The organism is Brachybacterium halotolerans subsp. kimchii (assembly GCF_020792675.1).
GTDB classification, from domain to species: Bacteria; Actinomycetota; Actinomycetes; order Actinomycetales; family Dermabacteraceae; genus Brachybacterium; species Brachybacterium halotolerans.
On record NZ_CP086254.1, the window covers coordinates 1,639,165 to 1,753,537 of the forward strand.

General features: G+C 72.2%; 99 protein-coding genes and 1 tRNA gene (1 of these 100 cut by a window edge). 62 read left to right on the forward strand and 38 right to left on the reverse strand.

What is annotated here, in order from left to right:
• Positions 1–38 carry the 5' portion of a hypothetical protein gene (locus Bra3105_RS07575; RefSeq protein ID WP_228359277.1) on the reverse strand. It extends 607 nt beyond the left edge of the window, so the window shows 38 of its 645 coding nt (coding positions 1–38); its start codon is at positions 36–38; its stop codon lies off the left edge, out of view.
• A gap of 485 nt (positions 39–523) precedes the next feature.
• On the opposite strand from Bra3105_RS07575, the gene Bra3105_RS07580 reads away from it, so the two are divergent.
• The 4 genes from Bra3105_RS07580 to Bra3105_RS07595 all read left to right on the forward strand — a co-directional run bounded on the left by Bra3105_RS07580 (position 524) and on the right by Bra3105_RS07595 (position 4,369).
• Positions 524–1,210 carry an IspD/TarI family cytidylyltransferase gene (locus tag Bra3105_RS07580; RefSeq protein WP_228359278.1) on the forward strand — a complete coding sequence of 229 codons (687 nt, stop codon included), beginning with the start codon at positions 524–526 and terminating at the stop codon, positions 1,208–1,210.
• The gene (locus Bra3105_RS07585) at positions 1,203–1,910 is read left to right on the forward strand and encodes an SDR family NAD(P)-dependent oxidoreductase (protein WP_228359279.1); all 708 of its coding nucleotides are present in this window, start codon (positions 1,203–1,205) and stop codon (positions 1,908–1,910) included. The genes Bra3105_RS07580 and Bra3105_RS07585 overlap by 8 nt, the downstream gene beginning before the upstream one ends.
• Before the next feature lie 258 nt (positions 1,911–2,168).
• A complete protein-coding gene (locus tag Bra3105_RS07590; RefSeq protein WP_228359280.1) occupies positions 2,169–4,046 on the forward strand; it encodes a hypothetical protein in 1,878 nt (625 codons plus the stop codon).
• A 137-nt stretch (positions 4,047–4,183) separates the two neighbouring features.
• The gene (locus tag Bra3105_RS07595; RefSeq protein WP_228359281.1) at positions 4,184–4,369 is read left to right on the forward strand and encodes a hypothetical protein; all 186 of its coding nucleotides are present in this window, start codon (positions 4,184–4,186) and stop codon (positions 4,367–4,369) included.
• 18 nt (positions 4,370–4,387) lie between these two features.
• Here the strand turns inward: Bra3105_RS07595 and Bra3105_RS07600 are convergent, their stop codons facing one another.
• From Bra3105_RS07600 to Bra3105_RS07615, 4 genes are all read right to left on the reverse strand, one after another.
• Positions 4,388–5,539 (reverse strand): ROK family transcriptional regulator, encoded by a 1,152-nt coding sequence (locus Bra3105_RS07600; protein WP_228359282.1) that lies wholly within the window; start codon positions 5,537–5,539, stop codon positions 4,388–4,390.
• A 79-nt stretch (positions 5,540–5,618) separates the two neighbouring features.
• A complete protein-coding gene (locus Bra3105_RS07605; RefSeq protein ID WP_228359616.1) occupies positions 5,619–6,902 on the reverse strand; it encodes an MFS transporter in 1,284 nt (427 codons plus the stop codon).
• A gap of 83 nt (positions 6,903–6,985) precedes the next feature.
• Positions 6,986–7,918, reverse strand: coding sequence for a sugar phosphate isomerase/epimerase family protein (locus Bra3105_RS07610; protein WP_228359283.1), 933 nt, complete (start codon positions 7,916–7,918; stop codon positions 6,986–6,988).
• Positions 7,919–8,064: 146 nt separating this feature from the next.
• Positions 8,065–8,799: a class F sortase gene (locus Bra3105_RS07615; RefSeq protein ID WP_228359284.1), complete on the reverse strand. Its 735-nt coding sequence runs from the start codon at positions 8,797–8,799 to the stop codon at positions 8,065–8,067.
• 163 nt (positions 8,800–8,962) lie between these two features.
• Here Bra3105_RS07615 and Bra3105_RS07620 point away from each other — a divergent pair, with 163 nt between their 5' ends.
• The 4 genes from Bra3105_RS07620 (at position 8,963) to Bra3105_RS07635 (ending at position 13,294) form a co-directional block, all read left to right on the forward strand.
• A complete protein-coding gene (locus tag Bra3105_RS07620; protein WP_267062330.1) occupies positions 8,963–10,315 on the forward strand; it encodes an AI-2E family transporter in 1,353 nt (450 codons plus the stop codon).
• Positions 10,315–11,436 (forward strand): patatin-like phospholipase family protein, encoded by a 1,122-nt coding sequence (locus tag Bra3105_RS07625; protein ID WP_407650902.1) that lies wholly within the window; start codon positions 10,315–10,317, stop codon positions 11,434–11,436. The genes Bra3105_RS07620 and Bra3105_RS07625 overlap by 1 nt, the downstream gene beginning before the upstream one ends.
• Positions 11,437–11,525: 89 nt before the next feature.
• Entirely contained in the window at positions 11,526–12,392 is an 867-nt protein-coding gene (locus tag Bra3105_RS07630) for an amidohydrolase family protein (protein WP_228359617.1), read from the forward strand.
• On the forward strand, positions 12,389–13,294 hold the full coding sequence (locus tag Bra3105_RS07635) for an amidohydrolase (RefSeq protein ID WP_228359285.1): 906 nt from the start codon (positions 12,389–12,391) through the stop codon (positions 13,292–13,294). The genes Bra3105_RS07630 and Bra3105_RS07635 overlap by 4 nt, the downstream gene beginning before the upstream one ends.
• Positions 13,295–13,340: 46 nt before the next feature.
• Here Bra3105_RS07635 and Bra3105_RS07640 read toward each other — a convergent pair whose 3' ends face one another.
• Positions 13,341–14,852 carry an APC family permease gene (locus Bra3105_RS07640; protein WP_228359286.1) on the reverse strand — a complete coding sequence of 504 codons (1,512 nt, stop codon included), beginning with the start codon at positions 14,850–14,852 and terminating at the stop codon, positions 13,341–13,343.
• A gap of 230 nt (positions 14,853–15,082) precedes the next feature.
• On the opposite strand from Bra3105_RS07640, the gene Bra3105_RS07645 reads away from it, so the two are divergent.
• The 4 genes from Bra3105_RS07645 to Bra3105_RS07660 all read left to right on the forward strand — a co-directional run bounded on the left by Bra3105_RS07645 (position 15,083) and on the right by Bra3105_RS07660 (position 18,366).
• Complete coding sequence (locus tag Bra3105_RS07645) at positions 15,083–15,637, forward strand: YdeI/OmpD-associated family protein (protein ID WP_228359287.1); 555 nt, start codon at positions 15,083–15,085, stop codon at positions 15,635–15,637.
• Between the two features lie 148 nt (positions 15,638–15,785).
• A complete protein-coding gene (locus Bra3105_RS07650; RefSeq protein WP_228359288.1) occupies positions 15,786–16,760 on the forward strand; it encodes a WXG100 family type VII secretion target in 975 nt (324 codons plus the stop codon).
• Between the two features lie 65 nt (positions 16,761–16,825).
• Positions 16,826–17,701, forward strand: a complete 876-nt coding sequence (locus Bra3105_RS07655) for a hypothetical protein (RefSeq protein WP_228359289.1) — start codon at positions 16,826–16,828, stop codon at positions 17,699–17,701.
• Complete coding sequence (locus Bra3105_RS07660) at positions 17,698–18,366, forward strand: hypothetical protein (protein ID WP_228359290.1); 669 nt, start codon at positions 17,698–17,700, stop codon at positions 18,364–18,366. Before Bra3105_RS07655 ends, Bra3105_RS07660 begins: the two co-directional genes overlap by 4 nt.
• Before the next feature lie 36 nt (positions 18,367–18,402).
• Here Bra3105_RS07660 and Bra3105_RS07665 read toward each other — a convergent pair whose 3' ends face one another.
• On the reverse strand, positions 18,403–19,818 hold the full coding sequence (locus Bra3105_RS07665) for a DUF3375 domain-containing protein (RefSeq protein ID WP_407650916.1): 1,416 nt from the start codon (positions 19,816–19,818) through the stop codon (positions 18,403–18,405).
• 541 nt (positions 19,819–20,359) lie between these two features.
• On the reverse strand, positions 20,360–20,698 hold the full coding sequence (locus Bra3105_RS07670; protein WP_228359292.1) for a hypothetical protein: 339 nt from the start codon (positions 20,696–20,698) through the stop codon (positions 20,360–20,362).
• A 241-nt stretch (positions 20,699–20,939) separates the two neighbouring features.
• On the opposite strand from Bra3105_RS07670, the gene Bra3105_RS07675 reads away from it, so the two are divergent.
• Together Bra3105_RS07675 and Bra3105_RS07680 are read left to right on the forward strand one after the other, a co-directional pair.
• Positions 20,940–23,969 (forward strand): glycoside hydrolase family 2 TIM barrel-domain containing protein, encoded by a 3,030-nt coding sequence (locus Bra3105_RS07675; protein ID WP_228359293.1) that lies wholly within the window; start codon positions 20,940–20,942, stop codon positions 23,967–23,969.
• A 264-nt stretch (positions 23,970–24,233) separates the two neighbouring features.
• Complete coding sequence (locus tag Bra3105_RS07680) at positions 24,234–25,214, forward strand: hypothetical protein (RefSeq protein WP_228359695.1); 981 nt, start codon at positions 24,234–24,236, stop codon at positions 25,212–25,214.
• A gap of 57 nt (positions 25,215–25,271) precedes the next feature.
• On the opposite strand, the gene tgt is transcribed toward Bra3105_RS07680, so the two are convergent.
• From tgt to rfbA, 4 genes are read right to left on the reverse strand one after another with little or no spacing between them, the layout of a single operon-like run.
• Entirely contained in the window at positions 25,272–26,639 is a 1,368-nt protein-coding gene (tgt, locus tag Bra3105_RS07685) for a tRNA guanosine(34) transglycosylase Tgt (protein ID WP_228359294.1), read from the reverse strand.
• A 28-nt stretch (positions 26,640–26,667) separates the two neighbouring features.
• Positions 26,668–28,092 (reverse strand): sugar nucleotide-binding protein, encoded by a 1,425-nt coding sequence (locus Bra3105_RS07690; RefSeq protein ID WP_228359295.1) that lies wholly within the window; start codon positions 28,090–28,092, stop codon positions 26,668–26,670.
• Positions 28,089–29,102 carry a dTDP-glucose 4,6-dehydratase gene (rfbB, locus tag Bra3105_RS07695; RefSeq protein ID WP_228359296.1) on the reverse strand — a complete coding sequence of 338 codons (1,014 nt, stop codon included), beginning with the start codon at positions 29,100–29,102 and terminating at the stop codon, positions 28,089–28,091. Before rfbB ends, Bra3105_RS07690 begins: the two co-directional genes overlap by 4 nt.
• Positions 29,102–29,998 (reverse strand): glucose-1-phosphate thymidylyltransferase RfbA, encoded by an 897-nt coding sequence (gene rfbA, locus Bra3105_RS07700; RefSeq protein ID WP_228359297.1) that lies wholly within the window; start codon positions 29,996–29,998, stop codon positions 29,102–29,104. Before rfbA ends, rfbB begins: the two co-directional genes overlap by 1 nt.
• A gap of 208 nt (positions 29,999–30,206) precedes the next feature.
• On the opposite strand from rfbA, the gene Bra3105_RS07705 reads away from it, so the two are divergent.
• The 4 genes from Bra3105_RS07705 (at position 30,207) to Bra3105_RS07720 (ending at position 38,413) form a co-directional block, all read left to right on the forward strand.
• Positions 30,207–32,312 (forward strand): DUF6541 family protein, encoded by a 2,106-nt coding sequence (locus tag Bra3105_RS07705; protein ID WP_228359298.1) that lies wholly within the window; start codon positions 30,207–30,209, stop codon positions 32,310–32,312.
• 159 nt (positions 32,313–32,471) lie between these two features.
• The gene (locus Bra3105_RS07710; RefSeq protein WP_228359299.1) at positions 32,472–35,606 is read left to right on the forward strand and encodes an SGNH hydrolase domain-containing protein; all 3,135 of its coding nucleotides are present in this window, start codon (positions 32,472–32,474) and stop codon (positions 35,604–35,606) included.
• Positions 35,607–35,717: 111 nt separating this feature from the next.
• Positions 35,718–37,088 carry a M18 family aminopeptidase gene (locus tag Bra3105_RS07715; protein ID WP_228359300.1) on the forward strand — a complete coding sequence of 457 codons (1,371 nt, stop codon included), beginning with the start codon at positions 35,718–35,720 and terminating at the stop codon, positions 37,086–37,088.
• Positions 37,089–37,303: 215 nt separating this feature from the next.
• Positions 37,304–38,413 (forward strand): Gfo/Idh/MocA family protein, encoded by a 1,110-nt coding sequence (locus Bra3105_RS07720; protein ID WP_228359301.1) that lies wholly within the window; start codon positions 37,304–37,306, stop codon positions 38,411–38,413.
• A gap of 18 nt (positions 38,414–38,431) precedes the next feature.
• Here Bra3105_RS07720 and Bra3105_RS07725 read toward each other — a convergent pair whose 3' ends face one another.
• A complete protein-coding gene (locus Bra3105_RS07725; RefSeq protein ID WP_228359302.1) occupies positions 38,432–39,148 on the reverse strand; it encodes a hypothetical protein in 717 nt (238 codons plus the stop codon).
• Between the two features lie 131 nt (positions 39,149–39,279).
• On the opposite strand from Bra3105_RS07725, the gene Bra3105_RS07730 reads away from it, so the two are divergent.
• Entirely contained in the window at positions 39,280–39,489 is a 210-nt protein-coding gene (locus Bra3105_RS07730) for a hypervirulence associated TUDOR domain-containing protein (RefSeq protein WP_228359303.1), read from the forward strand.
• A 115-nt stretch (positions 39,490–39,604) separates the two neighbouring features.
• Here Bra3105_RS07730 and folP read toward each other — a convergent pair whose 3' ends face one another.
• Entirely contained in the window at positions 39,605–40,486 is an 882-nt protein-coding gene (folP, locus tag Bra3105_RS07735) for a dihydropteroate synthase (protein ID WP_228359304.1), read from the reverse strand.
• Positions 40,487–40,736: 250 nt separating this feature from the next.
• Between folP and Bra3105_RS07740 the strand changes: the two genes are divergently transcribed.
• Positions 40,737–41,426, forward strand: coding sequence for an HAD family hydrolase (locus tag Bra3105_RS07740; RefSeq protein ID WP_228359305.1), 690 nt, complete (start codon positions 40,737–40,739; stop codon positions 41,424–41,426).
• On the opposite strand, the gene Bra3105_RS07745 is transcribed toward Bra3105_RS07740, so the two are convergent.
• Genes Bra3105_RS07745 through Bra3105_RS07755 form a run of 3 tightly spaced genes read right to left on the reverse strand, consistent with a single transcriptional unit; the run spans position 41,398 to position 43,877 of the window.
• Complete coding sequence (locus Bra3105_RS07745; RefSeq protein ID WP_228359306.1) at positions 41,398–41,928, reverse strand: GNAT family N-acetyltransferase; 531 nt, start codon at positions 41,926–41,928, stop codon at positions 41,398–41,400. The two genes, Bra3105_RS07740 and Bra3105_RS07745, sit on opposite strands and share 29 nt — an antisense overlap.
• Positions 41,929–41,963: 35 nt before the next feature.
• On the reverse strand, positions 41,964–42,251 hold the full coding sequence (locus Bra3105_RS07750) for a hypothetical protein (RefSeq protein WP_228359307.1): 288 nt from the start codon (positions 42,249–42,251) through the stop codon (positions 41,964–41,966).
• Between the two features lie 30 nt (positions 42,252–42,281).
• On the reverse strand, positions 42,282–43,877 hold the full coding sequence (locus tag Bra3105_RS07755; protein WP_228359308.1) for a glutamyl-tRNA reductase: 1,596 nt from the start codon (positions 43,875–43,877) through the stop codon (positions 42,282–42,284).
• A gap of 143 nt (positions 43,878–44,020) precedes the next feature.
• Here Bra3105_RS07755 and hemE point away from each other — a divergent pair, with 143 nt between their 5' ends.
• The 10 genes from hemE (at position 44,021) to Bra3105_RS07805 (ending at position 54,828) form a co-directional block, all read left to right on the forward strand.
• A complete protein-coding gene (hemE, locus tag Bra3105_RS07760) occupies positions 44,021–45,199 on the forward strand; it encodes a uroporphyrinogen decarboxylase (protein WP_407650903.1) in 1,179 nt (392 codons plus the stop codon).
• Positions 45,196–46,737 carry a protoporphyrinogen/coproporphyrinogen oxidase gene (locus Bra3105_RS07765; protein WP_228359310.1) on the forward strand — a complete coding sequence of 514 codons (1,542 nt, stop codon included), beginning with the start codon at positions 45,196–45,198 and terminating at the stop codon, positions 46,735–46,737. The genes hemE and Bra3105_RS07765 overlap by 4 nt, the downstream gene beginning before the upstream one ends.
• Positions 46,734–47,471 (forward strand): hydrogen peroxide-dependent heme synthase, encoded by a 738-nt coding sequence (gene hemQ, locus Bra3105_RS07770; protein ID WP_228359311.1) that lies wholly within the window; start codon positions 46,734–46,736, stop codon positions 47,469–47,471. The genes Bra3105_RS07765 and hemQ overlap by 4 nt, the downstream gene beginning before the upstream one ends.
• A 76-nt stretch (positions 47,472–47,547) precedes the next feature.
• Entirely contained in the window at positions 47,548–48,843 is a 1,296-nt protein-coding gene (locus Bra3105_RS07775; RefSeq protein ID WP_228359312.1) for a ferrochelatase, read from the forward strand.
• Positions 48,840–49,895 (forward strand): hydroxymethylbilane synthase, encoded by a 1,056-nt coding sequence (gene hemC, locus Bra3105_RS07780; protein ID WP_228359313.1) that lies wholly within the window; start codon positions 48,840–48,842, stop codon positions 49,893–49,895. Before Bra3105_RS07775 ends, hemC begins: the two co-directional genes overlap by 4 nt.
• Positions 49,892–50,791 carry a uroporphyrinogen-III synthase gene (locus tag Bra3105_RS07785; RefSeq protein ID WP_228359314.1) on the forward strand — a complete coding sequence of 300 codons (900 nt, stop codon included), beginning with the start codon at positions 49,892–49,894 and terminating at the stop codon, positions 50,789–50,791. The genes hemC and Bra3105_RS07785 overlap by 4 nt, the downstream gene beginning before the upstream one ends.
• A 7-nt stretch (positions 50,792–50,798) precedes the next feature.
• Entirely contained in the window at positions 50,799–51,863 is a 1,065-nt protein-coding gene (gene hemB, locus Bra3105_RS07790) for a porphobilinogen synthase (protein ID WP_228359315.1), read from the forward strand.
• Positions 51,864–51,978: 115 nt separating this feature from the next.
• Positions 51,979–53,361, forward strand: coding sequence for a glutamate-1-semialdehyde 2,1-aminomutase (gene hemL, locus Bra3105_RS07795; protein WP_228359316.1), 1,383 nt, complete (start codon positions 51,979–51,981; stop codon positions 53,359–53,361).
• 380 nt (positions 53,362–53,741) lie between these two features.
• Positions 53,742–53,815 (forward strand) — tRNA-Met (locus Bra3105_RS07800).
• 515 nt (positions 53,816–54,330) lie between these two features.
• On the forward strand, positions 54,331–54,828 hold the full coding sequence (locus Bra3105_RS07805) for a hypothetical protein (RefSeq protein WP_228359317.1): 498 nt from the start codon (positions 54,331–54,333) through the stop codon (positions 54,826–54,828).
• 116 nt (positions 54,829–54,944) lie between these two features.
• Here Bra3105_RS07805 and Bra3105_RS07810 read toward each other — a convergent pair whose 3' ends face one another.
• A complete protein-coding gene (locus Bra3105_RS07810; RefSeq protein WP_228359318.1) occupies positions 54,945–56,972 on the reverse strand; it encodes a DUF6020 family protein in 2,028 nt (675 codons plus the stop codon).
• A 542-nt stretch (positions 56,973–57,514) separates the two neighbouring features.
• Here Bra3105_RS07810 and Bra3105_RS07815 point away from each other — a divergent pair.
• The 5 genes from Bra3105_RS07815 (at position 57,515) to Bra3105_RS07835 (ending at position 64,771) form a co-directional block, all read left to right on the forward strand.
• Positions 57,515–59,455, forward strand: a complete 1,941-nt coding sequence (locus tag Bra3105_RS07815; protein ID WP_228359319.1) for a hypothetical protein — start codon at positions 57,515–57,517, stop codon at positions 59,453–59,455.
• A 182-nt stretch (positions 59,456–59,637) separates the two neighbouring features.
• On the forward strand, positions 59,638–60,315 hold the full coding sequence (locus Bra3105_RS07820; protein WP_228359320.1) for an AIM24 family protein: 678 nt from the start codon (positions 59,638–59,640) through the stop codon (positions 60,313–60,315).
• 197 nt (positions 60,316–60,512) lie between these two features.
• Positions 60,513–61,796 (forward strand): Gfo/Idh/MocA family protein, encoded by a 1,284-nt coding sequence (locus Bra3105_RS07825; RefSeq protein ID WP_228359321.1) that lies wholly within the window; start codon positions 60,513–60,515, stop codon positions 61,794–61,796.
• 242 nt (positions 61,797–62,038) lie between these two features.
• Positions 62,039–63,526 (forward strand): FAD-dependent oxidoreductase, encoded by a 1,488-nt coding sequence (locus Bra3105_RS07830; protein WP_228359322.1) that lies wholly within the window; start codon positions 62,039–62,041, stop codon positions 63,524–63,526.
• 267 nt (positions 63,527–63,793) lie between these two features.
• On the forward strand, positions 63,794–64,771 hold the full coding sequence (locus Bra3105_RS07835; RefSeq protein ID WP_228359323.1) for a zinc-binding dehydrogenase: 978 nt from the start codon (positions 63,794–63,796) through the stop codon (positions 64,769–64,771).
• Positions 64,772–64,902: 131 nt separating this feature from the next.
• Here the strand turns inward: Bra3105_RS07835 and Bra3105_RS07840 are convergent, their stop codons facing one another.
• Both Bra3105_RS07840 and Bra3105_RS07845 read right to left on the reverse strand, forming a co-directional pair.
• On the reverse strand, positions 64,903–65,325 hold the full coding sequence (locus tag Bra3105_RS07840; RefSeq protein ID WP_228359324.1) for an organic hydroperoxide resistance protein: 423 nt from the start codon (positions 65,323–65,325) through the stop codon (positions 64,903–64,905).
• Between the two features lie 62 nt (positions 65,326–65,387).
• Positions 65,388–65,996 (reverse strand): TetR/AcrR family transcriptional regulator, encoded by a 609-nt coding sequence (locus tag Bra3105_RS07845; RefSeq protein WP_228359325.1) that lies wholly within the window; start codon positions 65,994–65,996, stop codon positions 65,388–65,390.
• Between the two features lie 159 nt (positions 65,997–66,155).
• Between Bra3105_RS07845 and Bra3105_RS07850 the strand changes: the two genes are divergently transcribed.
• Positions 66,156–66,545 carry a DUF1304 domain-containing protein gene (locus tag Bra3105_RS07850; protein ID WP_228359326.1) on the forward strand — a complete coding sequence of 130 codons (390 nt, stop codon included), beginning with the start codon at positions 66,156–66,158 and terminating at the stop codon, positions 66,543–66,545.
• Between the two features lie 48 nt (positions 66,546–66,593).
• On the opposite strand, the gene Bra3105_RS07855 is transcribed toward Bra3105_RS07850, so the two are convergent.
• Positions 66,594–67,565, reverse strand: coding sequence for an SDR family oxidoreductase (locus Bra3105_RS07855; protein ID WP_228359327.1), 972 nt, complete (start codon positions 67,563–67,565; stop codon positions 66,594–66,596).
• A gap of 159 nt (positions 67,566–67,724) precedes the next feature.
• On the opposite strand from Bra3105_RS07855, the gene Bra3105_RS07860 reads away from it, so the two are divergent.
• Together Bra3105_RS07860 and Bra3105_RS07865 are read left to right on the forward strand one after the other, a co-directional pair.
• On the forward strand, positions 67,725–68,321 hold the full coding sequence (locus Bra3105_RS07860; RefSeq protein WP_228359328.1) for a dienelactone hydrolase family protein: 597 nt from the start codon (positions 67,725–67,727) through the stop codon (positions 68,319–68,321).
• Positions 68,318–68,947, forward strand: coding sequence for a GNAT family N-acetyltransferase (locus tag Bra3105_RS07865; RefSeq protein ID WP_228359329.1), 630 nt, complete (start codon positions 68,318–68,320; stop codon positions 68,945–68,947). Before Bra3105_RS07860 ends, Bra3105_RS07865 begins: the two co-directional genes overlap by 4 nt.
• On the opposite strand, the gene Bra3105_RS07870 is transcribed toward Bra3105_RS07865, so the two are convergent.
• Complete coding sequence (locus Bra3105_RS07870; RefSeq protein WP_228359330.1) at positions 68,944–70,155, reverse strand: pyridoxal phosphate-dependent aminotransferase; 1,212 nt, start codon at positions 70,153–70,155, stop codon at positions 68,944–68,946. The genes Bra3105_RS07865 and Bra3105_RS07870 overlap by 4 nt on opposite strands.
• Positions 70,156–70,847: 692 nt before the next feature.
• Here Bra3105_RS07870 and Bra3105_RS07875 point away from each other — a divergent pair.
• The 3 genes from Bra3105_RS07875 to Bra3105_RS07885 are packed head-to-tail and all read left to right on the forward strand — an operon-like array spanning position 70,848 to position 74,203.
• A complete protein-coding gene (locus Bra3105_RS07875; protein ID WP_228359331.1) occupies positions 70,848–71,762 on the forward strand; it encodes a carbohydrate ABC transporter permease in 915 nt (304 codons plus the stop codon).
• A 12-nt stretch (positions 71,763–71,774) separates the two neighbouring features.
• Positions 71,775–72,806 (forward strand): ABC transporter permease subunit, encoded by a 1,032-nt coding sequence (locus tag Bra3105_RS07880; RefSeq protein WP_228359332.1) that lies wholly within the window; start codon positions 71,775–71,777, stop codon positions 72,804–72,806.
• Positions 72,807–72,817: 11 nt separating this feature from the next.
• On the forward strand, positions 72,818–74,203 hold the full coding sequence (locus tag Bra3105_RS07885) for an ABC transporter substrate-binding protein (RefSeq protein ID WP_228359333.1): 1,386 nt from the start codon (positions 72,818–72,820) through the stop codon (positions 74,201–74,203).
• 229 nt (positions 74,204–74,432) lie between these two features.
• Here the strand turns inward: Bra3105_RS07885 and Bra3105_RS07890 are convergent, their stop codons facing one another.
• On the reverse strand, positions 74,433–75,749 hold the full coding sequence (locus tag Bra3105_RS07890; RefSeq protein WP_228359334.1) for an ROK family protein: 1,317 nt from the start codon (positions 75,747–75,749) through the stop codon (positions 74,433–74,435).
• A 44-nt stretch (positions 75,750–75,793) separates the two neighbouring features.
• The gene (locus tag Bra3105_RS07895) at positions 75,794–76,699 is read right to left on the reverse strand and encodes an SDR family NAD(P)-dependent oxidoreductase (protein WP_228359335.1); all 906 of its coding nucleotides are present in this window, start codon (positions 76,697–76,699) and stop codon (positions 75,794–75,796) included.
• A 40-nt stretch (positions 76,700–76,739) separates the two neighbouring features.
• On the opposite strand from Bra3105_RS07895, the gene Bra3105_RS07900 reads away from it, so the two are divergent.
• Positions 76,740–78,824: a M3 family metallopeptidase gene (locus Bra3105_RS07900; RefSeq protein WP_228359336.1), complete on the forward strand. Its 2,085-nt coding sequence runs from the start codon at positions 76,740–76,742 to the stop codon at positions 78,822–78,824.
• Positions 78,825–78,928: 104 nt separating this feature from the next.
• Entirely contained in the window at positions 78,929–79,645 is a 717-nt protein-coding gene (locus Bra3105_RS07905; protein ID WP_228359337.1) for a hypothetical protein, read from the forward strand.
• A gap of 37 nt (positions 79,646–79,682) precedes the next feature.
• Here Bra3105_RS07905 and Bra3105_RS07910 read toward each other — a convergent pair whose 3' ends face one another.
• Together Bra3105_RS07910 and Bra3105_RS07915 are read right to left on the reverse strand one after the other, a co-directional pair.
• A complete protein-coding gene (locus tag Bra3105_RS07910; RefSeq protein ID WP_228359338.1) occupies positions 79,683–80,093 on the reverse strand; it encodes a DUF6157 family protein in 411 nt (136 codons plus the stop codon).
• 92 nt (positions 80,094–80,185) lie between these two features.
• Positions 80,186–80,779: a DUF4126 domain-containing protein gene (locus Bra3105_RS07915; RefSeq protein ID WP_228359339.1), complete on the reverse strand. Its 594-nt coding sequence runs from the start codon at positions 80,777–80,779 to the stop codon at positions 80,186–80,188.
• 58 nt (positions 80,780–80,837) lie between these two features.
• Between Bra3105_RS07915 and Bra3105_RS07920 the strand changes: the two genes are divergently transcribed.
• The 9 genes from Bra3105_RS07920 to Bra3105_RS07960 all read left to right on the forward strand — a co-directional run bounded on the left by Bra3105_RS07920 (position 80,838) and on the right by Bra3105_RS07960 (position 91,186).
• Complete coding sequence (locus Bra3105_RS07920) at positions 80,838–81,470, forward strand: hypothetical protein (RefSeq protein WP_228359340.1); 633 nt, start codon at positions 80,838–80,840, stop codon at positions 81,468–81,470.
• A 343-nt stretch (positions 81,471–81,813) separates the two neighbouring features.
• Entirely contained in the window at positions 81,814–82,440 is a 627-nt protein-coding gene (locus Bra3105_RS07925; protein WP_200501450.1) for a DUF47 domain-containing protein, read from the forward strand.
• 8 nt (positions 82,441–82,448) lie between these two features.
• Positions 82,449–83,471 carry an inorganic phosphate transporter gene (locus Bra3105_RS07930; protein WP_228359341.1) on the forward strand — a complete coding sequence of 341 codons (1,023 nt, stop codon included), beginning with the start codon at positions 82,449–82,451 and terminating at the stop codon, positions 83,469–83,471.
• An 86-nt stretch (positions 83,472–83,557) separates the two neighbouring features.
• Positions 83,558–84,529: a hypothetical protein gene (locus Bra3105_RS07935; protein ID WP_228359342.1), complete on the forward strand. Its 972-nt coding sequence runs from the start codon at positions 83,558–83,560 to the stop codon at positions 84,527–84,529.
• 95 nt (positions 84,530–84,624) lie between these two features.
• On the forward strand, positions 84,625–85,455 hold the full coding sequence (locus tag Bra3105_RS07940) for a DUF6069 family protein (protein WP_228359343.1): 831 nt from the start codon (positions 84,625–84,627) through the stop codon (positions 85,453–85,455).
• Between the two features lie 15 nt (positions 85,456–85,470).
• A complete protein-coding gene (locus Bra3105_RS07945) occupies positions 85,471–86,241 on the forward strand; it encodes a CPBP family intramembrane glutamic endopeptidase (RefSeq protein ID WP_228359344.1) in 771 nt (256 codons plus the stop codon).
• Positions 86,242–86,280: 39 nt separating this feature from the next.
• On the forward strand, positions 86,281–87,135 hold the full coding sequence (locus Bra3105_RS07950; protein WP_228359345.1) for an Fpg/Nei family DNA glycosylase: 855 nt from the start codon (positions 86,281–86,283) through the stop codon (positions 87,133–87,135).
• A gap of 139 nt (positions 87,136–87,274) precedes the next feature.
• The gene (gene pgm / locus Bra3105_RS07955) at positions 87,275–88,918 is read left to right on the forward strand and encodes a phosphoglucomutase (alpha-D-glucose-1,6-bisphosphate-dependent) (protein ID WP_228359346.1); all 1,644 of its coding nucleotides are present in this window, start codon (positions 87,275–87,277) and stop codon (positions 88,916–88,918) included.
• A 528-nt stretch (positions 88,919–89,446) separates the two neighbouring features.
• On the forward strand, positions 89,447–91,186 hold the full coding sequence (locus tag Bra3105_RS07960) for a hypothetical protein (RefSeq protein WP_228359347.1): 1,740 nt from the start codon (positions 89,447–89,449) through the stop codon (positions 91,184–91,186).
• A 77-nt stretch (positions 91,187–91,263) separates the two neighbouring features.
• Here the strand turns inward: Bra3105_RS07960 and Bra3105_RS07965 are convergent, their stop codons facing one another.
• Positions 91,264–91,839 (reverse strand): arsenate reductase/protein-tyrosine-phosphatase family protein, encoded by a 576-nt coding sequence (locus tag Bra3105_RS07965; protein ID WP_228359348.1) that lies wholly within the window; start codon positions 91,837–91,839, stop codon positions 91,264–91,266.
• A gap of 122 nt (positions 91,840–91,961) precedes the next feature.
• Between Bra3105_RS07965 and Bra3105_RS07970 the strand changes: the two genes are divergently transcribed.
• The 7 genes from Bra3105_RS07970 (at position 91,962) to Bra3105_RS08000 (ending at position 98,352) form a co-directional block, all read left to right on the forward strand.
• Entirely contained in the window at positions 91,962–92,498 is a 537-nt protein-coding gene (locus Bra3105_RS07970) for a GNAT family N-acetyltransferase (protein ID WP_228359349.1), read from the forward strand.
• Positions 92,495–93,571, forward strand: coding sequence for an App1 family protein phosphatidate phosphatase (locus Bra3105_RS07975; RefSeq protein WP_228359350.1), 1,077 nt, complete (start codon positions 92,495–92,497; stop codon positions 93,569–93,571). Before Bra3105_RS07970 ends, Bra3105_RS07975 begins: the two co-directional genes overlap by 4 nt.
• A gap of 109 nt (positions 93,572–93,680) precedes the next feature.
• Positions 93,681–94,226: a GNAT family N-acetyltransferase gene (locus Bra3105_RS07980; protein ID WP_228359351.1), complete on the forward strand. Its 546-nt coding sequence runs from the start codon at positions 93,681–93,683 to the stop codon at positions 94,224–94,226.
• A 10-nt stretch (positions 94,227–94,236) separates the two neighbouring features.
• A complete protein-coding gene (locus Bra3105_RS07985) occupies positions 94,237–95,256 on the forward strand; it encodes an aldo/keto reductase (protein ID WP_228359352.1) in 1,020 nt (339 codons plus the stop codon).
• Positions 95,257–95,277: 21 nt separating this feature from the next.
• Positions 95,278–96,204, forward strand: coding sequence for a LysR family transcriptional regulator (locus tag Bra3105_RS07990; RefSeq protein WP_228359353.1), 927 nt, complete (start codon positions 95,278–95,280; stop codon positions 96,202–96,204).
• A 162-nt stretch (positions 96,205–96,366) separates the two neighbouring features.
• Positions 96,367–97,629, forward strand: a complete 1,263-nt coding sequence (locus Bra3105_RS07995) for an LCP family protein (RefSeq protein ID WP_228359354.1) — start codon at positions 96,367–96,369, stop codon at positions 97,627–97,629.
• Between the two features lie 117 nt (positions 97,630–97,746).
• Positions 97,747–98,352, forward strand: coding sequence for a phosphatase PAP2 family protein (locus Bra3105_RS08000; RefSeq protein WP_228359355.1), 606 nt, complete (start codon positions 97,747–97,749; stop codon positions 98,350–98,352).
• A gap of 75 nt (positions 98,353–98,427) precedes the next feature.
• Here Bra3105_RS08000 and Bra3105_RS08005 read toward each other — a convergent pair whose 3' ends face one another.
• A complete protein-coding gene (locus Bra3105_RS08005; RefSeq protein ID WP_228359356.1) occupies positions 98,428–99,804 on the reverse strand; it encodes a GntP family permease in 1,377 nt (458 codons plus the stop codon).
• A 293-nt stretch (positions 99,805–100,097) separates the two neighbouring features.
• On the opposite strand from Bra3105_RS08005, the gene Bra3105_RS08010 reads away from it, so the two are divergent.
• Positions 100,098–100,799 carry a FadR/GntR family transcriptional regulator gene (locus Bra3105_RS08010; protein WP_228359357.1) on the forward strand — a complete coding sequence of 234 codons (702 nt, stop codon included), beginning with the start codon at positions 100,098–100,100 and terminating at the stop codon, positions 100,797–100,799.
• A gap of 100 nt (positions 100,800–100,899) precedes the next feature.
• A complete protein-coding gene (locus tag Bra3105_RS08015; RefSeq protein ID WP_228359358.1) occupies positions 100,900–101,637 on the forward strand; it encodes a phosphatase PAP2 family protein in 738 nt (245 codons plus the stop codon).
• Here the strand turns inward: Bra3105_RS08015 and Bra3105_RS08020 are convergent.
• From Bra3105_RS08020 to Bra3105_RS08040, 5 genes are all read right to left on the reverse strand, one after another.
• Positions 101,582–102,457 (reverse strand): amino acid ABC transporter ATP-binding protein, encoded by an 876-nt coding sequence (locus tag Bra3105_RS08020; RefSeq protein ID WP_228359359.1) that lies wholly within the window; start codon positions 102,455–102,457, stop codon positions 101,582–101,584. The two genes, Bra3105_RS08015 and Bra3105_RS08020, sit on opposite strands and share 56 nt — an antisense overlap.
• Positions 102,457–103,434, reverse strand: a complete 978-nt coding sequence (locus Bra3105_RS08025) for an amino acid ABC transporter permease (protein WP_228359360.1) — start codon at positions 103,432–103,434, stop codon at positions 102,457–102,459. Before Bra3105_RS08025 ends, Bra3105_RS08020 begins: the two co-directional genes overlap by 1 nt.
• The gene (locus tag Bra3105_RS08030) at positions 103,431–104,363 is read right to left on the reverse strand and encodes a transporter substrate-binding domain-containing protein (RefSeq protein ID WP_228359361.1); all 933 of its coding nucleotides are present in this window, start codon (positions 104,361–104,363) and stop codon (positions 103,431–103,433) included. Before Bra3105_RS08030 ends, Bra3105_RS08025 begins: the two co-directional genes overlap by 4 nt.
• A gap of 90 nt (positions 104,364–104,453) precedes the next feature.
• A complete protein-coding gene (locus Bra3105_RS08035; RefSeq protein WP_228359362.1) occupies positions 104,454–106,655 on the reverse strand; it encodes an ABC transporter ATP-binding protein in 2,202 nt (733 codons plus the stop codon).
• Positions 106,652–108,388, reverse strand: a complete 1,737-nt coding sequence (locus Bra3105_RS08040; protein WP_228359363.1) for an ABC transporter ATP-binding protein — start codon at positions 108,386–108,388, stop codon at positions 106,652–106,654. The genes Bra3105_RS08035 and Bra3105_RS08040 overlap by 4 nt, the downstream gene beginning before the upstream one ends.
• A gap of 382 nt (positions 108,389–108,770) precedes the next feature.
• Here Bra3105_RS08040 and Bra3105_RS08045 point away from each other — a divergent pair, with 382 nt between their 5' ends.
• Entirely contained in the window at positions 108,771–109,448 is a 678-nt protein-coding gene (locus Bra3105_RS08045; RefSeq protein ID WP_228359364.1) for a DUF6318 family protein, read from the forward strand.
• A gap of 37 nt (positions 109,449–109,485) precedes the next feature.
• On the opposite strand, the gene Bra3105_RS08050 is transcribed toward Bra3105_RS08045, so the two are convergent.
• The 5 genes from Bra3105_RS08050 to Bra3105_RS08070 form a co-directional block, all read right to left on the reverse strand.
• A complete protein-coding gene (locus Bra3105_RS08050; protein ID WP_228359365.1) occupies positions 109,486–110,190 on the reverse strand; it encodes a hypothetical protein in 705 nt (234 codons plus the stop codon).
• Positions 110,187–111,185: a class I SAM-dependent methyltransferase gene (locus Bra3105_RS08055; RefSeq protein ID WP_228359366.1), complete on the reverse strand. Its 999-nt coding sequence runs from the start codon at positions 111,183–111,185 to the stop codon at positions 110,187–110,189. Before Bra3105_RS08055 ends, Bra3105_RS08050 begins: the two co-directional genes overlap by 4 nt.
• Positions 111,186–111,335: 150 nt before the next feature.
• Positions 111,336–111,842 carry a DUF456 domain-containing protein gene (locus Bra3105_RS08060; protein WP_200501475.1) on the reverse strand — a complete coding sequence of 169 codons (507 nt, stop codon included), beginning with the start codon at positions 111,840–111,842 and terminating at the stop codon, positions 111,336–111,338.
• A gap of 103 nt (positions 111,843–111,945) precedes the next feature.
• Positions 111,946–112,902, reverse strand: coding sequence for a beta-ketoacyl-ACP synthase III (locus Bra3105_RS08065; RefSeq protein ID WP_228359367.1), 957 nt, complete (start codon positions 112,900–112,902; stop codon positions 111,946–111,948).
• A gap of 36 nt (positions 112,903–112,938) precedes the next feature.
• On the reverse strand, positions 112,939–114,096 hold the full coding sequence (locus Bra3105_RS08070) for a VanZ family protein (RefSeq protein ID WP_228359368.1): 1,158 nt from the start codon (positions 114,094–114,096) through the stop codon (positions 112,939–112,941).
• Between the last annotated feature and the right edge of the window lie 277 nt (positions 114,097–114,373).

Below are 114,373 nucleotides of genomic sequence, written 5' to 3' on the forward strand. Positions count from 1 at the left end.
CAGAAGTTCCAGTTGGTGAGCCTCTTGCCCACGTTCATGCGGCGCAGTCTTCCCACGTGGGCTCGTTCTCCTCGACCGGCGATGTTCAGGTGGAAGCAGGCGAACGCCCAGGCTTCATGGAGGAATAGTCGCATCGCGGATGCCGCGAGCTCTGTTACGCGGGTAACGATCGCCCATCGATCCTGGTCACACGGGAATCGGTATCGCCACAAACCGGGCATTTTGCTGTTCTTCGGAAATTGGCGATCCAAATATCGTGCGTCGGCGCCTCTTCAAAGCCTTACGCACCCCTTCGGGAGGTGCACCACGTCACACACTGCAGCCGTGGCCCACCCGCAACGAGGGCACGTGCACGCGTCACGCGTGGGTTGGCAGGCATCACGGGTCGAGTCTTGTAAGGTTACGAGCACCTGTCCGGGAGGTGAACTCCCGGCTGACCGACGTAGCGGTCGCGTGACCACGCCGGAGCGGCAACCCCGCAGCGGAGCGGAGCGCGACACCGACTGCACGAAGGAACCCATCCATGTACTCACTGATCCTGCTGAACGGAGGGATCGGGGCTCGCATCGGCGCCAACCAGCCGAAGCAGCTGCTGAAACTCCGTGGCATCCCGATCCTGGTCTACGCGCTGGTCATGGCGAACAGGGTCGAGAAGATCGACCAGATCGTCCTGAACTACCCGCCGGAGTGGAAGGAAGAGGTCGAGGAGGTCCTCCGGGACTACGCGATCTCCACCCCGGTCACGCTCGTCGAGGCCGGCGACTCGCGGCACTCGTCCGTCGCCGCCATGCTCCCCCACTGCACCAACGACGACGTGATCATCCACGAGGCCGCGCGCCCGCTGGTGACGAAGAAGAACTTCGAGGACCTCATCGCCTCCGAGCACAGCAATGTCTCGCTGATGACCCCGATCTCCTTCACCGTGGCGCCGGTGGACCCCGAGACCCACGAGGTCACGGGCTCGCTGGAGCGCGACCAGCTGCGCAACGTGCAGCTGCCGCAGAAGTTCTCCAAGGCCGACCTGCAGGACGCCCACGCCAAGGCCGAGCAGGACCACAAGGTCTACACGGAGGATGCGACCCTCGTCGCGGTCACCGGGCACCCCGTCCACTTCATCGACGGCTCGGACGTGAACTTCAAGGTCACCACGCCCACTGATCTGCGCATGGCGGGCTTCCTCCTGCGCCCGGAGGAGGAAGACGATGACTAAGACTGCTCTCGTCACCGGTGCTTCGCGCGGGATCGGTCTCGAGACCACCCGCCGCTTCCTGCACAACAGCGAGGACATCACCACCGTGGTGATGTTCGCCCGCAAGTCCGATGACTTCGACGCCGCCGTCGAGGAGCTGCGCTCCTCGAGCCCCGTCGGCCGCAAGATCATCACCCGCTACGTCGACGTGGGCGACCGCGATTCGCTGCACGAGGCCCTCGAGTCCGTGCACGGCGAGGTCGGCAACATCGACATCCTCGTCAACAACGCGGGCTACACGAACCCGGTCCCGCTGCAGCAGGCGGAGATCGAGGACTTCGAGAAGACGATGAGCGTGAACGTCTATGCGCCGTTCCTCATCGTCAAGTGGCTGCTGAACCACGGCAACGTGTTCAAGCTGATCGTCAACATCGCCTCGACCGCCGGCATCAACGGGCGCTCGGGCTGGCTCACGTACTCGGCCTCCAAGGCGGCCGTGATCAACATGAGCCAGGTGATGCGCGAGGAGCTCGCGATCTACGGCACCCGCGTGGTCTGCCTCTCCCCCGGCCGCACCGCGACCGCCCTGCGCCGCACCCTGGCGCCGGAAGAGGATCCGTCGACCATCATGCAGCCGGAGCACGTCGCGCGGGTCATCGAGACCTTCGCCTCGCCGGTCGGCCGCTTCATCGACTCGGAGAACATCGTCGTGCGTCAGTGACACCTTCGCCGCCCGGGCTCGCGCCCGTCCGCAGGACGGAGCCTCCCGGGCAGCACCGAGAGGAGGACCCCTCGAAACCGCCAGCTTCGGCGGGCTCGAGGGGTCCTTCTTTGTCTCGGGGCTCCCGGACCCGCGGCTCGGTTCGGCAGAGGATGTGGCGCCCACCACATATATCTGGTGGAATGCACAGCGCGGCAGTGACTGCCGCGAACGCTCCGCGGCCCGGAAGAACGGGTCCGACCGAAGGAGAAGAAGCACATGGGTAACCTGCCCGGCTGGGTCATCCCGGTCATCATCCTCGTCATCGTGGTCCTCGCCATCCTGATCATCGTGGGGGTCGTCAGCTCCCGGCGTCGGCGCGCCCGCCAGGAGGAGATCGACCGCCAGCGCGCCGCCGAGCTCCGATCGCAGGCGCAGAAGGACCAGGTCGCGGTCAAGGAGCGCGAGATCAAGGCGCGCGAGACGGAGCTCGAGGCCGACAAGGCCAAGGTCGAGGCCGAGCGCCGCGACCAGACCGCGCAGGAGCAGCGGCAGGATGCCGACAGGGCCCGCGCCGACGTGGACGGCCGGCTCCGCCAGGCCGATGAGCTCGACCCCGACGTCGACACCAAGACGTCGGGTGCTCACAGGGAGGCCGACGCACCCCTCGACGAGACGGGGGCTCAGGACGTCGACGACGTCCAGCCGCAGGTCGACGACCGCGAGGCCCCCTCGCACGGCGCCGGCGTCGCCGCCGGCGCAGCGGGTGCCGGCGTGGCCGGGGCCGGTGCAGCAGGCGCCGGGGCCGCCGCCTCGCACGAGGAGCCCACGGACCGCACGGACCGCACGGACCGCACGGACCGCACGGACCGCACGGACCGCACGGACCGCACGGAGCAGGCTCCCAGGACCGACGGCCCCGCGCCGCGGCACGATGCGGCCCTGCAGGAGCGTGCCGAGGAGCGTCCCCGCGACGCCCGCACGGCCGAGCCGGCTCCCCATGAGGCGGGTGCTCCCCATGAGGCGGGTGCTCCCCGTGAGGCGGGCGCGAACCCGGACATGAACTCGGTCGACTCCCGTGACGAGCACACGACACGTCCGGACGCGCGCGTGGAGAGCGCGGAGCAGACCGCTCCCCGTGGCGAGACCGCGACGCAGTCGACCACCCGTGACCCGAACGCGCCTCAGCCCGGAGCGCACGCGGCTCAGCCCGGAGCACACGCGGCGGAGCCGGCAGAACCGGCGCAGCCGGGCGCGGCTCCTCGCGATCAACGCGTTCCCGATGATGCTCCGCGGACTGCAGAGCCCGCGGAAGGGCGCCCGGCGCAGGGCCGCCACGAGGACGACGCGCGCGGCGCCCATCGCGCACCCGCCGAGGGCGGCCATGCCGCAGCGGCCGATGGTGCGGGAGCGGCAGCGGGAGCCGGCGTCGCCGCCGGTGCGAACGCCCATGACCCGCAGGCCGCGCAGGATCAGCGCGCACCGCGCCCCGCTGAGCAGACCGACGGCCGCCATCGCGATGCTCGACCGGAGGCCACGGGCTCGGCGCGCGAGGATGCCCTCACCGCCGACGACGGGGCAGCACATCGTGCGCAGCCCGCGCAGGGCGGTGCTTCCGTCCCGACCGCTGACGCTTCCCGCGACGCCGGCCAACAGCCCGGGGACGCCGGCCGACAGCCCGGAGATGCCGACGGCCACGTCCTGAGCGACGAGGAGATCGATGCCAGGGCGACCGCGAGCGGTCCGGGCACCGAGCAGAGGACCGCTGCGCCCACCGCGGGTGACGACGCGGCCCGGTCGGGCGGGGACACCACGCCCCGGTCAGGTGACGCGTACGAGGATCCCCGCGGCGCCGCGACCCCTGTGGAGAGCCCGCGCGCGGACCAGCCGAACGCGGAGCCCTCCACAGCAGGCCCCTCCACAGCGGAGCCCTACACGGCGGCCCGGGAGGAGGACCTGCGCGGCACCGGGACCGGGACCGGGAGCGTGCACGACGGGCGCACGCCGCGCTCCGAGGGCGACCCCGAGCAGGGCGCGTCGAGCCCCGTCGACGACTCGGATCCGTTCAGCGTCTCCGAGAGCCATGTGCGCCGCGCGCGTCGTCCGCGCGAGGGCGACCTCGACGACGGGATCGAGGACACCGAGCGGGGTCTGTGACCCCAGCTCCGCATGACGGAGGGCGGGGACGGTCTCATCCGAGGCCGTCCCCGCCCTCTGTCGTCCGCCCCCGTCCTCCACCCCCGTCGTCCGCCCTCTGTCGTCCGTCCTCGGGGTCGAGGATTAGACTCGTGGGAATGATGCCGCTCGAGCCCCTCCTCGCCTTCTACGGGATCTCCGCGCTCGTGCTGATCCTTCTCGTCGTGGTCGGCGTCGTCATCGGACGGCGCTTCCGCCGTCGCGACGAGGAGGAGAGTCGCCGCGAGCGCGAGCGCGCCGCCGCCTCGCCCGTCAGCCCGCCGGAGGACGCGTCCGGGCGCTGAGCGCGCCCCGCGGCCCGATCACTCGTCGGCCAGCACCCAGTCCTGTGCCAGCATCGCTGCTCCCCTCGCCGCCGCCAGATCGTGATCGGGGCACGAGTTCACGCTGAGCCCGACGGTCATGTCGGGGAGCACACGCGCGAACAGCGCCTCGCGCACCCCCGCCGTCAGATGCTGACCGACCGTGGCGAGACGCCCGCCGAGCACGATCCTCTCGGGCGCGATCGCCGTGGCGACGCCCACGAGAGCCTGGCCGATGTCCCTGCCCGCCTGGCGGATCGCGCTCACCACGGCGGGATCCGCCGCGGCGGCGAGCTCCCAGAAGCGCTCGTGCTCGGGGATCTCCACCCCGGCGTCGCGCAGCCCCTCGACGATCGGTCCGAGGGAGGCGATCGTCGCCAGGCAGCCCTCGTTCCCGCACGTGCACGGGATGCCCGCTGCGCGCGGCGCGGGCACGTGGCCGAGCTCCCCGGCGAGGCCGCGCATCCCACGGCGCAGTCGGCCGTCGATCACCGTGCCCGCCCCGATCCCCTGGGCGATCTTCACGAAGATCACCGCCTCGCCGGGGTCGTCGTGACCGCCGCGGGCAGCCGTGCCCATCGCCATCAGGTTCGCGTCGTTCTCCGCGAGGACGGGCAGTCCGAGCGCGTCCCCGAAGGTGTCCACGATGTCCAGGGCGAACCAGCCCGGCTCGGAGACGGGGTTGATCGCCCGTCGGCGCTGGTCCACCGGGCTCGCCACGCCGATCACGCACAGCGCGATGTCCTCCGCCGCCGCCGAGACGATCGTGCGCAGGTCCGCGAGGGTCTCGGCGGCCGTGCGCGCGGCCGCCTCCGGGCCCTGCGAGAGGTCGACAGGCACCCGGCGGGACGCGATCACGTCCCCGTGGAGGGTCACCAGGGACGCGTCGAGCTGATCGCGCCCGAAGTGGGCGACATGGACCAGGCGCTGGTCGACGCGGAGCGAGAAGCGGGCACTGGGCCTCCCCAGCCCGCCCCGCTCCGCGGGCTCCTCCTGGACCCATCCGGCCTCGACGAGCTCGTCGAGGCGCTGGGCGATGGTGTTGCGGGCCCAGCCCGTGGCCGCGGCGAGCTCCGCCTTCGATCGCACCGGGGCGGAGAACAGTTCGCGGAGGACGGCCCGATGCTCGGGGCGCAGGCTGCTGGTGGGCATCCGTGGACGGTATCCGTCAGCGCTCACTTCTGACAATCTCGACGGAACTCGAACGGTTCGCGACGTGAGCGCAGAGTCCTCAGCGCACCCGACGGATGGGCAGCACCACGAGCGCGCCGATCACCGCGACGATCGCCGCGACCCACAGCATGAGCGTGTAGTTCTGCGCTCCAGGACTCCCCGCCTGCAGGAGCCAGAGCCCGAGGGCAGGGGCGAGGGACTGGGGGATCATGTTCGCGATGTTCACGACCCCCAGGTCCTTGCCGGCCCGCTCGGGATCCGGGAGCACGTCGACCACCAGCGCGGTGTCGACGGCCGAGTACACGCCGTAGGCGAGCCCCATGATCAGCTCCGCGACGTAGAACTGCTCGATGGTCCCCGCGTGGGCGAGGACCAGGGTGCCGATGCCGAACAGCAGCGTCGAGCCCGCCACGAAGATCTTGCGTCGCCGCAGCCGGTCCGAGAGCCAGCCGGAGACCGCCGCGGCGGCGAGCAGCGCGATCGTGTACAGCAGCACGCCGAAGGCGACGGTCGCGGTGGCCTCGGCGAGGCCCAGGTCCATCCGGTCCTGCATGTACAGCAGGCGGTAGGTGGTGAACATGAACATCGCGAGCGTGATCAGCAGACGCGACCACCAGGCGAGGCCGAAGTCGGGATGGCGCAGCGGGTTGGTCCAGAACGTGCCGAGGAACCTGCCGACCGACATGCGCGGCGCCCGCTCCGCGGGGAGCTCATCGCGCGCGACGAGCGCGTAGACGATCACCAGCGCGATCGCGAGGAACCCGGGCACCACGAACAGCACGGGCAGGTTGCCCACGAAGTAGGTGGCCAGATAGGTGCCCGCGAGCACGGAGAGGTTCTGGGCGAGCGCGATCACGCTGGAGCCCCGGCCGCGCTGCAGATGCGGGACGTTGTCGGCGAAGCTCGCGATCAGCGGCGCCACGGTCGCGTTGGCCGTGATCTGGGCGAGCAGCCACGCGATCATCAGCTGACCGAGGCCGGGCGCGAGGGCGACCCACACCAGCGAGAGCGTCAGGCCGATGGCCCCGGCGAGCAGCCACGGCCTGCGCCTCCCCCAGCGGGTCCGGGTCCGGTCCGAGAGGGCGCCCGCGAGCGGATTCGCGAGCAGGGCGCCGATCGCGCCCAGCGGCATCACGGCGCCGATGATCGCCGCCGGGTTCTCCGGGGAGAGCGCCTGGGCCTTGACCTGCATGCTCACCACGGCCGGCGAGAAGATGGCCAGGGTGATGCCGAACTGGGCGAGTCCCAGGGCGAGCATGTAGCTGCGCCGCACGGGCGCGAGCGGGGCGGGAGCGCCGATGACGGGCGGCGCCCCCGCCGAGAGCGATCCGGTGGGTTCCATCGTGTGCACGACCTCTCCTTCGAGGTGCAGGGGCGGGGTCTCCCCCCGGAGGTTGCCGCGCGATGCGGCCGGGATGCTCGGGGTCAGGCGGCGACGGTGCCCGGGACGCGGGCGTCGATGAACTCGCGGCCCTGGATCATGGCCGTCACGGGGTCCGGCACGGCGTCGAGCTCGAGCAGGCGGACCTCGGGCGACAAGGACTTCGCGTAGACGTCAGCGAAGCCCTCCCAGTCCACGACGCCGGTGCCGAGCGGGGTCATGTACTCGCGGTGGGCGAGGTGGACGTCGCCGTCGATGGGGAGGTACGGCGTCATCGGCCCGGTCGCGTCCTTCCAGTGCGCAAGGGCGACGCGCTCGGCATGGCGCCCGACGACCTGCACGGGGTCGCCCCCGGCGAGCGTGAGGTGCGCGGTGTCCGGGCAGAAGAACACGTAGTACGGGTCGAGGGCGCCCAGGATCGCGTCCACGTCGCGCGGGGTGCTGAACACGGAATGCGCCTCGGTGTGGATCGCGGTGCGCACGCCCAGCTCGAGCGTCGCCGCGCCCACGCGGTGCGCGACGTCGGCGAAGTCCCGGACGAAGTCGAGATCCACGAAGCGACGAGCCGGATCGTCCCAGCTTCTGCGCATCGGAGGGCCGACAACGAGGGTGTCGGCGCCCGCCTCCCGGGCGAAGCGCGCATCGACCACGGCGTCCTCGACGATCTGCTCGACGCTGCGGCCTCCCCCGACCCAGTCCAGGCCGAGGTGGAAGACGCTGGTGAATCCGAGGCCGTGCGCCTCGGCCGCCTCGCGCAGCTTCTCCGCGCTGCCGAAGGCCTCCAGCGCGCTCTCGCGGTGCGTGGGGCCGAAGGTGGTCTCCATCAGCTCGATGCCCGCGGCCGAGAGCCCCTCGAAGATGCTCTCCCAGATCCGCTTGGGGTCTCGCCGACGGATCTCCATCACGTCCTCGAACGTCTCGACGCCCCAGAACGTCGGGTCGTAGAAGGTGATGAGGTCGACGCCATAGCGGGTCATGGGTGCTCCTGTGCTCGGTGACTGCTTCGTCCTGGGCACAGTTCTACGACACCGACATTAGTCACGTCAACATCGATATTACTTACATCAGTATTGATTTATGTGATGGGTGCATCCGAGGAGCTGCGTTCAGCCCGCTCCGATCTTCACTCCCCCGGCTCCACGGGCACCGCCCTCACCACGATGTTGTCCTGATGGGTCCAGCGGCCGTCGGCGGTGCGCAGGATCGGCCCGCCGCAGGTGAGCACGGACAGACGCCGCGATCCCGTGGTCTCGAAGATGCTCGAGGGCAGCGACTTCTTGTGCACCGACTCCACCGAGGTCACGGTCCCCACGGTCGCCGTGCCATCGGCGTCCGTGGTGATGATCCGCGCGCCGCCGTGCACCGTGCCCAGCAGGAACAGCGCCCCGTTCTGGCCGCCCTTGGTGACGTGCCCCGCCAGCAGCGTGCTGCCCTTCCGGGCGTCCAGCGCAGAGGTGGATTCGAGCCGCCCCACCTCCCTGAGGTCATCGGGCAGGCTCATCGCCCCGTCGCTCACGCCCTCGTCCGTCACCTGCGCGTCGACGTACAGCGAGGGGATGACCACGCGGTTCTCGGGCAGACCCTTCGTGCGGGTGCCCGCGAGCACGTCGAACCAGATTGCGTCGACGGGCTCGGTGCGCACCATGTCCCCGTGGTCCTCGCCCGCCCCGTCGACCGGCTCGTCGGCCTCGGCATCGGGGATGCCGCGGGCGTCGTCGGCGGAGAGGGAGACGGGCGCGCTGGGCGTCGGCGTCGCCTCGGGGTCGCGGTCGCGCAGACCGTTGATCAGCAGCACGGCCCCCGCCGCGGCCAGCACGAGCGCGAGGACGAGCAGGAGGACTCGGCTGCGCAGGCGCATCGCCCCTCCTCCGTCAGTGCTCTCGCGGCTCCCGACCCGGGGCGCCCTCCCGGCGAAGGTACCCGACGCGGCGGCGCATCACCGAACACCGGTGCCGCGTGACCCCGACCACAGAACGCGCCGGTGACGTGAATCCGGGGTGCAGGCGGGATATGCCGTACCCATGACAGAACCGGACACCGCATCCACGGGCGCCCCGACGCGGACCTCCTCGTCGCCGCAGCGCCCCGACCCGATCCCCGAGGGGCTGAAGATCGGCGCGGGCTACACCTGGCGCGTGCTGATCATCGGGCTGGGCGTCGTCGCGGTCGCACTCGCGGCGGTGTGGCTCTCCGAGATCGTGATCCCCTTCATGGTGGGACTGCTTCTCTCGGCGCTCCTGGTGCCGGTTTCCGCATTCCTGCAGCGCCACCACTGGCCCAAGTGGGTCGCGATCATCACCGCATGGGTGGTGATGTTCGCCGTGATCGTGGGGCTCGTGGTGCTGGTGACCAGCCAGATCCGCAGTCAGCTGCCGTCGATCCAGAAGCAGGCCATCGACGCCCTGGACCAGGCCGAGTCGCTGCTGGCGACCCATCCCTTCGGGATCACCGAGTCCGACGTCGACGGCTACGTCACCAAGGCCACCGAGTGGCTGCAGAAGCACGCCTCGGAGATCGGCGCGGGTGCCGCCGAGGCCGGCTCGAGCGTCGCCCACGTGCTCGAGGGCCTGTTCATCGTCATCTTCGTGACCCTGTTCGCCCTGATCGACGGCAAGCACATGTGGATCTGGACCTCGCGGCTGTTCCCGCGCGCGGCGCAGCCGCGGATCCTCGCGGCGGGCGCCGCCGGCTGGCACACCCTGACCAGCTTCATCCGCATCCAGCTGGTCGTCGCCGCGACCGACGCCCTGTTCATCGGCATCGGCGCCGCGATCCTGGGCGTCCCGCTCGCGATCCCGATCGCCGTGGTCGTCTTCTTCGGGGCCTTCGTGCCGGTGGTCGGCGCGATCGTGGGCGGAGCGGTCGCCGTGGGCCTCGCCCTCGTGTTCAACGGCTGGGTGCACGCGCTGATCATGCTCGCGATCGTGGTGGGCGTGCAGCAGATCGAGTCCCATGTCCTGCACCCCATGCTCACAGGCACCGCCGTGAAGGTGCACCCGCTGGGCGTCGTGCTCGGCGTCGTCACCGGCACGGCGATCGCCGGCGTGGCCGGGGCGTTCTTCGCCGTGCCCTTCATCGCGACGGTCAACTCGATGATCGTCGCCGCGCGCCGCTGGACGCCGGGGACCCCCGTCGACGACGTGCCCGCGATGCTCGGCACCCCGGACGTCCCCGGCGACGACGATGACGGGGACGACGGAGCGGGCGACCGCGGAGCCGACGGGCCCGACAGGGTCGGTGGGGCCGACGGGCCCGACAAGCTCGACGGAGCCGACGGGGACGGGAGCGCCGGCGCGGGCGACCAGGCCGACGGCGACGACGGCTCCCCCGGCACGTCGAGGTCGCCCGCAGGCCCCGCCGCGCCCAGCCGCTGATGGGGGCGACGGAACAGGACGCCGGTCAGGGACACGGAACCGAGGCGTCCCGCGCCGATCTCGTCCTCGAGGGCGGCGGTGTGAAGGGCATCGCTCTCGCGGGTGCCCTCGAGGTGCTCGAGGAGCGCGGCTTCCGCTTCGGTCGGGTCGCCGGCTCCTCCGCGGGAGCGATCGCCGGGGCGCTGGTCGCGGCCGACGTCCCCGCCTCCGACCTGGTGGGCATCCTGCGCGACATCGACTACGAGAAGTTCTGCGACGGCCCCTGGTGGACCCGTCCGCTGATGGGCAAGGCCGTCGCGATCCTCCTGCGCAAGGGAGTGCACCGCGGAAGATACGTCGGCGCCTGGCTCGCGGAGCAGCTGGAAGAGCACGCGCCCTCCGCCGATTCCTCCCGCCCGTTCACCTTCGCCGACCTCCCCTATCAGGATCCCGAGGGCGAGACGCCGGGCCCGTCCGACGGGGACGCAGGGCCCTCCGACGACGCTGCCGCGTCCCGCCTGGTCGTCACCGCCTCCGACGTCACCGCCGGGCGACTGCGGCTGCTCCCCCGGGACGCCGGCAAGTACGGCATGACCGCCGCCGACCTCCCCGTCGCCGAGGCCGTGCGCGCCTCGACCGCGATGCCCTTCTTCTTCCGGCCCGTGCGATGGACGACCTCGCAGGGTCGGCATGCGTTCCTCGTGGACGGCGGGATGCTCTCGAACTTCCCCGTCGGCGTCTTCGATCGGGCCGACGGCGCGCTCCCGCGCTGGCCCACGTTCGGCATCAAGCTCTCGGCCCGTCCGCCGGCCGACCCGGCGCCCGTGAACCGCATCCGCGGCGCGCTGTCCTATGCGCTTGCGCTGCTGGACACCCTCATCGGCGCGCGCGACCGCATGCACATCGACGACGCACACGTGCAGGCCCGCACGATCTTCATCGACACGAGCTTCGTGAAGCCCACCCAGTTCGATCTCTCGGACGAGGACCGCGAGAAGCTCTACCGCACCGGCAGGCAGGCGGCTCTCGACTTCCTCGACGGGACGGCGACCCGCGAGGGCTGGGACTTCGCGGAGTACGTGGCCCGGTATCGCACGGACGCGCGGGCCGAGGCCACGGCCGGGGCCGGGGCCGAGGCGTAGGCGGGAACGCGCAGCGCTCGGGGATACGGTGGCTCGGCCGACGCGCGCGGCGCGCCGACGCCCCACCCCCGCATCGAAGGAGCCGCAGCGTGCAGACGCTCTACCATTCCGGCCGCATCCTCACCATGGTCGACCGCGACGACGCCCCCGAGGCCGTGCTCATCGAGGACGGCCTGATCACCGGCGTCGGCACCCTCGCCGACCTCCGCGAGCGCGCCGACGCGTCCGCCGGGGCAGACAGGGTGGACGAGGTGGACCTCACGGGCCGCACCCTGATGCCGTCCTTCATCGACTCCCACGGCCATCTGCTGGCCCACGGCCGACTCGCCGCCCTCGTGGACCTGGAGGGCGCCCGCAGCATCGACGAGGTGGTCGCGGCCTTCCGCGAGCGCCTCGCCGCACGCGATGCGGGTGACGACTCACCGCTGATCGGCGCCAAGTACGACCCCACGCAGCTGGCCGAGGGGCGCCATCCCACCCGCGACGACCTCGACCGGGTCTCGACCGAGATCCCCGTCCTCGCCATGCATCGCAGCATGCACGTGGGCGCGGCGAACTCCGTCCTGGTCGAGGCCGCCGGGATCACCGCCGAGACCCCCGACCCCGAGGGCGGGCGCTTCGGCCGCCGCGACGACGGCTCCCCCGACGGCTTCGCCGAGGAGCACGCGGCGCTCGGCGCCCTGTTCGCCGCGCTCGACCCGGAGGGCGGCGCGAGCAGCATCCTCGGCGGCGGCGACGCGTCGGCCGCCCTGCGCCTGGCCGCGGACGACTACCTGCGCCACGGCATCACGACCGCCCAGGAGGGCGCCGCCTCCCCCGACGCCGTGACGGACCTGGCCGAGGCGGCACGCGCGGGCGAGCTGCCGCTGGATCTCGTGGTCTACCCGGTCGCCGCCTGGGGAGCCCCGGCGCGCGAGCAGTTCGCCGAGAGGGCGCCGCCTCCCCCGACGCCGTGACGGACCTGGCCGAGGCGGCACGCGCGGGCGAGCTGCCGCTGGATCTCGTGGTCTACCCGGTCGCCGCCTGGGGAGCCCCGGCGCGCGAGCAGTTCGCCGAGTTCACCGGCGACTACGCGGGTCGTCTGCGCCTGGGCGGGTACAAGCTGATCCTCGACGGCTCCCCGCAGGCCCGCTCGGCCTGGATGAGCGAGCCCTACGAGCCGATCCCGGGCGACGAGCACCCCGGCTGCGCCTACCCCGCCCACTCGGACGAGCAGGTGCTCGCCTGGACCCGCGAGCTCGCGGCCGACGGCGTCCAGCTCATCGCCCACTGCAACGGCGACGCCGCCGCGCAGCAGTGGACCGACACGGTGACGCAGGTGGGCGCCGAGAACCCGGCGCTGCTGGCCGAGCGTCCGGTGATGATCCACGCCCAGACCGTGCGCGACGACCAGCTGGAGACCATGGCGCGGCTCGGCATGATCGCCTCGATCTTCAGCGTGCACACCTTCTTTTGGGGCGACGCCCATCTGCGCAACTTCGGCCCCCGCCGCGGCCGCCGCGTCTCCCCGGCGCGCTCGGCGCTGGACCGCGGAGTGCGCGTCACCCTGCACCAGGACTCCCCCGTCACGCCCCCGGACATGCTGCTGAGCATCTGGGCGGCCGTGAACCGGATCAGCCGGGAGGGAACGCCCGTCGGCCCCGAGGAGCGCATCTCGACCTGGGAGGCGCTGCGCGCGGTCACGACTGACGCCGCCTACCAGTACGGCGAGGAGGAGACGAAGGGGCAGCTCAGCGAGGGGATGCGGGCCGACCTCGTGATCCTCTCGGCCGACCCTCTCGCGACCGACCCGCAGGACCTGCGGGACATCGAGGTGCTCACCACCATCAAGGACGGCGAGGTCGTCCACTCGGCGTGAGCGCCGGCCGGGGGACCGTTACGGCCCGCTCCGCCCGGCCGGGCTCTCACGGCTCGGGGTGGAGGACGACCTCCTCGAGCTCCGCTTCCGGGGCGGCCATGAGCCGACGGTGACGCACGGCGAGGAAGACCCCGCCGAGCACCACCCACACGGCGAGCGCGACGAGCGGCGCGGTGCCCAGGCGCCCCGGGGATCCCGGGACGAACAGCAGCAGGAGGAAGCCCAGCGACAGCAGCGCGCCCAGCAGGGCGATCGCGCGGTAGACGGGGCGAGCGCGGCCGAAGGCGTCGTGCTCCCCCGTCCGCGCGGGGTGGGCGAGCTTGAACGCGGCCAGGCACGTGTACCCGTAGGCGATGGTCACGCCCACCGAGGTCATGTCCACGATCCATTGGAGCGCGGAGCGTCCGAAGAACGGCGCCAGCAGGCACAGGGCGCTCGTGAACACGATCGCAACCACGGGCGTGCGGTGCCGGCTCTCGACGCGTCCGAAGAACGCCGGCAGCATCTTCGCCCTGCCCATCGCCATCAGCACGCGCGAGGAGGAGACGGTGAAGCCGTTCAGACCTGTCGCCACCCCCATCAGCACGGCGATCACCATCAGGCCCTTGCCGAGCGGGCCCATGATCCCGGCGATGACCTCGGCCGTGGGCCAGGCGGCGTCGGGGTGGGTGTCGCCGTTCGGGCCCAGGGCGACGGAGCTCGAGAAGATCATCGCGAGGTAGACGAGCCCCGCCGTGCCGATCGCGGCGAGGATGAGGAACAGCGCCTTGCGGGGCGAGAAGTCGAACTCCCCGGCCGCCTGCGGCACGTTGTCGAAGCCCACGAACGCCCACGGCGCGAAGGCGACCATCACGGCGATCGCCGGCAGCGGCGAGGAGCCCTCCGGGAACGCCGGGTAGAACGCGAAGCCGTGCTGCATGCCGTGCAGCAGCGCGCCCAGCAGGATCGCGACCACCGCGATGATCAGCACCACGCAGGCGATGAACTGGAAGCGTCCGGACAGGGCAGTGCCCATCGCGTTCATGAAGCCCGTGGCGACGATCGCGAGGGCCGCGATGATCACCTCGGGCAGGTAGATGTCCCAGCCCGCGACCGTGTACAGGTGCACCTGCTCCATGAGCGAGGGCAGCAGCATGCGGAACACCAGGGCGACGGCCGTCGCGTTCAGGGCGACGATGCACGAATAGGCGAGCGCGAGGAACCAGCCCACCACGAACGCATGGCGCCGCCCGAACTCCTGCAGCACGAAGGCGAGCTCGCCGCCGGTCACGGGCAGCACGCGGATGATCATCCCGTAGCTGATGCCGATGATGCCGATCAGCACGGCACCGATCGTGAAGCCCAGGAGCGCGCCGGCGGTGCCGCCGTCCTGCAGCCAGTCCACCGGCAGCATGAACGCGCCCCAGCCCACGGCCGAGCCGAGCGCGATCGCGAACACCCAGGAGGGCTTGAGCGTGGACTGCAGGGAGCGCGTGTTCTCGTCGGCGCCGGGCGGGGCGGACGTCCCGGCGGCGGACGAACCGGTGGTCGACGAGGGGGCGGAGGGTCTCTCCGACATGGGAAGCCTTTCGATGGCGACTGTTCGGTCGACAGCGCCGTCGCTGCACAGCTTCGTCGCGCGGGCGGAGCCGGGGAGCCATGATGCCACCGACGGGGAGGGCGCCGACGCAGAAGCCGACGCAGAAGGGGCACGGACGCGGCAGGGAGAGGCCGTACTCTGACCCCGACAGCCTCGACCCCGTCGTCCCCGACGGGTCGGCGGAGACGAGGAGCAGGACGGAGCGGGACATGGCCGGGAACGCCGACGGGACAGCGGAGCCGATCGAGGGCACCGGACGCATCCGCACCATCGGTGAGCGCCTCATCCTGCCTCTGCCCGCCGCGGCGAGCGCCCGGCTGCGCACTCGCGGACAGAACGCGGTGACCGCGGTGCTGGACGGTCATCCCTTCGACCTCGTCGTCGAGCCCGACGGCGCCAAGGGGCACTGGATCAGTCTCGACGAGGAGATGCTCGAGGTGCTGGGCCGCGGCGACGGCGAGGAGGTTTCCTTCGCGCTGACCCCGTCGGCCGCCTGGCCCGAGCCCGCGATCCCCGAGGACCTCGGCGAGGCGCTCGCGGGCGCCGACGACGCCGGCGGGGTCTGGGAGGACATCACGCCCATGGCCCGGTGGGAGTGGGTGCGCTGGGTCGGTGCCACGAAGAACCCCGACACCCGCGCGCGCCGCGTCGAGGTCTCCCTCGACAAGATGCGCAACGGCAAGCGCCGCCCCTGCTGCTTCGATCTCGCCTCGTGCACCGATCCCGAGGTCTCCAAGAGCGGGAAGCTGCTCGGGATCGAGTGACGGACGGGGCTGCGGCCCGCCGAGGGAACACCCCATGGGGACTTCTCCCCATGGAGATGCCTGCTGTCCTCCACTACGGTCATGGCAGCTCTCAGGGCCGACCATCCCAGCTCGACGGCAGGGAGAAGCACATGATAAGGGGACCGCGATGACATTCATCGGCGCCGACACCGACCAGCTGCGTGATCTCGGCACCCGCATGCGCCAAGGCATGCTCCGGCTCCAGGAGCAGCAGAGCCAGATCACCCGTGCCGTGGCCGCCGCCGACTGGCACGGGGAGGACGCCGAAGAATTCCGCGGGAGGGCACTCAGCGAAGTCGTGCCCGCCATGCAGAGGGCGCAGGACGATCTTCTGCGCCGGGCGAATGATCTCGTGAGGCAGGCGGCGGAACAGGACGAGGCCTCCGACCCGCGGGGCTTCTGGCAGAAGCTCAACGACCTCCTGCACTGGCCTGCCCAGATCACCCGCACGATCCGCAACGTCCAGAAGATCGCGACGAGCATCCCCAAGATGCTCGAGCACTTCAGGGACGGGAAGGCCGGGCTGAGGACGCTGAAGGACCTGCTCGCCCTGCGCAAGCGGTTCCCCCATATCGTGTGGAGCGAGTACAAGGCCATCGCCAAGGAATGGGACGAGGTCCTCAACGGCAAGGGCTGGGAGAAGCTCGGAGACTTCATCCCGCAGAAGCTCAGCAAGTACCTGGGCGTCAACATCCCGGGCAAGGAATGGGCGGGCAAGGCACTCTCCCATCTCGACGAGATCACCGATGCCACCAAGCCGTGGGTGAAGGTCGGTTCGAAGAGCCTCGGCAAATTCCTTCCCGGTCTCGACATCGGACTCGGGGTGCACCAGATCGCGACGGGAGACACCTACGACAAGGTCTCGGGATCCCTCTCCGTGGCGAGCGGAGGCCTCGTGCTCGCGGCTCCCCTGTTCGGCCCGGCCGCGCCGATCGTCGCCGGAGTGGGCGTCGGGCTGGGCGTCGTCTCCGCCGGCATGGACATCGGACGCACGCTGTATGAGAACGTCCCCGCGGTGAAGAACGTGGTCGACGGTACGGTGAGCAAGGTCGGCGAGGGACTCGGCGCCGTCGGCCACGGCATCAAGTCCCTCTTCGGCTGACCATCGGAGCCCGTGCCGCATCCGCACCGACCGCTGCGACCATCCGCAGACGATGAGGAGACCCCATGACGGAGACGCCCCTCGGCGACTCGACGCTCACCCGCGACCTCACCCGCGAGGAGCGCCATGAGCTGTGCGCGAGCCTGGTGCTCGACTCGGCGCAGGATGGCCCGGCGGCGCTCGGGGTCTTCACGGACGAGGAGCTGACCGCGCTCGACGGCCTGGACACCCCTCAGGTCGTGCCCTTGCCGTGGATCGTCGACAATGAGGCGGCCGTGTCTCCGCGCGCCGCCGCCTCGGTCGCCCTGCGCGGTCTCATCGCGCGGCGGCTCGTCATCCCTGCCGAGCTGCTCGCCGATGACCTCGAGGAGCTGGGTGACGACCCCCGAAGGCTGTACGCAGTGGACCCCGTGCAGGGGATCCTGACACTGCGCCGAGGGTTCGTCGCCCTCATCACCTATCAGCGCATGGTGAGCGAGCAGATCATGACCGTGGTCCAGTACGCCTTCGAGGGCGAGGACAACGGGACGATCCTCGAGGAGGAGATCACGCCGGACGGCTATCACCACTTCTCCGCATTGCCCGTCGCCGTCGCCGTCGACCACGCGATGGCCGTCATCGATCAGGACGAGGTCGCTGCGGACGACGGTCCCGTGGTCTCCCTGCGCTCGTCGGACGTGGACGAGGACGAGAGCCTCTCCGCGCGCATCGCGGACACCCGTGCCCTGATTGTCGCCTCCCTGGTGACGCGGGGCGGAGACGCGGAGCAGGTCACGTACTACGCGACCTCGGATCGCCTGCTCGTGTCCCGCTCCGATCAGGATCCGGCGACCGCAGCCTCCGACGAAGATCCCGTGCTCGAGTTCGCGGAAGCCTCCTCGGACTCCGCCCGGGAGCTGGTCGCGGCCATGCTGACGGCGGCCCGGGAGGCTCGCGCATGAGCCGCGCACAGGTCCTGGGCCGCACACGCGCCACGTTCCGGATGCACTGGCCCTGGTACCTGAAGCTGCTGCCCCTCGCGCTGGTGATCGTCATCTCGGGCTTCGTCCTCCTCACCGGCGACAGGGCTGCTGCGGCGATCTCCTTCGTGCTGCTGCTCCTGCTCGCCGTCCTGCCCATCGCGCTCGTGCTGCGCTCCTTCGCGTTCTCGGTGACCGACCGCGCGATCGTCATCGGCCCCTTCCTCCCGTTCTTCTCGCGCACCGTGGTGATGCTCTCCGACATCGACCTGGGCACGCTGCGATCGTGGAGCAATCTCGCCGTCTACCTGCACCAGTCCTCGACCCCATGGGCGCTCACGGTGGGGCAGATCAACCCGGGTTCGCGCTCCGGGATCTCCTTCTTCGCCCGGCGCACCGGCGACCTGGAGGGAGATGCCCTCACCGAGAACCAGATGACCAAGGACCTGGGCGGCACCATCGAGATACTGAGCGCGACCCGGCGGCCGACGGCGGTCGTCGGCGTCATCGCTCGCGCCCTGGCGGATTCGGGCATCGCGAACGAGCAGCAGATCCTCGCCACCGCCCTGCCTCCCGGACGACTCACCCGGGAGCGGGGAGCCCACCTGCGCGAGATCCCGGGGCATCCCGTGCCGTTCGGGAGCTGATCCCGTCGTCGGCCCGGCAGCCGGCGGACTCCGGCGTCACTCCACCGGCACGTCGTCCAGGAAGTAGTAGGCGGGCACCTTGGCCGCGTAGTCGTTGCCGTCCAGCTCGCGCCAGCCCACGACCTCCGTCGACCCCTCGCGCTCCTGGGCGAACTGGGTGGCCAGGAACATCAGGCCGATCACGGAGGCCAGCCCCTGGCGGGCGGGCTCCTCACGCAGCACATCGCCGATCGAGGCCTGCCCGGCGAGCGAACGCACCCGGTTCACGGAGCCGGTGAGGCCGACGGTGTCGATGTCGTTGGTGCGCACCAGATCCTGGAGCACCTCGACGCTGAGCGTGGTCGCGTCGTGCACCTCCGCCTCGACGGGCGATCCCGGGTCGGTCGGATCCTTCAGACGGTGCTGGGAGACCGAGGACATCCGCACCCGCGCGACCCGCAGGTCCAGCGAGAACGGGAAGCGGGTGGAGACCTCGTCCTTCTGCGCGAGCGCGAGACCCTGCGCCTCCTGCAGCAGGTCCAGCAGCACGCGGTGCTGGCGGAAGTCCTGGGAGCGCACGAACCGCGCGAGCGAGCGGTACAGCTCGGTCTTGACGTCGAGCACCTCCTGCGCGGGCTCGTAGAGGTCGCTGAACACGTTCGCGAGCTTCTCGCGGTCGTCGCGCGTGAGGTGCTGGGTGAAGTCGCGCTCGAGCAGACGGTCAACCACGTCCTGCGCTCGACGGGTCTGGGCCGGGTCGTTGAGCATCCGGAAGAAGGCGGTGAAGGTGCGGCCCACCTGGGACTGGCCCAACAGGTCGTCGCCCGCGAGCAGCTGCTCGAGGATCTCGCCGCGCGAGGCCTCCGGGGAGAGGATCTGCTCGCGCAGGTGGAGGTCGACGGCGCGCAGGTCCTCGCGGTACTGCAGGAAGTCGCCCGAGAGCTCGGAGGCGATCTGCAGGATGTCCCGCAGGCGATCGGCGGAGGTGTCGACGTTGGGCAGCAGCAGCTCGCCCTCGGCGAGATCGCGGATCTCCTGCTCGATGGCGGCGCGACGGCGCTGGAGGTCCGCGAGCCGCACGTCGCGGTCGGTCTCCGTCTCCTGCGCGAGGCGATCGAACTGCTGGAGCACCAGCTGCAGGCGCGACTCGGTGGTCGTGGGCCGATGCTCCTCGAGGGAGGCGATGAACTGGACCGCGTCGATCGTCGCCGGGGACGGCTCGAACATCGTCTCCAGGTGCTGCGGGTCGTCGCGCCGGGTCAGGTAGCCCTCGCGCACCCACGAGTCCACGTACTCCGGGGCGGTGCGGCCCTGGCCGTCCTCGTGCAGCAGATCGAGGTGCGTCTCGACGCGCGCCACGAGATCGCTGCGCCCCAGGCGACGGCTGCCGCCGGGGAACACCGTCTGCAGGATCGCGAGCACCGCCGGCGCCTTGGTTGCGCTCAGCAGACGCCATGTCGAGAGGCGTCGCAGCTGCTCGTAGGCGTCCTTGCGCGCGGAGACCGTCTGCGGACGGTCGCTCGCGGACCCGAGGAGCGAGGCGGACGCCGGGGACGAGGCGGTCGCCGGAGCGTCCTCGGCGAAGGTGCCCGGGACGTCGTCGCGGGTCGACGCGGGCTCCGGGTGCTGCGGCTGGGGCTCGGACGTGGTCACGGCCGACGAGTCTACTGGGGACGAGCGGAGCGAGGCGGGGCGGGGCGGACGGAACGATGCGGGGCGTGGCGGGGCGAGGCGTGGCGGGGGCGGAACGGGCGGGAGGCGCGACGGCGCTGGCCGACGGCGCCCGGCGCCCTCGACGCCCCGCGCCACCGAGAAGTGAGAAGTTGCTGTCAAAACCGCCACTTCACGACGACTTCTCACCTCTCGCGGCGCTGGTGGAGGCGGGGCGGACCGGGCGCGGGGCCCGCGCGGCGCGCGGCCGTGAGTGGTACGAAGTCGTTGCCATGGGCGCTCATGGCAACGACTTCGTACCACTCACGCGCCGTGGCGGGTTCGGGGTGCAGTGGCGCCGATGTCAGCGCGCGCGCCACCACTTCTTCCCCTGGTCCACCGCGAGCCCCGTGGCGCGCAGTCGCGCGACGAGGCGGTCGTACTCGGCGTCCAGAGCGTCGGTTTCCTCCGGATCGGGGTCATGCGCGCCCGTCTCATCGGCGTACGCGGCGCCCATCGCCTCGGACCACGCCCTCAGGGCGTCCCGGAGCGGAGCCGGGATCAGCTGCTCGGGCGCAGGACCATCGAGATATGCCACGCCGTCCCACCACTCCAGGATCAGCACATAGTCCCAGTCGACCAGGAGCGGCCCGGGCATATCGTCGACGCGAGCGCGCAGATCTTCATCGTCGATGGCGTCCATATCGGCCCTTTCGTGCCCGTCCGCGCGGGTCGGCGCCGCGGCGTGTCCTGCTGGGCGGGCGGCGCATGACCGTTCCCGCTGCTTCGCAGACCTCTCCGCCGCGTTCGCGGGGTCCCTGCGCGCTCCTCGATCATGCCTCACGTGAACGCTCACGAATCTGTAGGCTGGACCCAGCGCCACCGTCGGCCGTCAGCGCCCGGTCCGACGCGAAAACCCCATCTGACCTGGAGGAATCCTCACGATGACCACCGCTGCTCCCGTGACCGCCCCGACCGACCGCTGGTGGGAGGCCCTGCCCGCCGGCAGCGGTCGCCTGCGCGGTCGGGCGCACCTGCACTCCGACGCCCCGGAGATCAGCCTCGACGGCACGTGGGACGTGCGCTTCGGCTCCCGGGCCGACGGCTCGGACCTCGGTGACCCGACGACGATCGAGGTGCCGGGCCTGTGGCAGCTGCAGGGCCATGGCGCCCCGCAGTACACGAATGTCGTCTACCCGATTCCGGTCGACGTCCCGCATGTGCCCGACGAGAACCCCACGGCCCATTATTCGCGCGAGCTCGCGGTGCCGGCCGACTGGGAGCAGCAGCTCGCCGAGGGCGCCCGCGCGATCCTGCGCTTCCAGGGCGTGGACTCGGCGGCGAAGGTGTGGATCGACGGCACCGAGGTGGGCGTGACCTCCGGCTCGCGCCTCACCCAGGAGTTCGACGTCACCGACCTGCTGCGCGGGGGCGCCGCCCACCTGCTCGAGGCGCGCGTGGTCCAGTGGAGCGTGAACACGTACCTCGAGGACCAGGACATGTGGTGGGCCTCCGGGATCTTCCGCAGCGTGGACCTGCTGCTGCGGCCCGTCGGTGGCATCCACGACCTGGTCACCCGCGTCGACTTCGACCCGCAGACCGGCCGCGGCACGCTGGGCGCCCGCGCGACCGGGATCGACGGCGCGCCGCTCGAAGGTGCGGTGGTGCGCATCCCCGCCCTCGGCATCGACGCCCCGGCGGACGGCACGAGCATCGACGTCGGCCCCGTCGACCCCTGGAGCGCCGAGGTGCCGGCCCTCTACGACGCGACGGTGACCGCCGCGGGCGCATCCAGCGGCAGCTTGGCGGAGACCGTCTCCCTGCGCGTGGGCTTCCGGCGCGTGGAGATCGACGGCGAGATCTTCCGCATCAACGGCGAGCGCGTCGAGATCCGCGGCGTGAACCGGCACGAGGTCGACCGGCTCGTCGGCCGCACGCAGCATCCGGGCAACCAGGATCTCGATGCCGCGCTCATGAAGCAGCACAACATCAACGCCGTGCGCACCTCCCACTACCCGCCCCACCAGCGGTTCCTCGAGGTGTGCGACGAGGTCGGGCTGTACGTGGTCGACGAGTGCGACTTCGAGGCGCACGGCTTCCACGCCGACACCACCGGCGAGGACTCCACGGGCGCCGCGAAGCGCCCGGCCGACGACCCGCAGTTCACCGACGCCCTGCTCGAGCGCACCGACCGCTTCGTGCGCCGCGACCTCAACCACCCGTCGATCGTCATCTGGTCGATCGGGAACGAGGCGTCGACCGGGCAGAACACCACCGCGATGATCCAGCGCGTCCGCGAGGTGGACCCCACCCGCCCGGTCATCTACGAGCAGGACTACCGCGCGCTGGACGCGGACTTCTTCTCACTCATGTACCCCAGCCACGAGCAGTCCCGCCAGATCGGCGAGCGCGCGCTGGATGCGGAGAACAGGACGCAGCTGGTCGGCATGCTGCGCCACCTGGGCGTGGACGCGGCCGACGATGCCTTCGACGACGTCCCGGCGCTCACCAAGCCGTTCCTGTGGATCGAGTTCGCGCACGCCATGGGCAACGGCGCAGGCTCCCTGAAGGAGTACTTCGACCTGGTCCACGAGTACCCCGCGATCCAGGGCGGCTTCATCTGGGAGTGGATCGACCACGCCCTGGCCACGACCGATGCCGACGGCCGCGCGATCGACGGGTACGGCGGCGACTTCGGCGAGCGCCTGCACGACGGGAACTTCGTGGCCGACGGCCTCGTGCTGCCCGACCGCACCCCCTCCCCCGCGCTCCTCGACGCCAAGCACCACTTCTCGCCCGTCGGGCTCGAGATCCTCGAGGGGCCGACGGGCGACGGATCCGGCGCCTCCCTCGCGCGGGTGACGAACCGCTATGCGTTCCGCACCCTCGAGCATCTGCGCGCGGAGGTCTCGCTCGATGCGCAGGAGAGCTGGCAGGAGCTCGCGCTGCCGGACCTCGCGCCGGGGGCGTCGGCCGATGTGCCGCTGCCCGCCGGCGACGGGCCCGCAGTGACCGTGCGCCTGCTGACCCGCGAGGAGGAGGGACCTGTCCCGGCGGGCCACCTCGTGATCGCCGCCGACCGCGTGGATCGTGCCGCTCTCGCCGCGCAGCAGGAGGGCCTGGGCGAGCTCGTCGCACCGATTCCCCCGGATGCGGCCGTGGGCCGCGACAGCTGGCGCGTGGGCCCGGCGGTGCTCGACGACCTGGGTCGTCTGGTGAAGGTGGGGTCGGTCGACGTGCCGCACGCGGGCGTCGACCTGTACCGCGCTCCCGTGGACAACGAGCGCGCCTTCACGTCCGTGGCGCTCGAGACGCGGTGGAAGCGGATCGGTCTGGACGTGGCCCGCCTGCGACTGGTCTCGGCCGACGTCGAGGGCGACGTGCTCGTGCTGCGCAAGCGCCTGGGTCTGGACGGATCGAGCCTCGGCGCCGACGTCACCGAGCGCTGGTCCAGCGACGGCGAGCGCGTCGGGGTGCAGGTGGACGTGGCACCCTCGGCGCACTGGCCCGAGGACCTGCCGCTGCCCCGGGTGGGCTGGACGTTCGCGGTGCCCGGCGGCCTCGACGACGTGCAGTACACGGGCTACGGGCCGCACGAGTCCTACCCCGACACCGGCGGCGGCACGACCTTCGCGACCTACCGCTCCTCCGTCGACGACCTCCAGACCCGCTACGTGATGCCGCAGGAGAACGGCAACCGCGCGGGCGTGGTGCGAGCGGCGGTGCGGGGCGACGGGCACGAGGTGGACGTGGTCGCCCCCGAGGGCCTGGGGCTCGCGGTGCGCCCGTGGTCGACGGCCGAGCTCGACGCGAAGGCCCACGACGGCGCCCTCGAGTCGGACGGCCTCACCTGGGTGACGCTGTCCGCGGCGCTGCACGGCGTGGGATCCGCGGCCTGCGGCCCCGAGCCGCTACCGCAGTACGTGCTGGGCGCCGCCCCCGTGAGCTTCCGGTTCGAGCTCGCCGCGCGCTGACCGCCCCGCGGTCAGACTGTCCGGCGCCCCCGTGCACTTCGCGTAGCAGGAGGTCGGGTCACGTGTCATATATGCGGTGACCCGACCTCCTGCTACGCGTGCTGCTCGCACCCGGCGGAGCCCCGGCCCGGCGTGGTGATCGCAGGGACGGTGTGTGCGCGGCGCGATCGACGTGCCCGCGCGGGTCGGTCGGGGCCGGGACGACGTGACCTGCCCGATAGGCTGGAACCACACGAGGGCCGACCAGAGCAGGGAGAACAGCACATGTCGCAGGGCTACGAGCAGCCGGATCCGCAGGAGGGCCGGCCGGGGTACGGGCAGGCTCCCGACGGGCAGCAGGGATACGGCGAACCCGTAGGCGGCCCGCAGCCCGCCCAGCCGTACGACCCGTACCGCAGCACCTCGGAGCAGAGCACGGCACAGCCGGATTCGCCGCAGCAGAGCGAACCGCAGCCCGGCTGGGCGCAGCAGAGCGACCCGCAGCCCGGCTGGCCGCAGCAGAGCGCCGCATCATCGAACGCTCCCCGACCGGGCACGGACGAGCCGAACACGGGTCAGCCGGAAGCACGCCGACCGAGCGGGTCCGAGCAGCCCTCCCCGTGGGGGCAGCCTGCGCAGTCACAGCCCTCCCCCGCGCCGCAGCCGTTCGGCGCCCCGCCCCAGCAGCCCTCGCCGTACGCCGCTCCTCAGTCGGCGGCGCCGGGCGGCCCGTACGCTCCGGGGAATGCCTCGATGCCCGTGTACGCACCGGCGGGTACGCCGGATCGCAGCCGGCTGACGCGCACCTTCGCGATCATCGTCATCACCCTCGGCGCGCTGTTCCTGCTGATCCGTTCGATCGCCATCATCGTGACCACCGTCGGTGGGTACTCGGCGGGCTATCAGGGCTCCGAGGCGGGAGTCACCGGCTTCGCCGTGGGCGGCGTGCTGCTCGTGATCCTCAACGTGATCGTGGGCATCGCCCTGCTCGCAGCCGCCATCTACTTCCTGGTGGTCGGCCCGCAGCGGGTGCGGATCGGCGGAGGACTGATCCTCGCTCCGCTCGTCTGCGGCGTCGTCACGCGACTGATCATCACGGCGATCGCGCAGGCCGCGCTGCAGTCCGCTCTCCACGACGGGAGCTTCGACGCCGCGCGGGGATTGCTCGTGGTGATGGTGATCGTCGAGGTGATCCGCCACGTCATCGAGGGCGCGTTCGTGATCGTCGGCGGGATCGTCGTGCTCCGCGCCGCGAAGAAGTCCTGACCTCGGCGCTCGACGCGCGTCGCACCCTCCGTTAGCAGCCGGCCTCCGCGAGACCGCTCACCGCGCCTCGCCGTAGTACGCGCCCGTGCGCTCCTCGCGCAGGGCGTCGAAGTCGCCGCTCGCGATCGACGCCCGGATCTCGTCGACCAGGCGCACCACGAACCGCTCGTTGTGGATCGTGCAGAGCGTCGCCGAGAGGATCTCCTTGGCGCGGAACAGGTGGTGGATGTACGCGGCGGTGTAGTGCGTGCACGTGAAGCAGTCGCAGGTCTCGTCGATCGGCGCGAACTGGCGCCTGTACCGCGAACCGGTGAGGTTCACCCGGCCCGTGCGCGTGTAGACGGCGCTGTTGCGGGCGACCCGGGAGGGCGAGACGCAGTCGAAGGTGTCGGCGCCGGCGGCCACGGCAATGAACAGGTCGTCGACCTCGCTGATGCCCAGCAGGTGCCGCGGGCGGTCCTCGGGCAGCTCGTCGGTCACCCAGCCGACGATCGTCCCGAGGTTCTCCTTCTCGAGCGCGCCGCCGATGCCGAAGCCGTCGAAGACCTGGTCGTCGACCTCCATCGCACCGAGGTCGCGGGAGGCCTTCCGGCGCAGGTCCTCGTACTGGGCGCCCTGGATGACGCCCCACAGCTGCTGGTAGGGCTTGGTGTCCCGCTCGATCGTCAGACGGCGGTGCTCGGCGAGGCAGCGGATCGCCCACAGCCGCGTCCGCTCGAGCGCCTGCTCCTGGTAGGGGCGGGAGTTCATGAGCGTGGTGAGCTCGTCGAAGGCGAACATGATGTCGGCGCCGAGCCCGTGCTGGATCTGCATGGAGATCTCGGGCGTGAAGCGGTGGACGTCGCCGTTGATGAAGGAGCGGAAGGTGACGCCGTCGTCGTCGACGTGCGCGAGGCGCTCCTTGCCCTCGGCGACGGCGTCGTCCTCGCCGCTCGCGGTGCGGGCCTTCTCCCCGCCGGAGAACTCGCTGGAGAGGACCTTCTTGAAGCCCGCGCCCAGGCTCATCACCTGGAAGCCGCCCGAGTCGGTATACGTGGGGCCGGGCCAGTTCATGAAGGCGCCCAGGCCGCCGGCCTCGTCGACCAGGTCGTGGCCGGGCTGGAGGTAGAGGTGGTAGGCGTTGGCGAGCACCGCCTGCGCGCCGAGGTCGGCGACGGCCTGCGGCAGCACGGCCTTCACGGTCGCCTTGGTGCCCACGGGCACGAACGCCGGGGTCGCGATGTCCCCGTGCGGGGTGCGGATCACGCCGGCGCGGGCCTTCTCGCCGTGGCGCGCGGTGATCGCGAAGCCGCTGCGGTCCGGGGCGAGGTCCGACGGGGCGGCCGACGCCGCGCGCGGGGCCGGCTGCGGGCCCGGGGCCGGGTGCGGGGCCGACGGAGCCTGCTGCGCGGGATCGGACGACGGGGAGGTCATGGGGCTGGGCACCCACTCAGTGTCCCACGCAGCGCTGTGGTCAGCCCCGCAGGTACTCCTCGAGGGCTGCGTCCTGGTCGGCCGGGGTGAAGCCCGTGGCCTCGATCCTGGCGAGGGAGAGCACAGAGCTGCGAGGGCGGGGCGCGATCGTGCCGTCGCCCTCGGCGCGGCCCTGGGCGGCGTAGTACTCCGCCGTGGGGACGCCGCGGACGCGCGCGGGGTCGTGCCCGGTGAGGGCGAAGACGCGCCGGGCGATGTCCGCCCAACTGGACGGCTCCCCCGCGCACGTCGCGTCGTACACCCCGGGCACGGGACGCATGGTCAGCAGATGGTCGATCGCGCGGGCGAGCTCGCTCGCGAAGGTCAGCCGGCCCACCTGGTCGTCGACCACCGCGGGGTCGATGCCGCGCGCGGCGAGGTCCGCCATGGTGCGCACGAAGTTCCGCCCCTCCCCCACGACCCAGCTGGTGCGCAGCACGAAGTGCTCGGGCAGGGTCTGGACGAGGCGGTCGGCCGCGGCCTTCGTCTGCCCGTAGACGCCCAGGGGGCTCAGCGGCTCCGCCTCGTCGTGGACCTCCGCGGCGCCGTCGAACACGTAGTCGCTTGAGACGTGCACGAGCGTCGCCCGGTGCCGTCGTGCCGCCTCGACGAGCCGCGCGACGCCGTCGACGTTCGTCGCCCACGCCTCCCGACGGCCCTCGGGGGTCTCGGCGGCGTCGACGGCGGTGTGCGCGGCGGCGTTGACGATGACCCCGTGGGGCGAGAGGTCGAAGGCGCCGACGGAGGCGGGGTCGGCGATGTCCAGGCGGTCGCGGCCCACCAGGTCAACGTCGGCCCGGCCCTGCCAGTGCGCGGCGAGGGCGCGGCCCAGCTGGCCGCTCGCGCCCACGACCAGGGTGCGGCGGGGCGGCACCGGGACCACGTCCGCGAGGCGGGGATGGGAGCGGTCCTTGTCCGAGAGGACGGCCTTCTCGAGGGGGATCGGCCAGGGGATCGCGGCGGTCTCGTCGGCCAGGTGCAGGAAGGTGTACTGGGTCTGCGCGGCCTGCGACCAGTGGTCGTTGACCAGGTAGGTGTAGGCGGCGGGGGCCTCGAGCGTCTGGAAGGCATTGCCGACTCCGCGGGGCACGAAGATCGCGACGCCCGGGGTGATCTCGTGCCAGTAGGCGGTCCCGAACGTCGGTCCCTCGCGCAGATCCACCCACGCTCCGAACACCCGGCCCGTGGCCACCGAGACGTACTTGTCCCAGGGCTCGGCGTGGATGCCGCGGGTGACGCCGACCTCCTGGTTGAAGGAGATGTTGTTCTGCACGGGGCCGAAGTCCGGAAGGCCCGCGGCGAGCATCTTCTCGCGCTGCCAGTTCTCCTTGAACCAGCCGCGCGCATCGCCCGGCAGCGGCAGGTCGAGCACGAGCAGCCCCGGGATCGGCGTGGTGGAGACGATGAGCTCGCCCGTGCCCGTCACTGTCCCGCCTCCGCGTACTTCGCCTCGGTCGCGGCCTTCTGGCCGCGCCACCAGTCCTCGTTGTTCCGGTACCAGTCGATGGTCTGCGCGAGGCCGCTCGCGAAGTCCGCGAAGACCGGCTCCCAGCCCAGCTCCTCGCGCAGCTTCGTCGCGTCGATCGCGTAGCGCAGGTCGTGCCCGGGCCGGTCGGCGACGAGGTCGTAGTCGTCCGGTGCACGGCCCATGAGATGCAGGATCTGCTCCACGACCTCCCGGTTGGAGGCTTCCCCGTCGGCCCCGATCAGGTACGTCTCGCCGATGCGGCCCGCCTCCAGGATCCTCAGCACGGCCGAGGAGTGGTCCTCGACGTGGATCCAGTCGCGCACGTTCGCGCCCGCCCCGTACAGCCGCGGGCGGATGCCGTCGAGGAGGTTCGTGATCTGGCGCGGGATGAACTTCTCGACGTGCTGGTGGGGTCCGAAGTTGTTCGAGCAGTTCGAGATCGTCGCCCGCACGCCGAAGGACCGCACCCACGCGCGCACCAGCAGGTCGCTGCCGGCCTTCGTCGAGGAGTACGGGCTCGAGGGGTTGTAGGCGGTGGCCTCGGTGAAGCGCGCCGGGTCCTCGAGCGCGAGGTCGCCGTAGACCTCGTCGGTCGAGACGTGGTGGAGGCGGGCGCCGTGGCGGCGGGCGGCCTCGAGCAGCGTGAAGGTGCCCACGAGGTTGGTGCGGACGAAGGGAGCGGGGTCGGACAGGGAGTTGTCGTTGTGGGACTCGGCGGCGAAGTGCACGATCGCGTCGTCCTCGCCGGTGAGGGAGCCGACGAGCTCATCGACCACGTCCGCGTCGGCGATGTCGCCGCGGACCAGGCTCATCCTGTCCTCGGGCAGGCCCGCGAGCGAGGCGGCGCTGCCCGCGTAGGTGAGCTTGTCGAGCACGGTGACGGTGTCCTCCGTGCGCTCGATGACGTGGTGCACGAAGTTCGAGCCGATGAACCCGGCGCCGCCGGTGACGAGGAGGTGGCGGGGCATCAGCGGTCTCCTCCGGGGGACGCGGGGGCGGTCTCCCGCTCGAGGATGTCGAGCAGGTGGGCGCCGTAGCCGGATTTCACGAGGGGCTCGGCGCGCTCGCGCAGCTCGTCGTCGGACAGGAACCCCATGCGCCAGGCGACCTCCTCGGGGGCACCGATGAACAGGCCCTGGCGCTTCTGGACGGTGCGGATGAACTCGCCGGCGGCCGCGAGGTCGTCGAAGGTGCCGGTGTCCAGCCAGGCGGTGCCGCGGGTGAGGACCTCGACGCGCAGCGCGCCGTCCTCGAGGTACGAGCGGTTCAGGTCGGTGATCTCGAGCTCGCCGCGGGCCGACGGGCGCAGCGCCTTCGCACGCTCCGAGGCGGTGGCGTCGTAGAAGTACAGGCCGGGGATCGCGAGGTTCGAGCGGGGACGGACCGGCTTCTCCTCGAGGGAGAGGGCGCGCCCGTCGGCCCCGACCTCGACCACGCCGTAGGCGCGCGGGTCCTTCACCCAGTACCCGAAGACCGCGGCGCCGTCGACGTCGGCGAAGCGGCGCAGCTGCGTGCCCATGCCCTGGCCGAAGAAGAGGTTGTCGCCCAGGACCAGTGCGGCGGGGCCACCGTCCAGGAAATCCTCGCCGATGACGAGCGCCTGCGCGAGGCCGTCGGGCGCGGGCTGCACGGCGTACTCGAGGCGGATCCCGAAGCGCGAGCCGTCGCCCAGCAGCGTCCGGAAGGACTCCTGGTCGTGGGGCGTGGTGATGATGAGGATGTCGCGGATTCCGGCGAGCATCAGGGTGCTCAGCGGGTAGTGGATCATCGGCTTGTCGTACACCGGCAGCAGCTGCTTGGAGACGCCCAGGGTCAGCGGATGCAGACGCGATCCGGTGCCTCCGGCGAGGATGATGCCGCGCATGGGTGCACGCTCCTGAGGGTGTCGACGCGGGTGGGGCGCGGGGGCGCGCCCTGATGCCCCTGTCCGGATGCTATCGAGAGGGACGACGAGCGGGCGGGACGGACGCGGCCCCGGACCGGGGCGATCCGGGGCGCGCGCGTGTGGCATGGTGAGCTCGCCCGAGCGGCCCGCGCCGCCCCTCCCCATCGGACCGTGTCGAGGAGTCCGCATGTCGCTGGCCGTGATCGCCGCGTTCGCCGCTGCGCTCGGGGTGCTCGTGGTCCCGGGGCTGCCGCTCGTGGTCGCCCTCCGGCCGCGTCCGCTCACCGGCGCCGCCCTGCTCGCCCCGGCCTCGCTCGTGGTCGTCGCCGTCTCGGCCGAGGGCTCCCATGCGCTGGGCTGGGCGTGGTCCCTCGTGACGCCCGTGGTCGTGGGCCTGATCGCCGGTGCGCTCGTCCTCGCGACGCGCAGGATCCCTGCGCGAGCGGGGCGGACGACGTCCCGAGGAGTGTCCTCGCGTGGCGCAGATGACGGGGACGGCCCGTCGGCCCCTTCCACCCCGCCGGCCCCGACGGACGGCTCGCCGCGCGCCCGGACTCTCGCCGGGCTGCTCGGGCTGCTGATCGGCGGCGCCGTGATCGCGGTGCGGGCGCTGCACGGCATGGGCGGCATCGACGCGATCAGCCAGACCTACGACAACATCTTCCATCTGGGCGGTGTGCGCGCGATCCTCGACGCCCACGACGCCTCCGCCGCGGTGGTCTCGACGCTCAACCTCCCCGAGGGGCGCAGCGGCTTCTACCCGGCGGGCTGGCACCAGCTGGCGAGCCTCGTGGTGATGACCTCCGGCCAGTCCCTCCCGCTCGCCTCGAACGCGCTGATGCTGCTGGTCGGGGCCGTGGTGTGGCCGATCGGGATCGTGGCCCTGGTCGCCGGGTGCACGCGCGTGGGCCCGGCCGGCCTGTGCGCGGCGGGCGCGCTCACGGGCGCGTCCTTCGCGTTCCCGCTCGCGCTCATGACCTGGGGCCTGCTGCTGCCGAACTTCCTGTCCACCGCGATGCTCCCGACGGTGGTGCTGGTGGCGGCGCAGGCGCTCGGCCTCGCCCCGCGCACCCGCGAGCACCTGCGCCCGCTGCAGCTGGTGATCGCGGCCCCGGTGGCGGCGTGCGCCGTGCTCTGGGCGCACCCGCAGGGCCTGCACGCCTCGCTGGTGCTGGTCGCGCCGATGGCGCTGTGGGCGACGGTCGGCGGGATCATCGCGTGGGTGCGCGGTCGGAGGCGGGTCGACGGGCGCGACCTCCGCCGGCGCTTCCCCCTGTTCGCCTGCGGCGCCTCGCTCGTGCTCATCGCCCTCATCCCGTTCGCCTGGACGCAGCTGCGCCCCTCGCGCCGGGCGTCGGCCTGGCCTGCGCACATGCACATCGAGGAGGCGCTCCGGGCGGGGCTGGGGATGTCCGGCGCGCACGTGCCGCCCGGGGTGCTGCCGGCCCTGCTCATGGGCCTCGCGATGCTCGTGGTGCTCGTGCTCTCCCGCTCGCGCTGGATGCTGCCGCCGCTGCTGGCGACCACCTTCCTGTTCGTGGCGGCGGCGGCCTTCGGCGACCGCGACATCCGCTACCTGCTCACCGGTCCCTGGTACATCGACAGCTATCGGCCGGCGGCCCTGATCCCGGTGCTCGGCATCCCTGTGCTGGCCGTCGCGATCGACGTGCTCGCCCGCGCGGCGGGCGTCGTGCTCGCCCGAGCGTCGGCGCGGACCGGTCGCCCCGGGCATCGTGCGCCCACCGCCGGGTCCCCCGCGTCGGCCGTCATGGTCGCGGTCTGCGTCCTGGGCCTCCTCGTCCCCGCCGTCCTCTCCTCCGCGTCGCAGCACGAGGACGCCCTGATGGCCCGCTACTGGAAGATCCCGCAGGTCGTCTCCGCCGACGAGCTCGCCGTGTTCGCGCAGGCCGATGCCCTGGTGCCGCCGCACGCGACGATCATCGCGGATCCCTGGGACGGCGGCTCGCTGCTGTGGGCGCTCGAGGACCGCCGCGTCCTCGCCCCGACGCCCGCCTCGGCCCTGAGCGAGGACGACCGCCTGCTGCTGCGGGGACTCGGCAGGATCGACAGCGACCCCGCGGTGTGCGACGCCGCCGCGCGGCAGGACGCCCGCTACGTCTTCACCTCCACGGAGGGTGCGCTCTGGCGCAAGCGCAGCCCGAACCGCGGTCCCGAGGACGCCGCGCGCAACGGCAGCGCGATCGAGCTGCACCGGGTGGGGAAGGCTGCGCTGTGGGAGCTGCGCCCGTGCCGCGGGTCCGACGGGCGGATGGAGCTCACCGGCGACGGCTGAGACCCGGATCGGCGGCCGACGGACCGCGCAGCCGCCCCGGGCGTGCGAGGCGGTGCTCGCCCCGGGGCGCCGTGCGCGCTGACGATAGGATCTGTGCGCTCGCCTCCGCATGCATGCGGCGACGGACGGGTGCGCTGACGAGCTGACGAAGGGGGACGGATGTCGGACGACGACGCGCGGTCGGCGCCGCGCGCCCACGGCCGTCGCCGCGGCACCCCTCGTGACGAGACGCCGCCGGCCGCCTCGGAGACCCCACGGGCCGACGGGCGACTCCCCGACCCGGCCGAGCGGGACGCGTCGCCGGACCCGAGCACCGCCGCCGCGCAGAGCGCGGCCACTCCCCCGCCCGCTCGCCGCCACGGCCGCCGCGCCCGACGTCTCGAGGAGCCGCCGCCCGATGCTCCCGCCTCGTCGGACGCCAAGACGCCCGCCGCCGCGTCCGAGGAGGGGCCCGCCGAGCGCACCCCCGCTCGCGCCGCCTATGCGCACGTCCATCCCGAATCCCTGGACGCCTGGCTCGAGCCCGGCGATGCTTCGACCGATCTCGGGTATCCCGTCGAGTTCGAGGGGACCGCGGACGACGGGGACGACAGGACCAGGGACGAAGCGACCGGGGACGACGGGGCCGGGCACATCGGGACCGAGCACGTCGGGATTGAGGCTCGGGCGACCGCCGAGGATGCAGCGCCAGCGGCGGACGACACCGCCGAGATCCCGCGCGCGGATCCGCGCCCCGCTGAGCCAGCCGAGCCCGCCGACGACGACGTCCACGATGCGTGGACCACGGTGCCCCGCGCCGAGCCGACCGCGCCCGACGCGCGACCGCTCCCCTCCCACGCCGATCTCGACCGCGCCACCCGCGGACGCACGCACCCGGCACCTGCGGCGCCCGCGGAACGCACAGCACCCGCCGCGCCCGCAGCTCCCCCGGAGTCACCGGCGCCTCGGCCCGTCGAGCCCGCTCCCACCGACCCGTCGGCCGATGCACCCGCCCCCGCCGCACTGCCGACCGAGACGCCAACCGCCCCGTCGACCGAGGCTCCGGCCTCTCTGCCGACCGAGGCTCCGGCCGCCCCGTCGACCGAAGCGCCTGCTGCTCCGTCGCCACGCCCCTCGGAGCCGGGCCTCTCGGTCCCGTTCCGGGTCGAGATCCACGGGCTGCGCGCGATCGCGATCCTGCTGGTCGCGGTCTACCACATCTGGTTCGGGCGGGTCTCCGGCGGCGTCGACGTCTTCCTGTTCATCTCGGCCTTCCTGCTCACGGGATCGTTCGCGCGGCGCCTCGAGTCGGGCCGTCCGCTCGCGGTGCCCCGCTACTGGCTGAAGACGTTCAAGCGCCTGCTGCCGCCCGCGGTCGTGACGATCCTGGGGTCGCTGGTCCTCGCGTTCACGGTGCTGCCGCCGACGATCTGGGCGACCGTGCAGCGTCAGGCGTGGGCGAGCGCCCTGTACGTGCAGAACTACGTGCTCGCGGCGGACAGCGTCGACTACTACGCGCACGACGCCGCGGCCGCCTCCCCGCTGCAGCACTTCTGGTCGATGTCGATCCAGGGGCAGATCTTCCTCCTCTGGCCGCTGCTGTTCGCGCTCGGCGCCGTGCTGATCCGCCGCCTGCCCGCGCTGCGCGCCCACCCGCGCTGGCTGATGGCAGGCATGTTCTCGCTGGTCATCGTGATCTCACTGGTGTGGTCGATCGTCTCCACGGCGTCGAACCAGACCTTCGCCTACTTCGACACCGCGGCCAGGCTGTGGGAGTTCGCGCTGGGCTCTCTGCTGGGGCTGATGCTGCCGCGGATCGACCGGGCGACGGGCGCGACGACCTCGAACGCTGCCCCACCGCGCTTCGCCGCGGCGCGCGCGGTGATCGGCTGGGTCGGTCTCGCGGCGCTGCTCTCGTGCGGGGCGCTGCTGGACGTGCAGGGCATGTTCCCCGGCTGGATCGCGATCTGGCCTCTCGCCGCGGCGGGCCTGGTGATCCTCGCCGGACGCTCGGGCCGTGCCTGGGGCGCCGACGCGTTCCTCTCGCTGCGCCCGGTCGCCTTCCTCGGGTCGATCGCCTACGCCCTCTACCTCGCGCATTGGCCGCTGCTCATCGGCTGGCTCGCCCTCACCGGGCAGGAGCGCGCCGGGGCGCTCGACGGCGCCGGGGTGCTCGCCGTGTCCCTGCTGATCGCGTGGCTGCTCACGCGTCTCGTCGACACCCCCATCCGCCGTTCGGCCTGGCTCGATGCGCGGCCGCGCAGGGCCCTCGCGGCGGTCGCGGTGAGCCTCGTCGTGGTGCTCGTCGGCTCCCAGGCCGTCTTCCCCGCCGTCGGCGAGCGATCGCTCACCGTCGCCCAGGGCTCGCAGGACGATGACGGCGCGAGCGACGGGGGCCCGGCCGCGCCCACCGTCCCGAACCCGGGCGCGCAGTGGACCGTGGACCCCATGACCGACGGGTTCGGCACCACCATCCCCTCGCCCGACGTCGTCACCGAGCCCTCCGAGCACACCTACGCCGAGGACTGCCAGAAGAAGCTGGACCTCCCGGGCACCGTCACCTGCCGATATACCCCCGCGCCCGACGGCGACCCCGACCTCACTGTCGCGCTCGCAGGCGACTCCCACGCCGGCCAGTACACGGGCGCGATCCTGCAGATCGCGAAGGAGAGGAACTGGGCGGTCTACTACATCGGCCACAGCGGCTGCACCTTCACCACCGACCCGGCCACCAACCAGTGCAAGGACGTCAACACCTCCTGGGAGACCCTCATCGACGGCGTCGACCCGGACGTGCTGATCACGATGGGCACCCGCACCTCCTTCGACGGCGGATCGGACTCCGAGGCCGACCGCAAGAACCTCGACAGCGCGCTCCCGCTGACCACCGAGCGGGGCATCCCCGTGCTCCTGCTGCGCGACAACCCGCGCTGGCCCAAGAAGGAAGAGTCCGGCAACCGCTTCGACTGTGCCTTCGACGTGCTGCGAGAGGGCGGCGACGCGGCGCAGGCCGACGCCGAGTGCGGCGACGACATGAGGAACCGGATGGATGCCGAGAACCCGTCGGCCCATCGGGCGAGCGACGATCCGTACGCGCCGATCCGCATCGCCGACCCCGCGACCGACGTGCTGTGCCCGAAGGGCCGCTGCTCGCCGATCATCGGTAACGTGTTCGTCTACCGCGACAGCTACCACCTGACCGACGCCTTCTCCCGCACCATGGACGACTGGTTCGAGAAGCAGATCGACGCGACGCTCGCGATGAAGGACCCCGACGCGGAGGCCCCGCAGACCGAGCCGTCCGACGCCGGCTGATCCGGGCCGACGAGACGGGACCGGGCCGACGAGACGAGTCGGGACGGGCAGGAGAGAATGGACGGGCCGAAGCCGCCGTCGCGCCCTCTGCCGCTGTGGAACGATGAGGCCATGACCTCCGCACCTGCCGAATCCGCCGTCCACCCCACCGACGAGGCCCGCGATTTCGCGACCGACCTGGGCTCCTTCGTCACCGCCTCCCCCTCCAGCTTCCACGCCGTGCGCGAAGCGGCCCGGCGCCTCGAGGCCGCGGGATTCACGGCGCTGGACGAGACGGAGCAGTGGGACGGGGACGCGGTGCGCGGGGACCGCTACGTGCTGCGCGACGGCTCGCTCATCGCCTGGTCCGCGCCCGCGGAGGCGTCAGAAGAGACTGCCTTCCGGATCGTCGGCTCGCACACCGACTCCCCCGCGCTCAAGGTGAAGCCCGACCCGCAGCTCGCCGCGGAGACGATCGCGCAGGTGGGCGTCGAGGTCTACGGCGGGGCGCTGCTGAACTCCTGGCTGGATCGCGAGCTGCGCCTGGCCGGGCGGCTGGTGCTGCGCGGCGGCCGCGAGGTGCTGGTCGCGACCGGTCCGCTGCTGCGGGTCCCGCAGCTCGCCGTGCACCTGGACCGCGGGGTGAACGCCGACGGCCTCACGCTGAACCCGCAGAAGCACATGCAGCCGATCCTGGGCCTGGGCGAGGTCGACGTGCTGGGCCTGCTCGCCGAGCGCGCGGGCGTGCAGCGCGCGGAGATCCTGGGGACCGACGTGGTCACCGCCGACGCGCAGGCGCCCGGCTTCTTCGGCGCCCACGAGGAGTTCCTGGCCTCGGGCCGCCTGGACAACCTCTCCTCCGTGCACGCCGAGGTCGAGGCGCTCGTGCGGCTCGCGGGCGGCGCGGGGACCGACGCCGACGCGGGAGCGGGCTCCGGCGCGGGAGCGGGCGCAGGGGCGGCCGAGGGCGAGCGCCCGATCGCCCTCATGGTCGCCAACGACCACGAGGAGGTGGGCTCGGCGTCCCGCTCGGGCGCCGCCGGGCCGTTCCTCGAGGACGTGCTGGTGCGCGTGCACGCGGCGCTCGACGGGGACGAGGCCTCGCGGCGCCGGGCGCTCGCGGGCTCGATGGTGCTCTCGGCCGACGCCGGCCACGCCGCCCACCCGAACTACCCCGAGCGCCACGACCCCGTGAACCGTCCGCGCCTGGGCGCCGGGCCGATCCTCAAGATCAACGCCAACCAGCGCTATGCGACCGACGCCGTGGGCACCGCGGCGCTCACCGAGGCCTGCGAGCGCGCGGGCGTGCCCCTGCAGGCGTTCGTCTCGAACAACGCGATGCCCTGCGGATCCACCATCGGCCCGATCACCGCGACCCGACTGGGCATGACCACGATCGACGTGGGCATCACCCTGCTCTCGATGCACTCGGCCCGCGAGATGTGCGCCGTCGCCGATCCGCTGCACCTCTCGCGGGCGTGCGAGGAGTTCCTGCGGGGCTGACGGGCTGCGAGCCCGCTGGTGGGCCGCACCCCCGGCCAGTACCAGCGGGCGCTCGAGGAGCTGCGCAGCTCGCCACGATGAGAGCGCTGACGCGGTGATAAGGTCGTCACCGCACTTATCTATAGACCCGAAATCAACTCCTCGCACCGGGGCGTCCCGCCGCCGGAGCGAGGATTCCGGGTCGCCTGTCAGCGCCGACGGAAGGGCCTCCCCCCATGACCTCTCAGAACACCCCGATCCGCGCCGGCGTCGTCGGCATCGGCTGGGCCGGCCAGCAGCACATGGCCGCCTACGACGCCGCGCCCGGCGTCGAGCTGGTCGCGATCGCAGGTATGGAGGACGACGTCCGCGCCGAGCTCTCCGAGCGCTACGGGATCGAGGCGACCTACCGCGACTGGGAGTCGATGGTCGCCCGCGGCGATCTCGACGTGGTCAGCGTCGCCGTCCCCACCTTCCTGCACGCGCCGATCGCGATCGGTGCGCTGCGCGCGGGCGCCCACGTGCTCAGCGAGAAGCCCATCGCCCGGACCGGCGAGGAGGGCCAGGCCATGGTCGACGCCGCCCGAGAGGCCGGCCGGGTGCTCGAAGTCGTCTTCAACCACCGTCGACGCGGGGACATCGAGGCGATCGCGGCGGCCGTCGAGGACGGCACCGTCGGCCGTCCGTACCACGCGCGCGCCATGTGGCTGCGCCGCGCCGGGATCCCCGCGCTGGGCAGCTGGTTCACGAACGCGGAGATGTCCGGCGGCGGCCCTCTCGTGGACCTCGGCGTGCACGTGCTCGACTGGACCCTGCACATCATGGGCGAGCCGCGCGTCACCGCCGTCTCCGCCGTCACCCACGCCGAGCTGGGCCCGCGGGGCCTGGGCGGCGCCGTCGGCGGGGCGAAGTCCGGCGCCGACTCCGCCTACGAGGTCGAGGACCTCGCGAGCGCGCTGCTGCGTCTCGAGGGCGGCGGCTCGATCATGCTCGAGACCAGCTGGGCGACCCACCGCGCCACTCCCGACGAGTTCGGCATCACCCTCTACGGCACCGACGGCGGCGCCGACCTGAAGGTCGAGGGCTACGCGCCCTCGGGCGAGCTCACGCTCTTCACCGGCGACGGCGAGGACGCGATCGACACCCCGATCACCGCGCCCGAGGGCCGCGGGCACGGCGCCGTGGTCGAGCGCTTCCTCGAGCATGTGCGCGACGAGGCGTCCTGGTCGCAGCACGACGGCGGCGTGGGCCTCAGCCGCGCCCGCATCGTCGACGCCTGCTACGCCTCGGCGCGCCAGGGCCGCGAGGTCCGCCTCGACGAGAACGGGGAGATCCTGGGCGACTGATCCAGGAACCGGGGCTGATCAGCCCGCATGCTCCGAGCGCAGCAGGAGGAGCGACTGCAGCCAGGAGTGATGCGTGCTGGTCAGCGCCACGATCCCGTCGACGATGACCACGAGGCCGCCCAGGGTCAGCAGCCCCGAGAAGATCAGCAGCAGGATCCGTCGGCGCGGGCCGAAGAAGTTCTCGAGGGCGCGCAGCACCCGGGTGTGCAGGCCGAACTGGGAGAGCACGGTGACGGTGACCAGCGGCAGCTGGTATATCAGGTTCCAGGCGATCAGCAGCACGATCTCCTCGAGCAGGCTGTGGGTCTGCATCGCCAGGCCCACCGCGATCGTGAAGGTCGGGTCGGCGAACGTGGTCAGCGAGAGCAGCAGGCCGCCGACGGCGAGCGAGCCCACCTGGTCGATCGTGTGGTGGTCCTTCGGCGGGCGCGGGCGCAGGGCGCTGCGGCACTGGTAGGCGGCGAAGCCGAGCAGCGCGCACCCGACGACCAGCTGGATGACCGAGACCCGCGTGCCGGAGTCGAGGACCGGCGCGAGCCAGTGGCCGACGAAGGCGAGGATCGGCTTCAGCACGAGGGTCACCGCGAGCACTGCGACCGCGTATCCGCCCAGGAAGTACAGCAGGTGGAGCGGGCGCATCCCGCGCGCGAGGAAGGTGGCGGCGATGACGCCGCCCAGCACGTCCATGGTGACGACGGCGAGGCCGAAGAAGGTCAGCAGGCCCGCGAGCGTCATGCCGCCGAGAGTACAGGCGCCGCGTGGCACGATGGATCCGCCGAGGGGACGAGCATCGGGGCCGACGATCGGACCCGGGTCGGACTCGGGTCGGACCCCCGTCGAGTCCCCCGGCCGATGGGAGGCGCACGATGACGCAGTTCGCGAAGGGCGACCACGTGCAGTGGAACTCGGAGGCCGGCATGGTCTCCGGCGTGATCACCGACGTCCACGAGGAGGACGTCGAGTTCAAGGGACGCACGCGGCACTGCAGCCCCGAGGATCCCCAGTACGAGATCCGCAGCGACAAGACCGATCACGTCGCAATGCACAAGGGCAGGGCTCTGACGAAGATCGAGTGACCCGGCGGGGCGCCGGTGACGGCGGGGCGGTGAAGACGGCGGTCCGACGGGGCCGCGCGGTGCGGCTCCGCCCCTGCTCGTGGAATCTTCCGCAGCCCCCGCGGCGCCTGCCGGCTCAGACGTTGTGGGTCGGGTGCATGTTGTGCTCGAGGCGCACGGGCTCGCGCAGGCCCAGGATCGCCTCGGTCATGCGCACGGCGTCCACCGTCTCGGGGACGTCGTGCATGCGCACGATCCGCGCGCCCTTGAGGATGCACACCGTCATCGCGGCGAGCGAGCCCGCGAGGCGCTCCCCCTGCGGCCGGTCGATCGACTCGCCGATGAAGTCCTTGTTGGAGACCGCGACCAGCAGGGGCAGCCCGATCTGCGTGAGCTCCTCGAGCCGGCGCGTGATCTCCAGGGAGTGGAGCGTGTTCTTGTCGAGGTCGTGCCCGGGGTCGACGATGATCCGGTCGCGAGGGACCCCTGCCGCCTCGGCGCGCGCGACCTGGTCCAGCAGCGCGTGGCGGACCTCGTCGACCACGTCCTCGTAGTGCGCGGCGGGCTTCTCCTCGCGGGGCCTGCCGGCGCTGTGGCAGAGGATCACGTGCGCGCCGCCCTCGGCGACGACGCGCGCCATCTCCGGGTCGGTCAGGCCGCTGGTGTCGTTGATGACCGCGGCGCCCGCCGCGAGGGCCGCTCGGGCGACGGCGGCGCGGTTCGTGTCGACCGAGACGATCACCCGAGGATGGGCGGCGGTGAGCCGCTCGATCACCGGGACCACGCGCTCGATCTCCTCCTCGACGGAGACCGCGGGGCCGCGCCCGAAGGGCACCCCGCCGATGTCGACCCAGTCGGCGCCGCGCTCGACGGCGCGCACGGCGCTGGCGACCGCCTGGTCGAGGACGAAGGTGCGGCCCTTGTCGTAGAAGGAGTCCGGGGTCCGGTTCACGACGGCCATCACGGCCACGCGATGCGTGAGATCCAGGGCGCTCATCCCGCGGTGCTCGGGCTCCATCCGACGTCCTCTCTCCCCGACGGCTTCCCGCCGCCCGCGCTGGTGGCATCCGCACTGGTGGCGCATGCTCGGCACGACTCTACGGGGCGATCCCGACAGCACGGGGCACGGCGATCACAGGGCACCCGGAGCGCGGTCTCCGGCGAGGGCGTGCACTTCGCGTAGCAGGAGGTCGGGTCACGTGCATATATGAGGGTCACCCGACCTCCTTCTACGCGAAGTGTCCGGGGGTGCTCGGTACTCTCGACGGATGCAGCTGCTGATCGACCTCGACAACACGCTCATCGACCGCGACGGCGGCTTCGCGCGCTGGGCGGAGGGCTTCGTCGAGGAGCTGGGCGGGGAGCGCGAGGATCTGGACTGGCTGCTCACCGCCGATGCCCACGGCTACGCTCCCCGCCGCGTGCTCGCCGACGGACTGCGCGAGAGGCTGAGCCTGAGCACCGACCCGGAGGAGCTCGTGGTGCAGCTGATGCGCGGCCAGCTCCCCTACATCGAGCCCTACCCCGGAGTGGTCTCGCAGCTACAGCGCCTGCGCGGGGCCGGCATCCCGACCGTGGTGGTCACCAACGGACGCACCGAGCAGCAGTCCCGCAAGCTCGACCTCACGGGGATCGGCAACCTCGTCGACCACGTCGTGATCTCCGAATCGGTCGGGGTCAAGAAGCCGACGGCCGCCATCTTCGAGGCGGCGCTCGAGCGTCTCGGGTCGGCTGCGGAGCCCGGAGCGGTGTGGATGGTCGGCGATCATCCCGAGGCCGACATCGCCGGCGGCCGCGCCGCGGGGTTCTCGACCGGCTGGGTGCGCCACGGCAGGTCGTGGGATGAGCAGGGACGGGACTGGCGGCCCACCGTGCAGGCGGAGACCACCCGCGAGGTGCTCCAGCTCATCGCGGACGACGCGAGCGGGTTCAGAGTCGCATCGCCAGCAGGAGAGTGAGGCCGTGAGGGGAACGTGCGGTGACGGTGCCCGTGTCCTCGAATCCGAGCTTCGCCAGCACGCGCAGCGAGGAGACGTTCCAGTCCCATACCGTCGCGCGCAGGCGATCATGGCCTGCGCGCCGCGCCCAGCGGACGACCTCCCCTGCCGCCTCGGTCGCGTATCCATTGCCCTGGGTCGAGCGAAGGAGCTCGTAAGCGATCTGCGGTCCCTCGGCGTCGTCCTCCTCGATGAGGCCGCAGTACCCGATGGCGTCGCCCTCGCGGCGCCTCTCCACCGTGAGCAGCCCCAGCGCCTCGTGCGTCGGTGAGCCACCTGCTCCCAGCACGGCGTTCGCCGAGCGCGAGAGGTCCGCGGTGATCTCGGCGAGCGTCGGGCGCCCCTGGGCGTCGATCCTGCGATGCGCGGGCACCCGCGCATCCCGCTCGGTCCAGAGCGTGCGGTGCACGCGGGCGTCCTCAGGGCGGACGGGCCGAAGCAGCAGGCGCGGTGTCCCGAGCATCTCCGACTCCTCCGCGGCCCCCACCGTCCCCGGCCTCAGCCCTTCTCGCCGACGCTCTCGATGAGGCGCCACACCTCCGCCTTCGCCTCCTCGGCGCGGGCGGTGCGCGGATCGTCCTCGGTGAGCTCGCGGCGGCAGTCCTTCACGAGCTCCTCGACCTGCAGGGCGGCGTCCTCGGCGCGGCCCTCGCGGGCGCAGGCGATCGCGAGGGCGGCGCGCACGTCGATGACGGCGTCGTCGAAGGCGTTCGGGGCGTCGGGGCCGGTGAGCATGGCCGCGAGGCGCGGGTAGAGCTCGGCCGTGGTGGGACTCGGCGTGGTCATCGGGTCCTCCGGTTCAGGGGATGCGACGGGTCAGGACCGGCCGTGGCCGACCTGCTCGAGGAACGCCTGCTGCTGGGCGGGCGTGAGGGGGCAGGCCGAGGGATTCTGGCGCACGTTCTCCTGCACGCCCATGCGCGCGAGTCTCGCGAGCGCCTTCATGGTGTCGGCGGTCGGCGCGGCAGGAGCGGCCCCCTCTCCTGCTGCCGTCCCGTCGGCCCCCGACGCGGCGGCCGTCGATGCGTGACCCGTTGACGCGGAACCGGCCGACGCGGCGTCGGCCGGCGCACCGGGCGTCTCCCCCGTCAGCAGGGCGCCCTCGCGCACGGCCTCGGGCGGAACGGTGCGGTCCAGCCGCACCCAGGGGCTCGCGAGGTGGTCGCCCTCGGCGGGGGCGTCGGCCTCCCCGAGGTCGACGCCGAAGATGGTGTGGAAGGCCTGCACGAACTTGTCCGCGTCGCCCTGCTCGGCGAGCTCGCGGGCGCGGGCCGTGGGCGAGTGCATGACCTTGGCGAGGATGCGGCGGATCGACCGCTCGACGTCGTCGGCCTCCTCGCCCTTGCCGCCGCGGCGCAGCCGCGCGACCTCGGAGTCGGTCGCCTCGCCCAGCGAGCGGCGCAGCGCGGCCATCGCCGGGTCGACGCGGCGGTACTCCTGGCGGGCGGTGAACTGGGCGACGCCGTCGGCGATGATCTGGCGGGCCGCCTCGAGCACGGGGGCGGCCTCCTCGTCGATCTCGATGGTGAGGTCGGAGAGGTCGAGCACCTGCACGTCGTTCAGGTGGCGCACCAGGGGGTGCAGGTCGGAGTGCAGGGCGAGATCGAGGATGAGCGTGGGGCCGACGTCCCGGAAGTGGTCGGGGAACAGGCTCGTGCCGCGGCCGGAGCAGGCGAGCACGAGGTCCGCCTCGCGGATCGCGGTCCCGAGCTGGTCGGCGCGGATGGCCTCGATGCCGTGGCGCTCGGCGAACCCGAGGGCGCGCCCGGAGCCGGAGTGCACGCGCACTCGGCCCGCGCCGCGGCGGGTGAGGTCGGCGACGCCCAGGCGCGCATAGGCGCCGGTGCCGATGACCAGCACGTCCTTGTCCTGCAACGGCCCGATGAGGCCGACGGCGTGGTCGAGCGCGATCGCGACGCCCGAGCGGCCGGCCGCACCCACCGGGGTGCGGGAGGCGACCCGCTTGGCGAAGCGGAAGCCGATCTGGAAGAGGTCGTTGAGCTGCGCGGTGGTGTGGCCGGCGCCGCGGGCGGCGTCGAAGGCCGCGCGCACCTGGCCGGCGATCTCCGCCTCGCCGAGGACGACGGAGCGCAGCCCCGCGGTGACCTCGTAGAGGTGCTCGGCGACGGGCGCGCCCATCGCGGTCTCGAAGCACACGGAGACCAGTTCGGCGTCCAGGCCGCTGGTCTCGCTCACGGCCTCGACGACGAGCTCGAGCCCGTCGTGGAAGCGCTGGGTGTCGAGGTAGACCTCGAGGCGGTTGCACGTGGACATGACGACCCAGCCGTCGAGCGGGCCCCCGTCGGCATTGAGGTTCTCGATGACCTCGGGGAGGTCGGCCGCATCGCGGGTGAGCACGTCCAGCACCCCGAGATCGAGGTGCTCATGAGTGGCACGGACGGCGGCGAGCATCACTCCATGGTAGGCCCGGGCCGCCGCCGGGCCGGTGAGGTGTTGACCACCCCGGGACCTTCCTCCCGCGGACCGCCCACGGGCTGGGGGCACAATGGCAGAGCACGGCGATCGTGCACGTCAGAGCCACTTTTCACGACAGGATGTCAGATCAGATGAGCCCCGCCCCCGCCGCCCGTCCGGGCACTGCGCAGGCCCCGCAGGCCACCGCGCAGGACACCCCGACCCTGGTGCGTCGGCTGCGTGGAGAAGCCGTCGACCCCGCGGCGCCCGCATCCGTGTGGTTCATGCGCCAGGCCGGCCGCTCGCTCCCGGAGTACCGCGAGGCCCGCGAGGGCACCGGCATGCTCGAGGCCTGCCTCATGCCCGAGCTCGCCGCCGAGATCACCCTGCAGCCCGTGCGCCGCCATCGTGTGGACGCGGGCATCTTCTTCTCCGACATCGTCGTGCCCGCGAAGATCGCCGGCCTCGCCGTCGAGATCGTCCCCGGCCGCGGCCCCGTCTTCGACCACCCGATCCGCACGGTCGCCGACATCGACGCCCTGCCCCCGATCGACGACTCCCTCGAGGACTCGCTCGAGCCGATCCGCGAGGCCGTGCGCCTGGTGACGGCCGAGCTCGGCGCGACCCCGCTCATCGGCTTCTGCGGCGCCCCCTTCACCGTCGCCTCCTACATGGTCGAGGGCGGACCGAGCCGCGACCACCTGCGCACCCGCGCCCTCATGCGCGAGGACCCCGCCGCCTGGGACCGCCTCGCGGCCTGGGTCGCGGAGCTCTCGGGCCGCTTCCTGCGCGCCCAGGTCACCGCGGGCGCCCAGGCCGTGCAGCTGTTCGACTCCTGGGTGGGCGCGCTCTCGGCCGAGACCTACCTGTTCCACGTCCAGCGGCACTCGGCGGCCGTGCTCGACGCCGTCGCCGACCTCGACGTGCCGCGGATCCACTTCGGCGTGGGCGCGAGCCACCTGCTGCGCGAGATGCACGCGGCCGGCGCGACCACGATGGGCGTCGACCACCGCATCGCCCTCGACCAGGCCATCGACCTCCTCGGTGGCGACGTGCCCGTGCAGGGGAACATCGACCCCGCCGTGCTGTTCACCGGGGCCGACGCCCGCTATGCAGAGGCCGATGCGGTCCTCGCCCGCGGCGCCTCCGCGCCCGGTCACGTGGTGAACCTCGGCCACGGCGTCCCGCCCGACACCGATCCCGGGGTCCTCACCGACCTCGTCGCCTACCTCCACGAGCAGTCCTCGGCAGCCTGCGAACCGTCCTCGACGGGCCAGGCCCCGAGCACCCTGAGCACTCGGGAGGCCGACGCGCTGTGAGCACCCGTGTCCTCGTCCTCGGCGGAGGTATCGCCGGGCTCCTGGCCGCGCGCCGGCATGCGCGCGGCGGGGCCCGCGTCACCCTCGTCGAGCGCCGTGAGGACGTGGGCGGTGCCGTGCGCGGCGTCGACCTGGGCGGAGTCGTCGTGAACGCCGGCGCCGAGGCCTACGGCACCGGCTCCGGCGCGGTCGACGCACTGCTCAGCGACCTCGGCCTCGGCCTCGGCGAGCGCGTCGTGAGCCCCCGCGCAGGGCTCGGCTCCCGCGTGGTCTCCGACGCCGGCGCGCTCGTCTCCCCGCCCGGCGGCCTGCTGGGCATCCCGGGCGACCCGCTGTCCCGCGAGGTCCGCGCGGCGCTCGGCACGACGGGCGCGCTGCGCGCCTGGGCCGAGCGCCTCCTGCCCGCCTCCTTCGGCTTCGTCGACGGCGTGAGCTTCGCCGAGTACGTGCGGCGCCGCATGGGCGCACGCGTCGCGGAGCGCCTGGTCGCCCCGATCATCGGCGGCGTGCACTCGGCCGATCCGCACACCCTCGAGCTCGCGAGCGTGCTGCCGCGCCTCGAGGAGACCGTGCGCGAGACCGGGTCCCTCGCCGCGGCCGTGCGCCGCCTGCGCCCGCAGCCCCATGCCTCCGCGGGCACCGCGGTGCGCGCGCTCGATCCGACGATGGCGCTGCTGCCCGGGGCTCTGGCCGATGACCTGCTGTCCCACGGCGGCACGATGCTCAGCGGCACCCGCGCGGTCGGCGTACGGCGCGGTGGCACCGACGCGGCCGAGATCCAGCCGGACGATCCCGACGCGGCCTGGCAGGTCCGCCTCGAGGGCGCTCACACCGGCACCCTCGCGGCCGACCACCTCGTGATCGCGACCGATCCCGGCACCGCGCGCGACCTGCTGCTCGGGAACGGGGCCGCGGAGGCCGACGGTTCCGATGCCAGCACTGGCACCGGCACCGGCGTCGGCACTGGCGCCGGTGCCGATGCGGACGCCAACTACGGCCTCGCGGAGGTCGCCCGCGCGATCCCGCCGAGCCCCGCCGTCGCCGTCCGCCTCGTGCTGCTGGCGCTCGACGCCCCCGAGCTCGACGCCTTCCCCTCGGGCACGGGAGCGCTGGTCGCGCCGGGCACCCGCGGGATCCGCGCGAAGGGCCTGACCCACGCGAGCGCGAAGTGGGAGCATGTCGAGCGGGCCGCGCGCGAGCGCTTCGGACCGCACGCCCACGTGCTGCGCCTGTCCTACGGACGCCCCGGCGAGGTGCTGCCCGGGGACGACGCCCTCACCGACGAGCAGGTCACCGACCTCGCCCTCGCCGACGCCTCCGCGATCCTCGGCAGCGCGCTCACGCGCGAGCAGCTGCGGGCCGCGCGCACCGTCACCTGGCGGCGCACCATGCGGCAGGCCCGCCCGGGCCACCGCGCCGCCCTCGAAGACCTCGACCGCATCCTCGGCAGCGCTGGGCTGCCGCTGGAGCTGACCGGCGCATGGCGCGCCGGGACGGGGCTCGACGCCCTCGTCCGACACGATGGAAGGACATCATGAGCAGCGAAGACACCCACCAGACCCCGTCGGCCCCCGCCGAGACCGCCCCGTCGGCCCCCACCGGCGGCGAGACGGTCCGGTACACCTCGTACACGGTCTTCACGCGCGTCGAGGCGGCCGACGCCCCGCGCGAGCAGGTCGCGGCGGAGATCGAGAAGGTCGTGGCCGCGATCGAGGCCGAGGGCACCGTGGTGCGCGGCATCTACGACGCCTCGCTGTTCCGCGCCGAGTCCGATCTGATGCTGTGGATGCACGCCGAGACCCCCGAGGCCCTGCAGGACGCCCTGCGCCGCTTCGAGCGCACGCGCGCCGCCGAGGGCCTGGCGCGCTCGTGGTCGGGCGTCGGCGTGCACCGCGAGGCCGAGTTCTCCCGCTCCCACGCCCCGGCCTTCCTCTCCCCCTCGCGCACCCCGCAGCAGTGGGTCACGGTCTACCCCTTCACCCGCTCCTACGAGTGGTACCTGCTGCCCGACGAGGAGCGCCGCGACATGCTCATCGAGCACGGCACGCTGGGCCGCACCTACCCGCAGGTCCACGCGAACACCGTCGCCGCGTTCGCGCTCGGCGACTGGGAGTGGCTGCTGTCCTTCGAGTCCGACGACCTCCACGACCTCGTCGACATGATGCGCGCCCTGCGCTACACCGGCGCCCGTCTGCACGTGCGCGACGAGCTGCCCTTCCACGTGGGCCGTCGCCTGGCCTCGGCCGACGACGTCGCCGGCATCCTCGTCTGATCCCGTCCCGCACCCACCCGATTCCCTTCCGCCCCGGCCGCCCCGCCGGAGCATCGACTGCGACCCGGAGGTCACCATGACCGAGAACCCCGTTCCCCTCCCCGACGACGCCCCGTACGACGCGATCCTGTTCGCCTCCTTCGGCGGGCCGGAGCAGCAGGAGGACGTGGTGCCGTTCCTGCGCAACGTCACCCGCGGGCGCGGGATCCCGGACGAGCGGCTCGAGGTCGTCGGCGAGCACTACCGCAAGCTGGGCGGGCGCTCCCCCATCAACGACCAGAACCGCGACCTCATCGCCCGCTTCGAGCGGGCGCTGGCCGCGGCCGGCATCGACCTGCCGGTCTACTGGGGGAACCGCAACTGGGCGCCGTTCACGAGCGACGTGGTCGGGCGGATCAGCGCCGACGGGCACCGCCGGGTGCTCGCGGTCGCCACGAGCGCCTACTCCTCCTACTCCTCGTGCCGCCAGTACCGCGAGGACTACGCGAAGGCGCTGGTCGCGAACGATCTCGTGGGTCGGATGGAGATCCAGAAGATCCGCGCCTACTTCGACCACCCCGGCTTCCTCGAGCCCGTGCGCGACGGAGTCCGCGCGGCGATCACGCAGATGCGGGAGGCCGGCCACGACGCCTCCCGCACCCGGGTGCTGTTCTCCACGCACTCCATCCCGCACGTCATGTCCAGCGCCTCCGGCCCCGCCGAGAAGGACGCGCAGGACCCGTCGGCGGGCGACGTCGGCGGCTGGTACGTCGCCCAGCACCTCGCGGCGTGCCGCTGGGTGATGGAGCAGCTCGGGGGGCCCGACGGCGCGTCGGCCGGCGCAGACCCGGCGATCGCCGTGCCCGACTGGGAGCTCGTCTACCAGTCCCGCTCGGGCGCCCCGCACGTGCCGTGGCTCGAGCCCGACATCAACGACCGCCTGCAGGAGATCCGCGAGCACGACGAGGCCGACGCGGTGATCGTGGTCCCGATCGGCTTCGTCACCGACCACGTCGAGGTCGTCTGGGACCTCGACACCGAGGCCGCCGAGACCGCCGAGGAGCTCGGCCTGGCGTTCACGCGCGTCGCGACATCCGGGACCGACGAGCGCTTCGTCGAGGGCCTCGTGGACCTCGTGCGCGAGCACGTCGAGCCCGGCCACAGCCCCCGCGCGGTCACCGACTTCGGCGTCGTCGAGGACACCTGCGGCGCCCTGTGCTGCCTGAACGGCTCGGCGCACGCCCGCCCCGTCCCCATGGAGGGCACGCCCCTGGACACGGTCGAGCAGATCGCCCTCGCCATGCAGGCCGACGAGCACATGCGCGCGCTCATCGCCGAGGAGCAGGCCGCGCACGCCGAGCAGTCCCGCGCGGGCTCCGAGGTGCCGGCGTGAGCGCCGAGCAGCCCGGCGCGAACCCCGTGCCCGACGGCGCAGCCCCCGTGCTGCGCGTCGGCACCCGCGGTTCCGACCTCGCCCTCGCCCAGTCCGGCCAGATCGCCGGACGTGTCGCGGGCGAGGACCGCGTCGAGCTCGTGCGCGTGCGGACCCACGGGGACGTCGACCGCACCAGCCCTCTCGCGCAGATCGGCGGCACCGGCGTGTTCGTCACCGCGGTGCGCGAGGCCCTGCTGGGCGGGGAGGTCGACGCCGTCGTCCACTCCGCGAAGGACCTGCCCACCGCCCCCGTCCCCGGCATCGTGATGGCCTGCGTGCCCGAGCGCGAGGACCCCCGCGACGCCCTCTGCGCCCGCGACGGCCTGACCCTCGAGACGCTCCCGCAGGGCGCGAAGGTCGGCACCGGATCCCCGCGCCGCGCCGCCCAGCTGCGCCGCGCCCGCCCCGACCTCGAGGTCGTGGGCATCCGCGGGAACGTCGAGACGCGGCTCGCCCGCGCGCTCGGCGAGGACGCGGACCTCGACGCCGTGGTGCTCGCCGCCGCCGGCCTGCTGCGCCTGGGCCGCAGCGAGGTGATCAGCGAGCTGCTGAACCCCGACGTGCTGCTGCCCGCGCCCGCGCAGGGCGCGCTGGCCGTCGAGTGCGCCGAGACCTCCGCCGGCGCCTGGTTCGAGTCCGGCATGCGCGCGGCCGACCACGCCCCGACCCGCGCGGCCGTCGCCGCCGAGCGCTCCCTGCTGCGCACCCTCGAGGCCGGCTGCTCGGCACCCGTCGGCGCCCTCGGCACGGTCGCGGGCGCGGACGCGGGCTCGAGCTCGGACGGCGCCGACGACGCCTCCGAGGGGCCCGTGCTCACCCTGCGCGGCCTCGCGATCTCCGAGGACGGCACCCAGGTCTTCGAGGGCACCCGCAGCACGCCCGTCGACCTCGCCGACCCCGCAGCACTCGAGGCCGACGCGGTGCGCCTCGGGCAGGACCTCGCCGCAGACCTCCTCGAGGCCGGCGCCGCCCGTGTGCTGAGCGCCGCAGGGGGCGACGCCGCATCGTGAGCAGGGACCGCGTCCTCCTCCCCCGCCCCGAGGGGCGCGGGGACGACCTGACCGACCTCCTCGAGATCGCCGGCTACGACGTGGTGCGCGCGCCCTTCGTCCGGATCGAGCCCGCACCCGCCGCGGACCTCGCCCCCGCCCTCGACCGCCTCGCCCGCGGCGAGTACGACCTGCTGGTCATCACCAGCCCCGCGACCGTGCGCTCGCTCGTCGCCGTCGGTCTGCAGGTGCCCGAGGGCACCGAGGTCGTCGCCGTCGGCGGCGCGACCGCCCGCGCCCTGCACGAGGCCGGCCTCGAGGTCGACCTGGTCGCCGAGGGGTCCGGTGCGGCGCTCGTCGAGGCGGTGCGCCGCCGTCGGGAGGCCGTGGGCTCGCCGGACGCGCGTCCGGAGCTGGACCCGGACTCAGACTCGGACTCGGACCCGACCGCTCCCGGGCCCGTCTCCGCACCTGCTCCCGCACCCCGCGTGCTGCTCCCGGCCTCGTCGGCCGCCGCCCCGACCGTCCGCGAAGGCCTCGAGGGCGCCGGCATGCACGTCGAGCAGGTCGACGCCTACCACCCGGAGCACGCGCCCCTGCCCGCGGAGGTCGAGCGCGACCTGCCCGGCGGCGGCTTCGACGCGATCGTGCTGACCAGCTCGATGATCGCCCGCCGCGCCGCCCAGATCGGCGTGCACCCGCGCACCGCCGTCGTCGTCATCGGCCGCCCCACCGAGGAGGCCGCTCTCAGCGCCGGACTCCAGGTCGACGCGCGCGCCGAGCACCCCGACGCCCCGTCGCTTGCGCGTGCCGTGCACCTCGCGCTCGCGCCCGAGACCACCGCTCTCCCAACCACCAGCCCCACCAGCTCAATCGGTCCCACCAGCTCGACAAGCCCCGCCGCCCCGAAGGAGTGACACCCCGATGACCTCCATCGACCCCGATCAGCGCGTCGCCGACTACCGCGCGCAGCTCCCCGCCCACCTCTCGCCCGCCCGTCGACCCCGCCGCCTGCGCACCACCGAGGCCATGCGCTCCCTGGTGCGCGAGACCACGCTGCGGCCGTCGGACCTGGTCCTGCCGATGTTCGTGCGCGAGGGGATCGACGCGCCCGTGCCGATCACCTCGATGCCCGGCGTCGTCCAGCACACCGAGGACTCCCTGCTCGAGGCCGCCCGCGAGGCCGCCGACCGGGGCGTCGGCGGGATCATCCTGTTCGGCGTCCCCGCGACGAAGGACGCGGTGGGCTCCGCCGCGAGCGATCCCGACTCCTTCGTGAACCGGGCAATCGCGCGCCTCGCCGCGGAGATCGGCGAGGACCTCGTGATCATGGCCGACCTGTGCCTGGACGAGTTCACCGACCACGGGCACTGCGGCATCCTGGACTCCCGCGGCCACGTCGACAACGACGCCACCCTGGTGCGCTACCGCGAGATCGCCCTGGCGCAGGCCCGCGCGGGCGTCCACATGATCGGCCCCTCGGGAATGATGGACGGCCAGATCGCCGCGATCCGCGACGCCCTGGACGAGGGCGGCTTCGAGGACGTCTCGATCTTCGCCTACAGCGCGAAGTACTCCTCCGCGTTCTACGGCCCCTTCCGTGAGGCCGTCGACTCCTCGCTCGAGGGCGATCGCCGCACCTACCAGCAGGATCCCGCCAACGGCGGCGAGGCCCGCCTCGAGGTCGAGCTCGACGTCGACGAGGGCGCGGACCTGGTGATGGTCAAGCCCGGCATGCCCTACCTCGACGTGCTGCGCGACATCGCCGAGTCCTCCCCCGTGCCCGTGGGCAGCTACCAGATCAGCGGGGAGTACGCGATGATCGAGGCCGCGAGCGCGAACGGCTGGATCGACCGCGACCGCGCCATCATGGAATCGCTGCTCGGCTTCAAGCGCGCCGGCGCCTCGACGATCCTCACCTACTGGGCGTCCGAGGTCGCCGGCTGGATCCACGACGGCCTGCCCGCCCACCTGCGCCCGTTCGTCTGAGATCCCGCTCGACCGCCGGCTCTGGCACTGGCTCGAGCACTGGCTCGAGCACCGCTCGACGTCCCGGCGCTGCCCGCACTCCCACCCGTCCGCACTCCCCGAAGGAGACAGCCCCATGACCCTCGACGAGTCGACCTCCGAGTCCCTGTTCGACCGCGCCAAGCAGGTGATCCCCGCCGGCGTGAACTCGCCCGTGCGGGCCTTCGGCTCCGTGGGCGGCACCCCGCCGTTCATCGCCTCAGCCTCCGGCGCGCTTCTCACCGACGCCGACGGCCACGAGTACGTGGACCTCGTGGGCTCCTGGGGGCCGATGATCCTGGGCCACGCGAACCCGCGCGTCGTCGACGCCGTGCGCGAGGCCGCCGGCCGCGGGCTTTCCTTCGGCGCCCCGCAGACCGGCGAGGTCAGCCTCGTCGAGGAGCTCGTGCGGCGCGTGCGCCCGCTGCAGAAGGTGCGCCTGGTCAACTCCGGCACCGAGGCCACCATGAGCTCCCTGCGCGTGGCCCGCGCCGCGACCGGCCGCGACGTCGTCGTGAAGTTCGCCGGCTGCTACCACGGGCACGTCGACGCCCTCCTCGCCGAGGCCGGCAGCGGCGTCGCGACCTTCGCGATGCCCGGCTCCGCGGGCGTCACGGAGGGCACCGCCCGCGACACGATCGTGCTGCCCTACGGCGACCGCGACGCCGTGACCTCCCTGTTCGCCGAGCGCGGCGGCGAGATCGCCGCGATCATCACCGAGGCCGCGCCCGCGAACATGGGCGTGGTGACCCCGCCGGAGCACTTCAACGCCTTCCTCGCCGAGACCGCCCACGCCGCCGGCGCGCTGCTGATCACCGACGAGGTGCTCACCGGCTTCCGCGCGAGCGCCGAGGGCTACTACGGCATCGACGGGCCGACGGTAGGTGGGGCGGGGTCCTCGACGGCCGGCGGGGCGGGCACGGCCGACGGGGCCGGATCCGCTCCGGCCGGCGGCTCGGACTGGGCTCCCGACCTCATGACCTTCGGCAAGGTCATCGGCGGCGGCCTCCCCGTGGGGGCCTTCGGCGGCCGCGCAGATCTGATGGACCTTCTCGCGCCGCTCGGCCCCGTCTACCAGGCGGGCACGCTCTCGGGGAACCCGCTCGCCACGGCCGCGGGCCTCGCGACCTTCGCCGGGCTCGACGACGCCGCGTACGCGCAGCTCGCGCGCACCTCCTCGACCCTGCAGTCTCTCGTGGCCGACGCCCTCACCACCGCGGGCGTCCCCCACGTCATCCAGACCGCCGGCACCCTGTTCTCGGTGTTCTTCCGCGAGCAGCCCGTGACCACCTACGACGACGCGAAGGACCAGGACACGGCCGCGTTCGGCCGCTTCTTCCACGCCCTCCTCGAGGGCGGCGTCTACCTGCCGCCGTCGGCCTTCGAGGCCTGGTTCGTCTCCACCGCGCACGACGAGCAGATCGTCGACGGCATCGCCCGGGCCCTCCCGGCCGCGGCGCGCGCGGCAGCGCAGGGTTGAGGGAGCGGGGTTGAGCGGGCTGGGCTGGGCTGAGCGGGCCGGGCTGAGCAGGCTGGGCGCGCCGGGCTGGGTTGAGCGAGCGCGCTGGGCTGAGCAGGCTGGGCTGAGCGAGCGCGCCAGGTCGCTCGGGGCGGGGACCGGACTCGGGTTCGGGTTCGCGTTCGAGTCCGGGTTCGAGTTCGAGTCCAAGTTGGGCGCTGGTCTCGCTGTGCGTCGCCGTGTGTCCCATGGGTGGCACGGCACGGGGCTCCCTGCGCACCATGGATGCGCGTCGTCCTCGGGGATGGCGCGCAGGGCCGCCGACGTCGATCCCGCGCGTCGGTCGCCTCGCCGGGATCCCTCGTCGACCTCGACACGAGTTCTCGGCGTGCAGGCCGTCCCGCTCCGTAGCTCAGCCCGGTAGAGCAGCTCCCCCATAAGGAGCGTGTCGCAGGTTCGAATCCTGCCGGAGTGTCCGCCGCCCGGGTGCTCCGCGCCCGGATGCACGGCGCCCGCTCACCCGGCCCAGTCCCCGCCCGGCGTCGGTTCGCACGCTGGGGCCGTGGGGCCGTGGGGCCACAAGGAAAAGCGTTGAGTGCTACTTAATGGTCGTTCTGAGCGCCCATAACGACCGGTACGCAGCACTGTTCGAGCCGGCACCCGGTCCGCAGCACCCTTCGGGCCGATTTCGGGCTGGCCGGACCGTTGAGTGCTACGTAGTCGTCGTTCTGAGCGCCCATAACGACAATTGCGCAGCACTGTTCGAGCCAGCTCCGGTTCCCAAGCACTGTTCGGGTCAACACCGGGGCCTCAGCGAGGTTCGGGGGGGCATCACGTGCTGCCGCGTCCCGTGCCGTCGTTCTGGGATGCCCACTTCCCGTCGACGTCGGCTGATCTGCCATGCACGCGCTCGGCGGCCCTCGCGTGACCATCGCCGCGCGTCGGTGCCGTCACCACCGCACGCGGAGCCGGGACGCGTAATCTGCACCGGTGGACATCAACCCGTACGACACTCGCCAGCGGATCCTGCAGGCGCAGGACCAGGTGCAGGTCCAGCGGGAGGTCGCGCCGGACGCCGAGCTCGCCGGATGCCCCGGCTGTCCGTACTTCTGGACGTGCCCGGTGCCGCATCGCGGCGAGGAGGTGCGGCCGCCCCGGGAGATCCACCTCGAGGACGTCACCGAGGAGATCGGCGAGCGCCGTCCCTTCCGTCCGCACGACGAGTCCGACATCGGCTGGACCGACGTCTGGATCGAGGACGACGAGGACGGAGCCGCACACCCGACGGAGGACGCACCGACGACCTCATCGGAGAACGAGAAAGCGGACGTCGAAGGGGCGCACGACGAGAGCGCGGCGGAGTCGGCGGACTCAGGGAACTCGGCTGACTCAGCCGACACAGCGGACACAGCGGATGCTCCGAGCGCGCCGGATCACGGACCGACGTCGCGCCGCCGCTGGTGGCAGCGTCGTTCGCGGCGAGGCTGAGTCTCCACGGGATCCGCGCAGCGCCTCGAGGCACCGCCTCGGGGCCACCGCCACGAGCTCAGCGATGCGGACTCACCGCGACGGGCGCAATGCCGTGCGGACTCAGCGCCCCGGAGTCAGCGCCGCGGGGGCTTGCGGTGGAGGCCCTTCGGCGGCGCGAGCGGACGCTGGGGCAGGCTGCGCACCGGTCCGTAGCGGCCCTCCTTCTCGGCCTCGGCGGAGCGCTGGTGCCGACCCTGGGGTCCGCCATCGCGCGGTGAACTGGTCACGCCGATCCAGCTGAGGTCGTCGGCCACGCCGCCCGGCACCCCGTCAGCCGGGCTAGCTCCGTAGTCAGCATCGCTGTCGACCCTGCTGTCCGCACCTCTGTCGCCAGCACCGACCCCACCGTCGGCCCGGCGACCGCCGCGCGCGCCCGCACCCGCACCCGCACCCGCACCCGCACCCGGCGTGCTGCGGCGGCGGGTGACGCGGCGGATCCTGCGGACCGCGCCGTCGGGCGAGCCGACCTCGACGAGCTCTCTGCTCGCCGACAGCGCGAGCAGGGCGAAGGGGAGGAAGCAGCCGATCACGAGTGCGGCGCCGCCGGAGGCGTCGGCCGGCATGAGGGCGAGCGCCCCGGTCAGGATGCCGATCGGCACCGCCCAGAACCAGACGCCGGGGCGGCGCAGGGCGACGGCGATGACGCCCACCAGCAGCACGGCCACGACGCGCAGGGGCGACTCGACGAGCAGTCGCAGGCCGGGGGTCCCGTCGAGGACCGAGGCGACCGCGCCGGGCGCACCGTCGTCCGCGGTGCCCGGGAGGTTCTGGCGGCCGTGGGCGAAGGGGTCGAAGGTGCTGGAGACCTCCAGCAGGATGCCGTCGGCCGCGAGTCCGGGATGGTTCTGGGCGAGGTGCCACCAGATGTCCGGGAGCCGCTCCGCCTGGGCCGCGCTGACATCGTCGTTCTCCGCCTCGAGCAGTCTCGCGGGCGCTCCGGGCGAGTAGCGGTCGCGCAGGGCTTCGACGTCGAAGATCTTCGCGAGCGCGTCGGCGTCCTCCGCGGACAGCGCATCGGGGTCCTCGCGCAGGGCGAGGGCGATGCTCTGCGCCTGCAGCCCGTGCTGGGCGACCGGGTCCTCCGTGCCCAGCATCCCCTGGGAGGCGCCCAGGCGCGTGCCCACGAGGACCACGAGCAGCGGCACGACGAGAGCGACCAGCGCCACCCGCCATGCCTCCCGGCCGCGGCGCATGATCACCGTCATCACCAGCAGCACGATCACCAGGGGCACCGCAAGCGCGGAGCAGCTGAGCAGCAGCAGGGCGGCGAGTGCCCATTCGAGCACGCGTCCGCCGTGGATCGGCTCGCGCGAGTGGACGTGGTCGATGACGAGCGCGAGGAACCAGCACAGGGAGGCCGCGCCGAGCGCGGCGGGTGAGAGCGACAGGGACCAGAGCGCGATCGGGACGCCGCCGATCACGAGCACCGCGAGCGCGAGGGCGCACAGGCCGTCGCTGCGCACCCAGCGCCCGAGCAGCGCCGCCGCGCGGCCGAGGGCCGCGAGCACGAGGGCCAGCTGGACCAGGACCAGGACGCCGAGGCCCGCCCCGATGCCGCCGGTGAGGAGTCGGCCGATCGCGAGCACGCACTCGAAGGCGATGATGACGAGCGGACTGCGGTGGCCGGACATGCCCTCGCCGCGCAGCGATCCGCCCTGGAGGTCGGCGTCCGCCCAGGCCCCGCCCCCGCCGAGCACCTCGCCCAGCAGGATGGGCGACCAGATCACGAGCAGCAGCAGAGCGAGGCGCCACCAGCTGCCCAGCAGCCAGCGCGCGGCCCGTGCGATCCGGGAGGGCCGTCGCCGGGAGGTCCCTGCGGCCAGCTCGCCGGCGCGCTCCTCGGCCCGGGCGAGCGTGAAGCGCAGCAGGCCGCCGACGACGGTGAGCAGGGCGGCGTACATGACCGCGGTGTAGATCAGCAGGCCCACGACGAGCTTCGTGTGGGCGTCGAAGGCGCTCAGGAACAGCAGGTGCTCGCCCTGGTCGTCGAAGGGATGGCGCGCGATCCAGCCCATCGTCGCGCACAGCGTGAGGGCGCAGACCACCAGGATCGGGACGGCGACGGCGCCGAACTTCTGGACACCTCGCAGTGCGCGCTCCACTTCGGCCACTCCCCTCGTCCGTGCCTGCGGACCATTGTCCAGGAACGCAGGCCACGAGCGGGGAGGACACGGCCGTCGTCCCGCGGAAGTCGCGCCGACCGCGCCCCACTTGTCCCGTTCTGCGCCACTTCTGCGCGGCCACTGCGCCGCTTCTGCCCCACTCCTGCGGGGCCGCTCCGTGCCCCACGTCGCATCCCGTCCGCTCGTCGGTCAACGTCGGGCGTCGGTCCGATGAACTCCGTGTGAAGCTTCCCGCGCTCCGGGTCGCTGTCCTGGTGCGTCGCGCGGGGACGGCGCGATCGCTCCCAGGACGCCGACGCCGCCGGGGCTATCCTCACGACGGCGGGTCGCGGATGGCCGGCCCGGTGGTGGCACGGCGTCCCGCGCAGGGACGCCGCACCCGGCCTCGTGGGGGATCGCGAGCCGGGTCGGGGCAGGGTCCCGTGCCTCACGGGCCCGCCCATCCGCACCGCGCCGGAGCCTCTGCTCCTTCCGTGCAGCCGCACCTGCCCTCTGTTCCCCGTCGCCGGAGGATCGCCACCGTGTCATCACCCGCTGCCGCGCGCTGCGCGGAGATCGCGCTCCCTCCCACCGCGCTGCGACGCTCGCGCGAGACCGGAGCCGAGCGCGCGGCCGGCACGAAGGCGGAGGACGGCACTGAGGGGCGGGCCGGCGCTGAGGCCAGGACCACGGCTGGGACCGGGACCGGGGCCGACGTCAGGTCGGGCTCGGCCGCCGGGTCCTCCCGCTTGTGGTGGGCGCTCGCGGGGGCCGCCGTCGTGCTCTGCATCGTCCTGCACGTGGTGGTCGCGCAGAGCGCCGTGGCGCCGCGCACCCCATGGGACGAGATCCATCCTCTGCAGATCGCGCGGATGCTCTCCGGCGACCACGACGTCCCCAAGCTCTCCGGGAGCGGCTACTACCCGGGGTGGGCGATCCTGATGACGCCCATCTGGTGGTTCACGCACGACCCGGCGACGGTGTACCGCGCGGCGATCATCCTGGCCAACGTCATCGGCGTCGCGACGATCCTCCCGCTGGCCCTCGCGGGCCGCCACCTGGGGATGAGCACGCCGCAGGCGATCGCGGTCGCGGGTTTGGCCATGTGCATGCCCGGACGGATCGAGCCCGCGGACTACGCGATGAGCGAGCCGCTGCTCATGTTCTGCTACGCCTGGGCGGCGCTGGGCATGCTCGTGCTCTGGAAGCGGCCGACGTGGTGGCGCCTGGCGCTCTTCGTCGGCGCGATCGCCGCCGCCTACCTCACGCACACGCGCGCTCTCGCGCTCGTGCTCACGGCCGTGGTGTGGCTGCTCTTCTTCACTCGCCGCAGCGTCGCGAAGGCGCTCGTGGGCGTGCTCGCGCTGGTCGCGTCCTGGTGGATCGTGGACCGGATCGCCTCGGCCATCAACCACCGCATGCTGCTGACCGGCAGCAGCAAGACGGACCTGGCCATGCAGGCGATCCTCCATGCCCAGCCCGAGGCGCTCGCGAAGCTCCTGGCGGGCCAGAGCTGGGCGCAGGTCGTGGGCACCGCCGGACTGTTCGCCCTGGGGTTCGTCGTGATCGTGGTGTGGACGCTGCGGGAGCTGCGCACCGTGCGTCTGGGACCGGGGGCGTTCCTGTTCGGCCTCACCGTGAGCACTGTCGCCATGAGCGTGGTGTGGTGGTACCAGCCCGAGGCGCTGTGGGGGAAGAGCTTCCACGGCCTCGAGGCCTGGCTCTATTCGCGCTACATCGATCAGGTCGCGGCCCTGGTCGTGATGGTGGCCGCGGCCGCGCTGCTGCGCCGGGTGAGCGCCCCGATGATCGGCATCGCCCTGGTGGTGTTCGTGCTGGGGGCCGCGGCCGTGGTGCTGAAGGTCGCCCCGCACGTGCCCATGTGGTACGGGCTGGGGACGAACACGGCGGCCGTGAACAGCTGGCAGGGCATGTTCCCCGAGTACCCTTTCCATCGTCCGCTGACGCCCACGCTCGACAACGCGAACCGCTTCTGGATATGGGCTTCGCTGGCGACGGCGATCGCCCTGGCCGCGCTGTTCGTGCTGCGGCGCTTCCCGCGCACTGCCGTGGCGCTGCTGCTCGTCGGGGCCGCCGCGATGTCCCTGAACGCGAACCAGGATCAGCAACGGCGCGTGCCGGCCAAGGTGGGTGCGAGCCTCGAGAGGGCGGACGCCGCGAGCGGGGACACGGGCCCGCTGCCGGTGGACGTCGACCTCTCGTGTGCGAGCTCCGGCTTGAACAGGGCCGAGATCCTCAACTGGTCGGGCTTCTGGTTCTCGCCGCGCACCGTGAGCATCGCCGATCCGCCGAAGGGCCTGCCCTTCACGACCGAGCTCGTCATCTCCTGCAAGAACGGGTCGACGATGAAGGACCTGGGCGCCCGACCGGTCACCGGCGGTTCGAGCTACGGCTACCGGCTCTGGGTGCTCCCCGGCTCCCTCCAGGACCAGCTCGCCCGGGAGGGCGCCCTGGCGACATGACGGCCGGGCCCGTCGGCCCGGCCGGCCCGGCCGACCCGTCGGCCAGACCTGCCGATCGCCCGACCGTCCCCTCTCCCGACCAGTGACCGCGGCTGCGCGACCGTGAGACGATCTCCCGGAATGCCCGACCTGACCGGCCCCACGACCCGCTCGCCGGACCCCGCCAGACAAGGACACCGCTCATGCGCAGCACACTCTTCGACGCCTCGAACCAGGAGAAGCAGACCCAGGAGCGCTGGGTCCTGCAGTCCTCCAAGATGCTGCGCTGCGCTCTGCAGCCGCAGTCCCCCGAGATCATCGCCGCGCAGGGCGTGATGGTCGCCTACCAGGGGCAGATGGACTTCTCGTACCAGGGCTCGGGCGGCGGCATGAAGCTGCTGAAGAAGATGACCACGGGCGAGGGCGGGAACCTCATGCGCGTGCGCGGCCAGGGCGAGGTGTTCTTCGCGCGTCGGGCCGACGAGATCTTCCTGATCCAGCTCGAGGGCGACGCGCTGACCCTGAACACGCGCAACCTGCTGGCCTTCGACTCCTCGATCCAGTGGGACATCCGGGGCACGGGCGGCGCGGGCTTCATGGCCGGTGGCCTGTTCAACCTGTTCCTGCAGGGCCAGGGCCTGGTCGCGGTGACGTCCGACGGCCCGCCCATGCTGCTGGACTGCTCGCAGCAGCCCACGTACGTGGACCCGCAGGCGGCGGTGTGCTGGTCGGCGAACCTCACCCCGCAGATCAAGAACGACTTCAAGATGGGCTCGCTCATCGGCCGCGGCTCCGGCGAGTCCTTCCAGCTGGGCTTCCACGGCCCGGGCTTCGTCGTGGTCCAGCCCTCCGAGGGCGCACCGGTCACGACCGGTTCCTGAGTCCGGGACCCGGGCCCGGAATCCCGGCGCGGATCCGAGCCTGTGATCCGGGCGCGGATCCGAGCCTGGATCGGGGCCGACGGCCGGCCTCCGAGCGCCGGCCGTCGGCCCGTCGGTTCCCGTCCCTCGATTCCTCCTTCCCCCGTGCGCACTGTGCGCGCTACTGTGTGACCCACACTTTGTTTCAAGGAGGAAATATGTCGTTCACCCTGGGCATCGTGGGCATCGGCCAGTTCGGCACCCACTTCGCCGAGCTCTTCAGCGCCCACCCCGACATCTTCGCGGTCTATGCCGTGGACTCGGTGCCCGAGCGCATCGACGCGATCGAGCAGCGCGACCAGAACCCGGTGCGATTCGCCGGACGCTTCTCGAGCGTCGAGGAGCTGCTGGCCTCCGACGTCGACGCGGTCGCGATCTTCACCCAGCGCTGGACGCACGGGAAGATCGCGATCCAGGCGCTGCAGGCCGGCAAGCACGTCTACTCGGCAGTGCCCATGGCGATCGAGGAGGAGGAGATCCGCGAGATCACCCGCCTCGTGCAGGAGACCGGCCTGGTCTACATGATGGGCGAGACCAGCCAGTACAACGCCGCCGTGGTGCTGGCCCGGCGGATCGAGCGCTCGGGCGCCTTCGGCGAGGTGTTCTACGCCGAGGGCGACTACGTCCACGACATGGACCTGGGCTTCTACGACGCCTACAAGTACTCCGGCGGCGACGCCTGGAAGTCGACCGCCTCCTACCCGCCCCTGCTCTACCCCACGCACTCGATCGGCGGGATCCTGGGCGTGCTCGAGGACCGCCACGCGGTCTCGGTCTCGGCGCTCGGCCGGCCCGACACCCGCGGCGACGGCGTCTTCGACAAGGACGTCTCGATGTTCGACAACGACGTCTCCAACGCCTTCGCCCTGTTCGAGATGGACAACGGCGGCGCCTTCCGCACCAACGAGCTGCGCCGCGTGGGCTACCCCAGCCACAAGCGCGAGTCCCGCTTCCGCTTCTTCGGCGAGGCCAGCAGCTTCGAGGAGACCGTGGACGTCACCTACTGGCACGACAAGAAATCGGTCCTCGAGGTCACCGACCTCATCAGCACCTCCTCGACCATGAGCCTGGACGACCCCCGCCTGAAGGACGTCTCCCCCACCCTGCGCGACGCCTTCGTCGCCGGCGCAGCCCGCTCCCACCACCAGGAGCGCCTGCCCGCGGAGTTCCAGGGCAAGCCCAACGGCCACGAGGGCGCCCACCACTTCCTGGTCGACGACTTCGCGCGCGCGGTCGCGAACGGGAAGCAGCCGATGGTCAACGCCTGGCAGGCGGCCCGCTACACCCTGCCCGGGATCATCGCCCACCAGTCGATGCGCGAGGGCGGCGCCCGCCTCCCGATCCACGACCTCGGCGACTGCCCGCTGCCGGTCCAGGATCTCGACGCCGACCAGCCCGCTCTCGACGAGGCCGGCATCCAGGCGCTGCTCGCGGAGGTCTGATCGGGTCCGGGCCGACGGGCCCGTCGGCCCCGCCCGTCGGCCGGCCTGTCACCCCCGCCCGTCGGCACGACGCGTCCCCTGGGGCGGCCCGGAGCGTGATCCCGCTTGCTCCGGGCCCCCGGGGTCTGCAGGTCAGTGATTTTCGCGTATAGGCTGGTGCGTAAATCGAGACCAACGGCGACGCCGCTCTCGCCGGACGCGTGCAGCGCCCGCGGGCGCTCGCCCCGGGAACCCGAGGTGCGATGACCACGAACCAGCCTTCCGCCCAGCCCCTGCGACTCGCCGTGATCGGCTCCGGCCCCGCGGGCGTCTACGCCGCCGAGACGCTGCTGCGCTCCCCGCAGGTGAAGTCCGGCGAGCTCGAGGTCCAGTGCGACCTCTTCGACGCTCTCCCGACACCCTTCGGGCTGATCCGCTACGGCGTCGCCCCCGACCACCCGCGCATCAAGGGCATCATCACCGCCCTGCACCGCATCCTGGACCGCGGGGACATCCGCTTCCTGGGCGACGTCGAGTTCGGCACCGACCTCACCGCCGCCGAGCTGCGCGAGCGCTACGACGCGGTGATCTTCGCGACCGGCGCCCTCAAGGACGCCGAGCTGAACATCCCCGGCATCGACCTCGAGGGCTCCTACGGCGCCGCCGACTTCGTGGCCTGGTACGACGGCAACCCCGACTACCCGCGCACCTGGCCCCTGGAGGCCCAGCAGGTCGCCATGATCGGCAACGGCAACGTGGCGCTGGACGCGGCCCGCATGCTCTCGAAGTCGGCCGACGAGCTGCTGCGCACCGAGATCCCGGAGAACGTCTACGAGGGCCTGACCTCGGCGCGCACCACCGATGTGCACGTGTTCGGCCGCCGTGGGCCCGCGCAGTCGAAGTTCACCCCGCTGGAGACCCGCGAGCTCGCCCACCCCCACGGCGTCCAGATCGTCATGGACCCGGCCGACTTCGCGATGATCACCCCCGAGGAGCGCGAGGCCATCCGCGCCGACCGCCGCCGCGAGCAGGTCTTTGCGACGTTCGAGGGCTGGCTGCACGCGCAGCAGGAGCGCGAGGCGAAGGGCGAGGAGCCCACGGACGCCCACGGCGGTCCCGTGCAGCGTCGCCTGCACCTGCACTTCTGGCACAAGCCCATCGAGGTGCTCGGCGAGGACGGCCGCGTCGCCGGCATGCGCTTCGAGCGCACCCGCCTGGACGCCGACGGCACCATGGAGGGCACCGGCGAGCTCGTCGACTACGACCTCCAGGCCGTCTACCGCGCGATCGGCTACTTCGGCTCCGAGCTGCCCGGCGTCCCGTACGACGAGTCCCGCGGCGTCATCCACAACGAGGCCGGCCGCGTCACCGAGGCCGACGGCGAGGTCATCCCCGGCCTCTTCGCCAACGGCTGGATCAAGCGCGGTCCCGTCGGCCTCATCGGCGCCACGAAGTCCGACGCCGCGGAGACCGTCGCGAGCCTGCTCGAGGACCTCGAGGCCGGCCGCATCCCCAGCGCCTCGGACCGCGACCCCGACTCGATCCTGCGCCTGCTTGAGGACAAGGGCGTGGAGTTCACGACCTGGCAAGGCTGGACCGCCCTCGAGGAGCACGAGATCGGCCTGGGTGCGGCCGTCCAGGACAGCGAGGGCAATCCGCGCCCGCGCGTGAAGGTGGTGCCGCGCGAGGAGATGGTGCGCGTGGCCCGCGAGGGTCAGCGCGCGCACGAGAGCGCCTCGGCCGACGCCTGAGGGCGGTGCCTGAGGGCGGAGCAGCCGAGGAAGCCGGGCCCCAAACCCCAGACCCCCAGCCCACGCAGCGCGCCCCGGGAACCCCGAGGCGCGCTGTCGTCTCTGACGGACCTCACAGCTCCTCGACAGCCGGTGGACGACCCAGCGCCCTATAGTGGAATGGTCATTTCACTACAGGGTGGCCCTCGCTGAGCCCCGGACGTCGCATCGCGTCGTCGCACCGGAGCTCTCCGCGCCGTGGCCGCCCGCCGATCCAGGAGGTCCGCCATGCGCGCCGTCACCCATCAGTCCTTCGGAGAGCCCACCGACGTCCTCGACGTCACCGAGGTCGCCGAGCCCTCGCCCGGTCCCGGCGAGGTGCTCGTGCGGATGGTGCTCAGCCCCATCCACAACCATGACCTGTGGACCGTGCGCGGCACCTACGGCGTGAAGCCGGAGCTGCCCGCGCGCGCCGGCACCGAGGCCGTCGGCGTCGTCGAGCAGCTCGGCGAGGGCGTCACCCAGCCGGTCACCGGCCAGCGCGTGGTCGCGACCTCGCAGCTCGGCGTCTGGGCGGAGCGCTTCACGGCGCCCGCCGCCTCGCTGATCCCGGTGCCGGAGAACCTGCCCGACGAGGTCGCCGCGCAGCTCGCGGCGATGCCCTTCAGCGCGATCTCGCTGCTGGAGCGCCTGGACCTCGAGCCCGGGCAGACCCTCGTGCAGAACGCCGCCAACGGCGCCGTCGGCCGCCTGGTCGCGCAGTTCGCCCGCGCCCGCGGCATCAACGTGGTGGGCCTCGTGCGCCGCTCCGCCGGGGTCGAGGAGCTCGCCGCCCAGGGCATCACGGGCGTCGTTGCGACCGACGACGACGGCTGGGAGGACCGCGCCCGCGCCCTCATCGGCGATTCCACCGCCCCCGTCGGGATCGACTCGGTGGGCGGGGAGGCCGCGGGCCAGGTGCTCTCACTGCTGGCCGACGGCGGACGCCTCGTGGTCTTCGGGGCGATGGCCGCCCCGGTCATGTCGATCCCCTCGGGCCCGGTGATCTTCCGCGACCTGCACATCGAGGGCTTCTGGGGCGCCCAGGTCTCCAAGGACATGCCGACCGATCAGCGCGCCGAGCTGTTCCGCGAGATCATCACCCGCCTGCTCGACGGCTCGGTGACCCTGCCGGTCGCCGCGACGTACTCGCTCGAGGACGTGCGCGAGGCGTCGGCCGCGAACTTCGACGCCGGTCGCGTCGGCAAGGTGCTGCTGCGCCCCTGATCGCGGGAGGCACGTCGGCCCCCTGCAGCCGACCGCACGCATGGAAGAGCCCGCCGGGAGGATCCTCCCGGCGGACTCTTCGATGATGCGGCGTCGGTCGGTCGTCGCCGCCGATCAGTCGTCGCTGATGATCAGTCGTCGGCGACGGTGACGTTCACGGGGATGTTCCCGCGGGTCGCGTTGGAGTACGGGCACACCTGGTGCGCGGCGTCGGCGAGGGACTGCGCGGCGTCGTGGTCGAGCTCGGGGATGACGACCTCGAGGTCGACGGCGAGGGCGAAGCCGCCCTCGTCGTTGCTGCCGATGCTCACGCGAGCGCCGACGCTCGAGCCCTCGATCGAGACCTTCTTCTGGCGGGCCACGGCCTGCAGCGCCGAGTGGTAGCAGGCGGCGTAGCCGGCGGCGAAGAGCTGCTCGGGGTTCGCGCCCTTCCCGGAGCCGCCCATGGCCGTCGGGACGGCCATGTCGAAGGCGAGGTCCGATCCGGAGACCTCGACGTGCCCGTCGCGGCCGGCGCCGGTGGCGAGCGCCTCGGTGGAGTAGAGGGGCTTCATGGTGGATTCCTTCCGTCGGGTGCTGCGGTGGGCCTGCGGGGTCGGGCCGACGAGCGCGGGGCTCAGCCGGCCGGCGCGAGCAGGGGTGTGCGGGCCGCTTCGAGGGAGCTGCGCGCGGCGCTCCGGTCGATGCGGCTCATGACCAGGGCCGCGATGAGCGCGGAGACGCTGGTCTCGGTGAGGCGCTCGCGCTCCGCGGCGGAGGCCTCGGGGAAGCGGGCCGCGACTCCGGCGCCGAAGGCGCGCACGAGCTCGGCCCGGTAGGAGGCGATGACGTCGCGCACGGCCTCCTCGCGACCGATGCCCGCGCAGGCGGAGTTCACGAGCAGACAGCCGTCGGGCAGGGATGACTGCTCCCCCTCCCCGTCATCCCCGATGCCCTCGCCCAGCAGTCGGGCGGCGGAGCCGAGGTAGTCGGCGAGCGCCTGCGGGCTGGGACGATCGACGAGGAGCGGGGCGAGGCCCGGGCGGACCACCTCGTCGAGGTAGTTCGCGATGGCCGCCTCGAAGAGCCCGCGCTTGGAGCCGAACGCGTGGTAGATGCTCGAGGCGTTCAGCCCCGTCGCCTGCTGGATCGCACTCATCGAGGCGCTCTCATAGCCCTCGCGCCAGAAGAGCGAGCGCGCGGCGCGCACGACCTCGACGGTCTCGAAGGTGGCGGTGCGTCCCATCGTCGTTCTCCCTTCCCGTTCGGCCTCGGCGGCAGCGGTCGACCGCGCCGTGCGGCATCCGCCCTTCCGGCGAAGCGAGCATCAGTCTATAGTGGAGCGAGCGTTACAGAAAAGTCCCCCTGGTCACTCCCCGCTCCCCGCTCCCCACCGGAGGTCCCCATGCTCGTCGTCGGTCTCGTCCTCGCCGTGCTCGCAGCGCTGCTGCACGTGTTCATCTTCTGGCTCGAGTCGCTGGCCTGGGGCAGCGATCGCGCCCAGGGCGTCTTCGGCGAGCAGACCGAGCAGGAGATCGCGGCGACGCGCCTGCTCGCGTTCAACCAGGGCTTCTACAACCTGTTCCTGGGGATCCTCGCGCTGCTCGGCGTGCTGCTGACCGCGCTGGGCGCTCACGCCGTCGGCCCCGCGCTCGCACTCGCGGGCACCGGATCCATGCTCGGCGCCGCGCTCGTGCTGGGCCTCGCCTCCCCCGCGCACCGCATCGCGGCCGTGCGGCAGGGGACGCTGCCGCTGCTCGCGGTCATCGTCCTGGTGCTCGCGCTCGCGATCTGAGGACGGGGCTGCCGGCCCGCGCTGCATAGCGCGGGCCGGCGCAGCACCTCAGAAGACCGGCCGACCCCCGGTCACGCCGAGCACCGTGCCCGAGACGTACGAGGCCTCGGCCGGGCTCGCGAGGAACACGTACGCCCCCGCGCACTCGGCGGGCTGGCCCGCGCGGCCCAGCGGCGTGTTGCCGCCGAAGGCCGTGTAGTCCTCGCTCGCGCGGGTGGCGACGTTGAGCGGGGTCCAGATCGGCCCCGGGGCCACGGCGTTCACGCGGATGCCCTTCCCGCCCAGGTCGGCGGCGAGATTCACGGTGAGGTTGTTGATCGCGGACTTCGTCGCGGCGTAGTCCATGAGCGGCACGGAGGGGTCGTAGGACTGGATCGACGTGGTGTTGATGATCGAGGAGCCCTCCCGCAGGTGCGGCACGGCCTCCTGGGTGATCCAGAACATCGACTCGAGGTTCGTGGCCAGCGTGCGGTGCAGACGCTCGGAGTCGATGCCCTCGATGCCGCGCGGCTGGGCCCGGCCCCACTGGAACGCGGCGTTGTTCACGAGCACGTCGAGCCGTCCGAGTTCCTCGACCGTGCGGGTGACCAGGGAACGGGCGTGGGCCTCCTCGCGGATGTCACCGGGCAGCAGCAGGGCCCGTCGGCCCGCGTCCTGGACCCAGCGGGCGGTCTCCTCCGCGTCCTCCTGCTCGGCGTCCATGTAGGAGAGGGCGACGTCGGCCCCTTCGCGCGCGAAGGCGATCGCGACCGCGCGGCCGATGCCGGAGTCTCCCCCGGTGATCAGCGCGACCAGCGCCTCGAGCCGGTCGTGGCCGACGTAGGACTGCTCGCCGTGGTCCGGCACGGGATCCATGGCATCGGTGAGCCCGGGAGGATCCTGGTCCTGGGCGGGGAACGAGGGCTCTCCGTCCTTCGTGCCGAGTTCGCGGGCGCGCGCGGCGACGGGGCTGCGCACGCTCCCCTCCGCGGCACCCTCCGCAGACGTCCCGGGGCTGCTGTTCGTGTCCGTCTCGGACATATCGGCTCCTTCCGTCGATAACCCTCCACCGTATGCCCGGCGGGTCGGCGCGTGAAAGGCCGACGGGCCGACGGGCCGACGGGCCGACGGGCCGACGGGACCAGCATCGCTGCGCTTCGCGGACATGAACCGTCCGCGGTCGCCGCTAGCCTTCCGGACATGTCACGGATCGTCCTTTTCCACCATGTCCTGGGTCTGACGCCGGGCGTCGAGGCCGTCGCGTCGGCGCTGCGCGAGGGCGGCCACGAGGTCACGACGCCCGACCTCTTCGAGGGCCGCACCTTCGAGGACCTCCCCGCAGGCCTCTCCTACGTCGGCGAGATCGGGGACGACGAGCTGCTGGACCGCGCGGAGCGCGCCTGCGCGCAGTTGCCGGCGGGGGTCGTGCTCGCCGCGCTCTCGCTCGGCGCCGTCCCCGCCCAGCATCTGCTGCAGACTCGCCCGGGCGCGTCCGCGTGCCTGCTGTTCCACTCCTTCGTCGACCCGTCGTTCCTGCGCGGCAGCTGGCCCGATGACGTGCCGGTGGACGTGTTCGCGATGGACCACGACCCGTTCTTCGTGGGCGACGGCGATCTCGAGGCCGCCGAGGCCTGGCAGCGCGAGCATCAGAACCTGCGGATCCACCTCTACCCCGGCGACGGGCACCTCTTCACCGAGCCGGCGACCTCCGACTTCAACGCCGAGACCACCCGCGCGGTGACCGCGGATGCGCTCGCGGCGCTCGAGCGGATCGCCTCCGCGGACGCGGAGCGGTGAGCACGCCGAGCGTCGACCGCACGCGCGAGACCTGGCCGCCGCCGGGCTGCACGATCGTCCCGCTCGGCCCATCGACCTGGGACCCGTTCGCCGAGCTCGTCGAGCGCAGTCGCGGGATCTTCGGCGGCTGCTGGTGCATCGGCTACCACCCGGAGTGCGGGCAGCGCATCGACCACCGCGCCACCAAGCGCGAGCGCGTGATGACCGACGCCGCCCACGCCGCCCTGGTGCTGGATGCCGACGGCCTCTGCCAGGCGTGGGCGCAGTACGGATCGCCCGAGGAGCTCGACGGCATCAAGCACAAGCGGGCCTACGACAAAGAGCCGCCACCCCTCCCAGACTGGCGTCTGGCCTGCGTCTACGTCGACCCGAAGCATCGCGGGCAGGGGCTCGCGCGGTTCGCGGTCGAGGGCGCACTCGATCTCGTGGCGTCCGCGGGTGGCGGCTCCGTCGAGGCGATCAGCGAGACGACCGTCGGCCGCTCCGCGCAGGGCCGCTTCCTGTTCACCGCGACCGCGGAGCTCCTCGAAGACCTCGGCTTCGCGAGGGCCCGCCAGGTCGGCAAGCACGCCTGGATCCTGACGTGCACCGTCACTCCGGCGCCGTCACCCGCAGGCCAGAACTAGCGCCGGATCGAGGCCAGGTGGTCGGCGATGCGGTCGACCGCGTCGGCGAGCAGACCCACGTCCGGCAGTGTCACCAGGCGGAAGTGGTCCGAGGTCGGATAGTTGAAGCCCGTGCCCTGCGTGACCAGCAGCTTCTTGGAGCGCAGCAGGTCCATGGCGAACTGCTCGTCGCTGTCGATGCGATACATCTCGGTGTCGATGCGCGGGAACATGTAGAGCGCGCCCTGCGCCTTGACCACCGAGACGCCGGGGATCTCGCTGAGCCCCTCGTAGGCCACATCGCGCTGGTCGCGCAGACGCCCGCCGGGCAGCAGCAGCTCGTCGATCGACTGGTAGCCGCCGAGCGCGGTCGCGACCACGTGCTGGGCGGGGACGTTCGGGCACAGCCGCATGTTCGAGAGCACGTCGAGGCCCTCGATGAAGTTCTCGGCGTCGTCCTTCGGGCCGTACAGCGCCATCCATCCGGCGCGGAACCCGGCCACCCGGTACGCCTTCGAGAGGCCGTTGAAGGTGATGGTGAGCAGGTCGGGCGCGAGCGCGGCGACGTGGGTGTGGACGGCGTCGTCGTAGAGGATCTTGTCGTAGATCTCGTCGGCCAGGATCAGCAGGCCGTGCTTGCGCGCGACCTCGACGATCTCCTTCAGCACGTGCTCGGGGTAGACGGAGCCCGTGGGGTTGTTGGGGTTGATGACGACGATCGCCTTGGTGCGCTCGGTGACCTTGTCTGCGAGGTCGCTGACGTCGGGCCACCAGTTCTGGTCCTCGTCGCAGCGGTAGTGCACGGCCTTCCCGCCCGCGAGCGAGACCGACGCGGTCCACAGCGGGTAGTCGGGGCTGGGCACGAGCACCTCGTCGCCGTCGTCCACGAGCGCCTGGCAGGTCATCTGGATCAGTTCGCTGACCCCGTTGCCCAGGTAGATGTCGTCAAGCTCCATCCCGGGCATGCCCTTGGTCTGGTAGTACTGCGCGACCGCCCGACGTGCGGAGACGATGCCCTTGGAGTCCGAGTAGCCCTGCGCGGTGGGCAGGGTGCGGATCATGTCGACGAGGATCTCGTCGGGCGCCTCGAAGCCGAACGGGGCCGGGTTGCCGATGTTCAGCTTGATGATCTTGTGGCCCTCTGCCTCCATGCGCGCTGCCTCTGCGGGGATCGGCCCGCGGATCTCGTAGCAGACGTCGCGCAGCTTGGAGGACTGGGTGAGGATCATCGTTCAGCTCCTAGGGCCCGGGGCCCGGTTCGCGGCCGACGGCGCGGCCGCAGCCCCGCGGGCGCGAGGCTGCGGCCAGGGTATCCCCGGCGACCGGGGCCGAAGCACCTGCGTCTCGCGACGCGCGACGCGCGCGCCTCTCCCCTCCCGCCCACTCCGCCCGCGCCGCCCACGCCTCTCCCCTCTCGCTCGCGCCGCCCGCGTGGCTCACGCCGCCCAGATGACCCGCGAGTGGTACGAAATCGTTGCCATGGCGCGCTATGACAACGATTTCGTACCACTCACGGTCCACTCGCGGCCGGGGCGCGGCTGCGCGTGCGGACGCGGCTCGTGGACGCGGCTCGTGGTCGCCTCTTGACGCGGGCGCTCCCGCCATTTAGTTTCGTCGCGTAAGTAATCGGGCGTCGAGGTCGACTCCCCGGAACCGTCGATGCCGTCGCGCTGCGTTCGCGCGTCGGCCCGAACCACCGGCCGCACGAGGGCCGCCGCACGAAGGTCCGAGCAGCCTCCTCGGGCGTCTCACCTCCGGGCGGCTCGCCCCGGGCAGCCCACCCCGGGCGGGTCACCGAGAGCAGCCCACACCCGCACGGCAGCTCCCGGACCGCTCCCGGACCGCACTTGCGACCCCGGGCGGGATCACGGATCCGGACGTCGGCCGAGGACCCTGCCCGGTCGCAGCCCACGAGAGGACGATGATGTCTGCCGCATCCACCACCGGGCCCCCGCCCGCACGACGCAAGCACCGGGACGACACCCGCCTGGCGCTCCTGTTCATCCTGCCGGCGAGCATCGGCCTGCTGGTGTTCCTGGTCTGGCCGCTGCTGACGGGCCTGTACTACTCGCTGACCGAGTACTCGATCCTCACGCCCCCGAAGTGGGTGGGCCTCGAGAACTACACGAACATGCTCAGCGACCCGGTGTTCTGGAAGTCACTGCGGGTCACCGTGCTGTACGTCGTCATCAACATCGGCGTGCAGACGGTCCTCGCCCTCCTCATCGCCGTCCTCATGCAGCGCCTCACGCAGAACACGTGGCTGCGCTCCCTCGTGCTCACCCCGTACCTGGTCTCCAACGTGGTGGCCGCGATCGTGTTCCTGTGGCTGCTGGACTCGCAGCTGGGCATCGTGAACCTGATCCTGCAGGGCATCGGCTTCGACCCGGTCTCCTTCTGGGCCAACGAGAAATGGGTGATCCCCACGATCGCGCTGGTCAACGTGTGGCGGCACATGGGGTACACGGCCCTGCTGCTCTTCGCCGGCCTGCAGTCGATCCCCGAGCAGCTCTACGAGGCGGCGCGCACCGAGGGCGCCGGCGAGTGGCAGCTGTTCCGCCGGATCACCCTGCCGCTGCTGCGGCCGATCCTCGCGCTCGTGCTGATCATGTCGATCATCGGCAGCTTCCAGGTCTTCGACACGGTGTCGGTGACCACGCAGGGCGGACCGTCGGACGCCTCGAAGGTGCTGCAGATGTACATCTACGAGAACGCGTTCGGGCAGTACCAGTTCGGGTACGCCTCGGCGCTCTCGGTGGCGCTGCTGGTGATCCTCATGGTCATCACCTTCGCCCAGTACTTCCTGACCCGCGCCGGCCAGTCGGACCTGGACTGAGAGGACGCCCAGATGAGCACCGCCACTCCCGCCGTCGGCCCGTCGGCCGCCGGCCCCACCGGCACCCCCGGACCCAGCGGACCCACCGGCCTGACCGGCCGCGCGGACCCCGACGCCCCCACGGGCCCGTCGGCCTCCCCCGCCTCCGGCGCAGCCCGCGCGCGCCGCCGTCCCCTGTCGCCCGGGCGGATCGTCGCCTGGATCGTCATGATCGTGATCCTGCTGGTGACGCTGTTCCCGTTCTACTGGATGCTGCGCACGGCGCTGTCCTCGAACACGGCGCTCGCGACCGATCCGACCAGCCTGCTGCCGGTGGACTTCTCGCTCGGCGGCTTCGAGCGCGTGTTCGGGCTGCAGGACGTGGAGACCGCGGTCTCCCAGGGCGGCTCGGGCGCGTCGATCAACTTCTGGCGCTACCTGCTGAACTCGGTGATCGTCGCGACCGTGATCACCGTGGTGCAGACCTTCAGCTGCGCGATGGCCGCCTACGCCTTCTCGCGTCTGCGCTGGAGGGGCCGCGAGATCGTGTTCCTCATCTTCCTGGGCGCGATGATGATCCCGCAGATCTTCACGCTGCTGCCCAACTTCATCCTCATCAAGAACCTGCACCTGGTGGACACGCTGCTGGGCATCATGCTGCCCACCCTGTTCATCTCGCCGTTCGCGATCTTCTTCCTGCGCCAGTTCTTCAACAACATCTCGCGCGAGGTCGAGGAGGCCGCACTCATCGACGGCGCGTCCAAGCCGCGCGTGTTCTTCACGCTGATCCTGCCGATCAGCTCCGCACCGCTCGCGACGCTCGCGCTGCTGACCTACATGACCGCGTGGAACGAGTACTTCTGGTCGCTGATGGTCTCCTACACGGACTCCTCCCGCGTGCTCACCGTCGCGCTCGGCGTCTTCCGCGCGCAGTCGCCCCAGACGGGCACGGACTGGGCGGGCCTGATGGCCGCGACACTGGTCGCGGCGGCGCCCATGCTGATCCTCTTCGTGCTGTTCGCGAAGCGGATCGTGAACTCCATCGGCTTCAGCGGGATCAAGTGAGGGACGCACCCATGACACGCACGACTCCCCGTTCCCCCGTCCGCGCGCTCAGCCGTCGGACCCTGCTCGGCGGCACCGCCGCGCTCGGCGCCGCGGCCGCGACCGGCACCCTCGCCGGCTGCTCGGGCAGCGCCTCCGCGAGCGGCACGACGCGCCTGGACTACTGGCTGTGGGACGCCAACCAGCTGCCCGGCTACTCCCGCGCGATCGACCTCTTCATGGAGCGCAATCCCGACCTCGACGTGCGCATCACCCAGATGGGCTGGGACGACTACTGGACCAAGCTCACAGCGAGCTTCGTCGCCGGTGCCGGGCCCGACGTCTTCACCGACCATCTGGGCCGGTATCCGGAGTTCCTCTCGCTCGACGTGATCGTGCCGCTTGACGACTTCGCCCCGATCGCCGAGATCCCCGACGACCAGTACCAGCCGGGCCTGCAGGAGTTGTGGACCGGGCAGGACGGCAAGCGCTACGGCCTGCCCAAGGACTACGACACGATCGCGCTGATGTACGACGCGAAGACTCTGAAGGAGGCGGGTCTCTCCGCCGACGACCTCGAGGGCCTGGACTGGAACCCGCAGGACGGCGGGAGCTTCGAGAAGATGCTCATGCGCCTCGCGAAGGACACCGAGGGGAAGCGCGGCGACGAGGAGGGCTTCGACCCCAAGAGTGTCGCCCGGTACGCCCTCGCGGCCGACCCCTCCACCGACTACACGGGCCAGACCACCTGGTCGCCCTTCGCCTTCTCCACCGGATGGACCTTCACCGACGAGAAGACCTGGGGCACCCGCTTCAACTACGACGACCCCGACTTCCAGGCGACCATGGACTGGTACTTCGGCCTCGTGGACAAGGGCCTGCTGGCGCCGTTCGGCCTGTTCGGCGACTCCAGCCCCGCCGAGACCCAGATCCAGGGCGGCAAGGCGGCCGTCGCCCTCGCCGGCTCCTGGATGATCGGCACCTACGCGGGCCTCGAGGGCGTGGACCTGGGCATCGCTCCCCTGCCGTCCGGGCCTATCGGGCATCCGATGTCGATGTTCAACGGCCTGGGCGACTCGATCTCCTCGCAGTCGGAGCACAAGGAGGAGGCCGCGCGGCTGGTCGCCTTCCTGGGCTCCGACGACGCCCAGGAGATCATCGGCTCGCGGGCCATCGTCTTCCCCGCCTCCGACGCCGGCACCGCCGCCGCCGTGAAGGCCTACGAGGACAAGGGCCTGGACGTCTCCCCGTACACCGACCGCGTAAAGAAGGGTGAGACCGGGCTCTATCCCCTGGTCGAGCACGCCGCCCGGATCATGTCGATCATGCAGCCGGCCTTCGACGACCTCTGGATGCGCAAGACCGAGGCCGACTCCTTCACCGCCTACAAGGACAAGGTCAACGCCCTGTTCGAGTGAAGGGCTGGGCAAAGCGGGGCCGGGAGCGGGGCGCTCGGGCGCGGCCTCGGTCGCATCCGCGGCGCCGCCGCGGTGAGAAGTACGAAATCGTTGCCATGAGCGCTCATGGCAACGATTTCGTACTTCTCACGCTCCCGAACCCGCTCCGGATCCCGAGCCCGCGCCCGATCACGCGCCCCGTCGCGCCGCCCATCACGCTGGGTCCGACGGAGGTGTGCCGCGCCGGCCGTCAGGCGTTGTCGCGGCCGCCGATGAAGCGGCGCAGGGCGATCACGGCGGCGCCGCGAGTCCAGTCGTCGAAGTCGGCGGGGAGGAAGCGCACGAGCACGTCGCGCTGGACGCGGGCGAGGTGGGCGCGCAGGGCGACGTCGAACTCGTCGCCCACGCGCAGGAGGTCCACGGCCTCGCCGCCCAGGATCAGGGCGTCCGGGTCGAGTACTCCGACGAGCCCCGCGCCTGCGACCGCGACAGCGTGGGCGACGTCGGCCGCGACCTCGAGGGCGGCCGGATCGCCCGCGCGGGCCGCATGCACGAGGGCCTCGAGACCGTGCGCCTCCGATGCTCCGCCGGCCCCGCCGGCCCCGCCGGCACCGCCACCACCGCCAGCCCCGCCAGCCCCGCCGGCACCGCCGGCGCCGACGCCGGCGCCGACCCCGCCGTCCGCCTCCGACACCCCGGGGACGCCGCGCTCCCTCGCCGCGTCGAGGATGTGTGCGGTGCTCGCGACCTGGCGCAGCAGCACGCCGCGGCCGTCGCGGGTGATGGTGGGCAGCGTGCCGGTGAGCCCGGCGAGGTGGGTGCGACCGCGGTGCACCTCGGCGTCCTCGACGCTGCCCACGCCCACGCCCGCGCCGATGGTGATGACGGCGAAGGAGCGGTGGCGTCGGCCGATGCCGAACCAGGCGTGCCCCTCGAGCAGGGCATGGAAGTCGTTGCTGACCGTCACCGGCAGGCTCAGGCGCCCTTCGAGCTCGGCGCGCAGGTGGACCGGCTCGCTCCAGCCGAGCATGGCGGACGAGGCGACGGCGCCGTCGTCGTCGACCTGCGCGCCGATGCCCACGCCGATCCCGGCCACCCGCGGGTGGGCGGCGAGCAGCGGCTCGCACAGCTCGAGAGCGGTCGCGATGATCGTGGCCGGCTCGACGTCCTCGAGATCCCGACTGACCTCCTCGAGCGCCGTGCCGCGCACGGTGACGACGGCGGCGTAGACGCTCTGGGCGGTGATCTTCACGCCGATGAAGACCGCGTGGTCCTCGTCGACGTCGAGGGGCTGCTGCGGTCGCCCCTTGGTCTGCATCTGCGGCGGCAGCTCGCGCAGCAGGCCGCTCTCCAGCAGCTCGCGGGTGACGCGGGTGAGGGTCGGCCCCGAGAGCCCGAGCAGCCGCGCGAGGTCGATGCGGGCGTGCGGGCCGTAGCGGACGAGGTGCTCGTAGACCTCACCGGCGGTCGCGGAGCAGGGGGCGCTCGGCGGCACGCGATCCGCGGACGTGCGTGCCGCGCCCGGTGCGTCCGCCGCGCCGGGCGTCGACTCTCCCCCGCTGTCCATGTCCACAGGGTACGGAACGCGCTGCGCTCCTCCGACCACCTCCGTCAGGTCGCCGCGATCCTGCGGTCCGCCCACTCCGTCACCCGCCGGGCCAGCGCGACGTCGTTCGCCGCGTCCGAGCGGCGCAGCAGCGTCGGCCGCCCGCGGTTGCCCATCGGCCCGTCGGGGCCGACGTAGGAGCCGGGCGGGAGGGGCTGGGTGGCGGCGAACAGGACGGACTCGGCGCCGCGGGCGGCGGGCATCGCGATCGGCCGGGTGACCTCGGTGACCAGGGCGTCCAGCGCAGCGGAGCCGGTCGCGTTCTGGATGTTCGTCAGCACCCACCCGGGATGCGCGATCTGCAGGTCCGTCCCCGTTCCGCGCAGGGACTCGGCGAGGTCGAGCGCCCACAGCATCGCCGTCAGCTTCGAGCGCCCGTAGGAGGCGGAGATGCTCCAGCGGCCGCGCGCGAAGTCCATGTCCGTCAGGTCGATGCGTCCGGCCTTGTGGGCGTGGGAGCCGACGAGCACGATCCTCTCGCGCACCAGCGGCCGCAGCAGCGTGGTGAGGAGCCGGGGAGCGAGGGCGTTGACGGCGAGCGCGCGCTCGATCCCGTCGGCCGTCTCCTCGCGCCGGCGGGTGACCGTGCCGGCGCCGTGCACGAGCACGTCGATGCCCCGGTCGCCGACGGCCTCTGCGATCGCGGAGGCGCCCTCGCGCACCGATGCCATCGACGCGAGGTCGAGGCTGACGAGGCGGACGGCGTCCTCCCGGCCCGTCTCCCGCGCGATGCGCCCGCGCACCACCTCGCCCTTGGCCGTCGTCCGCACCGGCAGCACCAGATCTGCGCCCCAGCGGGCGAGCTGCAGCGCCGCCTCCCTGCACAGCCCGTCGCTGCCGCCCGTGAGCACGATCAGCCGGCCGCTCAGGTCCGGCGCGTGCAGGTGCTCCCATCCCATGACTGTTCGCATCCGCCCACGGTAGGCGCACGGCGCACATAGGCTGGTCACCATGCCCTCTACACCCGACGCCGACGTCACCGCCGCCACCGAGACCGCCGCCACCGACCTCACCGGTAACCCCTTCGCCGAGCCCTCGACGCTGCCCTACGGTCTGCCGGACTTCGCGGCGATCCGTCCCGCGCACTTCCTGCCGGCGCTGCGCGCGGGCATCGCCGAGCAGAAGGCGATGATCGCGCAGGTCGCGGCCGACGAGGAGCCGCCGACGTTCGACACCGTGATCCGTCCGCTCGAGGAGGGCTCGCCCCTGCTGCAGCGCGCGCTGCCGGTGCTGTTCCACCTGCTGGGGACCGACGGCACCGAGGAGCTGCAGGCCATCGAGGCGGAGATCATGCCGGAGCTGACGGCCCTCGAGGACTCGGTGTGGCTGGACGGGCGGATCTTCGCGCGGGTCGAGGCGCTCGAGCGCGACGCCGACGCCCTCGACCTGAGCCCCGAGGAGCGGCACGTCCTCGAGCGCACGCGTCTGCGCTTCGAGCTGCGCGGCGCCCAGCTGGATCCGGCGCAGAAGGCCCGGCTGGGCGAGGTCAACCAGGAGCTCTCGTCCCTGCAGACCCGCTTCACCCAGCAGACGAAGGCCGACCTCCACGACGCGGCCGTGCTCGTGACCGACGAGGCGGAGCTCGCGGGGCTCGACGACTCCCAGAAGGAGGCCGCGCGCCTCGCGGCCGAGGACGCCGGGAAGGACGGCTGGCTGCTCACGCTGATCCTGCCCACGATGCAGCCGCTGCTGGCCTCCCTCACCGACCGCGCGGTCCGCGAGCGCCTGTACACCGCGTCGATCGAGCGCGGCACCGAGACCTGGGACCTCGCAAAAAAGATCGCCCGCCTGCGCGCGGAGAAGGCCCACCTGCTGGGCTTCGCGGACTTCGCCGAGCTCGCGGTCGCCGACCGCACCGCGAAGACCCCGTCGGCCGTCGAGGACTTCCTCGCGCAGATCGCCGGGCCCGCGGTGCGCAACGCCGACCGCGAGGCAGAGCGCCTGGCCGCGAGGGCCGCGCGCGACGGCATCGACGAGCTCGCCCCCTGGGACTGGTCCTTCTACTCGGAGCTGATCCGCGCGGAGGAGTTCGCGGTCGACCAGGCCGAGCTGCAGCCGTACTTCGTGCTGGACCGGGTCCTCGAGGACGGCGTGTTCCGCGCCGCGCACGACGTCTACGGGCTGTCCTTCGCTCGTCGCGAGGACCTCACTCCCCCGCACCCGCTCGCCCGGATCTGGCAGGTGACCAGGGAGGACGGCTCCGCCGTCGGCCTGTTCATCGGCGACTACTTCACCCGGCCCAGCAAGCGCGGCGGCGCCTGGATGAACACGCTCGTGGACCAGTCGCGCCACGACGGCACGCTGCCGATCGTCATGAACACGATGAACGTGTCGCGCCCCGGCGAGGGCCGGCCCGCGTTCGTCAGCCTCGACGAGGTCGGCACGATGTTCCACGAGTTCGGGCACGCCCTGCACGCGCTGCTCTCGGACGTGGAGAACTCGTTCGTGGCCGGCACGGCCGTCGCCCGCGACGTCGTCGAGTTCCCCAGCCAGGTCAACGAGATGTGGGCGCTGCGGGAGGGCATCGTCGAGCACTACGCCCGGCACGTCGAGACCGGCGAGGTCATCCCGGCCGAGCTGCTCGAGAAGGTCCGCGCGGCCGAGCAGTGGAACGCCGGCTTCCGCACCCTCGAGCACGTGGCCGCGGTGACCCTGGACTGGCGCTGGCACCGCCTGAGCGAGGACACGCACATCGGCGACCCGCACGCCTTCGAGGCCGCGCAGCTGGAGGACGCGGGGCTCGCGCATCCGCTGATCGCCCCGCGCTATCGCACCGGCTACTTCCAGCACACCTTCTCCGGCGGATACGCCTCCGGCTACTACTCCTACCTGTGGGCCGAGGCGTACGACGCCGACGCCGTCGCCTGGTACGAGGAGCAGCTGGCCGAGGGGATCTCCCCGCGCGAGGCGGGCCGACGGTTCGCCGCCGGCATCCTCTCGATCGGCGGCTCGCGCGATCTGCCCGAGGCCTACCGGGCCTTCCGCGGCCGCGACCGCGACGCGCGCTTCCTGCTCGAGCGCCACGGGCTCGTCTGAGCCGTCGGCCCCGTCGGCCCCGTCGGCCCCTCCTCCCGGCCGACGGGGAGCCGTTTCCCGGCGCCGACCCAGCGAACATCGAGACCGCTCCAGGGATCTCTGCCATGCTCGACCCCATGACCCAGGACCAGCAGGCCGCCTCGGCCACGGAGACCCCGACCGCGCCGACGATCTTCACCGCCTACGAGATCGACGACATGCTCACTCTGAGCGACACGAGGTCGGCGGAGATCACGCGCGACCAGCTCGGCATCCCGGGCGTGCCGGGCTCCGGGCCGGCGACCGAGCACGTGACGGCGGCGGTCAATGCGGGCCTGCGGGCCCGCGGCATGCTGGTGCGCCGCGGCGGCGAGTGGGTGCTGGGGCCGCAGGGCGAGCTCGTGGCGACCACCCTCACCACGGCCGAACGCTGGCTCGGGATCGCCCTCGCGCAGGACGCGGGCATGCGCGCGGCCTTCGTCGTGAAGGCCGGCAGCAGCGTCCTCATGCTCACGCAGGACGACCTGGACTCCTTCCAGGTCACGTCGCTGAGCGGGGCCGACGGGCGCTCGGCGGGCGACGTGCCGAAGGCTGTCGCCCGGGTCGCCACGACCTTCCTGCGCCGCGGCGCCGGGCACACCGTCAGCCTGCGCCGCACCGACATCTCCGACCCGGACTCGACGACGCCGCTCATGGTGCATGTCGAGGACGACGGCTCCTGGCAGTCGGGCCACCTGCCCTTCACCGAGGACGGCGTGCTCTCCGCCTCGCCGATCGCGCTCACCGAGGTCGAGCCCGCGATCGTCGATCTCTGGGAGCGCGGGGAGAGCCGCGGGCGATGACCCGCACGCGCGCCTGAGCCTCACGCGCGTTCGACCCTCACCCGCGCCGGGAGCGCATCGCCCTGCGCTGCTGCACGTGGGGGTCTGCGGCCAGCGCCTGGTACTGCGCGGAGCCGACCGGCACGAGGGCGACACGGCCCTCGGCGTCGTGGTGGATGCCCCATCCGTACTTCTTGGGCAGCGGTGAGGCACGCAAGCAGGCCTGCGATCTCGCGAAGAACGCCTCGCGCGCCGCGGGGCGCTCCTCCGCGTCGAGTGAGCGTCGGGTGGCGTGGACGTCGAACAGGACGTCGTCGCTGGTGAACTCGTAGGGGTGCTCGGCGATCAGGGCGAACTGGAGCGCCGCGATCGTCGGGGAGCCGTTGCCGAGGGGCGGCTGATCGGCCGTCGTGACCGGGCAGTCCTCCGCCACCTGGATGAAGGTGTCGATGTAGTTCGTGGATCCCATGTGTCGATGATGCCCCTCGGGAGGTCGCGGCCTCTCGGACGAACGCGACAGTCCCTGCTCGCCTGCGCCCTCCCGTCCGTCGATACGCGCCCTCAGCCGACGCCCGGTGCCGCGGCCTCCCTGGCCCGTCGGCGAGCGCGCACCCGCGACCAGATCCGCAGCGCACGGTAGATGAGGTACCCGCCCGCGAGCAGCGCGATCACGGCGATCACGCCGGCGACGACGGGCAGGGCGATCGAGAGCGCGCCGACCACGAGGGCGGCCACGTCCTCGGTGCCGGAGACGGCGACGTTCGAGACGGGCTCGGGCGAGGTGTTCACGACCGCGCGGGTCGCGGCCTTCGCGCCGTGGGCGCCGAGGGAGGCGAGGACGCCGATGATCGCGAGCACGATCGCGTGGGTCGTGTCGGTCTCCCCGCCGAGCAGGTAGCCGATGGCGCCGCCCGCGACGGGCCGCACCACGGTGTGGACGACGTCCCAGAACGAGTCGAGGAAGGCGATCTTGTCGGCCGCGAAGTCCACGAGCAGCAGCACGGCGGTGATGACCAGCACGTCGGATCGCTGCATGACCTGCGGGATGTCGTCGACGCCCAGGAACCGTCCGCTCATCCCCAGCAGGAACACCATGAGGTACGGGCGCAGGCCGCTCACCCAGCCCGACCCGAGCGTCATCATCACCGCTTCCATGGGCGACAGCGTAGGCGACGGCGGCGTCGCGGTCGGCGCCCGGGCCTACCCTGGATGCATGTCTTCGACGCCCTCACCCCGCTTCCGCCGACCCGCTCCCCTGTTCGCGGCGCGTGCGGAGGAGATCCCGGGCGCTCCCGATCCGCAGCTCGCGACGGACCTGGGGCATGAGAGCGCCCGCGCGCTGCTGGACGGGGTGTACCGCAGCACCGATCCGGCGGTCGTCGAGCGCGTGCTGCACCTGGTGGAGACCGAGGGCCTGGACGATCTCGCCTCGCTGTGGTCGGGCTCCCCGGCGGAGACCCTGCCCGGTGCGCTGTGGCGCCTGTACGTGCTGCACACGTGGGCGCAGCGCAACGCCCATGACGTGGTGCGCCGCTACCGCGAGGGCTCGCACACGATCCCCGGCCTGCGCTACCTCGCGGGCGTCGCGGAGCCGCCGGACATCGACCAGGTCCGCGCGACGCTCGACGAGATCCTGCGCGGCGCCTTCACGGGCGACCTGCCGATCGCGCTGGGCCGCGCCGGGGCCGTCGCGGTGCTGTGCGCCCACGGCACCGCGCACCTGGCCGACCGCGAGCAGACGTCCGAGCAGCAGCACGCGATGACCACGCAGGCGTCCCGTCTGCTCTCCACCGGCGAGGAGCTCACCGAGGCCGCGCGCATGGCGGAGGCCGGCACCCTGAGCTGACGCCGACTGCGGCCCCGCCCGACGTCGGCCGCATTCCCGGAGACGCCCCGTCCGTCTCGATCCCCACATCCCCGCGGCCCGTGATGCGTCGCGGGTTGCGGATGTCCTACGATAGGACGCGCGTCGGGCCGCGGTTGCCCCGGGCTCCAACATTCGCCGCTTCGAGCGGCCTTCGCGCCGTCAGGCGCACCCGGTCCGGCGCGCCCCTCCTTCTGCGGGCGGCGTCGTCGCCCCATGGATGGCGCCCTCGGGCGTCAGCCCAGCTCGCCCGCACTGCCCGCATTCGTGCCGACCCCCGTCCGTGCCGAGTAACCGTGCCGACCCGTCCTTGCGAGGAGACGTCGTGGCGTTCCGCTTGTTCTCCCGTCGCTTCGAGAGCTCCCTGCACGACCTCTTCAACGATCTCGCGCAGGTGCTCGTCGCCGGGGCGGAGATCCACTCGCGCACCCTCGGCCAGTCCCCGCGCGACCGGGCCCGCAGCGCCCCGCGACTGCACGAGCTGGCGAGCGACTCCTCGCAGCTCTCGCACCGGATCGCGAACCGTCTGGCGGACTCGCTGATCACCCCCTTCGAGGCCGACGCCCTCCACGACCTCGCGCTGACCATGTCGGACCTCATGTACTCCCTCGAGCGCACGGCGGAGCTCTCGGCGGCGCGCGGCGCCACGGCCGTGCCGGACGTGCTGCTGGAGGCTGCGCAGCTCATCGAGCGCGGCTGCGAGCTGACGGTCGAGGCGGTCTGGAAGCTGCAGGCGGTCAAGGAGCTCGAGGGGTACGCCCAGGAGATGCGGCGCCTGCGCCGCCACGGCGACGGCCTGGCACTGCGCGCCCGCACCGAGGTCTACGCCCGCGGCGGCGCGGCGGCGGACCTGCTGCGCGAGCGCGACCAGGTCGAGAGCGTCGAGGCGAGCCTGCGGCTGCTGGACGAGCTGGGGCGCACGGCGGACCTGCTGCGCGTCAAGGCACCGTAGGCCCGCCGATGGTGTCCCCCTTCTTCGTCGCGGCGCTGTGCCTGGCCCTGGTCATGGCCTACGTGAACGGCCTGCACGACGCCTCGAACGCGGTCTCCACCACCATTGCCACGCGCGCCATGTCCGAGCGCGCGGCCCTGATACTCGCCGCGATCCTCAACCTGCTGGGCTCCCTGCTGGGGCTCGGCATGTCGCTGACCGGGGCCCGGTGGGCGCTGGACCTCGCGGGCCTGGAATCCCTCACCCACGCCGACGTGCACGGAGACCCGCTGGTGCCGCCGATGCTCGTGGGCGTGGCGCTCGCGGTGATCTGCTGGTCGGTTCTCACGTGGGCGCTCGGGATCCCCTCCTCGACCTGGCAGGCGATGCTCGGCGCGGCCGCCGGCGCGGCCCTCGCGATGGGACTGCCCGTGCCCTGGCTCGCGGCGCTCGCGCTGATCGTACTGCCGCTCGTGGTCGCGCCGGTGGTCAGCGGCATCGCCTCCTACGCGCTCGCCCGCGGGATCCGCCGCCTGGGGGCGGAGGACCGCATCAGCATCGGGACCCTGCAGTTCCTGCAGACCCTCTCCGCCGGCGCCGTCGCCACCGCCCATGGCTTCTCGGACTCGCGGATCTCGATGGCGCTGATCGTGCTCGCTGCCTCCTACCAGGGCATCGACATGGCGGACACCCCTGCCGCGGTCTCCGCGATGGTCGCCGTCTCGCTCGCCCTCGCGCTCGGGACGCTCGTGGGCGGGCACCGCATCATCCGCACCCTCGCGCGCCGTCTGACGAACCTGGCCACGGTCCAGGGCTTCGCCGCCGAGACGGTCGCCGCGATCGTGGTGCTCGTGGGCGCGAGCGGCACCGGCACCTCCTTCTCGACCTCGCAGTCGCTGACCTCGAGCGTCGTCGGCTCCGGCCTCGCCCTGGGACCGCGCCAGATCCGCTGGAAGCTGTTCGGCGGCATCCTGGGCATCTGGGTCGCGACCCCGATCGCGTGCCTGGGGCTCGGTGCGATGTGCACGCTGCTGGTGCACCGCCTCACCTGAGGCTCCGCGTCGCCGCGCGCACTCTGCGGACGTTCGGGACGTCTCGTTATCCTGTCCCGACCCGACGTCGCCTCACAGGAGGTCTGATGCCCTCGCCCGACGAGCGCCCCGCCGCACGACCTCGCCCCAGCTACGGCCTGCCCGGACCGGGCACGAACGCGTCCGACGGCCCCTCGGCCGACCGGGCGCGCCCGACGTACGGCCAGTCGGCGCCCGACGCGCCGTCCGCGGGAACGACCGGCGGCACGTCGCCTGCCGGCCCGAACGTCGGCGCTTCCGACGGAGCGCCGAACACCGGCGCGAACGGCTCGGCGGGCTCCTCGGCCCCGTCCGGTCCGACGGGCTACGTGCTCCCTCCGAAGGGTCAGCGCGGCTCCGCCGGCGGCCCGACGGGCCCCGCGGGGAACCAGGCGGGACCCGGCGGCGGCCCGGCAGGACCGGGCAGCCCGGCAGGACCGGCCGGCCCGGCGGGACCGGCGTACGGGCCCGCGGGATCCGGAGGGCCGACGGGCCCTGCGGGAGCGGCCGCGCCGACGCGCCGGCGGGGGATGCTCCCGCTCATCCTGGGCATCGTGCTCATCGTCGTCGCGCTCGCCCTGGCGATCATCGGCCCGATCATCAGCGTGCGGAACGTGGTCTCGGCGATCGACGCGGACGGCAACGCCATCTCCGACGGCAAGGCCGAGGTCCCGCTGGACGAGTTCGACATGATCCTCGTGTACGTGCCGAGCGAGGACTCGGGGACCGCCGAGTGCACGTCCTCGAGCCCCGGGGACTCCTCCGTGCAGACGGACACCGGCGGCGGCCAGTCTGTCACCTTCCCCAACGGCACCTCCTACGAGCAGCGCTCGGGGATCCTCGCAACCTCGGACACGACCGTGACCGTCTCCTGCACCGGCACCAGCTCGGCCGACGCGATGTACGTGGGCCCGATCAACGTGTGGGGCTTCGTGGTGCCGTTCTTCGGCGGCATCGTGCTGGGCCTGTTCATCGGACTGATCGGCCTGGTCCTCACGATCGTGGGGATCGTGCTGATGGTGCGCTCGCGTCGGGCGTGATGCGCATGCCGTCCTCGCAGCCCACCTCGCCCGAGCCCGACGCGCCTGACGCGCCTGACGCGAACCAGTCGCAGCCCGCGACGGCGGACGCGAACATGCCTCAGGCCGAAGCATCCTGGCCCGGAGGGATCCCGCCGGTCGAGCCCCGGCCACGCTCGTCCTGGCCCGGCGCACCCCGCCCGGCCGAGAGCGCGACGCAGGGCTCCGGCGGATCCAGTGAGTCCCGCGAACCTCATGAGTCGCCCGCGTCCACCGACTCCCGACCCCAGGCGGCCAAGCGCACGGCGTCCCGGCATGACGCGTCCCGCTCCGCCGCCCCGTCGGGCGCCTCCCGCACCGCTGCCTCTCGAACACAGACCTCCGGGTCCGGTGCATCTGGTGCCTCACGATCCAGCGCGTCCCGCTCCGGTGCCTCTCGCACCGATGCCGACGGCCCGAACCCGTCCTCCCGCGACTCAGCCTCGCGAGAGACTTCCCGGTCCACCGGACCGCGCCGCGGTCCTATCGATACTCCGCGCGCCTCGCGGGCGATCGCCACGCTCGTGCTCGCGGTGCTCGCGGCGATCCTGGTGTGGGTGGTCGCGACCCCGATCGCCGGGCTCGACCTGCACGCCGGCGGCTGGTCCATCAGCCCCGGCGCGATCATCCCCGCGGTGCTCGTGCCCGGGATCCTCGCCTGGGTGCTACGGATCGCCTTCGAGCCCTCGCCCCGTGGGCCCCTGATCTGGACGATCATCACGGTCGTGGTGCTCGCGCTGTCCCTGCTCGGACCAGTGGTGATGGGCGCTTCGGGGCCGATCCTGCTGGCGCTGCTGACGATGCACCTGGTCGTCGGTATCGTGCTCGTCGTCGGCCTGCGCGGTCCGCGCGGGACGGTGCACGTCTCCCGCACCCCACGCGCGCAGGAGAAGGTCGGGCCTCTCTAGGAGGAGATGAGACCGATGATGTCGACTCAGGATCTCTGGACCGCATGCCTGCTGATCCCCGCGATCGCCCTCGGCATCATCGGGGCCGTGGCCGCTCATCGCCGACGGACCTCCCTGGGCCTCTCCCTGCGCCACGGCGCCGTGACGGAGTTCCTCTCCGGCTGCGCTTTCTCGCTGCCGTTCGTGCTGGTGCTCATCGGGGTCACGGACCTCACCGGGCTCGTGGACGGCCCCGAGTGGATCGGGGGCTGGGCCTCCGCCGCGGGGATCGCCGTGTACTTCCTGGTGCTGTTCCTGCTCGAGGAGATCGCGTTCCGCGCGCTGCTGATGACGGGGCTGGGCGTGCTGATCGGGCGATCGGGCGCCTGGGTGATCACGGCGGTGGCGGTCGCGGGCGCCTACGCCTTCGCGCCGCACACGGGCGCGCTGCCGGTGGCCGGCGCGATCATCACGAACCTGCTCACGGGTCTCGCACGGTGGCGGACGGGCCGCATCTGGTGGGGGTTCGGGCAGCGCTGGCTGTGGAACACGGCGGTCGTCGCGCTCGGCTTCACCGACAGCGGCTTCGCCCTGCAGGACGGCCTCATGCACCAGCCGACCACGGGACCGTCATGGCTGACCGGCGGAGGGTTCGGCCTGGAGGGCGGGTTCGTCGGCATCGCCTTCCTGGTGGTGATGACACTCGGCGTCGCGCTCTTCGCCCGAGGACGCACGGGCCCCTGGCGGATCTCCTCAGCCTCTGCGGCGTCCGCGTCCGCCTCGGCAGCGGCCTCCGGACGCCCGTAGCCCCGTCACCCCGTCGCCGCGTCGCCTCATACTGGGGGCATGCCGGAACTGCCCGAGCTCGACGCCGTCGTCGCGCAGATCGACCGACTCCTCGCCTCGCGTCGTCTGCACGGCGCGGACGTCGCCGCCATCAGCGTGCTGAAGACGGCGGACCCTCCCCTGGCCGATCTCACGGGCCGCGAGCTCTCCGGGGTCAGTCGCCGCGGCAAGCACCTCCTGCTGGATCTCGAGGGGACCGCGCTGGTCATGCATCTGGCGCGCGCGGGCTGGCTGCGCCACCATGCGCAGGCTCCTGCGGGTGCGCCGGGGCCGCGCAAGGGCCCGCTCGCCGTGCGCATGGTGTGGGACGACGGCACCGCCCTGGACGTCACCGAGCAGGGCACCCGCAAGGCCGTCGCGCTGTGGGCCACCACGGCCCCGGAGGAGCTGGAGACCCTGGCCCGGCTGGGACCGGAGGCCGACGCTCTCGACGAGGCCGCCTTCACGAGCATCTGCGCCGGCACCCACGCGCACCTGAAGACGGTCCTCACCGACCAGACCCTGATGGCCGGCATCGGCAACGCCTGGTCCGACGAGGTCCTCCACACCGCGCGCCTCTCCCCCTTCGCCGCGGCCGACGGCCTAGATCGCGAGGCGGCCGCGCGTCTGCACCGAGCCCTGCGCGAGGTGCTGGACCGCGCCGCGGAGGGGCTGCGGGATCTGCCGCTGGACCGCATCAAGCGGGCGAAGAAGGCGCTGCTGCGCGTGCACGGCAGAGCTGGGGAGGACTGCCCCACATGCGGGACGAGGATCGCGGAGGTTTCGTTCGCCGAGCGCTCCCTGCAGTACTGCCCCACCTGCCAGACCGGCGGTCGGCGTCTGAGCGACCGCCGGATGGACCGCCTGCTGCGCTGACCACGCCTCCTCCTGGGCACCGTCCGGGACCCTTCCGGGATCGTGGACAGGCCCCATCTCACGCACCGGGCCCCGGGCGGCGGCGCCCAGCCGCGCTTCCTAGAGTGGGCCGATCGGACCAATCGAGGGAGAGATGATCATGGCGCAGCATGAGCGAGCAGGTCAGAAGGCCCGCCCGGAGGATCTTGTCGACGTCGCGGAGCTGTTGGACGCGTACTACGACCTCCATCCGGATGCGAGCGATCCCGATCAGGCGGTCGTCTTCGGCACCTCGGGCCATCGCGGCTCGTCGCTGGACACGGCGTTCAACGAGGACCACATCGCGGCGACGACGCAGGCGATCGTGGAGTACCGGGCCGCGCAGGGGATCCGCGGCCCGCTGTTCATCGGCCGGGACACGCATGCGCTGTCCACCCCGGCCTTCGACACCGCGCTCGAGGTGCTCGGCGGCAACGACGTCACCGTGCTCATCGACTCGCGCGACGCCTATACGCCGACGCCCGCGGTCTCGCACGCGATCCTCGTGCACAACCGCGGCAAGAGCGGCCAGGATGCGACCCGGGCCGACGGCATCGTCGTCACCCCGAGCCACAACCCCCCGCGCGACGGCGGCTTCAAGTACAACCCGCCGCACGGCGGACCCGCGGGCTCGGACGCGACCGGCTGGATCGCCGACCGCGCGAACGAGCTGCTGAAGAGCGGCCTGAGCGGTGTGCGGCGGATCGAGCGCCAGCAAGCCCACGCCCGCGCCGAGCGCTACGACTACCTCAAGAACTACATCGACGACCTCCCCAGCGTGGTGGACCTCGATGCGATCCGCAGCGCGGGCGTGCACATCGGCGCGGACCCGCTGGGCGGCGCCTCGGTGGACTACTGGGCGATGATCGCCGAGATGCACGACCTGAACCTCGACGTCGTGAACCCGAACGTCGACCCGCAGTGGTCGTTCATGACGCTGGACCGCGACGGCAAGATCCGCATGGACTGCTCGAGCCCCTGGGCGATGGCGTCGCTGCTCGAGGTCAAGGACCGCTACGACATCGCCACCGGCAACGACGCGGATTCCGATCGTCACGGCATCGTCACGCCCGACGGCGGGCTGATGAACCCCAACCACTACCTCGCGGTCGCGATCCGCTACCTGTTCTCCCATCGGCCGGACTGGCCGGCGTCCGCGAAGGTCGGCAAGACCATCGTCTCCTCCTCGCTCATCGACAAGGTGACGGCGTCGCTGGGTCGGGAGCTGTTCGAGGTGCCCGTGGGCTTCAAGTACTTCGTGCCCGGCCTCATCGACTCCTCGGTGGGCTTCGGCGGCGAGGAGAGCGCGGGCGCCTCGTTCCTGCGACGCGACGGCAGCGTATGGACGACCGACAAGGACGGCATCATCCTCGCGCTGCTGGCCTCGGAGATCCTCGCCGTCACCGGGAAGACTCCGAGCCAGCTGCACGGCGAGCTCGTCGAGGAGTTCGGCGCGAGCGCCTACGCCCGCATCGACGCCCCGGCGAACCGGGAGCAGAAGGCGAAGCTCAAGAGCCTCACGCCCGACGCGGTGAGCGCCACCGACCTCGCCGGCGAGACCATCACCGACAAGATGACGGTCGCGCCCGACGGCTCCGCGATCGGCGGCCTCAAGGTCTCCACCGAGAGCTCGTGGTTCGCCGCGCGCCCCTCGGGCACGGAGGACGTGTACAAGATCTACGCCGAGTCCTTCCGCGGCGAGGACCACCTCGCCGAGGTCCAGGAGGCCGCGAAGAAGGTCGTCGACACCGCCCTGGAGGGCTGACTCCGGGCGGACGGAGCACCGTGCAGCGCCCGTCCCGCCGTCGTGGGGCGGGCGCTGCACGTGTGGGGCCGCTCGCGCACAGCTCCCTCGCGCGTGCGCGCGGGAACAGGTTGTGGTTACCGTAGAGTCTTCAACTTCCGACCTCCGCCTGCCGGGCCGACGACCCCCGCGCATCCTGCTTCCCCCGGGTTCCCCCGGTGCTCGGATGCGCTTCCCAGGGCGCTCCCCGCGATGAGCGCTCGTGCACACCGCCATTGCGCGATCGCCGGGAAAGAGGCAGGGTGGTAGTTGGCCAAGGAACAGTAACGAGTCGGCAAAGGGCACACGGAGCTTCCCCGCACATACCCACCCAATCCGCCCGTCTGGTTGGCACGAACATTGCTGACCTGCAAAGACGACGCAAGCCCCGGACTTCGCCCTCGCCATGTATCGTTCCGCAGAGCAATGACCCACACCACGTGGGAACCCCATCCGAGGACGGATCGTCGACCGGCGAGCCGCACAGAGTGACGCGAGGAGAGGAGGCGCATGCGACGCACGACACCCGCACGCAGTGCACGCGATGCACGGCGCCCTGTCCGCGCCATCCATCTGCGCGCCGCCTCCGTCGTCGCACTCGCCGCCCTCGGCGTGGGGGTCGCGCCAGCACTCGCATCTCCGATCGCCGGCGCTGACGGCCAGAACGCCGTCGTGACGGCCGGCACGAGCAGCGACGCCAGCGATGACGGTGGCACCAACGACACCAAGAATGACCAGCAGTCGGCGAACGAGCAGAACGACCCCGCCACTCCTTCCGACGACCCCTCGAGCGAGTCCAACTCTCCTGATCTGTCGGATGATGGCACTGAGGGGACACCCACCGAGGCCGGAACCCCGTCTCGTTCGAAAGGTGAGAACGAGACCGGGAACGGCGGGACCACGACTCCGACGCAGTCCACTACTCCGCCAGATGGAGACCCAGACACTTCGGTGACAGTGGATGCGGAGCCGAGCACGGTCGCTGCAGGCCACTCCACGAAGGTGACGGTGACCGACTTCCCCTCCAGCGGTGAGGTCACCGTGTCCATCCCCGACACCGAGGCCAAACCGAAGACCATCAAGAAGGACGGCAAGCACTCCCGGTGGATCAAGATCCCTGCGGACACAGAGCCGGGCAAGTACGACGTCACCGCCACTGACACCGATGACAACACGGCCTTGGCTTCCACGAAACTGGAGGTCACTGCTCCTACCGGCACCGACAGTCCCCAGATTAGCCTTGCCAAACAGAAGGTCGAGGCCGGGTCCACGGTCACAGTGCATGGTTCGCAGTTCTGGCGCAGCAAGTCCGCTACGGTTTCGCTCGTCGACTCCAAGGACGAGACCGTGAAAGATGACGGCGCTACATCCAAGAGAGCTGTGACGCTGGGAGTATTCGACGCGGAGATTACCGTCCCGGAGGATGCTGACGGCAAGTACACCGTTCTCGCCAAGGGCAACAACGGCAAGACGGACGAAGCAACGCTGACCGTGACCCCAGTGAAGGGCACCCCCTCCCCGACACCCCCCGAATCGAACACTCCCACCGGTGGATCCGACGGTGGCACCGGCGGTGGATCCGGTGGAGGCGACAGCGGGACTCCGTCGGACAGCGAGACCCCTACCGAATCCTCGCCGACTGACTCCACGTCCTCGAGCAGCTCCTCGTCGAGCAGCTCGTCCTCCACGACGTCGACCACCCCATCGGACAACGGCTCGCGCAGCGCCTCCACGACCTCCGAGGTCCCGCCTGCCACGAGCACGCGCGATCGCTCGAAGGAGATCGAGCTGAGCGCTCCGTCGGACGACTCGTCGTCGAAGAGCACGGAGAAGTCCGAGAAGAAGGACACGTCGGAGAAGCCGACGAAGGACGAGAAGTCCGAGAAGGCCAAGGACGAGGACAAGAAGACCTCGGACACGCCGCAGCAGACCTCCGACCAGCCGGTGTCCGATCAGCAGAGCGACGCCACCCAGGCCGCCGCGACCATGGATGACGACGACACCACCTCGAGCGGCCCCACCACCGTCACCACGCAGGACGACGGCGGCGGTCCCCTGGTGAAGCTCTTCAGCTCCATCGGCGGCGAGGACGCGAGTGGCATGGACCGCATCCGCCAGGTGTTCATCGCGACCCTGGGCGTCGGCTTCCTGACCGCGCTGGGCTTCACCACCGCCTCGTGGCTGAGCCGCCGCAGCGGCACCCACAGCGCCCGCGCTGGCCTGCGCCAGCTGTTCCACCGCAGGCACTGAGCCGACCTGCCGTCTGCCCCTCGAATCGGGCGCATCGAACCGGGCCTCTGCCCGCGTCCGACCATCCGCACGACGCGTCAGGCGCGGTGCGTCGGCGTCCGTCGTTCGCTGCTGCCCGCGCGCTTCTTCGCGCTGTCCAGGGCATCCAGCTGCACGCGCAGGTAGAGGACGAGCGAGGGCATCGCGCGGATCATCCCCAGGACCGTGCGGTCGAAGGCCTTCTGCCCCTCGTACCAGGGATCCGGCACCGCCATGTCCTCCTCGCGCGCGTTCGCGGGGACGACGGGGTCGAACTGGCGCCACAGCAGGACGTCCGGGCGCGGCTCGCCCTCGGGGATCTGATCGACCTTGCGGCGCATCGTCGCGGCATGCTCCGCGGTCATCGCGAGCACGAGGTCCCACCCGACCAGCTCGGACTGGTGGACCGTGCGGGCGGTGTGATCGAAGGGCTCCTCGAACCCTGCGCTCACCAGGGCCTTCACGGTGCGGTCGTCCATCGGCATGCCCTCGGAGTCCCAGCTGGTGCCGGCCGATCCCACGTCGATGCGGTCCGACAGGCCCTCCTGGACCAGCCCCTGCCGCAGGATGACGGCCGCTGCGGGGGAACGACACATGTTCCCCGTGCACACGGTCAGGACACGGAAATCAGCCACATCGACATTGTGACAGCACGATGACGCCTGCGCGGCCATCCGGAGATATGGCAAGGTGGGAGAGATCCTGGGGTCGAGACTCTTCCAGTACTCGCACCCCGCGCAGGTAGGATGCCTGACGGGTGAGCGCGGGACCGCTCGTCCCGACGCTGACCCACGAACCGGAGGAGACCATGGTCGACATCATCCGTGCACGCGAGGACGACTGGTCGCTCGTCCGCGAGATCCGGCTTCGTTCGCTGAGCACCGATCCCGAGGCCTTCGGCCAGACCTGGGAGCACGAGAGCACCTACGACGACACCGCCTGGCGCGAGCGCATCGAGGCCGCCGCCTGGTTCCTCGCCGTCGAGAACGAGCAGCCTGTCGCCGTGGTCGCCAGCCGCCACGAGGCGGACTCGCCCGAGAACGAGCGCGAGCTGCAGGCCATGTGGGTCACGCCGGAGGCCCGCAAGGGCGGCATCGCCCAGAAGCTCGCCCAGAGCGTCTGCTCCTGGGCCGCAGAGGACGGCGCCGACACGGTCACCCTGTACGTCGGCCCCGAGAACACCGGCGCCCGCAAGACCTACGAGGCGCTCGGGTTCACCGACACGGGCGACCGCTGGGAGGTCGTCGAGGACGATCCCCGCTCCTCCTGGATCAAGATGTCGCGCAGCGTGTGACACCCGCGCCTCAGCCCTCGGGCCCGCAGCAGGGGCGCCTGCAGCCGCACTGGTCGGCGCGGATCGAGAACGTCAAGAACGCTGTGGTCAGCGGCGTCCTCGACACCGTGGGCTGGGTGCTGCGGATCAAGCCGTTCACCGGCTTCGGCACCCCCGGCCGCGTGCGGATCATCGCGCGCGTGCTGTGGGCCCGGCCGTCGGCCCCCGCCGACTACCACGACCAGCCCGTATGGGACATGCGCTCGATGGCGGTCCGCGGCTGGCGCAGCTTCATCTCGCAGGTCGCCCCGCACCAGGACGTGCGCATCCACCTCGACGGGCGCGAGTACGCGGTGCGCTCGGACCGCTCGGGCCTCGTGGACGTCGAGCTCGACGCAGACCTGCCGCCCGGCGTGCACATCGCCCGCATCGCGACCACGACCGAGAACACCGTGACCGCCGAGGTCCACGTCCACTCCCCCGACGAGGCCTTCGGCGTGGTCAGCGACATCGACGACACCGTGGTGGTCACCTGGCTCCCGCGGCCGCTGCTCGCCTTCTGGAACGCCTTCGTCATCCCTCAGACCTCGCGCCGCGCCGTCGCCGGCATGGCGATGCTCTACCAGCGGATCGCACGCGCGCACACCTCCGCCCCGTTCGTGTACCTCTCGACGGGCGCCTGGAACGTGTTCCCCGTGCTCCAGCGCTTCCTCTACAAGAACGGCTACCCCGACGGCCCACTGCTGCTCACCGACTGGGGGCCGACGAACACCGGCTTCTTCCGCTCCGGCCGCGCCCACAAGGAGCGCACCCTGGAGACGCTCGTCGAGCAGTTCCCGCACGCCCGCTGGCTGCTCATCGGGGACGACGGGCAGCACGACCCGGCGATCTACGCGGCTTTCGCCCGCGCGCACCCCGAGAACGTCGCCGCCGTCGCGATCCGCGAGCTCACCGAGCCCGAGCAGGTGCTCTCCAGCGGCCTCCGCGCCCGGCGCCACCCCGACCTGCCCGCCGACTCGCCCGTGGTGTGGGTCCAGGGGGCCGACGGCCACGCCCTCCTCCACAGCCTGCGCCGCGAGGGCATCGTGCCGTGAGAGGCCCGCGAGCCCAGGACGCCCCGGCCGTCGGCCGGCCACCGGCTGACCACCAACCGACCGACGCACTCCCCGACCGCACCCCACCCCGCAGGAGATCCTGACCACCGTGTCCACCGCCGCCGCCACGCCCGCACCCGCCCCTCGCCCGGCACCCCCGTCGATCCGCGAGGCGACCCTCACCGATGTCGAGGGCATCGTCCGCGTCGTCAACCTCGCCTATCGCACGCAGGGCGGCTGGACCACCGAGGAGCACCTCGTGGGCGGTGCCCGCACCGACGCCGAGGACGTGCGCGCTGCGATCGCGGACGACACCCACCTGCTGCTGGTCGCCGAGCGCGACGGCGCGATCGTCGGCTGCTGCTACACCGACCGGCAGGGCGACAGCGCCGAGCTGGGCCTGTTCGCGGTCGACCCGACGCTGCAGGCCGGCGGCGTGGGCGGCGCGCTCATGGAGGAGCAAGCGCGACGCCGGGCCGACGAGGGCCTCGCGTCCCTGCACCTGCGGGTCCTCGAGTCCCGCCCGGAGCTGCAGGCCTGGTACGCCCGGCACGGCTTCGTCGAGACCGGCGAGGTGGTGCCCTTCGCGGGCGACGCGGCGAACCTCAAGGTGCCGGGGCTCGACATGGCGGTCATGGTGCGCGCGCTCGCCTAGGCTTGACCCCATGAGCAACGAGGCCTTCGCGCCCTCCCCCGACCGCTACGAGAGCACCGACTACCGCCGGGTCGGCGACTCCGGCCTGCGCCTGCCGCCGATCTCGCTGGGCTTCTGGCAGAACTTCGGCGAGGACCGCGACCCCGGCACGCTGACCGCGATCGTGCGCCGCGCGTTCGACATGGGCATCACCCACTTCGACCTGGCGAACAACTACGGCCCGCCTCCCGGCAGCGCCGAGTCCCACCTGGGCCGGATCCTCGCCCGCGACTTCGGCCGCCACCGCGACGAGCTGGTCATCTCCACGAAGGCCGGCTACCTCATGTGGGACGGCCCCTACGGCGACGGCGGCTCGCGCAAGTACCTGCTGAGCTCGCTCGACCAGTCCCTGGATCGCCTGGGCCTGGAGTACGTCGACATCTTCTACCACCACCGCGAGGCCCCCGAGACCCCGCTCGAGGAGACCATGGGCGCCCTCGCCCACGCCGTCCACACGGGCAAGGCGCTGTACGCCGGGATCTCGAACTACTCGCCCGAGCACACGCGCGAGGCCGCCCGCATCCTCGAGGGCCACGGGGTGCCGCTGCTCATCCACCAGCCCTCGTACTCGATGTTCAACCGCCATGTCGAGGACGGTCTGCTGGAGACCGCCTCGGACCTGGGCATCGGTCTCGCGGTGTTCTCGCCGCTGCAGCAGGGGCTGCTGACCAGCAAGTACCTCAAGGGCGTGCCGCAGGGATCGCGCGCCGCGGGCGCCTCGCCGTTCCTCTCCGCCACCCAGACCGAGGACGAGACCTACCAGGAGCGCGTGCGGGGCCTCGCGAGGATCGCCGAGTCCCGCGGGCAGAGCCTCGCGCAGATGGCCCTCGCCTGGGTGCTGCGCCACCGGGAGGTCGCGACCGCGCTGGTGGGCGCCTCGTCCACCACGCAGCTCGAGCAGAACGTCGAGGCCGCCCGCGGCGTCGAGTTCACCGATTCCGAGCTCGCCGCGATCGACGAGTTCGCGGTCGACGGCACCGGGCGGAAGTGAGCACTGAGTGAGCACGCGGCGGTGAGCGGGTCCGGCGCCCTCACCCTCCCCCAGCTGGAGGCGGTGCTCGCGGTCGCCGACGAGGGCTCGTTCACCGTCGCCGCGCAGGTCCTGGGCATCTCGCAGCCCTCCCTGTCCCGGCGCATCCACAGCCTCGAGGAGACGCTCGGGCTGCGCCTGTTCCTGCCCGTCGGCCGGCAGATGCAGCTGACCGACGCGGGCCGACGGGTCGCGAACACGGCCCGCCGCACCCTCCAGGATCTCGAGGACCTCCGACACCAGGAGGCGGGGGCCGACGGGGCCCTGAGCGGCACGCTGCGCGCCGCCGGCCTCCCCTCGCTGGTCGCGACGCGCCTTCCGCGGCACCTGGGCGCGTTCCACCGCGCGCACCGGGACGTGCGGATCGAGGTGTTCGCGCAGGAGGACCGCGAGCTGCTGGTCGAGTCGGTGCGCACCGGCCGGGCCGACGTCGCGCTCACGGCCGCCGGTCACGTCCCGCCGGACCTGGAGGCTCTCGAGCTGAGGCCCCAGACCTTCCTCGCCGTGGTCCCGCGCGAGCCGGACGCGTCGGGCGCGCAGGACGCGCCGGGCACACCGGGGACACCGGGCATGCTGAGCGCGCGTGACCTCGCCGAGCGGACGCTCGTGACCCTGCCGGAGGGGACGTCGATCCGCGAGGTCACCGAGTCCGTGTTCCGCGGCCTGGGCGTCACCCCGCCGCGCGTGATCACCACGACCCAGCGGGACGCCCTCGTGACCCTCGCGATCGCCTCCGACGGCCTGACCATCGTCCCAGAGGACCTCGCCGAGAGCTCCCCGACGACGGACGCCCGACGCCTGCACCTGCCCTCCGACGTGCAGCGTCCCGTGGTGGCCCTCCACCGCCGGGAGCATCTGCGCACGCCCGCGCTCTCCGCCTTCCTCGAGACGCTCGCCGCCGACGTATGAGGCAACCGCGCCGGGACGCGGTCCACCCTCCGCGTCAGCGCTCCGGCCGCCCACCAGGATCCATACCTTGAGTGCATAACTTCCGTGCTGACCGCTATTGGACGCTATCGATGCGGGGTGCTTGGGTGACCGTCGGCGAGTGCCCGACGATCGAGGAGTCCCATGCCCGCACCAGATGCAGACCGCAGCCCGCGCCCCGGCCCGACCCGCGGAGCGACGCGCACGCTGCATCGCGGGCCGGCGCACCTCTCCCCTGCCGGGACGCGCGTGCTCGTGCGCAGGCGGCGGCGCCGCACGATCGTTGCCCTCGCCGGACTCGCCGCGCTGTCCCTGGTGGCCCTGATCCTCGTGCCCGCGCAGACCCTGCGCAGCGGGCTCACCGTCGCCCCTCTGCACGCCGGACCGGCCGCGCAGGACTCGGCGAGCGACGACGGATCGGTGAACATCCTGGTGCTCGGCTCGGACTCGCGCGTGGGCGAGGCGGACGAGAAGGACTCCACGGCGCGCAGCGACTCGATCCTGCTGGCGCACCTGAACGCCGACGACTCCTCGGTGCATGCGGTCCAGATCCCTCGTGACACCCTCATGGACCTCCCCGCCTGCGCGGACACCGGGGAGAGGTCCTTCGCGGGCGGCCGCGGCATGATCAACTCCGTGCTGAACTACGGTCCCGCCTGCTCGGTCGCGGCCGTCGAGTCCCTGACGGGCGTGCACGTGGACCACTTCGTGGAGGTGGACTTCGCTGGATTCGCCGCGATCGTCGACGCCCTGGACGGACTCCCCGTGTGCCTGCCCGAGGCGCTGCACGACTCGGCCGCCGATCTCGACCTGCCGGCGGGCCGCCAGACGCTCGACGGCCGCCAGGCGCTCGCCCTCGCCCGTACCCGGCACGCCGTCGGCGACGGCAGCGACATCGCCCGTCTCGATCACCAGCAGCAGGTCATGAAGGCGATCATGCAGCGCGCGGAGAGCAGGAACCTGCTGACACGGCCCGACCGCCTGTACCCGTTCCTGCAGGCGACCTCCTCCGCCCTCACGGTCGACGACCAGCTGGGCTCGATCCCCGGAATGACCTCGCTGGCCTCGCGCTTCGCACGCGTCCCCTCGGACAGCATCACCGTCGAGACCATGCCGTGGTCCCCCGCCCCGTCGGACCCGAATCGGGTGGTCCCCTCCGCGAAGGCCGCCGCGGTCTTCGCGTCGCTGTCCGACGAGGGCTCGAGCGAGCACGCCACCGGGGAGGGGACGAAGGCGACGTCGTCGGCGTCAGATTCCCCGTCGTCCGACACCCCGTCGACGAGCTCTCCGTCGTCCAGCCCTCGGGCGTCGAGCTCTCCGTCGTCGAGCGGCCCCTCGTCGGGCGACCCGTCGACCACGTCGACCTCGACCTCGACCTCGGCCTCCGGGAGCATCCAGTGCGAGTGATCCCCGCTCGCGTGCCGTCCGCTCCGGCAACCCCGTCACCCGGCCGTGACCCGTCGGGCCTGTGGCTGAGGCCACCGCGACGGGGGTTCTCAGCGACCGCGGTGGGATGATCGGAAAATGCGCATTTCCCCCGTCCGCTGGCTCATCGCGGGGGTCTCGCTCGCCCTTTTCCTGCTGGTCTTCTACCTCTCGGGGTGGGTGGGGCCCACGGAGTCGCTCGACATCCGCATGCTCACCTCGCTGCGGACGGACGGCAATCCGGCACTGCTGTGGATCGTCTCGGTGCCATGGCTGATCCTGTGCAGCATCGTCGTGATCGCGATCGGCATCCGTCGCGGCCGCGCCATGGACGGCTTGCGCGCCTTCGCCCTGCTGGCCCTGTGCAACGTGCTCGGGCAGCTGCTGAAGAAGGTCGTGCTGCACCGCGACTCGATCGTGCTCATGGTGGACAACACCTATCCCAGCGGCCACATGATCGCCTTCGCCTCGGTCGCGCTCGCCCTGCGGATCGTGCTGCCGCGGCGCATGCGCAGGGCGTTCACCGTGATCGCCGCGATCGTGCTGTGCCTGGTCGCCTTCGAGCTCGTCTACTACGGATGGCACCGCCCCAGCGACGTGATCGGCTCGCTGCTGCTGGTCACCGCCGTCGGCGTGCTCGGCGGCGGGTCGCGCGGGACCGAGGACGATGATCGCCCCGAGCCGGTCCTTCCGCCCGGCGCCTGAGCCCCGCGGGCGAGGCGCCTGAGCCCCGCGGGCGACGGCCGACGGCCGAGCCGCCGAGCCGCCGAGCCGCCGAGGTCAGAAGATCGCGTAGACGGCGAGGACGAAGGCGAAGCCGACCACGGACTCGATGCCCTGCTGGACGGTCCAGGTCTTCAGCGTGGTCTTCACGTCCATGCCCATGAGGCGGCCGACGAGCCAGAAGCCGGAGTCGTTCACGTGCCCGGCGAAGACGGAGCCCGCGGCGGCCGCGAGGGTGATCGCGGCGGTGTCGATCGCGCCGTAACCACCGGCCATCACGGCCGGGGAGAGCAGGCCCGCCGTGGTCACGAGAGCGACCGTCGCCGAGCCCTGGGCCAGGCGCAGGGCGAGGGCGATGACGTACGCGGCGAAGATGACGGGCATGCCCCAGGAGTCGAGGGTCGAGGCGAGCGCGTCGCCGATGCCGGAGGCGCGCAGCACGCCGCCGAACATGCCGCCGGCGCCGGTGATGAGGATGACCGAGGCGACCTGGCCGAGGGTCGTGTCCACGAGCTTCTCGAGCGCCGAGCCGTCCTGCCCACGGAACTTCCCGAGCACGAGCATGGCCACCAGCACGGTGATCAGCAGGGCGACGGGCGACTCGCCGACCAGGCGCAGGGCCTGCACCCAGGCGGCGTCGGCGTCGACGACCTTCGCGGTGCCCAGCGCGTCCAGGCCCGTGTTGAGCAGGATCAGCACGAGCGGGAGCGCCACGACGGCGAGCACGGTGGAGGCCCGCGGGGGAACGGCCGGCTGGTCGTCATCGGTGCCGAAGAGGTCGGGCACGAGCAGCGGCGTGCGCGCGTTGACGAACTTCGCCCACAGGTAGCCGGAGACGTACCAGACGGGGAAGGCGATGATCAGGCCGACCAGCAGCACGACGCCCAGGTTCGCGCCGAAGAAGTCGCTCGCGGCGACGGGGCCGGGGTGCGGCGGCACGAACACGTGCATCACGGAGAACGCCGCGGCGGAGCTCAGCCCGTACAGCAGCAGGTTCTTCCCGCCGAGGCGCCGGGCGACCGCGAAGATGATCGGCAGCATGACCACGAGGCCCGCGTCGAAGAAGATCGGGAAGCCCAGGACCAGGGAGGTCAGGCCCAGGGCGAAGGCGGCGCGCTTCTCGCCGAAGACGGCGACCATCTTCTCGGCGATCACCTTGGCGCCGCCGCTGGACTCGATGAGGCGGCCCAGCACGGCGCCGAAGCCGATGAGCAGGGCGACGGATCCGAGCGTCGAGCCGAAGCCGTCGACGAGGGTCTCGATGATCGCGCCGGAGGGGATGCCCGTGGCCAGGGCCGTCAGCAGCGAGACGATGACCAGCACGAGGAAGGCATGCAGTCTCACCTTGATGACCAGGAACAGGATGAGCGCGACGGCGACCGCGGCGATGCCGAGGAGCGGTCCGGCACCCAGGGTCTGGGTCCAGTTGTCCATGGGGATTCTCCGTTGAATGCGAGTGGGAAGCAGGGTGGAAGCGGGGTGATCGGACGGGCGGCGATGGGACGCTCGCGGCACGATGCGGCGCGCGCGGCTCAAAGCGAAGCGCGCCCCTGGCAACCGGCGGCGTCCGTCGGACACCCGACTTCAAAGGTACTACTTTTCGCGCGTTAAGGTAGCACTATTGCGCGGGGCGCTGGGCCGCCCGGATCGTCGGCCGATCCGCGTCTCCCCCTCCGCCCGCCGCACCGTGCGGAGCCCGCGCAGCCCTCGATGATGAAGGAATCGCCATGACCTCGACGGACATGCATGCCGGAGTGCTCGACGACCTGGGTCGGCGCATCGCCGATGGCCGGCTCCCCGAGGGGGCGGTGCTCACGCTGTCGGGCATCGAGAAGGACTGCGAGGCCTCGCGGACCGTGGCCCGGGAGGCCGTGCGCGTGCTCGAGACCCTGGGGATGGTCGCCTCGCGTCGGCGCGTGGGCATTACGGTGCAGCCGCGCAGCAGCTGGGACGCGTTCTCCCCGCGCCTGATCGACTGGAACCTCGCCGGCCCCTTCCGTCAGCGCCAGCTCGAGGCGCTCGCCGAGCTGCGCGTGGCCGCCGAGCCCATGGCCGCGCACCTCGCCGCACGCCGTGCCGACTCCCGTCAGTGCGCCGAGCTGCGGCGTCTGGCCGATCGGCTCGTGGACCTGGGAGGGCGGGGACTGGGCGATTCCGACGACTACCTCGAGGCCGATGTCGCCTTCCACGACCTGCTGCTCGCCGCCTCGGGCAACCCGCAGCTCACGGCGCTCGCCCGGCCGGTGCGCGCGGTGCTCGAGGGCCGCAACCGCCTGGGCCTCACTCCCCCGCTGCCCGTCGAGGGCACGCTCGAGGAGCACATGCGGGTCGCGCTCGCGGTCGCCGACGGCGACGCCGAGGCCGCCGAGCGCTGCTCCCGCTCGCACATGCGCACCGTGTGGGGTGAGGTGAGCCGGACGGACGGCTAAGCGCCGCGACGCTCTCACCTGCAGATGCTTGCTGGGAAGGGCGTGTGCGAGATCCCACCGACCCCTCCAGGCGCACGGACCGCGATGCCATCATCGGGGCGTGCTCACCACGGAACAGGACTCGCAGACCCTGACCGCGGACCTCACGCGCGGCATGACCCGAGCGCGCCCTCTCGACGGGGACCGTCGACAGATGGCCTTCCGCCTCCTGGTGGCCGTGATCGCGACCGGGATGTTCTTCGTCCTCTACCGGCTCTCGGGGTGGTACCGGCCTGCCGTGCAGCTGGACCTCGGCATCCTGCGGATGCTGGAGACGCACGGGTCTCCCGCCCTGCTGAGCGCCGTCTCCGTGCCCTCGCTGATGCTGAGCAGCGCGGTGGTGCTCCTGATCGCCGCGACGCGGGACCGGGCGATGCTGGGCGTGCGCGCCTTCATGATCCTGGCCGCCTGCAACGTGCTGGGACAGGTGCTGAAGGGCTTCGTGCTGGGGCGTGATGCGATCGCGACCGATCAGGGCAACTCCTTCCCCAGCGGGCACATGATCGCCTTCGGGTCGGTGGCATTGGCCCTGTGGATCGTGCTCCCCCGCGCGGTGCGCGGCGCCTTCGCGGTCGTCGCCTTCCTCGTGCTCACCGCGGCCGCCTTCGAGCTCGTCCACTACGGATGGCACCGCCCCAGCGACGTGCTCGGTTCGCTCCTCCTCGTCACGGCCGTCGGAGCGGCCGGCGGAGCGGTCGGCGGTGCCGCGAGCGGGAGCCGCGAGCGCGGCCGGACCCCGTCGCTCAGAGCACGGAGGCGAGGAATCCCTGCAGACGATCCGACTGCGGGTGGTCGATGACCTGCTCGGGGCTCCCCTGCTCGAGGATCTGCCCGTCGGCCATGAAGACGACCTGGTCGGCGACCTCGCGGGCGAAGCCCATCTCGTGGGTCACCACGACCATGGTCATGCCGCCCTCGGCGAGCTCCTTGAGCACGGTGAGGACCTCGGCCACGAGCTCGGGGTCCAGGGCCGACGTCGGCTCGTCGAAGAGCATGAGCTCGGGCTCCATAGCGAGCGCGCGGGCGATCGCCACCCGCTGCTGCTGGCCGCCGGAGAGCTCCGAGGGGTAGTGCTCGGCGCGATCGGCCAGGCCCACGCGCTCGAGGAGCGCGAGCGCGTCCTTCTCGGCCTGCGCCTTGGGGCGGCCCAGCACGTGCACGGGCGCCTCCATGACGTTCTGCAGGGCCGTCATGTGTGGGAACAGGTCGAAGCGCTGGAAGACCATGCCGATGCGGGCCCGCTGGCGCGCGATCTGCTGGGGCGAGAGCTTCTGCCAGCGGCCGTCGGGCAGCGGTTCCTCGGCGTACCCCTGGGTGACGCCGGCGATGCGCACGCGGCCCGCCGTGGGCTCCTCGAGCTGGTTGATGCAGCGCAGCAGCGTGGACTTGCCCGAGCCCGAGGGGCCGATGAGCACAGCCACCTCGCCCTCGGCCACGCGCAGGTCGCAGTCCTTGAGCACGTGCAGGTCGCCGAAGGCCTTGTGCACGCCCTCGAGCGCGATGAGGGCAGGGCCCTCGGCGGGGGCGGCGCGGTCCGACGGGGCGGTGCTCGACAAAGCGGCGCTCGACTGATCGCCCGGCGCGTCGGCCCGATGGGTGTTCCGGGGGTCCTGGCTCATCACAGCTCCACCTCCGGGAGGGAGTTCTTGGGGGTCGTCGAGGCGCTGTTCACGGCCCGCTGGCGGGCGCGCCGCCCGCGCTTCGCCGGACCGGCGCCGCCGGGGCGGTCGTCGAAGCCGCGGCCGAAGTAGCGCTCGAGGTAGTACTGGCCCACCATCAGCACGCTCGTGATCGCGAGGTACCAGATCGCGGCGACGACCAGCAGCGGGATCGGCGCGTAGAGCTTGTTCGCGATCGCGTTGGTCGCGAAGGTGAGGTCCAGCGTGAAGGGCACGGCGAGCACGAGCGAGGTGGTCTTGAGCATGCCGATGGTCTCGTTGCCCAGCGGCGGCACGATCACGCGCATGGCCTGCGGGATGATGATGCGCCGCAGGATCTGCCCGTTGCCCATGCCCAGCGCCTTCGACGCCTCGCTCTGGCCCTTGTCCACGGAGTTCAGGCCCGAGCGGATGATCTCGGCGAGGTAGGCGCCCTCGTTGAGACCGAGGCCCACGACGGCCGCCCAGAACGCCGGGAAGTAGTCGCGGGTGGAGAAGGAGAACCACTCCGGGCCGAAGGGGATGCCCAGCGCGATCTTGGGGACGATCACCGTGAACAGACCCCAGAACACCAACTGGGTGTACACCGGGGTGCCGCGGAAGACGAAGATGTAGGCCCACGAGACGCCGCGCAGCACCGGGTTCTCGCTGCGGCGCATGATCGCCGCGGTCAGCGCGATCACCGTGCCCAGCACCATCGAGAGCACAGTGATCAGCAGCGTCCAGCCCACGCCCTGGACGACCTTCACGTCCAGGATGTACGTGGCGACCGTGCCCCAGTCGAAGACGGTGTTGGTGACCAGGAAGTTCGCGAGCGCGAGCACCAGCAGCACCACGATGACGGCGCTGATCCAGGTGCCCGGGCGCGGGCTGCGCTTGGCGCGGATGCGGCCCGGGATCGGGTCGGCGGGCGCGGGCGAGGGCTGTGTGGTGCTCACTGCGGGTCCACTTCCGAGGTCTTGATCATGCCTGCGGCGTTGCCCCAGGCATCGAGGATGTCGTGCATGGCGCCGGTGTCGATGAGGTGCTGGACCGCCCCGCGGATCGCCTCCGCGAGCTCGGGCTGGTCCTTGGAGACGACGATCCCGTACAGGGCCGCGTCCTCGATGTCGCCCACCTGCTCGAGGGTCCCGCGGGACTTCTCGATCGCGTAGGCGACCACCGGTGAGTCGCCGATGAGGACGTCGGCCTTGCCGCCGGCGGCGGCGGTCGCGGCGTCGGCGTTGCCCACGTAGGGCTGGTCGATGACGCCCTTGCCGCCGTCCTTCCGGCAGGCGGCGTCGCGCTCGGCGACGACGTCGTCCATGTAGGTGCCGACCTGATGGGCGACGCGGGCGCCGCACAGGTCCGGCGGGTCGATGTCGTAGGGGTTGCCCTTCTTCACCGCGTAGGACATGCCGGCGGAGAAGTAGGAGACCATCGAGACCTGCTTCAGGCGGTCCGGGTCGATGGTGAAGCTCGAGATCCCGACGTCGTACTTCGAGCCGATCGAGGGGATGATCTGCGCGAACACCGCGGACTCGGTGCGCGTGTCCAGCCCCAGCACCTTGCCGATGCCGCTGAGGATGTCCATGTCGATGCCCACGGCCCCGCCGTCCGAGCCGACGAACTCGCCGGGCGCGTAGTTCAGCGCCGCGCCGTTGACGAGGATGCCGCGCTCGCGGACGTCCTTCGGGACGAGGTCGGCGAGGTCGTCCTGCTTCTGGATCGTCGAGAGGTCGATGTCGGGGATCGCGTCGGTCTCGGCGTCCAGGCGCTCGGAGGCGTGGGTGCAGCCGCCGAGGGCGGGCACGGCGACCGCGGCGCCGAGGGCGAGGGGCAGCGCGCGCAGCAGGGTGCGTCTGCGGGGCCGGGGTGACGGGAACACGAATGGAAGTTTATGCAGAGGTATGCATGATGACAAATTCGTGGGGTGTGGGGCACACGGGGCCGCGCACCGCGCGGCCCCGTCGATCGCTCACATCCCCGGCATGCCCCCGCCACCGCCGCCGGCGGGAACGGGCTCGCCCTGCTCCTCCTCGGCGTCGGGATCGGCCATCGCGCCCTCGAACTGCGAGCGGTACAGCCGCGCGTAGGCGCCGTTCGCCTCGAGCAGCTCGTCGTGCGTGCCCTGCTCGACGATGTCACCGGCCTCCATCACCAGGATCAGATCCGCGTCGCGGATCGTGGAGAGCCGGTGGGCGATCACGAAGGAGGTGCGGCCCGAGCGCAGGCGGTTCATCGCGTTCTGCACGAGCAGCTCGGTGCGGGTGTCCACGCTCGAGGTGGCCTCATCCAGGATCAGCAGGCTGGGCCGGGCGAGGAACGCGCGGGCGATGGTCAGCAGCTGCTTCTCCCCCGCGCTCACGTTCGAGGCCTCGGAGTCCAGGACCGTCTCATAGCCGTCGGGCAGGTGGCACACGAAGTCGTCGACGTGGGTGGCCTTCGCGGCCTCGATGACCTCCTCGTCGCTCGCGTCCAGGCGCCCGTAGCGGATGTTCTCCATGATCGTGCCGTTGAACAGCCAGGTGTCCTGGAGGACCATGCCGGTGCGCTCGCGCAGCTGGGTGCGGGTGAGGTCGCGGATGTCGATGCCGTCGATCGTGATGCGGCCGCCGTCGATCTCGTAGAAGCGCATCACGAGGTTCACGAGCGTCGTCTTGCCCGCGCCCGTCGGCCCCACGATCGCGACCGTATGCCCGGGCTCGGCGACCAGCGAGAGGTCGCGGATGAGCTCGCGCTCGGGCGTGTAGGAGAAGCGCACGTGGTCGAACTCGACGCGGCCCTCGCGGATCCGCGAGGCGGCGTCCAGCGAGGTCGGGTCCGGGTTGCCGGCCTCGTCGCGGGCCGAGTCCGGGGTCTGCTCCTCGGCGTCGAGCAGCTCGAAGACGCGCTCGGCGCTGGCCACGCCGGACTGCAGCATCGTGGCCATCGAGGCGACCTGGCTGAGCGGCTGCGTGAACTGACGGGAGTACTGGATGAACGCCTGCACGCTGCCCAGCGACATGTCGCCGCCGATCACCTTGAGGCCGCCCACGATCGCGATCGCGACGTAGGTGAGGTTCCCGGCGAACATCATCAGCGGGCCGATGAGGGAGGAGACGAACTGGGCGCCGAAGGACGCCTTGTACATCTCGCCGTTGCGGGCCTCGAAGCTGCGGGACGCCTCCTGGCGTCGGCCGAAGACGTTGACGAGCTCGTGGCCGCTGAAGGCCTCCTCGACCTCGGCGTTGACCTTGCCGGTCGCGTCCCACTGCTGCTGGAACAGCTTCTGGGAGCGCTTGCCGACGATGGCCGTGATCACCGCGGCCAGCGGGATCACGCACAGGGCGATGAGGGTGAGCTGCCAGGACAGCGTCAGCATCATGACGATCACGCCGAGCACCGTCAGCAGCGCGTTGACCAGGCCGGTCAGCGTGTTGATGAGGGTGTTCTGGATGTTGTCGATGTCGTTGGTGACGCGGGAGAGGATCTCGCCGCGTCGCTGGCGGTCGAAGTAGGACAGCGGCAGACGGTGCAGCTTCTCCTCGACCTCGCGGCGCAGGCGGTAGACCATCCGGAAGATGATGCGGTTCAGCATCACGCCCTGCAGCCACTGGAACAGGCTCGCGACCACGTAGATCCCGACCACGAACCACAGCACCTGGTGCAGGGCCGCGAAGTCGATGCCCTGGCCGGGGGTGAGGTCCATGCCCGCGAGCAGGTCTGCGTAGGTGTCGTTGCCCTGCGCGCGCAGGCCCTCGATGATCTGCGCCTTCGTCGCTCCCGCGGGCAGCTGCTTCGAGATCGCTCCGGAGAAGACGATGTCCGTCGCGCGGCCCAGGATCTTCGGGCCGACGACGGCCAGGCCCACGCCGATCACGCCGAGCGCGATCCCCAGGATCGCGTACATCTTCTCGGGCCCGATGGTGCGGATCAGCCGCAGCGCCGAGGGCCAGAAGTTCTTCGCGCTCTGACCCGGGCGCAGCCCGCGCTCGGCGCTCTTCTCGGCCTCGATCTCCGCGGCCTCGCCGGCCTCGTCGCCCGCGGGCTTCGCGGACGCGGGAGCGGGCGCGGTGCGCGCGCCGTCGGGTGAGTCGGCGCCGTCCGCCTGGGTCGCGCCGTCGGCCGGAGTCACGCCGTCGGGCAAGTCGGCGCCGTGGGGCGGGGTCGGCGTGTTCGTCGTGTCGTCGGCGTTCATGCGACCACCTCCTCGGCGCCCTGGGAGCGGACGATTTCCTGATAGGTCTCGTTGTTCTCGAGCAGCTCGGCATGGGTGCCGGAGCCGACGACCCTCCCGTGCTCGAGCACCAGGATCAGATCGGCCGAGGTGATGGTGGTGACGCGCTGGGCGACGATCACCTTCAGCGCGTCGCGGGTCTCCGGCGCGAGCGCCGCCCGCAGGCGGGCGTCCGTGGTGAGGTCGAGGGCGCTGAAGGAGTCGTCGAAAAGGTAGATCTCCGGCCGGGCGACCAGCGCGCGGGCGATGCACAGGCGCTGGCGCTGACCGCCGGAGACGTTCGTGCCGCCCTGGGCGATCGGCGAGTCGAGCCCGTCGGGCATGGCGGCGACGAAGTCGCGTCCCTGGGCGACGGTGAGCGCGTGCCAGAGCTCCTCGTCGGTCGCGTCGGGTCGCCCGAAGCGGAGGTTCGTCGCGACCGTTCCGGAGAAGAGGTAGGGGCGCTGCGGCACCAGGCCGATGCGGTCCCAGAGCACCTGCGGGTCCAGCTCGCGCACGTCGACCCCGTCGACCCTCACGCTGCCGGAGGTCGCGTCCATCAGCCGCGGCACGAGGCTGAGCAGGGTGGTCTTGCCGGAGCCGGTGCCGCCGATGATCGCGACGGTCTGCCCTGCGCGGGCGGTGAAGTCGATGTCCGTGAGCACGTTGTTCTCGGCGCCCGGGTAGGTGAAGGAGACGTTCTCGAAGGCGAGGTCGCCGCGGCCGTGCACCTCGGTGACGCCGCGCTCGGGCACCGTCACGGAGGTCTCGGTGGTCAGCACGGCGTCGATGCGCTCGGCGGAGACCATGGCGCGCGGGATCATCATCGTCATGAAGGTCGCCATCATCACCGCGATGAGGATCTGGATCAGGTAGGCGATGAACGCGGTGATCGACCCGACCTGCATGGTCCCCGACTCCACGCGCGGCGCCGCGAACCAGAGCACGAGCACACTGGAGACCTGCAGCAGGAACATGATGATCGGGTTGATGAGGATCATCAGCAGGCCCACGCGGCGGTTGGTGTCCGTGAGGGCCTCGTTGGCGCCCTCGTAGCGCTCGCGCTCGAAGTCCTCGCGGGTGAAGGCGCGCAGGACGCGGATGCCGGTGATCTGCTCGCGCAGCACCTTGTTGATCGCGTCGATCCGCTCCTGCATCACGCGGAACAGCGGTGCCGCACGGGCGATGAGGAAGCCGACGGAGACCAGCATCAGCGGCACCATCACCGCGATCAGCCAGGCCAGCCCGGCCTCCTCGCGCAGCGCGAGGACGATGCCGCCGATGCCCGTGATGGGCGCCTGCACCAGGAACTGCATCGAGAAGAAGACGAGCATCTGGACCTGCTGCACGTCGTTCGTGGAACGGGTGATCAGCGAGGCGGCCCCGAACTCGTTCATCTCGTGCGCGGAGTAGGTGGCGACCTGGTCGAAGACGCGGCTGCGCAGGTCGCGGCCGATGCTCATGGCCGCGCGGGCGGCCGCGTAGTTCGCGACGACCACGGCGACGATGTTCGCGAAGGTCACCGCGAGCATCCAGCCGCCCAGGCGCCAGATCGTCGGGATGTCGCCCTGGGCGACGCCGTCATCGATGATGTCGGCGTTCAGCGTGGGCAGGTAGAGGTTGGCCAGCACTCCGAGCAGCTGGAAGATCACGACGATGATGATCAGGGTCCAGTACCGGCGGGCGGCCGCGAGCACGAGTCGCAGCAGAGTCACAGAGGTCCTTGGGCAGATGCGGTGCGGTCCGGGGGCGCGCGGACTGCGCGGTGAAGCCTACGTCGACCCGTGCGCACGGTCCATGGGATTCGGGCGCAATCGGGCGGATTCCGCCGAGGGTGGAACGCCGCGGGATGACGTCGATCGGTGGGCGGAGCGCGCGCCGCCCATGACGGCCGAGTCTCCCCCGCGACGCCCTCCGCGCACATCCGCCGATCGGCTGATCCTCGCGCGTCCCGGCCGAATGCCCGTGTTCGGGCCGGATCCCCGCGCGTCGGGGTCGGATCAGCGGGTCCGGGCCGGATCCCCGCGCGTCGGGGTCGGATCCGCGCGTCCGGGCCGGATCCCCGCGCGTCCAGGCCGGACCTCTACCCTGGCCTGCGTGAGCAGACGGATGCAGCAGATCATCATCATCGTGGCGGCCATCGCCCTGGTGATCCCCTTCGGCGCGGTGGGCCTCGCGCAGGTCTTCGGCCGCAGCAACGGGACGACCGACGCCTCCTCCGCCACGGCGAGCGCGACCGCCCAGGACACGCGCCCCGCGGTCGACCCGTCGTCCCAGCCGAGCCCCTCCCCCACGTCCGGCCCGAAGCTGCCGACCTCGGCGATCACCGACCAGTCGGACGACGGCGCCACCTCCGTCGGCACCTATCTGCTCGAGTCCTACGCCTACATGATGGCCACGGGCGACACCGACGGCTGGATGAAGGTGGTCGACTCGAACTGCGAGGTCTGCACGTCGTTCCTCTCCAACGCCACCCAGCTCCATGACCAGAACGGATACCAGGTGGGCGGCGAGTTCACCGTGAAGTCCGCGAGCTTCGACGGGGCCGGCGACCCGCCCACCAGCGGCACGCTCACCCTCGAGGTCACCCAGAAGGACGCCACGATCGTCGACGACCCGAACAAGGAGGCGCAGGACGTCGACGGATTCAGCGGCGAGATGCAGATGAAGCTGAACTGGGACGGGAAGCAGTGGAAGGTCGGCGACATGTCGATCACCGGTGCCGACGGCGCGAGCGGGACCGGCGCCTCCGACGGCGGCGGCGCGGCCGGCTGAGTCAGCGCGGCAGGCTGAGGCAGCGCGGCCGGCTGGGTCAGCGCGCCTGCGGGAACCCGGGGAGCTGGCGCGCCGCGTCCCCGCGATTGCCGGTGAGCTCGCGCGCGGGCTCGGCCGCAGCGGCCCTCGCCAGCTCGCGCTGACCGCTCGCCTCGGCTGCGCGGGCGATCTGCGCGGTGACCTGCTCGGGCGGGGTCGGCCCCGTGCCGGCGAACCAGACCCAGCGGCCGTCGATCGAGCGCGGCGGAGGATCCTGCAGCGGCGCCAGCACTGCACGGTGGCGGCGCGCCTGCTTCGGCGAGGGCCCCACGAAGTGGATGCCGCGGCGGGTCCAGGCGGACCGGCGCACGGTCGACTGCGGGAAGCCGCCGGTCCCGGTCTCGGCCACGTACCGCCGGGCGCCCGTCACGGGGACCACGCTGCCCGGGACGATCTGGTCCGAGGGGATCACGTACGGGCGCAGACCCGGCGCGCAGCTGCCGACCACGATCCCCCGTTCGCACACCACCAGCCTCTCCCCGCTGATGAACAGCAGGATCAGGCCGAAGATGATCGCGAACGCGAGGGCGGGCGCCACGGCGAGCACGACGCTCTCGCCGGGATTGATGAGAGTCAGGCCGGAGAACACCACCCAGACCAGCACGAACACTCCGATCACGAGCGGACCGGGACGATCCGCGTGGACCGCGAGCACCTCACCGACCTCGTCACGGTGCCGGCGTGCGGCGCGACGGGCGCTCATGCGTCCTCGGCCGCGAAGAGGAACAGGTCAGTGCGGTAGGGCATGCCGACCTCGCTGCCGGGGGTATGGCCGAGGTGCTCGTGGAGGTACCAGTCGAGGTTCGCGAGCACCTTCTCACGCCGCTCGGGCGGTGCGGTGATGACGTAGCTGCGGGTGCGGGCGAGGTCGATGAGCTCGTGCGTGGTGCGCGGGTCCTCCCAGCGCTGCACGACCCGCTCGCGCAGCGTGAAGTGCGGGGTGATCGGCGGCGAGAAGTCGTCGCGGTACACGTCCCCCGCGTGCATGATGCGCGAATAGCGGTGCACCCAGGGGATCTGGACGTCGAGCGAGTTCCACAGCAGGGCCAGCACGCCGCCCGGTCCCAGGATCCGAGCGATCTCGGCTCCCGCGGCCTCGGTGTCGAACCAGTGCCAGGCCTGCGCGACGCTCACCAGATCGGCGCTCGCGTCCGGGAGACCGGTGTCCTCGGCGGAGGCCTGGACGGCGCGCAGGGAGCCGATGGGGCCGGCGGGGTCGTCGGGGTCGACGGGGTCGACGGGCCCGCCGCGACCGTCGGCCGACGTGGCCATGGAGGCGTACGCCTGCTCCGCGGTCTCGAGCATGGAGCGACTGGGGTCGACGGCGATCACGTCGAGGCCGCGGCGCGCGAGCTGCAGGGAGAGCTTGCCGGTCCCGGCGCCGAGGTCGACCGCGATGTGGGCGGGAGTCGCGCCCGGGGTGGTGCCCGCTGACGCACCAGCGGAGGCGCCTGCTGGTGCACCGGGTTCTCCTGCCTCACCGGCCGGGCCGCCCGCGCCGCCCGCGCCGACCGCGCCGTCGTGCGATGGCAGCGCCGCGAGGATCGCATCGAGCACCTCGGGCGGGTATCCGGGACGCAGGCGGTCGTAGTCACCGCCCTGACCCTGGAACGCCGCACCCAGCTGCCGGTGGCGCTCCCGCGTGCCGAAGCGCGGAGTGTCCCGCGAGGAGACCGGAGGGACAGCGGGATCGCTCATGGGCTCATCGTCCCAGACGCCCACCCCGCACCGAGAGGTGAGAAGACGTCGTCATTCCGCCCTTTTGACAGCAGCTTCTCACCTCTCGGGGGCTGCGGGGGCGGGCTGCGGGGGGGGTGACGCGGGTGCGCGAGGGCTGCGCGGGGCGACTCAGCGGTTGAGGAAGTGCAGCGTGGTCGCGATCGCGAAGGTGAGGGTGGAGGCGAAGCCGCACACGAGCTCGAGCATGACGCCGATGCCGAAGGCCTTGATGGCGATCCAGCTCGACTCCCAGGCGAGCTTCATGTCGCGGCGGCGGTACCACTCGGAGCCGTAGAGGCCCAGGACGAACCCGATCGGCAGGCCCAGGAACGGGATCACGAAGATGCCGACGATGCCCGCGGCCACACCCACGAGGATCGGCCACGTGGGCACGTCGTTGTCCTTGAGCCGCTTCCCCGTCATGACGTAGCTGCAGGTCATGCCCACGGCGCAGAGGACCGCGATGATCGCGAAGGCCAGCCAGGTCCAGCCGCCCAGCACGATCGCCCACACCAGCGAGCCGATGAGGATCGTGATCGAGCCGGGGATGATCGGCAGCACGATGCCCGTGAGCCCCACGACGTACGCGAGGCCGACGACGATCGTGACGATGATCTGGACGGTCAGGGAATCCACGGGGCCTCCGAAGGGGCGGGTCGAGCGGGATCAGGCGGGCGCGCCGGATGGGGCGGGCGCACCGGATGCCCCGAGCCGTCGACCCCGGGCATCCGGAACCAGGTCAGGGCAGGCGCACGACCTGGCCGGCCCAGGAGAAGCCGCCGCCGAAGCCGACCAGCAGGGCCGTCGCGCCCGCGGGGATCTTCCCGGCCTCGCGCATGCGGGAGATCGCGAGCGGGATGGTCGCGGCGGAGGTGTTGCCGGAGGTGATGATGTCGTCGGCCACGATCGCGTCCTCGCGCAGGTCGAGGGCGGCGGCGAGCGGCTCGATCATCCGCAGGTTCGCCTGGTGGGGCACGAACACGTCGATGTCGGCCATGGTCAGGCCCGCGGACTCGACGATCCTCTGCGAGAGCTTCGGCGCCTCGCGCAGCGCCCACCCGAGCACCTGGCGTCCCTGCTGGGAGAAGCAGCCGCTGGGCGGACCGATGGTCACGGCGTCGGCGAGATCGGTGACGGTCCCCCACTGCACGGGCGAGATCGTCGGCTCGTCGCTCGGGACGAGGACCATGGCGCCCGCGCCGTCGGCCGTGAGGATGCAGGTGGTGCGGTCGGAGTAGTCGGTGACCGCGGAGAGCTTCTCGGCGCCGATCACGAGCGTCGTGGTGGAGGCGCCCGCGCGGATCGACATGTCCGCCACGGCGAGCGCGTGCTCGAATCCCGAGCAGGCGGCGCCCACGTCGAAGGCGGCGGGGTTGGGAAGGCCCAGCAGGTGCGCGACCCGACCGGCGGCGCTCGGCGAGCGCTCCTGGTTGGAGCAGGTCGCGACGATCACCTGGGTGACCTGCGAGGGGTCGATGCCGGCGTCGGCAAGAGCGTTGCGACCGGCCTCGGCGGCGAGGTCGGCGACGTCCTGGTCGTCGGCGGCGATGCGACGGGACTCGATGCCCGTGCGCTGGCGGATCCACTCATCGCTCGTCTCGACCATCTGCTCGAGGTCGTGATTGGTCATGATCCGCTCGGGCCGGTAGTGACCGGTGCCGACGATCCGTGAGCCGGCCGGGGGCGTGGTGGGCATGGGGGTCCTTCCTGCAAAGGCTGGTCTGCCGGGAGTCTAGGCCGCGGCGGACCGCTGACGCGCGGTGGCGCCAGCATCTGTGAGAGCACGCGCATCGACCATCGCACTGCCCGCCAGGCGCCCTGAGAGCCCTCGATGGTCGCCGACGAGCGCGAAGACCAGCACGACCAGCATGTACAGGCCGATCGCGAGGCTCAGTGCGCCGGCCGCGAGCGGAATGCCCGCCGCGGTCAGAAGCAGCGCGAGGGCCCGACCCACCGTCCAGACGCCGCCCACGGCGCTCGCCCGCAGCAGGCGCGCTCCGACGCCGCCGGCGCCGCTCGGCCACGCCGGAGCGATGCCCACCGCTCGCTGCCCGAGGGAGGCGCCGCTGCGCCCCAGGGCGGGCAGCGCGAAGACCACGGCGAAGGCGAGCACGAGGAGCAGGGCCTGTCCCGGCTCGCCGAGCTCGTGGACCTGCCGCGCGTCCGTGGTGAAGACGAGCTCGACCACGGCGCGTCCGAGATCGAACAGGAACCCGACGAGGCCGACGGCGACCAGATCGACCACCATGCCCAGCAGACGGCGCATGCCCGAGACGCGATGCGAGCGCCGAGCGGTGAGCTGCTCGGGGCTCGGCATCCACCAGTGCAGGAGCAGCGGGGCGAGCAGGGCGCCGACGAGGGCGCCGGTGGTGTTCAGGATGAGGTCGTCGACGTCGGCGATCCGGTAGCTGCAGTCGTAGATGCCCCACAGCCCGGTGTACTGGGTGGCCTCGATCGCGAGGGAGACCAGGGCGCCGAGCGCCGTGGCCGTGAGCACCCCGCGGCGCAGCATGCCCCGCACCGCGAGCCCGAGCGGCACGAACAGGACGACGTTCAGCGCGGCCTGCAGCACCGCCCAGCTGGTGACGGCGTCACGCAGCCCGAGCCCGCCGCCCTCCCGCGCGATGTCCGCGACGAACTGGAACGGCGTCAGCTGCAGGGTCCGGCCGGCGCCCTCGCCGCAGGTCCGCGCCGGATCTGGGAGGGGCAGCAGCGTGTAGGCGACCAGGGCGACGCCGTAGACGCTCACCGCCGCGGCGCCGAGCAGCCGCAGCACGCTCAGCCGTCCGTACCTGCGGTACTGGAGGACGAGGATCGGCACGAGCAGGCCGACGAACAGCACGCCGCCGCCGATCACGGAGAAGGGGATCTGCCAGGTCCAATCGCTCACGCCTCAGGACATTACGGCGACCCGGCCCCGCGCGGCATCCGCCTGCGAGCGCTCGCGGGCGACCCGCTCTCCACCCATGAGCGGACCGCGCAGGTGTCCGGGTCACGCCGGGGACGGATCGGACGACGGGCGCGGCCGCCGGGGGCGGCGCGGGGCAGCGCGGGGCAGCGCGACTCGGGGCAGGACGGCGACGCCCGGTGGGGGCCGCCGGATCCGCTGTCTCGCCGACGAGAAGTACGAAACGGTTGCCATGAGCGTCCATGACAACCGTTTCGTA

Coding starts and splice junctions, on each gene's coding strand:
- Bra3105_RS07580 (WP_228359278.1), top strand. CDS start 524: ATGTACTCACTGATCCTGCTGAACGGAGGGATCGGGGCTCGCATCGGC.
- Bra3105_RS07585 (WP_228359279.1), top strand. CDS start 1,203: ATGACTAAGACTGCTCTCGTCACCGGTGCTTCGCGCGGGATCGGTCTC.
- Bra3105_RS07590 (WP_228359280.1), top strand. CDS start 2,169: ATGGGTAACCTGCCCGGCTGGGTCATCCCGGTCATCATCCTCGTCATC.
- Bra3105_RS07595 (WP_228359281.1), top strand. CDS start 4,184: ATGATGCCGCTCGAGCCCCTCCTCGCCTTCTACGGGATCTCCGCGCTC.
- Bra3105_RS07600 (WP_228359282.1), bottom strand. CDS start 5,539: ATGCCCACCAGCAGCCTGCGCCCCGAGCATCGGGCCGTCCTCCGCGAA.
- Bra3105_RS07605 (WP_228359616.1), bottom strand. CDS start 6,902: ATGGAACCCACCGGATCGCTCTCGGCGGGGGCGCCGCCCGTCATCGGC.
- Bra3105_RS07610 (WP_228359283.1), bottom strand. CDS start 7,918: ATGACCCGCTATGGCGTCGACCTCATCACCTTCTACGACCCGACGTTC.
- Bra3105_RS07615 (WP_228359284.1), bottom strand. CDS start 8,799: ATGCGCCTGCGCAGCCGAGTCCTCCTGCTCGTCCTCGCGCTCGTGCTG.
- Bra3105_RS07620 (WP_267062330.1), top strand. CDS start 8,963: ATGACAGAACCGGACACCGCATCCACGGGCGCCCCGACGCGGACCTCC.
- Bra3105_RS07625 (WP_407650902.1), top strand. CDS start 10,315: ATGGGGGCGACGGAACAGGACGCCGGTCAGGGACACGGAACCGAGGCG.
- Bra3105_RS07640 (WP_228359286.1), bottom strand. CDS start 14,852: ATGTCGGAGAGACCCTCCGCCCCCTCGTCGACCACCGGTTCGTCCGCC.
- Bra3105_RS07645 (WP_228359287.1), top strand. CDS start 15,083: ATGGCCGGGAACGCCGACGGGACAGCGGAGCCGATCGAGGGCACCGGA.
- Bra3105_RS07650 (WP_228359288.1), top strand. CDS start 15,786: ATGACATTCATCGGCGCCGACACCGACCAGCTGCGTGATCTCGGCACC.
- Bra3105_RS07655 (WP_228359289.1), top strand. CDS start 16,826: ATGACGGAGACGCCCCTCGGCGACTCGACGCTCACCCGCGACCTCACC.
- Bra3105_RS07660 (WP_228359290.1), top strand. CDS start 17,698: ATGAGCCGCGCACAGGTCCTGGGCCGCACACGCGCCACGTTCCGGATG.
- Bra3105_RS07670 (WP_228359292.1), bottom strand. CDS start 20,698: ATGGACGCCATCGACGATGAAGATCTGCGCGCTCGCGTCGACGATATG.
- Bra3105_RS07675 (WP_228359293.1), top strand. CDS start 20,940: ATGACCACCGCTGCTCCCGTGACCGCCCCGACCGACCGCTGGTGGGAG.
- Bra3105_RS07680 (WP_228359695.1), top strand. CDS start 24,234: ATGTCGCAGGGCTACGAGCAGCCGGATCCGCAGGAGGGCCGGCCGGGG.
- rfbB (WP_228359296.1), bottom strand. CDS start 29,102: ATGCCCCGCCACCTCCTCGTCACCGGCGGCGCCGGGTTCATCGGCTCG.
- rfbA (WP_228359297.1), bottom strand. CDS start 29,998: ATGCGCGGCATCATCCTCGCCGGAGGCACCGGATCGCGTCTGCATCCG.
- Bra3105_RS07705 (WP_228359298.1), top strand. CDS start 30,207: ATGTCGCTGGCCGTGATCGCCGCGTTCGCCGCTGCGCTCGGGGTGCTC.
- Bra3105_RS07710 (WP_228359299.1), top strand. CDS start 32,472: ATGTCGGACGACGACGCGCGGTCGGCGCCGCGCGCCCACGGCCGTCGC.
- Bra3105_RS07715 (WP_228359300.1), top strand. CDS start 35,718: ATGACCTCCGCACCTGCCGAATCCGCCGTCCACCCCACCGACGAGGCC.
- Bra3105_RS07720 (WP_228359301.1), top strand. CDS start 37,304: ATGACCTCTCAGAACACCCCGATCCGCGCCGGCGTCGTCGGCATCGGC.
- Bra3105_RS07725 (WP_228359302.1), bottom strand. CDS start 39,148: ATGACGCTCGCGGGCCTGCTGACCTTCTTCGGCCTCGCCGTCGTCACC.
- Bra3105_RS07730 (WP_228359303.1), top strand. CDS start 39,280: ATGACGCAGTTCGCGAAGGGCGACCACGTGCAGTGGAACTCGGAGGCC.
- folP (WP_228359304.1), bottom strand. CDS start 40,486: ATGGAGCCCGAGCACCGCGGGATGAGCGCCCTGGATCTCACGCATCGC.
- Bra3105_RS07740 (WP_228359305.1), top strand. CDS start 40,737: ATGCAGCTGCTGATCGACCTCGACAACACGCTCATCGACCGCGACGGC.
- Bra3105_RS07745 (WP_228359306.1), bottom strand. CDS start 41,928: ATGCTCGGGACACCGCGCCTGCTGCTTCGGCCCGTCCGCCCTGAGGAC.
- Bra3105_RS07750 (WP_228359307.1), bottom strand. CDS start 42,251: ATGACCACGCCGAGTCCCACCACGGCCGAGCTCTACCCGCGCCTCGCG.
- Bra3105_RS07755 (WP_228359308.1), bottom strand. CDS start 43,877: ATGCTCGCCGCCGTCCGTGCCACTCATGAGCACCTCGATCTCGGGGTG.
- hemE (WP_407650903.1), top strand. CDS start 44,021: ATGTCAGATCAGATGAGCCCCGCCCCCGCCGCCCGTCCGGGCACTGCG.
- hemQ (WP_228359311.1), top strand. CDS start 46,734: ATGAGCAGCGAAGACACCCACCAGACCCCGTCGGCCCCCGCCGAGACC.
- Bra3105_RS07775 (WP_228359312.1), top strand. CDS start 47,548: ATGACCGAGAACCCCGTTCCCCTCCCCGACGACGCCCCGTACGACGCG.
- hemB (WP_228359315.1), top strand. CDS start 50,799: ATGACCTCCATCGACCCCGATCAGCGCGTCGCCGACTACCGCGCGCAG.
- hemL (WP_228359316.1), top strand. CDS start 51,979: ATGACCCTCGACGAGTCGACCTCCGAGTCCCTGTTCGACCGCGCCAAG.
- Bra3105_RS07820 (WP_228359320.1), top strand. CDS start 59,638: ATGCGCAGCACACTCTTCGACGCCTCGAACCAGGAGAAGCAGACCCAG.
- Bra3105_RS07825 (WP_228359321.1), top strand. CDS start 60,513: ATGTCGTTCACCCTGGGCATCGTGGGCATCGGCCAGTTCGGCACCCAC.
- Bra3105_RS07830 (WP_228359322.1), top strand. CDS start 62,039: ATGACCACGAACCAGCCTTCCGCCCAGCCCCTGCGACTCGCCGTGATC.
- Bra3105_RS07835 (WP_228359323.1), top strand. CDS start 63,794: ATGCGCGCCGTCACCCATCAGTCCTTCGGAGAGCCCACCGACGTCCTC.
- Bra3105_RS07840 (WP_228359324.1), bottom strand. CDS start 65,325: ATGAAGCCCCTCTACTCCACCGAGGCGCTCGCCACCGGCGCCGGCCGC.
- Bra3105_RS07845 (WP_228359325.1), bottom strand. CDS start 65,996: ATGGGACGCACCGCCACCTTCGAGACCGTCGAGGTCGTGCGCGCCGCG.
- Bra3105_RS07850 (WP_228359326.1), top strand. CDS start 66,156: ATGCTCGTCGTCGGTCTCGTCCTCGCCGTGCTCGCAGCGCTGCTGCAC.
- Bra3105_RS07855 (WP_228359327.1), bottom strand. CDS start 67,565: ATGTCCGAGACGGACACGAACAGCAGCCCCGGGACGTCTGCGGAGGGT.
- Bra3105_RS07860 (WP_228359328.1), top strand. CDS start 67,725: ATGTCACGGATCGTCCTTTTCCACCATGTCCTGGGTCTGACGCCGGGC.
- Bra3105_RS07870 (WP_228359330.1), bottom strand. CDS start 70,155: ATGATCCTCACCCAGTCCTCCAAGCTGCGCGACGTCTGCTACGAGATC.
- Bra3105_RS07875 (WP_228359331.1), top strand. CDS start 70,848: ATGATGTCTGCCGCATCCACCACCGGGCCCCCGCCCGCACGACGCAAG.
- Bra3105_RS07880 (WP_228359332.1), top strand. CDS start 71,775: ATGAGCACCGCCACTCCCGCCGTCGGCCCGTCGGCCGCCGGCCCCACC.
- Bra3105_RS07885 (WP_228359333.1), top strand. CDS start 72,818: ATGACACGCACGACTCCCCGTTCCCCCGTCCGCGCGCTCAGCCGTCGG.
- Bra3105_RS07890 (WP_228359334.1), bottom strand. CDS start 75,749: ATGGACAGCGGGGGAGAGTCGACGCCCGGCGCGGCGGACGCACCGGGC.
- Bra3105_RS07895 (WP_228359335.1), bottom strand. CDS start 76,699: ATGCGAACAGTCATGGGATGGGAGCACCTGCACGCGCCGGACCTGAGC.
- Bra3105_RS07900 (WP_228359336.1), top strand. CDS start 76,740: ATGCCCTCTACACCCGACGCCGACGTCACCGCCGCCACCGAGACCGCC.
- Bra3105_RS07905 (WP_228359337.1), top strand. CDS start 78,929: ATGCTCGACCCCATGACCCAGGACCAGCAGGCCGCCTCGGCCACGGAG.
- Bra3105_RS07910 (WP_228359338.1), bottom strand. CDS start 80,093: ATGGGATCCACGAACTACATCGACACCTTCATCCAGGTGGCGGAGGAC.
- Bra3105_RS07915 (WP_228359339.1), bottom strand. CDS start 80,779: ATGGAAGCGGTGATGATGACGCTCGGGTCGGGCTGGGTGAGCGGCCTG.
- Bra3105_RS07920 (WP_228359340.1), top strand. CDS start 80,838: ATGTCTTCGACGCCCTCACCCCGCTTCCGCCGACCCGCTCCCCTGTTC.
- Bra3105_RS07930 (WP_228359341.1), top strand. CDS start 82,449: ATGGTGTCCCCCTTCTTCGTCGCGGCGCTGTGCCTGGCCCTGGTCATG.
- Bra3105_RS07935 (WP_228359342.1), top strand. CDS start 83,558: ATGCCCTCGCCCGACGAGCGCCCCGCCGCACGACCTCGCCCCAGCTAC.
- Bra3105_RS07940 (WP_228359343.1), top strand. CDS start 84,625: ATGCCTCAGGCCGAAGCATCCTGGCCCGGAGGGATCCCGCCGGTCGAG.
- Bra3105_RS07945 (WP_228359344.1), top strand. CDS start 85,471: ATGATGTCGACTCAGGATCTCTGGACCGCATGCCTGCTGATCCCCGCG.
- Bra3105_RS07950 (WP_228359345.1), top strand. CDS start 86,281: ATGCCGGAACTGCCCGAGCTCGACGCCGTCGTCGCGCAGATCGACCGA.
- pgm (WP_228359346.1), top strand. CDS start 87,275: ATGGCGCAGCATGAGCGAGCAGGTCAGAAGGCCCGCCCGGAGGATCTT.
- Bra3105_RS07960 (WP_228359347.1), top strand. CDS start 89,447: ATGCGACGCACGACACCCGCACGCAGTGCACGCGATGCACGGCGCCCT.
- Bra3105_RS07985 (WP_228359352.1), top strand. CDS start 94,237: ATGAGCAACGAGGCCTTCGCGCCCTCCCCCGACCGCTACGAGAGCACC.
- Bra3105_RS07995 (WP_228359354.1), top strand. CDS start 96,367: ATGCCCGCACCAGATGCAGACCGCAGCCCGCGCCCCGGCCCGACCCGC.
- Bra3105_RS08000 (WP_228359355.1), top strand. CDS start 97,747: ATGCGCATTTCCCCCGTCCGCTGGCTCATCGCGGGGGTCTCGCTCGCC.
- Bra3105_RS08005 (WP_228359356.1), bottom strand. CDS start 99,804: ATGGACAACTGGACCCAGACCCTGGGTGCCGGACCGCTCCTCGGCATC.
- Bra3105_RS08010 (WP_228359357.1), top strand. CDS start 100,098: ATGACCTCGACGGACATGCATGCCGGAGTGCTCGACGACCTGGGTCGG.
- Bra3105_RS08020 (WP_228359359.1), bottom strand. CDS start 102,457: ATGAGCCAGGACCCCCGGAACACCCATCGGGCCGACGCGCCGGGCGAT.
- Bra3105_RS08035 (WP_228359362.1), bottom strand. CDS start 106,655: ATGAACGCCGACGACACGACGAACACGCCGACCCCGCCCCACGGCGCC.
- Bra3105_RS08050 (WP_228359365.1), bottom strand. CDS start 110,190: ATGAGCGCCCGTCGCGCCGCACGCCGGCACCGTGACGAGGTCGGTGAG.
- Bra3105_RS08055 (WP_228359366.1), bottom strand. CDS start 111,185: ATGAGCGATCCCGCTGTCCCTCCGGTCTCCTCGCGGGACACTCCGCGC.
- Bra3105_RS08065 (WP_228359367.1), bottom strand. CDS start 112,902: ATGCCCACCACGCCCCCGGCCGGCTCACGGATCGTCGGCACCGGTCAC.